Below are 115,343 nucleotides of genomic sequence, written 5' to 3'. Positions count from 1 at the left end.
GGAGTAGCAGATAATAAGCCGATAAAGGGGCAATACCCCTTTTGTAAATGAATGTTCCCAATGAGATTATCAAGGGCTTTGTATTTCTGTGTATTGCTATTTCTAAAGTTGTGGCTTTCATCAATGATGATTAGTCCGTAATCATTAGAGGAGAAGTCATCTTCAAAATAGTCCTCATTGATCATATCTAGCTCGTCATCAGCTAAATCATTAAGCTTTCCGATACTACCAGTCGTGATAAAGTCAATGTATGGAGCCATTTTGTCAGTAGTATTATTATCAAAGTCTTGAATAGTACTCTCCCATGACTTCTTAATAGCAGGTGGGGTTACAATTAATACGTTAGGAGAGCGATGGAGCTGTGAAGCTTCAGTAATAAACTTTTTGATGATTAATAGTCCTACAATGGTTTTGCCTAATCCTACCACATCAGCTAAAAGAAATCCTCCATGCTGCTTCATAATAAAGAAGCATTGCTGAACAGCATCTAGCTGAAAGGTCATAGCCTGATAATGTTTTGGTAAGTATGAAGACAAGATTTCGTAGGCATCTGGATTAGCAATATCACCTAATTGGGATTGAAGGTACTTGATGTAAATCTCATATGGTGTGAGTGATGTTTCTAGAGCTTGTTTCTCTTTGGTGACGATCTCTGCGAGAGGAGTTGGTTTGAGGACTTGCTCTAAGAATACTTGATTCCATTTTTCCGACATTTCCCATTTTTCATTAAACCAACTAGAGTGGCTTTTTTTAGAAGTATTATACATGCCGGGAGACATTACTTGTAAATAGTTAGACTCTAAGTAGTTTAGTTCTGAATTGTCTTGAAGACCTTTTTGTGTGAAGTTAGAACTGCCAATAATCCCATATCCCGTTTCTTCACCAGTTTCTTCTGATACCCCATCAAAAATGTAGCACTTGGAGTGCAGGAATTGTATTTCCTCATTTTCATTCCTCTTGTAGATTCTGATTTGTACTTTACTATCTTCCTCCTCGGTGCAGTAGGTGAGTAGCAGATCTATAGCTTTTTTGTATTGTTCCTTGACTTCTAGGTTGTTAATGTCAGTCCTTATAAAATCGTGAGGGTAATTGGCATCTTTGTATTTAGGATTCTTTACTTGATACGCGTATATGTTAGGGTCTTTGCCAATAAGTAATTGAAAGCGAGTTCCCTCTCTTTGTAAAAAATCTGACAACTCATCAGTAATAAGGGCAAGCCCCGGTATGTCCCAGTAGCCCGTTGCAATCCGTACATTTTTAATTGTATCTAATTTTAAACACCTTTTCAATGTATTTGACATTGATAATAGGTTAGTCGAGTTGTCAAGGATGGTGCTATTCATACAGTCAGATTATCTTAGTATTTCTTTGAAGAAGAAGTAAATGAGTATTGGAGTTATATTGAGTACGTGAAGAACACCCACTTGTTTCTATAAAAGTATAGTGGAGTAGGGTACGCATTCGGTTGTGTAAAATGGCACGTATTTAATCGTCAGTATATGTCATATGCAAATAAGATTTGTTTGCTCTAGTAAAATAAACAGTACAAATATACTAAAAAGTAATATGGCTTAAATTATATGTCTATTTTATGCAGCTGTGTGAGTGGGGAGGTATAAAGAAAGCCCAATGAAGTGGATGCTTCATTGGGCTTTCTTTTGCTATGATATGAGGAACTGGTTAGGTGAGGTAGGCCTCTAGGAGGCGGACTTGGAGTGGGGAAAAGTAACGTTTGCGTGGGTTCCATCCGGTGAGGGCTAGAGCTTCACTCAGGACGGGGTGCTCTCGGATCTCCTTCCGGAGGGCACGTGAGGCACTCTGAGGGGTGATGCCCTCAAAGTAGCTGATGGCTACCTCTTGGACGGTCATCATACGTTCTTCTTGTCCAGCTTTTCGAGGAAGAGACTGGATGAGTCGGTGCAGCTGCTGGAGCTGCGTTTCTTGTGTTTGTGTTCTTTTTATTTCCATAATATCATTATGAGAGCGATGCTTCGTTTAGCATTCGATATTAAATATATGAGTGTTCTGAAGGGTATTCACATCTCTTATTTCTGAACTGAATTGGGCAATCAAATGGGGTTCATTCTGGTCCTCAAAGGGTTGTGAATGGTCAAGAAAAGAGGGTTGCATTTGTTCCTCTTTTCATTTGCAAACATACCTATAATATTTCTAATTATACGAATTATATTACTGATAAATGTTATCATTGTATTTTCGTGAATAACCACTTTTTGATTTTTAAATGGGTAAGAGATAATAATAATCTTTAGGTGACTTTAGTGGCTATTAGTAAGCACTATTGAATACTTTTAATCATTGTTGAATGGGGTGTGCGTCTGCTGTTGGTACCTTTGCATTGCAGACGAGGAGAGATACTTCCGGAGCATGATGTACATCAGTCACTCCTTGTTAGTTATGATATTTTATTTTTATGTTTTATCGAAAAAAGTTATTTTATTTTTATGGCTATTGTTTATAAAGTTTACGAGAGAGAGAATAAGCTACCTACAGCTAAGAATAAGACCATGGCTGTAGCAGTACCTAAGCAGTTAGGAGTGATTAAGCTGAAGGAGCTAGCAGAGGACATTGCAGACCGCTGTACCGTGCATCGTGCCGATGTGTTAGCTGTGCTGGATGTGCTATCTGTATCGACCACCTCATTCCTGAATAAGGGCTTTGGCGTAGAGCTGGGCGGTCTGGGTCACTTTGGGATCCGTCTGAAGAGTAAGAGTGCTGCTAGTCGCGAGGAATTTAATCCCGAATTGATCAAAGGTGCAATGATTCGATACACGCCCAGTGTGGAGATGAAGTCGAAGATGGCACAGAGTAGCTTCACGAACTATGAAAGTTACTTTGGTCGTAAGCAAAAGAGTGAAGATGATGCCGCTCTTCCTGATAATGGTGCGGGTGAGCATGGCGATGGAGGTACTGAAGAAGGTGATACTGGGATCTAAATGAATTAGCCCCGACGCTAGTACCCAGTAAGTCTGTGAGTTGTTATCCCTGATCTTCTTGCTTTGCCAAATAAATGAGCTTTTGCTCAGATGGAGCTTTAAGAGGTGGACGTCCTCAGGGATTTTTCGAGATGGATTAGCTGGTATATGGCGTTGGTGCTAATCGTTATCTTCTTCTTAATTTATATGTAACCAAACTAATGATGTTTGGGAAGGTTTGAGACCGAAAGAAGTATTCGTCTCATCCATGTAAAGTGTGTGTTATGACCGTCCTGATTCACGACCATGAATGTGCCCTCATGGTGAAAGGGGCTCCCATTATGAGGTGTGGTGTGGTATAGCGTCAGGACGGTCTAATCTTTTTCCCATCTGTATAAAAGGGTGGGGTGTATTGAGAGAATTTTGCATGAGGTTAATCTATTGTGTTCTGCTTTCGGTAATTGAGGTAAGTCACGAGTCTGCCCCTATACCTAAGCGTACTGTATCTTATCTTATGCGTATTGCCAGCTCTAAGCTACGAGGTCTATAAATATGCGAGAATGAGGCGAAGTGCATTCATCTCAATGCATCCAGATAGTTTGAAAAACCAAAATAAATAAAGTGTAAGTGATGAAAAATATAGTAAATATGTATAGTGGCTACAGGGCTTTGGAGCCAGAGTATCAACCTAGATTAGTGAGACATAAAGAAGAACTGGTTAGGGCGAGGCGATTGGTGCGTATGCTCGTGATTCATTGTAGTGCCACCCGATGGTGTGAGCGTTACACACCTGAGCAACTGGTGCATGATCATTTGGAGAGAGGCTATAATGGTGCCGGTTATCACTACTATATAACACGGGAAGGAATGCTGTATGAGATGCGACCTGTGGAATACCCAGGTGCTCATGCCAAGGGGTATAATCGACACTCAATTGGTATCTGCTATGAGGGCGGTTTGGATAGGTCCGGTAATCCTGTGGATAGTCGTACAAGCGAACAGAAGCAGATGCTGAAGCAATTGATATGCGAGCTAAAACGGCTGTATGGTGATGTCCTGGTAATGGGGCATCGGGATTTGAGTCCTGACCTGAATGGTGATGGTCAAGTGACCCGAGAGGAGTGGATGAAGGCGTGTCCGTGCTTTGACGCCCGTGTCTATAATGCTTTGTCACCGTCAGGTGGCTTGAGAGCTTGAGAGGAGGTATAGGTGATGAAGAGTGTAGTGAGTAAGGCGGTGGCTGGATGGTTACCGCCTCCTTTTAACCCCCAGAGGTTTAGGCTCTGGGTGGCGAGTGTGCTAACGGTGTGTGGTATGGTGCTCCTCTTTATGGGCTTTTGGGTAAAGCCTATCGGTGAGATTCATCAGAGTATATTACTGGCGTATGGTGAGGTGATGACCTTTGTGGGGGCTTTGATAGGAATTGACTATGCAGCTAGAGAGCGTATGAAAGGAATGAGTGATGAGGAGTAGTGAGTGTATCGTACTAGGTCTGTTGTTATTGGTCTCTTGTAGTGGTAAGAAGCGGGTGATGAACGAGGCAGCCTTAGATGTCCGAAGAGTTGATGCTGTATCCATGCAGAGAGATTCGATGGTATGGGGGACTGATATTGATGAGGAGGAGCTGGTAGAAGTAGAGTGGTGGGGTGATGGGCGTGTAGAGAATTTGGTGGATTCGGTGGATATAACTGAGGATGTTGAAGCCAAGCATGGCGGGTATCGGATACGACGGACAATAGGTCGTCGTCAAAAAGAGAAAGCGGTGGAGCGAAGTGTGGATGCTTCAAGTCACGTAGAGGGCATTCGGACACAGAAAAAAGTAGAGCAGGAAGATCAGGTGGTGGAGCCTAGAGGGAAACGCTATCGGTTAGTGGTAGTGATGATCCTAGTGGTGATGACGACGATATTATGTGTCAGTATGCGGGAACGGATGAGGGGCTTTAAGAGGAGCTTTATATGAGTATGACCAGAGAGAAAGTGAGGGGTATGAGAGGGAAAAGGAGGGAGAATTTTTGTTATCAGCTTAAACTTTTTCTTTATCTTTACCCTTAATAACATTAGAAGTATAGACTATAAGAAGAGAATATATGAGTAATCTGAAGTATAAGTTAATTGCCTTTGATATTGATGGAACCCTTCTGGACGATAAGAAGCGGTTGCTGCCTAGTTCGTTTAACTCCATAATGGCTTTCCAAAAGCTGGGTGTAAAGGTGGTGTTGGCAAGTGGTCGTCCTACCTTTGGTTGTAAAAACTTGGTGGAACAATTGAAGATGGCTGAATATGGTGGATATGTAATCTCCTACAATGGAGGGAAGATCACATCCTGTGAAAGTGGAATGATACTGGGGCGTAGGACTATCTCTCTGGATTATCTTCCGAAGCTTTATGAGATGGTTAAGGAGGCAGGGTTGGAGATGATTACGTACACTAGGGGTGAAATGATCAGTGAGCGGGAGGATAGCACATTTGTGAAGACGCAGCGAGCCATCAATTGTGGGATGCCGATGCGATTAGTGCCTTCACTATTAGAGGGGGTGAAGAAGGAACCCTTTACTTATACGATTACTGGAGAGGTAGAAGAGATAAAACTCTTTGAAAAAGAGCTGGAGTCTGTCTTTGGAGATGTGCTTTCGTTTCATATCCTATATGATAACCTGCTAGAGGTTTTGCCTAAAGGAGTGAATAAGGGAAGCTCCCTCTCATTTTTGATGAAAGACCTAGGGTTGAGCAGAGAGGAAGTGATCGCTGTCGGTGATAGTCACAACGATCTTAGTATGATGGAGATTGCTGGAGTGGGTGTAGCGATGGCTAACGCTTCTGAGGCGATCAAGCGTAGTGCTGACTATATTACGAAAAGTAATAATGAGGATGGTATCTTCCACTTTCTGAATAAGTATATCCTCAATGCCAAAGAGATAGATCCTAAGCTATTGGATCTGGATTTGATGAATGAGATGATGCACAATACCCTCATGGGCACATTGGGCATCAAGTGTACTAAGATAGAGCCTGGATATGTAGAAGCAACGATGCCTGTAGATGAGCATACTCAACAGCCGATGGGTATTCTTCATGGTGGAGCGACCTTGGCAATGGCTGAGACTGTGGCAGGGTATGGCTCTACTCTATTACTAAATCCTGGTGAGATCCTCGTGGGGATGCAGGTAAGCGGTAACCATGTGCACTCTGCTCATGTGGGTGATACGGTAACGGCGGTCGGGAAGATTATTCATCAAGGAAAATCGTCTCATGTATGGAATGTTGATGTCTTCACCAGTCTGGGTAAGCTGGTATCCTCTATAAGAGTGGTGAATAGTATTCTTAATAAGAGATAGAGCCAGCTACTTTATGGGTGGTTTTTGATAGGCTTTTCTCAATTTATTAGGGATGAAAGAAAAAGGATTTGATGATATGTAAGGGGGATTGTTTTTATTTTCTTAACTTTGTGTACCATTTCTGATAGAGGAAGGGCGTAGCACAATTTTATTCTAAGTTTATGGCAAGAAATATACTGGTAACGGGTGGGACAGGATATATAGGTTCGCATACCGTGGTGGAGCTACAGCAGGCAGGTTATGAGGTGGTTATCGTGGATAATCTCTCAAATTCTGAACTGTCAGTACTGGATGGTATTGAGGCCATCACTAAGAAACGACCACTTTTTTATGAAGTGGACTGTAATGATATGCCTAAGATGAAGGATATCTTCAAGATCCACGATGGGTTTGATGGTGTGATTCACTTTGCTGCCAGTAAGGCTGTAGGAGAGTCTGTAGAGAAGCCATTGGAGTACTATCGTAATAATATAGTATCCCTTCTGAATATCCTAGAGTTGATGGGTAAGTCTAAGTCAAAGGCTCTGGTCTTTTCATCCTCATGTACTGTGTATGGACAGCCAGACGAATTACCTGTGACTGAAGATGCTCCGATCCTTCCGGCTCTATCGCCTTATGGTAACACTAAGCAGATCAATGAAGAGATTATTCGCGATGCCATCCACTCAGGGGTGCCATATCGTGCGATATTGCTTCGTTACTTCAATCCGATAGGTGCCCATCCGTCAGCCATGATTGGTGAGCTACCTTTGGGCGTGCCACAAAATCTCATCCCTTATCTAACCCAAACAGCTGCGGGTATCCGAAAGGAGCTAACAGTCTTTGGGGATAATTATGATACCCCTGATGGCTCATGTATCCGTGATTATATCCATGTAGTGGACTTGGCTAAAGCCCATGTGGTGGCACTGGATAGGATGCTAGATGGTAAGAGTGAAGAGATGGTGGAGGTCTTCAATATCGGTACGGGCAAGGGGTCAAGCGTATTGGAACTGATCCATACGTTTGAAAGAGCTACCGGCGTGTCAGTACCGCATAAGATAGGTGATAGGCGAGAAGGAGATATAGAGCAGGTGTGGGCTGACCCCACTCGTGCTAATGAGATATTGGGGTGGAAAGCGACTTCGACATTGGAGGAGACCCTGAGCTCTGCTTGGAAGTGGCAAGAGAAGCTATCAAGAGAAATTTAATTAATTACAATTTAATATATAACTACTACTAATATGCTTTCTAATGATTTCGTGGTTTGTGCGGGTACAAACAGTCAATACTTGGCTGAGGAGATTTGCTCAAGCCTAAATTGTGAAATGGGTAAAATGCGAGTAGATCGCTTTGCTGATGGTGAATTTTCGGTTTATTACGAAGAATCTATCCGTGGTAAAGATGTATTCTTGGTGCAGTCCACATTTCCCAATACTGACAACCTCATGGAACTACTGCTGATGATAGATGCAGCAAAGCGTGCGAGTGCACATTACATCACTGCAGTAATCCCATACTTTGGCTGGGCAAGACAAGACCGTAAGGATAAGCCACGTGTCTCTATCGGGGCTAAGTTGGTAGCTGATATGCTACAGACTGCTGGGATCTCTCGCTTGATTACGATGGACTTACATGCGGATCAGATCCAAGGCTTCTTCAATCTTCCCGTGGATCACTTGTATGCCTCAAATGTATTCATTGATTACATCAAGGAGCAGATGGAGAAGGGTGAGATAGCTCATGAAAATCTAGTTTTTGCAACCCCTGATGTTGGTGGTACTAAGCGTGCGAACACTTATGCGAAGTTATTTGGAGTCCCTCTAGTGATATGCCATAAGCTTCGTTTGAGAGCGAATGTGGTAGCAGAAATGCGTATCATCGGTGATGTGGAGGGTAAGGATGTTATTCTAGTTGATGATATCGTAGATACTGCTGGTACGATGACCAAGGCGGCAAACCTGATGATGGAGAATGGAGCTAAGTCTGTGCGTGCTATTGCCAGTCATGCTGTGATGAGTGATCCTGCTACCTCTAGGATAGAGCAGAGCTCCCTTAAGGAGATGATATTCAGTAACTCTATTCCATACCATAAGGGTGGAAAGAATATCAAGACCCTTACTGTGGCTCCTATGATTGCTGAAGCTATCCGCCGTGTGAATGACCACGAATCTATCAGCGACCTCTATACACTTTAATCCAGTTGTTGGATGAGATTGAAAAATAACAGAGTATGATTAGCTTGGATAAGGGAGAGGGTGTTCGGTCTAGGCTATAGCTACAGTCTTTTGGGCTGGTAACAGCAACGATGTGGTCCTCTGATGTTTCCTAAGTGTATTGATGTAGCATAAATATAAGGATTTATTTGGCTAAGAAGAATATTAAAAGTAAGACTCAGCTCCCTGCGGTATCTATTCCAGAGGTGAGGCTGAGTCTTTTTCGTACAGCTCTAACGAATTGGTTTAAGCTGTATGGTAGGGCCTTGCCTTGGCGAGAGACGAAAGATCCATATAGGATATGGCTCTCAGAGGTCATTCTACAGCAGACTCAGGTGGTGCAGGGTTGGGATTATTATTTGCGATTTATCGAGAGGTATCCCACTGTAAGCGATCTAGCAGCAGCTCCAGAGGATGAGGTCATGCTGATGTGGCAGGGACTCGGTTATTATAGTCGTGCGCTGAATCTACATCACGCAGCAAAACAAATAGTAGAATCACATGGGGGGATTTTCCCCACCGAGTCAAAAGATGTGGCGAATCTCAAAGGAGTAGGCGCCTACACGACTGCTGCCATAATGAGTATAGCTTATGATCAGCCTTTTGCGGTCGTGGACGGTAATGTTTATCGTGTCCTCAGTCGTGTGGGGGCTTATGAAGTGCCTATCGATGAAACTTATGGTCAGAAGTTTTATCGAGAGTTAGCAGATTTATACCTAGATAAAGAAGATCCATCACTTTATAACCAAGCGATCATGGATCTTGGGGCTATGATTTGCAAACCACGAACCCCCTCTTGTGACGAATGCCCCATTGCCAAATATTGTGAAAGCTGTAATAATCTAGAGCTGACCTCATTGCTTCCGATTAAATCAAAGAGTACTAAGGTGACTCCTCTATTCATGGATTACTTCCTGCTGATAGATGGCGACTACTTTTATGTCGAGGAGCGTGATAAGAAAGGCATTTGGAAGGGTTTATATCAATTACCTCTAGTGGAAAGCTTGGAGCGTAATATGACGCCTAGTGAGGTGGAGGAGAGGCTAGATAACAAAGCTAGAGTGCTAGAGCACGTTGATCTGTCACCTCATCGACTGACTCATCGCCTTATTAGCATCTGTGTGCATGTTTCTGAACTCCTTTCTACTGAGCTGGAGGGCAAGTATCAGAAACATCTCATTAGAGAGCATGATAAGCTCGCATTTCCTAAGCCCCTTCGGCAATTTTTGGACAACTATTTCCCTAAATAATGTTGTAGAAAGCATCCGCTGAGAGGTGGCACGATGGATAGAATAGAAGAGCTCCGAAGTTTACAACGAAATGAGTGTTGTTAAGGCCTTTGCCCAATCTCTAATTCTTACTAAATGTGGAGTGCGATATATCGCAGTATATCGCGAAGGTGCCGCATGATTAAGTCGCAATGGTCAAATATGAGGTGGTCCATAAAGTAGTAGTTGTTATGGATATTTATAGAAAAGCTATCTATTTTAATAGATTAGAGTGATTACTGTATAAGCGGACTTTTGCTGCTCTCCTTGGATTTCATTATTTTTGTAGAATGAATTTGATCATTAATATTGAGTAGATGGGAAAGGTAATAGCAATATCGAATCAGAAAGGTGGGGTTGGCAAAACTACTACCACGATAAACCTGGCAGCTTCGCTTACAGCCTTAGAGAAAAAAGTATTGATCATAGATGCTGACCCTCAGGCTAATGCTACCAGTGGTCTTGGGGTACAGGCCACCTCTCCTGATGTGTCAATCTATAATTGTCTTCTTGGGGAAGCTGATCCGAGAGAGTGTCTTGTCGAGACCTCAGTGGAGGGGTTGATGATTTTGCCTTCACATGGTGATCTTGCTGGAGCTGAGGTGGAACTGGTGCGATTCCCACAGAGGGAATTCGTCATGAAGAAGGTGACTGATCAGCTTAAGGATGATTATGATTTTATTCTTATTGATTGTTCGCCCAGCTTGGGATTAACCACGGTAGCAGTTCTTACTGCTGCGGACTCTGTTATTATCCCAGTCCAATGTGAATATTTTGCATTGGAGGGTATTAGCAAACTTCTGACGACTCTGCAAGTCATCAAGAAGCGTCTCAATCCAGATATTGAGATTGAAGGCTTTCTGATGACGATGTATGATGCCCGAACCCGACACTCTAATCAAGTATATGAAGAGGTGAAGAAACACTTCAAAAACCTAGTATTTACGAGTGTTATTCATAGGAATGTAAGACTTAGTGAAGCACCAAGCTTTGGGAAGTCTGTTTTGGATTTTGACCTAGATAGTAGGGGAAGTCAAAACTATCTGCAGCTTGGCAAAGAGTTGTTGGAGAAGAATAATAAAAAATGATTGCTTATAGCGTATCCATTCTGAATACGCCGAAGATGTATTAATCTATTGTACAGTTATAAATGGGAAATGTTGCTATGGGAAAGAATTCAAGGAGGTCTTTAGGGCGTGGGTTGGATGCTTTAATATCAACTGATGTTGATATCGAGACCCAGGGGTCGTCCTCTATAAATGAAGTCCCTATTCAAGATATTACACCTAATGAGGATCAGCCTCGAACTGACTTTGATGAGGAGTCATTGAGAGAGTTGGCGTCCTCTATTGAGCATATTGGCTTGGTGCAGCCTATCACGGTCTATGAACTTCCCGAGAAAGAGGGGAAATATCGTATCATAAGCGGTGAGCGTAGATATAGAGCTGCTAAGCTGGCTGGACTCGAGACTATGCCTGCTTATATCCGTACTCCTGCTGATGAGCAGATTATGGAGATGGCACTCATTGAGAATATTCAGCGTGAGGATCTGAATGCGATAGAGATAGCTCTTGCCTTCAAAAACCTACTTGATCATAACAATCTTACACAAGATGAACTGAGTCGTAGAGTCGGTAAGAAGAGGGCTACAATTTCTAATTACATTAGACTGCTAAGACTCCCAGCCGAAATACAGATGGCTCTAAAGAATGGTAAGATCTCAATGGGTCATGCTAGATCTCTTCTATCTATAGAGGATCCTGAACTTCAACTGGCTTTTTATGAGCAGATCCTTAAGGATGCGTTATCTGTGCGTCAGGTTGAACAACTGGTAAAAGACTATAATCAAGGTGACGAGAGTACTAGTGATAATCGCCCTAAGAGGAGAGCTAAGAGGACTAATGAAGCCTTTGACCTTTTGAGCAATAGGTTTAGTTCTCTATTTGATACAAAGGTCTCCTTTACATGCAATGACGAGGGTAAGGGCAAAATAACTATTCCATTTGAATCTGCTGATCAGATGGAGAAAATCATCTCTTTGCTTGATAGACTATGAAGCTCCGTATGAGAAAAGTAGTCCTCGCTTTTATTTTCATATTGATGTCGCTAGCCCTATCCAGTGCCATGGAGTCCTTGGATGATGCGACCACAGACGAGTTGGCGAGCACATTCTTATCTATGCCTTCTCTAAGAGATACTATCGACATTGTCGAGAATGATAGTGTCTTGTTGGAAGCTCAGAAGAAAGAAGTAGAGGTTGCGACTAAGACAGTTACCAAGAGAAAGCCTTACGAACTGAACTCTACGAAGGCAGTCCTTTTCTCTATCATTCCTGGAGGCGGACAGATATATAATAGGAAGTATTGGAAAATTCCTATCATTATCGGTGCTTACACTGCGTGTTACTATGCCATATCATGGAATAATGCTAACCTTCAGGAATACACTACAGCCTTCAAGGAGATTAAGAGTGATAGACCTATGGATTTTGACACATGGAAAGACTTTCTGCCTTACAATGCAAATCCTGAAGATTATATTAATAATACATCCTTTCATGATCAATTGAAGAGAGGGCGTGACTACTTTAGACGCTACCGTGATATGAGTATTATCATATCGGTGGCTGTATATGCCCTAGTAATGATCGATTCATATGTTGATGCAGAGTTGCATAACTTTGATATCTCTCCTGACCTCTCACTGTCATACGCACCAGCTGTTATCCCGTCTCCATCTCCTATAACACAGGCTAATGGATATGGACTCCATATTGCGTTGACGTTTTAAGTGTAATAAATTTTTATGAAGATATACAGAAAGCTATCGCTAACCCTAACCATTTATATATTATTTAATCTTATAAGCTTCAATATAGCATTCGCTCAAAGTGATTCTATAAGAACCCAAGACGAACCCTACATCGAAGATTTGGGGCGGTTACCAGAAAGCTTTGATATGGCTCTCGATACCTTGCTTAATAAAAGATATCGAGATTATTACTCTCTGTCTAGAAAAAGAAGAGAGGTGACTTGTGAAGATATTCATAATAAAGATAAGCTATATAGAGGTAGGATACAAGCAATGGAGAGTGCCATTCCACTCACATATAATCCGATTGTTCGTGATGCAATAGACCTTTATGTCAATAAACGGAGTAACTTGCTAAGTAATATGTTAGCTAAGTCTGCCTATTACTTCCCCATTATTGAGGATGTCTTAGATAGACACAACCTACCTCTCGAATTAAAATACTTAGCGATTGTCGAAAGTGCACTAAATCCTACCGCAGTCAGTAGGATGGGGGCGACAGGACTTTGGCAATTCATGTTGCGTACTGGTAAGGTTTATGGTCTGCACATAGATAGTTTGATTGATGAGCGTAGAGACCCTCAAAAGAGTTCGGAGGCGATGTGCAAGTATTTTGAAGATATGTACGCTCTATATGGTGATTGGCTTCTGTCGATAGCAGCTTATAACTGTGGTCCAGGGAACGTCAATAAAGCGATCAGAAGAGCAGGAGGGAGTAAAGACTTTTGGGTCATCTACCCATATCTCCCTCGCGAGACACGAGCATACGTCCCCTTCTTCATCGCTGCGTTTTACTCCATGGAGCATTATCGCGAGCATGATATCCGTCCAAATATGATACATGTACCGCTTGCTGTAGATACGATACATATCAATACAAGGCAAAACTTTGCAGACCTTAGTCGATATTCTAAGGTAGATATAAACGTTATAAGGGAGTTGAATCCGAAGTATAAGAGAGAAATTGTACCGGGAAATACAGCTACTCAGGTCCTCATCCTTCCGGCTTCTGATGCGATAGAATTTAGTACCAAAAAGGATTCACTCATAGCTGCTGTTGCAAAGGACCCAGAGATTGCTCCTAGTCGCGTTGAGAATATAGTTCATAGAGTATCACGTGGAGAGACCCTCTCTAGGATTGCACACCGCTATGGGGTGACCATTAGTGATATCAAGGAGTGGAATAACTTGCGTAGCAATAGACTCAGTGTCGGGCAAGTATTGACCCTAGAGCTAAGTGATAGTAAGGGAGCTTCTCAAATAGATAGAAGTAGTGATGCTCAGTCCGAAAAAAGATCTGTAGCCAAAGAACAAACACGATACCACAAAGTAAGAAGAGGAGAAACTTTATCCAGTATAGCAAAGAAATATCGTAGCGTCTCCGTGTCAGACATCAAGCGTGCAAATAACTTGAAGTCTGACAGGATTAAGCCAGGTCAGCGTCTACGCATTCCCAATTAATTACTTTCGAACATAGTGAGGCATCTCAGAAGGGATCACCATTGACAGCTCAATGAATCCCATATACTCCCCCTCTTCGTACCAAGGGATTTGATATATGAGTTTCTTTCGACCTTTCTTATCTATGGTATAGACGTGCTTTTCTTGGTTGTCCATCATACTCTTTAGCATAGATCGAGCTGGTTCAGGGTGACAGTCTAAGACTTGTTGACCTATCAATTCTTGTCCTGGCTTAAGATTTACTTCACGGCTCTGTTTGTTCATCTCTATGATCTTACCATCCTTATCACAAATGGTAATAGCTACATCTGCTTCATCAAAATACTTTATCATAATCTATTATTGCTATTGTTAGTGAATCCTATTGAGATTGCAAACATACTCAAATATTCACTTTAATGCTGTGATAATAGACCGAAGTGTATAGCAGTGACGAATTAGAGCTTTAGATAAAAGGTTACTCTTCATATCATTAGTAGATAGACTATCTCAAAGTACTCATAGAATATTTTGAAGGTACCGATACAATATTTTCTGGGAGTCTTTTAGAAAAATACAAGAATGGCTTTCATTCACACATTCTAAAAAACAAGTGTGATGAAAGCCATTGACGTATAAATATTACTACCGAAGTCACCTACCACTAGGTATCTTCTTACTACGTGGGAGGATTAAGAAGGGAATAAAGGCAAATAATCCAGCCAAAAGTATTAGTACGCTCTTAATGGTGAGTGCCTGTCTTTCTTCACGCTTATAAAAGAGTGCAGAATAGAGCACGGCTAAGCAGAGCCCTAAAGGCAATGCATTGAATGAAAAAGCCTTCAGAGAAGGGCGGAAATAGGTATGCTTAATCGAAGTAAATGAGAGCTGCCAAGGGAAGCTGTACTGAGCTACTTTCTCCTGCAGTTCTGGTTTCTTCGGGAAGGTATGAGTCGCTACAGACTTCATACTCTTACGCTCCAAGGCTTCGTAAGTGGTACCCTTCGCATCTCTCCTTAGAGTAGTCCAAAAGAAGTCATTTCCAAAAATGGTTAATTCATCCTTCTTCAAATCAATTGGCGGTAGCCCAGTCTTAATAATGCCATAATCTGGAGCTGATAAAAGATAGAAGTAGCCTTCTTTATCAAAAAGAAAAGCAAAGGTTTCTCTCGCATCATACTCCGTGACAAATATATGTTCAAAGACTATTCCCTTAGGATGATCTATTCTTCGGACATAAGGTGCTGCATCTACCTGTTTTAAGTGAAACAGTTGGTCATCAGCATCCACGAAGAAATACCCCTCATCATAGGACTTCCGATTGGTGGGGTTTCCAGCAGTATGCTTTATAGGGAAGTGAACCTTGGCATTATCCAAAGCATCTTGGAACAGAGCCGACTTCTCCTCATCGATAGTATTGCTTGTGAGATCTATAAATTCAATCCCATGGCTTGTCCATCTAAAGAGATCATCCGGCATCTCTAAGTCTACCCTTCGAGGTTTTGACTCCAAGAGTGGATAAAGTGGCACACTATTAGAGTTAATTTCCATAGGCCTACTACGAAACATGAACCCCTTTTCTCTCAATAAGTCAGCTGTTATAGGCCGCCCCATTATAGAGTCAGGCAAGCGGTTATCTACAGCAAGCTGACGGTAGTAAAATGAAGGAAGCAAGCTATCAAACTGATTTTCAGTATAATATTTACCCCTCCGATCATAGTACTTAATCTCATTTCCTTCTCCCGCATCTAATGATACAAAATCCTGTAGCACTTCACTATATAGGGTAAAGGGAGTATATCCTCTCTGTGGTATTATTAGACTATTAAGCCAAGGCAAAGCCCATGAGAGTAGAAGGACTGCGAGTATAAGATACAATGCTTTGTAAAAACGAGTCATATAAATATCTGATAATTATTGGACACCACTTTTGAAGCGGTCAATTGAAATAAATGAAAAGCCTACTATGACAATACTAAATAACGCCAAAGGGATTAATACCCCATCGTAAGCCTGAGGAGTTGGTGCTATGAAGTATAGTCTAAGCAAACCTGCAGATAAGAGTAGTGATGCCACTCTTACACGCCATGTTGGTTCAATACAGACCATACAAATCAATCCATAAGCTGCTATACCACTAATGAACCATACTAGAGCTGTATTCATGATATGAGATACTAACTCTCGAGGTAAGTAATGGTGAAAGTAGGCGTTTAATGTCACATACTGCAGTAGGAAGATGGCCACTAGGAGGATTACGCCATAACCCAGCATCGTAATAGTTATCTTTCGTACCGAAAGAGGGAGATGTAAGGTCAGCTTTAATCGCTTTTGCATTACCTCGGGGACGTACTGTGCCAATGCCAAACAAATACTACAAACTAGTGGTATATACCGAATCATTTCAATGAATAAGATGTCTCTACTCAAAAGGATTTGGGCGAGATGGACAGGGCCTCGAAGTGTTATAAATCGCTCTACACTTAGTAGTCCGTAGAGGGTAAAGGTACAGCTAAGGATTAAAAGGGTCAGGAGTACCCACCTAGTCTTAATCCACTCTTTGTAAATAATTGCTTTTCTCATCATATCAATACTTACCTGTTAGTCCTATGAAAGCATCCTCGAGTGTCATATCCTCTTCCTTCAGATCATGAAAGCTAATCTGATGACGCGTCAAATACTCTCTTATGTAATCTTCATCTCTAAATGAGTGTATCTCTGCAGTAGAGAAAGCTACTGAGTGATAATAAAACTCTTCGTCCTCTGGCAAAGCTTTTAATGATGGATCTACTGAAAATGTATATCGCTTAAATCGCTGCATGAGCTCATCAATAGGCATCTGCAATAGGATCTTTCCATAATCCAATATGATGCAGTCGTCTATCAGCTTTTCCATATCTTGGATGATATGAGATGTTAGGAATACAGTCTTATTATGCTGTTTCGCATAATCGCGAAGATACTCGATAAAGAGTCTTCGGTAGCCAGGGTCTAGGCCTAACGAAAAGTCGTCCAATATCAGTAAGTCAGCATTCTGAGCAAGCAAGAGAGCTAGGACTACTTGGGAGCGTTGCCCACATGACATATTCGAAACCTTCTGATGAGGTGCAATCTTAAGCAAATCGATCAACTCATGATATATCTTCTGATCCCATTTAGGGTAGAATTTGGCATAGAATCTCTCTAGCTGTCTGACATTCATAAAGGCATACTGTACATGTCCCTCTATCAGCAAAGCGATACGTTGCTTAGTCAGAGGGTTCATCTGCCTGATTTCTTCTCCGAATAGGTAGCAGGAGCCATGGGCAGGCTTGAGGTAACCATTCAGGATGTTGATGGTTGTCGTTTTGCCTGTCCCGTTCTTGCCCAGCAGACCTAGAATTCGACCTTCTGGAACCTCAAAGCTAAGCCCTTCATAAATCAACCTCTGACCATAATAGTGGGTGAGGTTCTCACATTTTATAATCGGTTGCATATATTATTTTTTAAGAGAAGGCTTCACTCTTCTTTCAAAGTCATTTGTTGAATTATTAGTATCCATCAGATACTTTCGTCCATTTTCACCTTCAGACTGTATCTTGCGTCGAACGGCTAATCCTGCAGCTGTCTTGTCATTAAAGCTATCATTCCAACCTGTCCACCCTGAGTCCAATGAAGGGTCTGTAACTAGCCAAGCAAATCCTTTATCACCCTCAGGAATACTAAGGTTCACTGCATCTATAATCCAGGCATTTGGTACCTTGTATGCGGATCCCGACATCTCTTTGCTATAATCCTTGAAGGTAAATAGATAGGTATAGTCGTATTTGTATTTATCTAGGTACTCATCCTTATTCGTATCCATCTTAGCTATAGCTACCGCCTTTACACCCCTTTGGTGGAAACCATGAACCGTAGCTGTACTAGCATACCACTTATCAAGGTTTGGAACTTCTAGGTTGTCTTCATCTTGGAATTTAGGATTAGGTGACTCATCATACCATTCAAAGTTAGCTTGCGAAAGATCTACTGCATTAGGATTTATCTTGGTGTGATTTTGAGCATTGTTAGCAATGATCAAGGAAGCCCCTGGTGCCACTGGATGCTCTGATCCATTACCTGGAATTAGTGCAATTGCATCTATAGCAAAGGCCTCATTCATGATATTAGGTTTGTAATCCCATTTATTATTAGTGAGGAATGCTGATTCTACAATAGCAATACCATCCGCGTATAGCGTTTCGTTAGAGTTATTTGTAATCTTAATATACTGCTCTACGTAAGTGAAAGATTTACCTTCTGGGGTCAAGCTTGGACTGAAGTAAATCTCATCAATCACAAAGCCTGAAGAGGAGGGTTGGTAATTTGGTGTTAATTGTATTTGGTAGGCTGCATTTTCATTATGCTTTACCTCTATCTCCTCTTTTATCTCAATAGTCGTATTTGCATCAATGCCATCTTTATTCTTAAACTGTAGCTTAGCGATGATATGAGCTTTGTACATACCCTCTTTTAAGGTTATAGTGATCATTCTTGGACCAATTTCCGAAGGGTCTGCTTTAGTATTAGTACCGTTACTGATGTTAGTGAAGGTTGCCTCTGTTATGGATAGTTTTCCTTCAGGTACATCTATTGGGTTCTTCACTGTTATTTCTACCTTTTGCTCTCTAGTCACTATAGGAGCCTCTTTTTTAGAGCAAGAAGTTATGCCAAATGCTACAAAGAGCATTGTTAAAAGCACTGATTTGTACATTAAATGTTTCATAATCATATATTTATATTAGTTGTTTAATAAAGTTGCTGGGTTAGATATCTCGAAGTCTTCACTGGAATTATTAGTATCAATCAATACCTTTTTGTTTCCTTTCATTTCTGATTTACGAACGACCGATTGCATATAACGTTTGGATGAGTGAGATTCTTCAGCTACAAAGGCATATCCATTGTCTTGTGATGAACTGATAGGTAGCCATTGCCAATTATTTTTAGGGCAAAGATTAACGGCATCTAAGATTAACTCATTCGGTATCGCCACAGCTGTCTCTCCAGGGAATGAGCCATAGTTAACCCCGTCAACAATTATATCCTCCACGTAATCATATTTATAGTCTCCAATATGGGATATAAATTCATCAGATAGTCGTGCGATAGCATAAGTCTCATTACCATTATTACCCATAGACCACACCCCATTACCGTCATTTGAGTAAACCAAAGTCATATTGGGTGTTGCAGGGTTATTAGGGAATTCTCCAACTGTTGCCGCTTGCTCTGATAACCATTCAAAGTCTGCATCGAGTAGCGAAAATGATTGGGGATTGAACTCTGTATGATCAATAGCAGACTGACATAAGATCATGGATTCACCAGCTTTAACTGGATAATCTGTACCCTTCCCCTTAATTTGGTACGCTACCTTTACTGGGAACTTGTCGGGTAAAACGTCTGGTTGTAAGTTATGCTTCTTTTCATCAGCCGTAAAGTGTGAAACTAAGAGCGTTAACCCATCAGCATAAAGTGTCTGCTCTGAATTATTGGTGATGATAATATACTTATCATCATCATATTGATTTCCCTCTTTTGTGGTTGTTCCAGCGAAAAATATCTCTTCTATGAGAAATGTGCCACTCGTCTGAAATGAAGAGAACTGCAGAACCTTTATTACTTTTTCCTTACCTTCTAACGCAATGTTATCAACTAAATGCAAGGCTTCGTCCCTAACCATTTGGTGATGGTCTGTAAACCTAAACTGAGCTGTGAGTTCTATAGTATAGTTTCCCTCTGGTAGCTCACATACGGCTACGCCATGTTTCCAATTAAGTTCTACCTCTTGACCATCAGATCCTGTGATGATTCCTTTCAGCTCTTTTAGTTCTCCTTCCATACCCAGAGGAGCTTTGACTTCCACTTGTAGTGGCGTTTTTACACTGGGTTTATCAGTATTATTCGTATCACAAGCCCATAGCATTAGGAGCATTAGAAGGACTGTTATCGGTTTAAATCTATTCATGAAAATTTATTTATTAAAAGTTTATCTATTCTTAAAAAACTAACGTCACACCACCTGCTAATTGGTGGGCTATATTTTGAGGTGCTAAATGCACCATACGATATGCCATATTTAATTCCAACCCCATATTCTTGGAAACCTGAAAAAATATCTTTGGAGAAATTGTGCAATAGACCCTATCATGAGATAACTGGCTATAGCTCTCTTCAATGTGCTCCAATAATGACTGACGTATCAGAAGTTTGGGTAACACTAGAGAGCTATTTATATGCTGTATATATCCAAAGGACAAGTTGATGTCGGCCATGTTCTTATGCCACTTGATTCCCCAACCACCACTAATAGAATAGTCCAAGTTATGGTCATCCAGTTGCTTTTGAGGGTAAGCAATCGCTATTGAGCTCTTTTGATAGCTAATCTTAGGACTACAATGCCACCACCAAGACTCTAACTGCTGTTCGTAGTAACCCGTTACAGATGAGGTGACGATCTCCATGCCGAACATTGGTAGCCGAGCCTCAATCGGGTAACTCCCCCCTTTAGGATCACCTATAATATGACTTTTACCCTTGCGACGTTGATAGCTCCCATCAATATTGATCCCCCATCGCTGCTGTTCAGAAATGGTACTCCAGTATCCCGTATGAAGCACTCCTTTAGCTTCTTTATAGCTATTGATCGGTACATTATTGGCACTGGTTAGGATCCTTTCTAGTCCAGACATCTCAGCCTCTAGATCTAGATACAATCCATTCTTAGCTCTGGGAAGTAGGTTGATGCCCATTAAGAGCTTCTTACTACGGTAATCCATTTGGAGCTTACTTTCATTAAACCGCTCGAAGATATTTCCAAGCCCAGACAGAATGTATTGAGGATCAGCTCCTAGTTCATCATAGAATGTAAATCCCGCCCTCTGCTTGTAACTCTCGATCCCAAACTTAATACCCAGTAAGTACCTCTCAGTCAGGTTGAGCGATGCTCCTGTATTTATCATTAAGTCGGACGTGACAATACGAGGCCTTGGGTCGATGGTCCTGAATTGATGACCAGCTAAATACTCCATCTCTAAGCCCCAGCTTCCCCACGCATATTGCTGAGCGTAGCCACCAAGAAAGGCATACCGTTCGCACTTCATATCACCGACGTTGTCGTTTCCAATGATATACGGATAAAGCTTATCAACGTGAGCAGTACTATTCCATCTTACATTTTTTACGATGTCCTTATCGTAGGTGGCATATCCCCAAACCACCTTTTTATGACTCAGTCTCTTGTAGGCATCTGCTCCGATCGTAAATCCTTTGTAGCCATCTCCTTTGCTGGGCTCTAATGCCTTTGACTCATGTCTCCAATCGTAGGACACGCCAAATGTCGTTAGGTCTGTATCCACACTGTAATGCTTTAGAGAAGGGTTTTCGGTATAGGTTTTAACAAAGAGGTGATATAAATTATACCTCTCCTGTAGTCGTAAGGCTACGGGAATAGTATCCTCTGCTAGCTCTATGGCTCTCACTGTAAAAATGGATATCCATAGGGATATTGTTATAATGACGATTCGCTTCATAAATTATTCATCGGGTACAGGGGTACAATAACTGGTTCGGAGGGCTCAAGGATTAGATGATTTTCTAGATATCCTCTTAGACGAAGTCTCTCTTGATTATCTCCTTTCTTAATTAAAGCTACTCCATCAACATGAACGATATATAACCCCCGCATTAGGGGCAGTTGTATAGTAAGATCGTCTATAGAACCCTTGTGGATATCCTCATTAGTATTCACGTTGTGTAGGTCCAGAACAAAATTGACCTGCTCCACCTCTACTCCTTCTGGGAGGTGTAATTCAATCTGAGCATCCATCAATATCTTATCTGGCTCTATCAAAGAGTCACAGCTCATCATCATAAGCGTGATTAAGAAGATATTTACAATAGCCAATCTCTTTATCATACTCATAAGTTTATGTTTAGTTCCATTCCAAAGTATGGATATTGATTACGCCTAATGGTGTGTCCATTTCTCTCAAAGTCTGGGGTGTAGTCAAATATTTTATTCACAAAGAGAGCGATGCGGAGCTTATCATTTAATAAGTACTTTGTTGCTTTTAAGTTAGTCGTCATCATGAAAGGAACCACATACTTTTCAAACATACTGTCCGTTATATTCCGTTTCAGCCACTTGAGCTCAGCTGGCATGTTATCGGAGACCTCGTAGTTCCACTCCTTGCCATCAAGGTCAATATACCTAGTTGGATAAGCAGAAATGGGTAACCTCTGAGCTGAGGAGAACCAATTGCTCTGAAATGATAATGACACCCCTAGTCCAAGGTGAGGGATATATGTATCAGCCCGAAGATCTGTATTAAGTGTCTCCGAGATGAGCCCTTCTGTATCTTGATAAATCCCGATGAAAGGAATCTCCTTGTCACTAATAATCACATTGGGTTTCTCGTATTGAGGAAGGCTATTCTTATAAGTCGTCTTAAACCACGCTCCACTAAAGGTAAACCTAGTGTAGATGCTAGGGAATCGCGGAGTATGAAAAGTCCACTCTACACCTTCTTTTCTGGTTTCACTTCCATTATCTGTACGCTCTAATAGCAAATGCCGTTTTTGAGTAGAGTAGGGCAGGGTGTTAATATCTGGTTTTGATGTCAGTTCACCATGTGGCAGATGTGAGGCGTCATATTTTTTGTAATCAATGACCAATAACTCATCCATCGGACGAAAGCCATTACTCATGGTCTCATTGAAGTAAGTGACCGAACCACCAAAGTAGCCCCAGTCTAGGTCGAGTCGAACCTCTCTTTTAAGGTTTGAAGCTGGCTTTAATTGGTAATTTATGGGGTTGAAAATATAGGTGCGGATATTTACCAGTCGAAATTCAGGCCTATTGTGAAAGTAGTTGAGCTGTACATTATCGTAGTAAATCTTATCAGGGTACAGTTGTGTCATGGTAGGAAACATACTTAGGGTACCTATCCCAGCTATGAGCTCTGCACGAAGTGGCTGGTCCTTTATGTTTGCTATGATCCTAGAATACTTGGCATTAGCTCTGAAGTCCCAATACCATTTTCCACACATAGCATACGATTTCTCTAATCCTAGGAGTGAGTTAGCTGCCAAACCGATGGAGAGTGTCAGCATATCATCGCCGATAGCCAGATCACTCTTGTCCTCTAAAAAGAGTGAAAGCCTATTATTCGCCGGAATATCATCAAATGGACGTGGACGAGTAGGGGCATTGGAAAAAACAGGATGGTCTATATCATATATAGCACCCTTCCCATAATTTTTGCTGTAATTCCAGTTGCCTCCCCATATCAGATGATGATAACTCTTACCTATCTGAAATAGCGAGACCCCCTTTAGCCTAGCATAGAGATAGGTTGGCTTTCCCTCTACGATATGACGCCCCGTATAACTATACGGATAATATTTCCCCTCATGCTCTCCCTCCTCTTTTGCATCAGTGTAAGGGGTAGAATGTGGATGCTGAACAAACTTCACGATTTTAGTCCGCTCATCTGTATGAGAAAAGGAAAAATCTGCTAATACCTCAGAGAGCCAGCGATTTTGGCTATTCCTATATTGTAGTGATTGACTAATAGCGAACTGATTATACGATGCATTGTATGCATCCTCTTTCCCTTTATGGAGGTCGGGGTCCTGCTTATCATTATCGAAAGAACCTGTATAATCGAGATTGAAGTGATATTGTAGCTGATTAGATGACTTCCATCTGAATATCTTGCTTCCTCTTAAGGAAGCTATCACTCTCTTGTAGCTATTCTGTACATCACGAGGGTCGGCATAAGCTGAAAGATAACTCATAGACCCAGATATGTCAAAATCTTTCTCTGCCAGGTTGACGCCCTTACCTATATAGAAGAGTTGACTCCCCATATCAGCTTTGAATCGCCCCTCCAGCCTATCAAGTCCTTGTTTGCGTTTGATCTTAACCAACCCGCTAGTAAGGTTAGAGTATTCCACTGAAGGAATCCCTCGAATGATCTCGACGCTTTCAATATCATCAGTAGAAATCCCTCTCATATCGACCCCTCTATTAAGAAAAATCCTCGAAGTCTCCTTAAGATCCCATGCCCCTGAAATCTTTTGCATCCCAGCTTCATTTTGTATGGGTATTCCATCCATTATGAAGGCTACTCCCTGAGAATCTGTGGTATAATTTCTAGAAGAAACTCGCGGAAGCATATTGAAAGAACCTGTAATTGGGATATTTGCTTCTCGTAGTCGAATCTGGTTAGGTGTCGTTAATGACGGCGTGGACGTCAATCCTCCTGGCAGTAACTCCAGAAGATCAGCAAAGCTAGTTGGTTGAATATGCTGCATCGCATCTTTGCCTATCACAGATCCACTGGCGAGCCCTTTGCTTGATTTGGCTGTAACAACCACCTCCTCAAGCACATCTTTTTTATAATGTAGTAGCACTAACTTCTCCCCTTTTATAGGTAGGGTTAGCTTTTCATGATGTGTTTCTAATCCTACAAACCTTATTGTTAGCTGATAACTACCCAGTGGGACACCAGACAGCACACAGAGGCCTGACGCATCAGTCACACCCATTTTCTTTTTATCTTTCGACTGTAACTCCACTAGTGCCCCTTGTAGAGGAGCTTTATCACTATCCATAACTCTAAACTTCAATGTGTTTACACTATTTTGTGCCACCACATTCCCGATCATGAGTAAAGAGTATAGGATAAGTATAAGAAGATGTTTTGTGTACCACAAAGACTTCTCTCTCATTTCAATTTCATTATAATAAATACGCCGTCTGGGATTTGCTTGATGTTAAGTTGAATTTATTTCTTGCTTACTTTATATATCCATCATCTTCATAAAAAAGCTATCTCCCAACGGGGGTTTATACTCATTTCGTAAGCATTGCAAAGTTCGTACAATGCAGAAGCAACCACAATACCCATCACTAGGTAAATTCTTAGTCGTAAATACCAATTATAAGGGATGCAAGGCCTCACGAGATGATTATAAAGTAGAGTTTGGAAACAAGGTATTTGTTTGAAAGTCAACTTATTTAATGATGAGAAGATTAGCCCTTTTTGAAAGTATTAGCTTAAAATCAGTTGACAACCCAAACAAATAGATAATTCTTCAAGACTGATAATAACCTATGGTGATGCATCCCATTACTCTAAGTGCCTACGGACGTCACAAGCAACCACGCTTTAAGTATATTAGGATCAACGTATTACTCATCTTATTGAGGATTACAGATTTATCTTCCTCTAATAGGGAACGTCTATCAGAATGCATTGCTCTCAGTCACCTTCCAATTTTTTGACTCTGACTTATATTACAAATACATATGAAAAGGAATTACTCGCATTCAAACAAAATATAAGTGTCCATCTTCAATCCGTGAAAAATCATCGGAACAAAGATGGACGCCTATACTGCTTCCGGCAATACGCAATTTAGGGAAGGGTTATAATAATAGTGAACTTTTGAGAGTCCCGTTCAGTAATTTGAAAGAAAGGATTGATTCGAAAGCTTTTTAGCTTACTACTAGGTTACCTCTATGCTCTTACATCTGATATAGAAGTCGGACTTTTCTGTCGATCATATGGCAAGTGTTGGTAATGGTACTGCTATACGATGAAAATTCCACAAATGTTTGTCTTCGTTCTCTATCAGCTTAGTAAGAGGTGTGTCCTTGAATGGATTTTGTGGCTCTCCTTCTTTCGGATAAATGATAAGGCAAGGGATGTTTTCAGTTGGGGGCTCTTTGAATAAAAGACGATCGCGTGCATAAGCACTTAGTTGCCTTGCAATATCTACATCGATCTTTCCTCTCTCAAAGCGAGGGATATACTTAGTATCCATTATGATTTTTGGCTCATAACAAATAAAGTCAGGATACCCCGTATAGCCCCGTGATTGGTATTTTATCTTATCTCCATAAGCCTCTTTCAGTAAGCCAAAAACATAATGCTCATAAAGTAATGACATGTCCACCCAAAAAACAGGGCAATACTCTTCTGCTGGAGAATTGATATTTGTGATATTATAATCGTATCGTCGAAGTATCATTTGTGCAAGTCTTATCGCCTCATCGTACTCCTTAAAGATCTTATGATGTTTTATGCTTTTAACTTCCCATACTTCTATTCGGTCATCAACTCCATAAAAAGAGGATAAAAGCTGATTGACAGTATGCCGTAAAGGGATGAGGCTTTTACTTATCGCTGAATGGTGTAGAATTTGACGGGAAAAAAGCAACGCCTTTTTTAGTAATCGATTTTCAGGAATATTCTCAGAGTATTCCTGATACCTACAAAAGACCTTGTCATAACGTTTCCGCATGATATTGGTACGTTCGTTACGAGAGATATCAATACGCCCTTTGACCTTGTTAAGGTTATTCTCTCTTTCTACATAATCTTTCTTAAGCCCACGTTTTATTATCTCTTGGACAACAATCAGAAAATGCACGATTATCAAAGGACTCAACACACTATTTAGCTGTGGTGCCCTAATGCGAGGTTGTTCCATGTCAACTTCGTAAATTCGAGAGAATTCCTCTGCGGATATGCCGCTATTAAAACAAGTGCTGAACATATTCAAGAAATCTACTTTGTCACACCCATGCTTTGTCGTGACTACAAGGGGCATGGTTTTCTTTTCTTCATCGAACCACTGAGCTCCGATAACATATGATGCATAATATCCCGATGGACTTTCGACTACAGTGTCATCCTCCTCGCATCTTTCTATATCCAAAGGATTATGCCACTGCCATTGAAAGAACCATCTGTCTAGGCCTTGACTCTGAGCAGGCAAACGCATTCCGTCTTTCCAAATATGTTGAAAGTCGAAAGAATTATACGGGATTTTTTCGTGTTCCAGCATTACTCATTCATGCCTATTATAGGTGCTCTTCCTGTGTGAAGACACTCTGCATTCATCCACTTCTGAAAATATTCTTCATCGCCTTGCATACCTCTTAGGATACCATCCTTGATATACTCTTTTAGCAAAGGGACGACCTCATAACGCATCTTCATCTTAAGGGTGTCAATATCCTTAGCCATGAAATAGCTGTGTCCTACCTTCAAGTCCTCAAGCTCAAAGTCCGCAGCCTTATGCTTGGCAATAAAAGAATCCTTATCGTTTCTTGATTTTCCATTGATTTCTTCAAATAAAGCTAGTGCTATGTCACGAACCTCCTCATTAACCGACTCTCTAATAACATCAGCACTTGACTCCAAGGTAATAAAGGCAAAGCGACGGCGTATTGCATAGTCTATCGTACCTGTGGATCTATCCGTTGTATTCATTGTTCCAATGATGTATAGATTAGAGGGTACAGAGAAATCATCTTTGGAGTATGGTAACTTTAAACTTATATGATGATCTCCTCCACCACTACGCTTATCTGCTTCTAATAAAGTGATAAGTTCCCCAAATATTTTGGAGACATTACCTCTATTGATTTCGTCGATGATAAGGATGTAAGGCTTGTCAGATACTTGATTATCAATATGGTATTCTTTCTTCACAGCATTAATAAATGCTTTGGCGTATCGGTGCCAATTATTCTCTTTTCCTTCACCAATAGCTTGTAGTTTAATTTTTTCTATATTAAGTGGTGATGGGGTGTACTGCTCTCCCTTTTCACTCTTTGAGATTACACTACGAGTACTGATGGTATTATTCCCTTCTGTCCACCAAACATAGATCTCTGATTTGCCGGAAATCGTTGGGATGACTTTCTTGTTTTCAAATCCCTTAATAGATTCTAGATACTTATCAATACTAGAAATGATATCTACATCTTCTTTTGTTTGAGCCTTTTCACAGATGTTCTTAAAGATTCCACTTTCTACATTATATTCTACTGAATTCCCTATGATTTCTGGCTTCAAACCCTCAACAAAATCTTCATAGTCCATTGATTGATGAAATGTACAAAATGCTATTTGTCCAGCATCCTGTAAACGCTCATATTCTTTCATGACTTTTGCGTGGTTGTCAAAGTCTGAAAAGTCTTTATTACACATCCGAACAGCAATCGATGCAGTGGTATAGGTCTTACCAGTTCCAGGTGCCCCCTGCAAGATGATATTCTTTTTCTCTTTTAAGAGATGGATATAACTCTCCATCGTTTTATTATTTTCCATCATAGATATTAATTTATCAATGTACTCCCATTGTTCTGTCCGAGGACCACATGACTTCAATGTCCCCTGAGAAAATAAAGTTGGACGTGGTTGAGCCTCATCAGGAACAAACCCAAGTATTTTTACTTTTCTATAGTTTATATTTAGGAATTTCTCTTGCAATTCATGGCTTGTAAACGACTCGCTAATGATCTTACATAATGCGATGGCATGCTTCCCTTCTCGTACTAATATGATGGTCCCAATTGGGAGTTCTTTGAAATTCCGACATTGTGGGTCGTCCCATTCTCCTGTACCAATCACTGGATTTTCTCTTAAGAGCATATCTTTCGGATCGATTCTTATGCCGTCTTTCCCCTCTGGTAAGTGCATTTGAATATGCCATAGTTTCTCAGAGTGTTTATCCATATCTTATCAAAGTTAAATTAATACTACATGTTGTCCTATGTGAACGATATTGGAAAAAGAAGAAAGGGTTGGCTTAGTAATAAGAAAAACTAACAGTCATAATAGCTTTTACACACAACCCTCTTCATCGCAAATATAATCCTTTTAGTACAAGTTATCCCATTATTATCAAGATAAATGATTCAAGTTTTCACAAGGAAGCGAGATTTTAGAAATTATATTCATTCATTTCAACAAATGTACGCCCCTGATGCGAATACTGCAAAAACTTCCTTTTAAGTATTGAAAGGAAGTTTTATAAATTAGAAAAAAACGAAATGAATTTCGCCTTTAGGAGTACCTATGAAGGATGTAATATAACTTTAATGATAACTCATGTATTACTGTAAATGGATGAGCTAAAATGATGTGAATTAAAGATGTTTGTCCAATCAACATTATGTTATCTTTAATTTTATGTTGTATCACACGGTTACTAAATCACATTTGTTTTGAATAGGCTAAAAGTATGTTGTTATAATAGTGATTAAACGAAATGTTTGATGTCAACTTCTTAATCGGAATACTGCGGTAATTCTTCATATAAGAAACGTTTCTCCATCTCATAGGAAAAAAATATTTTTCCTATGAGATGGATTTTTCTTTCCTATGTATAATCGCCGAAACGAAACGGCTCTCAAAGACAAAACGAAATGGCTCTCTATGTTGTATAGAAAATGGAGAGGATGAAAAACGAAACGGCTCATTTGATTGTGACGCACACGTACATTTATAATATTATTCGGGTGCCTCTCTGGTGGTGGTCGAGCGGCGAACGAACGAAAAAGCCCGGGCTACCGAAATAGCCCGGGCTTCCTCATTTGTCACTTAATAGCGACTACTTCAACTCCTCCCCTTCGGCTTCAGCCACATTGCCGAGCCAATCTACCAAGTCGTACAGTAGTCTGAGTTCGTCAATATCCTTCGTAGTCGGTATTACCCCTGTACTCTCATTATAATAGAGATAGTTAATCGTCAGTCGCAGACATGCATTGGATAAGCTCCGATACATATTAGTAGCCGAATCCCACGAGAATAAGTCATCCAAGAACCTCATTCGAGCATCCTGTACTGCTTTTCCAGCACGCATCATAAGCACACCTCCTCTCCACTTGGGAGTGACTGCATCATCTCGGCTTCGAGCTGTCGAATCTCAGCCCTCTTCCCTATGAGCTGTGCGATGCGAGGGCTACAATAGTTACGACCTGCGAGTTGAAAGAAGTCATTGGGGTACCGCTTCTTATAGTCGTTTGCGGTGCCACTCATACGAGAATACCCCACAGCGCTCAGCACATCACGGAAGTAGTACCCTTGCTTACCCTCTGAAGTGATCACCATCGGCACGTCCTTAAAGGCCTTCGGCTCGAGATAGGTTACACCATCAAGGAGAAGTTGCTTGATACGGTCATTACACCAAATAGCAAACAGTGGGGACAACCATCTTGCAAATTCAAGTGCTACATCTTCGTGCATCCATGTACCAACACCATTAACTGTTTCGATTAACCTATCCGATTTTCGGATAGCTGAGAGCTGAGAAATGAATTCTTGAGTAGATGGAAGTTCAAGCCATTTGGCTGGTCTTTTTCCAAAAGGTCGTGCCATTTGGGTTGCGTTGATCATAAGGTCGTCGCCCTTAGCAAAGGTGATGTTGTTGCCTTCGTAGGCAAAGATGTTGGTCGATTTCTGTACCATAATTGTAAGTAATAAAAAGCGGTCGCCTTTCCTGCTGCTAACAATCCAAGAGATTTGTTTGTGGGGCATTAACCTACCACGCAGGGGTACGACCGCAGTTTTATTTTTCCAAGTGAGCGGATATAAAAATAGCCCTCGTTTATGTGTCGAGAGCTTCCGCCCTCTTAGATTGTTAGCACGACAAATATACAGAAATTATTGGAACTGCAAAAGATTATATCAGGAGATACAACACAATGATGGGGGCGAATCCGCAACTATTGACGGATTTATCTAACTATATACGCGGATTAGTGTATATTTGTAAAAGAATCAATTAATTATAAAAACTAAAATAATATGAAAAAGGTATTAGTGATGATGCTGGCAGTAGTGGCATTGCTTACAGCGTGTAACGGGGACAAAAAGCCGAAGGTGCTCAAGGATGGTGCTTTCGTTTATGTTAACATTAAAAATGATGGTATGAGGGTAATTGAGGATAATACAATCCCCACCGTGGAGGGGGATCAGTTCAAGCGTTTGACGCCGAAGGAGGTCGTGGAGAAGGCACTAATGTTTTATTTTTACGATCCAATCTATAAACGTGAAACAAACATTGGAGTCGGCGATGAACAAAGAGATATCGCTAACGCCAGGATAAAGATGTGGGGAGAAATGATCATCTCAGAGGATGGCTCTCTTAACGAGGGATTCCTCGACTGGCGAGATGTGCGTATCCTTATCCCAATCGTAGAGGGTGACGTAGGGGCGTACATCCCTAACGCAGTGATGAAGGAAGCAAGCGAGGGAATTCGCAAGGCTTACAAGGCGGGGGATTACGATGAAGTGTATAGGCTCTTCAAGGAGGCCTTTACTGCCATCCCTATCACCAAAGCGGAGTGGGAGGCATTAAAAGCGGAGGGAAAGCAATAAGATAACTTTCCAACAGAGAAAAGGAGAGGGAGGAGTGACTATACTGGTCGCTCCTCCCTCTTTCTCTTAGTCAGCTTGGTAGGCTACGTAGGATAGCCCATTTCGTGTTTTATTGTCTCCATTGGTGATTATGCCCACCGTAAAGCTATATGCCGAGACACTATAGACTCGTGTCGTAAGAGACCATCCGCCATTGTTTCCTGTCTCTCCTGAGACCTGCACGACCGGCACGTATCGGCTGTGTGGGATGGAGTGGTAGACAGTGTAGAGCTTACTATTATAAGAATAGACTGTACTACCATAGCTCTGCCCTGACCTATTCTTATACTTCCCGAAGCCCTTCAGCTCTTTGCCATTCTCATCAAACATGGCACCAGCGAGGACGGCACCGCTGCCTTTCCACTCGTCAGCTTCTATTGCATTTGCTTTTATAACACCTTGCACGAGGACATCCCCCACTATTTTCACCACCCAGTTGCTTAAGTAGTTGAATAGTATCTGCCTTTGTCGTCCAAAGAAAAACGCTACACGGTCTTTCGCTAGTGCCACAAAGGGTTTTGAGAGGTCGTAAGGGACGAACTCTTTACCCGCATTTGTATATGCTCGATAAGAACTTCCTCCGTCGCTTGCAGAGCCATTCACCACAAGATAAACCCTCCATTTGTACCCTTTTACCATTACATTTGCTGGAATGCGCATATATACTTTCTTCGTCTGGGTCTGCACATCTTGGATATCCTCGAGGGGTAAGATTTCCGTGTATGAGACAGAGCCTCCCTTGGCGTGTGCACTTGCTGTAACTTTCGTGCTTGTGTCGCTCCATACGACGACTCCAGATTTATTGTACACTTTGACTTCCACATGAGCAGTGCTATTCGCCCAGGCAGGCAGATAGTTAATTATTCTGTCTCCTCGGTCACTTCCTAGCTCATAAGCAGAACGGGCTGACATAATCGATAGTCCTCCGGAGTTAAGATTTTCCCGAATTGCGACTGCCACCGCGGTAGCGGTTAATTCGAACTCATGCCTTATCTCTCTGTTGCTTTCGACACTCTCATATTCTTTCCCAATAAGGAACTCGCCACTCTTGTTTTCAGCTCGTACAGACGGCATCGGGAACTCTTTAATCACTGTACTCTGATCGTTCATGTAGCTTTCGCTGGGGGCAGTTCCACCAAACTTCAGATACTCGTGATTTTTTCCAGACGACTGATCTATAAATTTCACGACATCCTCATCTTCGGTATTGACATACATGTCGCCGAATCGAGCTGTTCCGTCGTGGTTGATTACCACTCGGGAGGTGTGGTTCTCTTGCTTATAGTTCTTGATCCCTGCTTCGAAAGCGACACCGCCCCCCTCGTTGTAGCCTGAGATGGCGGTTGTGATCCCGCCACTCACGTTACTCATGAGGATGGATTTAGTGAGGATGAGACCGCCAGCGATGGTGGTCTCGCCGTGCTGGAGGGCGTCGGTGAGGTAGCGGATGTCATCGAACTTGCTGGCATCAAGTTTGCCCTCCTTCAGTTGCTTAGTGATGGTCTCGAGTGTCTCAATAAGCGTATTTGCGTTGGAAAGCCCAGCGTTGATCTCTTGTACCTCCGCTTTGAGATTGCTCCATTCGCCCCACGCACTATCATCAGCACTACCGACACGATACAACTCCTGACCGCTGTTAAGAGTCGCTTTCTGCGTCACTCGTCCGCCACTTGAATTACTCCAATTGACTGTCGTCTCAAGCGTGCAATACGAGCCATCCCTCCAGACCTTCGGAATTTCAATAACACCTTGAAACTTAAACTCCTTGACGGTGGTATAGCGGTAATTCTTACGATACCAATTTGGCGGTTGGTTCGTATCTCTGGTGTCCACTATTGCACCTATCCTATCGCTTATCGCCTTTTCTGCGTCCTTGAGTGCGCTCTGGAATGCTTGTAGCTTGGTGTTAAAGTCTGCGTAAGCTTTGTCTACCGCGGACTTCTCGGCGGGGGTACTCTTTCCGTCTGCTATCGCTGTGGTGATTGCTGACAGCAGAGCGTCTTTTGCCCCTGCGAGGCTTATCTTAGTGTTCTCTAACGTCGTCTTTGATGTGCCAACCAGCGCTGGATTTGCGAATACTTTGGAGTACTCGCCGAACGCACGTGACCACGCTTCATTGACCCCGTTCTTCAGCTTCTCGATGCTGATGGCTTCCGCTTTACTTATTATGCCGTCCGCAAACGCTCCGTCTGTGTAGGTCTTTAGGTCGGTGGTCGCCTTGACAGCACCCTTAAGCTCCGATTCTAGATTCGTTCCAGGAACTTCTGTGATGGTGTGGTACATTGATATGTCATCAGTGACGGTTATGCTCCACCCATCCTTGTAGCTATCAGGCGGAGTAGAGTACCCGACGATGCTGTCTCTTACCGCTACCTTAGGATAGCCCCACTTTGTGTTTGCTAATCCAATTATAAACACGAGTGCTCCTGTTATGTCGGCAGCTGTTCTCGCCACCTGAACCTTTGGAATGTTCACGCTCCCACGCTGGACGAACGAGAGTGTATTCCAGCCCGTTGCGTTGACTATATATGCAGATATATCCAGCTCGAATGAGCCGATGCCAATGTTCGAACCCACGTAATTGAAGCCATCAATAATCGTCCTTGTCATTCGTCTGGGCTGAATTGGCGATGTTATCACCATATAACCAGTTAAGTATTCATTCTTCGAATAACCTGCTACATTCTTGAATCTCTTTGTATTTGCGTCAATGACCTCCACGGATGCCTTAAGGTCGGTGTATGATTTGGCTTCGCTCAGGGCTTTTTCATAGGCTGATTTTGCTTCTGCTATCGCTTTCTTCTCCGCCTCTGTAACCACCCCGTCTGCGTATGCCTTTGCATTAGTCTCCGCCAGATTAGCCTTTGCTTGAGCGACGGCTATTGCTCTCTTCTCTGCTTCAGTCAGGACCCCGTCCGCATAGGCCTCCTGCTGTTTTTTCAGGAGTTCATCCTGTGCTAAAGCATAAGCCTTGGCTGTCTCTACTGCTTTCTTTACTGCATCAATCCTTGCTTGCTCTTCTGCTGTAATCTTCCCATCAGCATTAGCGATGGCTTGCTCCTCTGCGAGCTTGGCTTGTGCATTGGCATAAGCTTCCCATGCTGCCTTGCTGGCAGCTTCACTCTCCCTGAGCTGTGTTGCACCGATGTACCGTACTTTGTCAACCCAGTGGCTTTCAATAAACACACTACTTCCCTGCTTGGCAAATAGCATCGTACCAGCCTCGTACGAAATCCCATTCACCACTTGCGATGACTCCATTACCCACGTATCGCCCTCCTCGTACTTTGTAGGCTTCACAAGGAATGTGGTACTCTTGCCGTCGGCCACGGTCTTCGCCTTACTCGCCATAGCTAGAGCTTGTGAGATGAGCGTATCGGCAATCTCTACCCATGTGAAGTTCGTTGTGTACCTCCAGCTCTTACCCATATACTGACCAGAGGTATCTGTGGATGTATATGTATCACCTATATGCCTAGTCCTGATAGCGTCCGTAATCCATTCGCTCTCAGGTAGCTTTGTTGTACTCGGAGACCCCGGATAGAACCAGTTCGACACCTCGCCATCTACTTGCTCTTGTAGATTATCAAGGGTGAGATTAACCTTATTGATAAGTTCAGTTAGTGTGGACGTGTCAGAGGTAGTGCTGTCTTTTAATGACTGCAGGAGCTCTTCTAGCTCTACCCTCGCCTGCCTCGCTTCCTCTTCTGCCTTAAGCCTCGCTTCCCGCTCTATTCTTATCGCTTCCTCTCTGGCTCGCTGTTCTTCATCTACTTTCGCTTCCTGCTCCGCGATGGCATCACCAACATTCTCTTTCGCCCCAGTATCTGGACGCTTAAAAGAGATGCTATCGGAGTAAATCTCGCCAGTCTCGAGGTTAATGGTCATAGCACTATTGGAGCTCGAGATGCTATTTAGGACCATTTGACCTGGGCTCAAAAGGCTATATCCGTAGAGTTTGTTGTACGCACGATCGCCATCCACGATGCTGGAGAGCGTGCCGATGAGCAGGTGGTAACTCAGCGGATCGCTCTCAAAGTCTATCGGGTCAGCGGACAAGAGGTAGTTACCTGTTTGTCCATCCTTTACCACCTTGGCATAGATGTAATAGCTGGCGAAATCATCAGTAAGTGCTGGCGAGATGTACTCTGGAATTGACCAGTACCGATAATCAGTAGCTGGTCGATTGGCCGTCAAATCACTAATGCCGATGGTCTGATGGCGAATGATGCCTTTACTGATGACTACTCGCTTGGTGCTGGGGTCATAATTGACCACAAAAGGAGCTGCCTCCATCGAGTTGATCGCTTGCACAAAACTAAACTGTGTTGCCTGACTCCCCATGAGGATGGCCATGGTCTCCACGACGCTCGGTTTTATCCTCGCCGTAAAGCCCTCCAGCCCTTCAATAGCCTTTTCGACCATCCCGATGAACTCCAGCGCCTGCTGGTAGTCCTGTCGCTGCGAGCGTTGCTGTGCCCTCCGCTCTCGCTCGGCTATCACCTTGTCTGCTTCGAGCTTGGAGAGGGCGTTACTCACACTGAGTGCAGCTGGTGCATTGGAGAGGGTGAGCTGTGGAGCGTAGGGCTTGTCGAGGAGTGTGCGGACACCCGTCACTCGGATGACAGATCCCTCGGGGTGATACTGCGGGTCGCTAAAAAGTAAATGCCCACCTGGCTGCATATACCCACCGATGCGTAGCCACTCCTTCTTCGCCCAGATGGGATCTACCTCCCCAGAAAAGATATAGGGAGGATTAATGACCGTATCGAAGTATCGTACTGCCTCCTCGAAGAGCCTTTGAGAAGCGTTCGAGAGGTATTCGGCAGGGAGCGTAATATTAAAGATAGCGTACTTGTCGCCTGACTTGGGGACAAAGTTGCCCCCAGGCATCATAAATCCATCCTGCTCCTCGCTCACGAGCTTAAACTTTCGCTCGGAGTGGATATAGCCAGTGAGTTTGTCTTTCGTTTGCACAAGGGCAAACTCCCGTCCTGTGAGTGCTCCCGTCTGAAAGACCACCACCGCTTTTTCGCCTTTGATACGGTAGTCGTTAAAATTCAAGCTCTCAGGGATAGAGGTGTCGGTAAAGTCGTATCCATCTGCCTCCTCAATGACCTCAGACACTGTACCCTCCCGCATCGGATATACGGCGGATCCATCGTAGCTATCCTCCGCAGTGCCGACAGCCTGATCACAGGTGATGTACATGCCATGCGCATCCGTATGATATGTACGACCATTGTACTGTAGCGTTGCAGATTTAGGTAGGAGGAGCACCTGAGCTCCGTAGCTGGAGTAGTCAATATTCCGTGTGCCACCCTCGACATAGAGTTTGCCGATCGCCGACTTTTTACCGTCATTGTGTCGCCCAGTGCCAGGGCGGAAACCCTTACCATTGCCGTAGCTCATCGGTAGAGGGTTATCCTCCATGATGCTTACCTTGCCGAGCGATACCGTCTTATTGTCGACGCTAAACTCAGTATTAAACACCTCCGCCACTCTAGAGATGGCCCCGAGGCAGTACTCATGACTAAAGGCGAGTGTCTGTTCGGTCGCCTCGATCACATTGCCAACACTCCACCCACCGCCGTAGTGCTCATTGAGTGAGTCCACGATACAGCGGATATAGTCAATGGGTTTAGCCGTGATGGCAAACTTAACACGATAAGGCACTCCACCCGAGATATCCTTGATGAGACAGGAGGCGAGGAGCTCCTCCTCACCGTGGAAAAGCAGGGTGTAATCAAACTCCTTGCTGTGTTGCTTTTTGATGCTCGCGGGGTATAGCAATGTATAGCGACGTGCCTCATACTCCACATAAGAGTTAAGAGGGATATCAATAGGCTTATCAGATTTAACCACCAACTGGAGGGTGCTGCCACCCATGATCGAGCGATCGCAGTAGCTCCCCTCGAGGTTGGCCACATCAATAATCTTAGTTCCTTGTGCGTTGTATATAGTTATCATATCAATTGTAGATTAAGCGTAAATGAGATAACTGGTTGCTGGCTCACCTGCTTAGGTGTCGAGCATGAGAGGTAGCGAGCCTTAAGAGTTGTGCCCATGTCCGTAGATAGAGATAACTCCCCTTGCAGAGCATCCCAGAGAGCTGCACGATTAGCCCACAGCACCGACCAAGATGATGCGAACATCGTACACATTAGTTGTGCCTCTCTCATATCTCGCACGAGCGTCAATGCCTTAAAATCATCAGGTGTATAGAGCGCATGTGTCTCGTTGATGACCATTCCAAATTGAGATAGTGAGACACCTCCAATTTTGTATCTTGATCTAAAAACTACAGGCTCCACATCTGACGTTATCTGAGTCTTAGGCAAGTCGTCCAGCTCATAGCGATAGGCTATTTCCATGATATGATCACCCTTGGCCAGCACCTTGCAGTTGTCCGCATTAGCCTTGCGGAGGGTAAAGGTACGCCCCCAGCCGTGGGGCGTTAGCTTAATGCTCTCTGCCTTGTGGTATTGCTCGAGAGCCGACCGAGCGGCGAGCGAAGTAACCACGTAACGCACCACCACCTCGGGGTGCTGGAGCTGGACGGTGGTAAAGTCCACCTGTAAGCCCTCCACCTCCTGCCAGTCATTGACCTCCGCATCGGAGAGATTAGGGAGCGTAAAGAGTTCCTCCGCGCCATGACGTGCGAGGTAGATGCCTTGTGCATTAATGTCTATATTGTTGATCAGTGTCGCCATCACATTATTTCTTTAGGTAAATACCGTCTTGTGCCACTCTATACATGTCAGTAGCGATGTTATCAAGCTTGCGGAGATAGTCGCTATTCGCTGCGATGCGGTCAATCTGTCGGATCATGGTAGCAAAGTACACCCTTGCATCACGCTGGTAATCGTCCGTCTGCTTGGCGTAAGTTACGAGGGTCGATAGTCGGTCCACCTGCACCGTCATCAGTCCCTCGAGTCGCTCTGCAGAGTCTTGCGTCATCCTACCAATACCTCGAGCCTCCGCCTTGCGCCCTGCATCCATATCAGGGAGCTGCAGACCTTGTTTCTCCAGCTCAGACCGAAAAGCATCCATGGCATCTTTATAGCCATCGATATTGCCCCGAGCCGAATCGACCAGCCAACGGATATCGTCTCTGATGTCACCGTCTCCTCCTGCCCCAAAGCTATCCTCCATCCGCTTCTGGAGCTCATCGAAAGACTCTTGGAAAAACTGAGCGAAAATCATCTGCTCGCCGATGTCGTAGATGACCTTAGAGGCGTACGACTTGAAGTCATCAAAGGCAGCATAGATATCGCCATCGGCTATTCCCTTCTTCAGCGCTTCGGAGAGCTGGCTACCAATGTCACCAGAGAGCGAGCGGAAGTTATCCCGCATCTGTTGCTCCGCCTCCTGCGCTTTCTTTTGAATCGCATCCCAATTGTCCACCAACTTTTTGGTGGCGTCATCCAGCTTAGCATAGTCCTGTAGGATTTCGGGGTTGAGTGCAAAAGTATCCTTGTCATATATCTCCTTATACTTTTTGCCGAGAGATTCGAAAACTGGCACCAGTTTTTTCTTAGATCCACCGAAGATACCACCAATGAGGGCACCGATACCAGCACCGATGGCTGTACCTATGGGTCCAAATATAGACCCCACCACACCGCCAGCGGCTGCACCACCAGCTGCCCCTTTGGCCACATTACTGCCTGATACTACCTTTTTGCTACCCACCTGTACTTGGCCATTGGCAAGGGTACGGGAGAGTGCCTGCAGCTCATACATCGTCTTAGCGTACTGTTTAGCCCCAGCGATGGCTCGTGCGTAGGGGTTTTCGACGCCGAAGATATTACCCTCTTTATAGCCTGCTGCCTCGATGCGTTGCATCCGAGCTACCTGCAGTGCAGACTCGTTTGCCTCCTGCCACGCCTTCATGAACTCTCGATTTTCCTTAGCCTGCTGTATGGCGACATCTGCCACCTGCATGATGCCCGAAATGGCAGCGCTCACTTTATCTATAGACAGTTTGGACTTTATCCCAGAAACAGCAATACCAACCGACTCGGCGAGCGAGCTAAAGGTTTCGCCGATTTCTCCGCCCAACTTAGACAGCGAGCCGAAAATGCTCTGCAGGCCTCGACCCATCTCCTCCAGTTTGCGGACGGGTATATCCTCGAGGGCATCGGTGAGGTCTTTGATACGCTCGGTGACCTCCTCTATCTCCTTGCCCACATCAGCACCATTCGCCTGCATCTCCTGTAGCTTAGCTTGTCTTTTTTGGGCAAATGCCAGCTCCGTTTCGAGGAGTTCCTCCTCACGCTCTGTCTCAAGGTTATACCGCTTGTTGGAGATCTGTATGCGGCGGAGAGCTATCATCTCCTCGAAGTCGATGCGGTCCAGCTCGCCCTCCTTTCGGATGCGAGAGAGCTCCGCTTGCTCTTCGGTAGCTATTCGGACGAGGATGTCGGCAAGCTCCTCCTTATCCCTCACGTGTGCTTCCGCCTCCTTCCGCCACTCGTCGTACTCACGCTTCGTCTGGGCAATGCGTTGTTCCTGTCGCGTAGCCACCTTGGCATCAAGGCTTGCCTCCACCTCTTGGATGATGCGGTCAGATGCCGCATTGGCTTCGGCTACCTTGCGGAGGTACTCCGCATCGCCATTGTCGCTGACGAGCTTCAGTTTCGCTTGCTGGGCGGTTGTATCAATCCCCGCCTTGGCGATTTCCTCGAGCTCACGCTGACGCTCCTTGAGGAGTGCCTTGCGCTTCTCATTTTCTATCTCCAGCTCTCGGAGTTTCTTCTCGCGCCCCTCCTTAAGTGCTGCCAACTCAATAGCCAGCAGTTCCTCCTCATTAGCCTTGGCGATTTGAGCAAGACGATCCGACATTTTTTTGTACGCATTTTCTGTACTCTTACTACTCTTACTGATAGTATCGATGGGGACCACTCCGATGTTATCCCAGATCTCTTTGTATTCTTTTTCAAAGTTCAAAGAGTTCTGTATTAGAAGGTCTCCTGCCTCTCTATCCTTACGAGCGTCATCAGCTATATCACGACTTCTTAGTTTAGCGATATAACCTCCATCCGTGTCTCCCCACCCAAGGCCCAGAGTAAACTGCCTTACATTTTCTTCAAATGCAAACCAGCTATCCATACCAGTAGGATTGGCAGCTCTTTGCTCTGCCTGCATCATCTTTTGAATGCTCTCTTTGTATTTTTCGCTGGCTAGCTCCATGGATGCGGCAGCCTTAGCCCTAATCATGACGCTTTTGACAAAGGCGTCGGTGTTATCAACCAGTAGATTTTCGGCAGATCGTACATCATCTACCTTTACACCCATCTGCTTAAAAGCTTCGGCATTCTTCTGGACAAACTCTTTTTGCTTTTTCAGGTTACCATTGAGTGCTACAAACTCTTGTTGTAGTCGCTTGTAGGTAGCAATGACATCACCAACTTTATTCGATACAGAGGAGGCAAAGCGCTCCTGCTCCTCACGTATCGCCTTTTGCTTGCTCTGCCACTTGTCATAAGCTGAGATTAAAAAGCCGATAGCGACGGACAAACCGAGGGTAATTGTCGCGGTGAGTGCTTTGGCTGCTGCCGCAGACATACCCAATGATGCGGCTAATTTAGTGTTTGCGGTGGTCCAAAAGCGTTTGACCTTGGTAACTGTTTGTATTCTAAATGTAGAGGTCTCGAGGAGTACATTTTGCACCTGCTGCAAACCAATAGTAATCGCCATCAGCGACTGGAGTTTGGTCTGGATGGCGGCTTGGTCCTCTTGGCTACCCCCTAAGAGTGTCCACGCACCAGTGGCAGCTGATGCCGCACCAGAAAAAGCACTCACAGCATCGGCAAGACCTTGCCAGCTTCTATTACCCTTTGCGAGCTCTTGCCCCGTACGATTGACCATCGCTTGCGCTTCGGCTAACTCTTGGAGGTCTCGCTCCAGCTTGCGGTAGGTCTCACTATTCTGTTTGCCAGCAGCCGAGAGTGTTGCCATCTCCGCTTTGGTCTTTCTTATTTGCGTAGCAATTAAACCGTATCCGTTTATGAGTTTCTCCAGTTCTTTGCTTTCAGCTGCCAACGCCTTTTCCTGTAGTTCAATTTCTTTATTTACAGATGCTAGCTCCTGCTTATAGAATTTCCCATCTTTGGTGAGACCCCAGTCTTTATTCTTCGAGGAGAGTGCTTGTATCTGATCATTGATTTCAATGATGGCATTCTTCAGCTCATTGATTAGCTTTTTTCTGAAGTCCATTGTTGCTTTTAGCTTTGCCTGAGCATCCAAAGCACCTTGCGCCATCTCCTGTATGGCCGAGGTCGCTTTACCTGCTTCCTCCTCTACGTTACTATTGAGCCGTATGTCAATGCTTACCTCATCCATGCTTTAACTTTCTTCTTTGATGCCTAATAAACTTCTTAACTCTTTCGCCCCCTCTATCACTGGTGTTTCCTCCTTATCTTCCTCGCTACTCTTGTAGTCGATATATGGTTGGTCAATGTCCTCGAGGAGCAAAAGTGCAAGTGGCTGAGCCATCAGATCCTCATGTGTTAGTCCTCTATCTCGTTTCCACTTGCCGATGACTCCGAAGACGCTATCGAGTCCTTTGACTCTTGACTCGTCTTGCTTTGTGGCCTCACCCGAAGCATCCTTATCAATGCCCACACCGAGAGAGTAGCTTTCCGAAAATTTTCACCCCTGCACATCGTCATCGTAAGATTATAGAGGTGCAACAGATCTTTAAGAAGTACTTGGTCAAGTTTATCCACTAATCTTGCCAATTCTCTTTCTCTCGGCTGAGCTTTGCCAAGAATCGCTATGGCTACAATACGTTTAACTCCGAGAAGTTGTTTTGGCGTAATTACATTTACGTATAGTTGGCTTATCTCCTCTTCTGCCAAGTCATTAATCACCGCCTCATGTAAAATCATAAGAGCTGTACCCACACTGGGGGGCTTAATCTTTACCGTGTCTCTCCCTATCACTCTTTTCCAAAACGGGGCGGGCAGCCGAAACCGCACGCCCCGCTGGAGGATCAGGTCGAGAGCACTCATTGTGCTATCGTCCATAGGTTATACCGTTGATGGGTCCTTATCGTAGATACCCATAGCGACATTCCACGCTGTCGATGCCCCGAGGCACTCGAACTCGAATGGGAAGGTAACTACACTCTTTTTCCCAATTTTGCCGCTCATGGTTACAAATCCCTGTGCGTTGGGCACGACGATGACCGAGCCGTCGCTCATCACCAGCTTAACCGACTTGTGGATGCGCTTAACATCAGCTGATAGCTCCACACCACCTTCTGTCGCTTCGCCACCCAGTAGCTCCGCCATCTGTGCTTTCGTTACTGAGGTAAAGCTACCAGTGTACTTGTAAGGTACACCGTCGTAAGTGATGTAGATAGGCGAGTCGCTTTCGTGTACGCCAATTTCAAATTTTTCGGGTTTATCTCGGAAAAGACCCACTTCATCTCCATCAAAGTGCATCGGTGCCTTAGTGGTAAATGAGGTGGTTGCGATGGCATCCTTGGAGGTAATCGGCTCTCCGAAGTAAGCCTCCTTGATGCGTAATACTGCGATTGGATTATTTGTTGACATACTATTATCTCTTTATTCTGTTTACTATTAGATTGCTGTATCTCCTTCTTCTGGGGTTGTTTCCTCCTTAGGTGGTGTGCTGGTCGTTGGTGCCTTGCACACATCTGCTTGACACTCGAATTTCACTCTACTAAGCTCCGCCTTGATGAAGGTAGATGGAGTAAAGCGCATCTTAACACCTCGAATGTAATCAGAGGTAAACTTTTCGCCAGCGGGTACTGACTTACTTGAAATGCGTGGGGTAAAGGTGCCCAGCTCGTGAAGATTAACACTATACCCTAACCGCATATACTCACTGACCACCTCGCCAAGGTGCGTCAGTACGTTCATCACATCACCTCGACCAAGCGAGGTAATTTGCTCAAGTCTCTTTGCGATGTCTCGGATAGGCACTTTACCTTTGGACATCTGGGTAGCCATTTGTATCTGCTGCCCTCCATTCAACTTGCTTTTTCGTTGGACTATCTTATATTCAAATGCCATATTCTACTTACTATTTATTCTCGGAGAGTATTCATAAACTCTCGGAGAGTGTTATAATTTCCTCGGAGCATTTTCCATGCCCTCTTTTATTGATATATAAATGATACTAATTACCCCGATCCACATCAAGGCTTTCTGCCACCAGTGTAGGTGGCTCACTTCTATCTCTCGGACCACTTCCACGGGTACTTCCTTGATGGTAGTCGTTTCGGGGTACTCGACGCGCTCTGGAGGGTGCCTCGCTTGTAGCTCGAGCATACCTTGTCTTAATTGCCATAGGAGCTGTAGCCCTTTAGGAGAGACAGACACTCCTGATGTCTGAGTGCCATTTGAAAGCCGTTCGAGCGGCACTCGTATGAGTACCGAGTCGCCTGGTAGCTCAATTGTCTTTAGCTCCACTTGGGTGATCTCCTTAATCGGCACCTGCTGGATCACAGGTTGCTTCGCCCTGCACCCTGCAAGGGCGATGAGCATTACCATGAGTATTAAGTATCGTTTATTCATCCTTTTTAATAGTTGTAGTTCTACGTCTCGAGCGAGGGATGGAAATGTTCATCTCCTTCAGCACTGCACTCATGGCTTCTGACTCCTCACGCAATGCCTCCAACTGACGCATCAGCTCCTGCTGGTTGACCTGCAATTGTGAGTTTTCAAGCCGCAGCTGCACCACCTCCTCAAGCAATGATTTATTTTTCTCGGAGAGTAGGTCGATGCTATCCTGCAGGTCCCGCAGAAAGTCATTATTCGCCTTCCTGCGACCCGCGAACCAAGCTATCGGTGTGCCGATCAGCCCAAGTACTGTACCTATGAGTAAATTCCAATCCATTAATTAACCTTTCTCTTTCACATTCCCCCTTTAGGGGGTTAGGGGGCTTCTAAATCATCTCCCAGGCACGTTCAATCAGTGCCATATCACCAACGTACCTGCCATTTTCCACACGGCTAATCGCATACGCCAGCTTGCAGAGCTCTACTTTATCTGTCGCCTTGAGCATCTTACCTGGCAAGATGCCAGAGTATTCAGCTGCACGGCGGATGTAGGCTTCGGTGTCGTTTTCGTTGCTCGGGGCCCAGCGGGTAATGATCGCCCGCAGGGTCGTCCGCTTGTGCTTAGTGATGTAAGTTCTGAGCGTCATCAGCAGAGCACGGTAACCGTACTCCAAGCTGACAAACTGCTCAAACTGCCTATCTGTGCGCTCACCTGGAGGCACCTCGCCACGCCAGCTATTGCCTATGCGGATATTGCCTGGGTTATTATTCCTTATGCCTCGAGGTACTCTCATTACATCACGCTATTGCCTCCTGTACGATGGCGTATACACCCTTCTTGTCGTTGCGGCGTTTTCCTCCACCTGCGCGAAGCAAGAAAGCATAGACATCACCATAGTAGAGAGGAGAATCCTCATCTCCAAACATTTTTACTTCTCCCAGTGCGCGCGATACATAGTCCTCGTGCCATGCAAGTACTCCAGCGTTGTCTGTCTCTGCAGGTGTTTTGGATAATGCGTACCCATTGTAGACGAGTGCAGTACTTCGCATCATGATCTTAAAGCCGTAAAGCTCGCCGACGATACCCTTCTTGACATCCACTGCTGAGAAAAATGCGGCAGACTCCTTGACGGTCAAGCTTTCGATGAACTGATCGTACATGATTGCATCCATCAATGCGTACCTCCCTTCCGCAGGGATTTCGTCCACATTCATCTTCGTAAAGACTTTCCGTAGGTCGTCCTTAGTGAACGCCTTACGTTTGCCTGTCGCCTCTGGGACATGAGCATCTACTTCCGCTCCTGATGTCTTCAGGATGCGCGTAGAATCACCGACAGGGGCCCATTTTTGGAGGATGCTTTCGTGAGTTTTGCGATGCAGCTCCTTTTTGTCACTGCTGATCACACTTTGTCGCTTGTCATAAGACAGCTGTACCGTATCTGCATTCGAGATGCGGATAGGATTAGTGGTAAACTCAGAAAGGTCGTACGTCACGTCGTAGTCCTTACGTTCCTCCACCTTGGCAGGCAATTCAGTTCTGTTTTCTACCACTCCGCTAGGAGCTCCTGCATTTGGGATGTGCACCGTCTTGTGGTCGACATACTCTGAGTCATCTCTGGACTTGCTCGCAAATGAGTCGTCAGGGTAAAGTCCCTCTTCGATATCTTTAAGCCAAATTTCTTTTTCTAAAGCCATAACTATTTGTTTTTATTATTACTACTTATCTTGGTTCGCGTCCGAAGCATTCCTTGAATTTCTCTCGGTACTCTTCGGGGTACTTCTCTTTGAGCTCCGCCAGCCTATTAGCCTTGTCGATTTCCGTCCAGCTCATGGTGAGGAGTCCGTCCTCCTTTTTGTCGGAGTTGTTGATTTGGTTAGCGATGGATGGTCGCTCGGGGAGTCCATTTATCATCGCTTTTGCTGCCTCATGATTGAGGGCAAAGAGCTGGAGGGTACTCTCCTTGGCAGATGCTGCGAGCTTCCCTGCCTTGATGGCTTCGTCGGTGAGCTTGACTGCCTCTTCCTTGAGGGCTGCTGCCTCCTTCTCCTTGATGCCCTTGAGCTCAGCTGATAGCTCCTGATTGGTCTGTGAGAGCTTCTGCACCGCCTGCAACACCTCTGATTCATTGGAGTTGTCTGCAAGGTTCAGCAGCTCGAGTAGTTGCTTATTCATACCTTCTGTTTTTGTTATTGGTTTATCTATTAGTGTTATAATCGTTTCGATGTCTGTACTGCTCTCCATATTGATTTTGGTGCCGTAGGCGTCGTAGAGCGCCACTGAGAGTGCATTATGATTAGCACCGATAGTGCATATAGAGGCTTCGCGTACCACCCACTCGGTAACCGTCGCATACTTTTGTCCTGCGAGCATCACTGATGCATCGGTAGAGCTTGCCACCGCCCACGCACCGATGCTACAGGCTTTGATATATCCAGCCTCAACCTTGCGGGCAATCTCGGCCGCCTTGGGGTCTTTTAGGTCAAAATTAGCATCAGCCAAAATCTTGGTGCCCTCGATGCGGATGTTCTCCCACCTACCAATAGGTAGCTCCCAATTGTCGTGGTTCCAGAGCATCACAGGGTTTTTGTGAAACTCCTCGAGGTTGGCCCCAGAGGTGAGCATTCGGAACCCGTGCGTATTTAGTGTCTCGTCGTGCAAGACGAATGTTATCAGTTTATCCTTTGCCATAGCGTCTATTATTAATTACACCACAAAGTTGGCAACTACCTTCTAACACTCATAAAACCAGTGCCATAGTGGCACTACTTTTTTCTTTTGGGGCTTTTTCAGCTCAATTTTGCAGTAAAGATTTAGAGATTATGGCACAAATGACGAATGCCCAAAAGAAGGAGTGGGCAAAACTCCTTTACACAAAAGAGCACCTCCCGCAGGTAGAAATTGCCGAGCGGGTGGGTGTATCGCCCGTTACGGTGAATCGATGGATCAAGCGGGAGAACTGGGAGCTCCTACAGGCGAGCCTGACGGTAACTCGTGAGGAGCAGCTCGGTCACCTCTACAGACAGGTGGCGGAGCTCAACAATAACATCAGTAATCGTCCAGAGGGAGAGCGATTTGCCAACTCCAAGGAGGCTGATGCCATCAATAAGCTTGCGGCCGCTATCGATAAGATGGAGCGGGAGACTGGGCTGGGAGAAATCATCAGCTCCTTTCAGCAATTTCTGAGTTTTCTAAGGGTAACCGATATGGACCTTGCCAAACGATTTATACCGCTGATGGACGCATTTATCAAGAGCAAACTATAGGCTATGGCAAAGAGACTAACGGCAGATGATAAGAGGTGGCTACAAGAGTGGGAGGAGACCAAACTGGGCATCCTCAATTCGGCAGTGGTCGATACCACCGAGAGCGAGAGCGATAAGCACAAGCGAATTAAGCGACTGGAGGCAAACGATGAGGAGTGGTTCGCCTACTACTTCCCATCTTACTACTCCGCCAAGCCAGCTAAGTTTCACATCGATGCCACCAAGCGCATTATGGCCAATGCCCGATGGTACGAGGTGCGGGCGTGGTCGAGAGAGCTCGCCAAGTCTACCCGCACGATGATGGAGGTGATCAAGCTGGCGCTAACTGGTGAGATTCGCAATATCCTACTTGTATCTGACTCCAAAGACAATGCCGATCGCCTCCTTATGCCGTACAAGATAACACTCGAGTACAACCAGCGCATCGCTAACGACTATGGCAAGCAACCCAAATTTGGAGCGTGGAAGGATGGCGAATTCACCACCAATGGCGGGGTGAGCTTTAGGGGCATCGGGGCGGGGCAATCCCCTCGTGGTACACGTAATGAGGCAGTACGACCCGACTGCCTCCTCATCGATGATATCGATACCGATGAAGAGTGTCGCAACCCCGATCGCATCAAGACCAAGTGGAAGTGGGTGGAAGAGGCGTTGATACCAACCGTATCTGTCAGTGGCAATTACCGCATCATCTTCTGCGGGAATATCATCGCTAAAGACTGCTGCATCACCAGAGCAAAAGAAAAAGCTCACTACGTGGACATTGTCAATATCCGTGATGAGCACGGTAGAAGTTCTTGGCCAGAGAAGAATAGCGAAAAGGATATTGACAGCATACTATCGATGTTGTCCACTGCCTCCATCCAGAAGGAGTTTTATAACAACCCAATCACAGAGGGCGAAGTATTCAAGGAGATCACCTGGGGTAAGTGTCCGCCGATGAAGTCGCTCCCATTTATCGTGGTGTACGGTGACCCATCACCGAGCAATAAGAGCGGGAGAAAAGCCAAGGGAGCGTCGCATAAGGCAGTCATCGCTGTAGGTTATCAAGCGGGTAAATATTACGTCTATGATGCTTGCCTCGAACAAACGAAGAACAGCGACTTTATCCAATGGTACTACGATATGCGGGCAAAGTATGGGGGTAAAACGGTGGTCTATTATTTCATCGAGAATAACTCCCTGCAGGATCCTGTGTGGGAGCAAGTGCTTCAGCCGCTAGCCGTGAAGCTCGGTGAGAATCAAGGCGGAATGATACCGATTATCACCGACAGCACCCGTAAGGGAGATAAGTATGCCCGCATCGAGGCGACGCTGGAGCCTCTCAATAGACAATCGAGGTTGGTATTTAATATCGACGAATCGGGTAATCCCAACATGCAGCGACTCGAAGAGCAGATGCTGGCAGTATCGCCAGGTCTTCCCGCCCCTGCCGATGGACCCGACTGCTTGGAGGGTGCGATTTTCCAAACCAATGTAAAATTATCGAGTGTATCGACCGATGCTATCATCATCGGAGGAGCTCGCAGAAATAGTAAAAGGTATTGAGATGTATATAACAATCGAAGAGATGAAAACACACCTCTATAAGGAGGATGTGGACCTAATCAGTGGTGGTGATGACACCATCATGCTGGCGGCGATCGATACCGCCACGGCAGAGATACGGAGCTACCTCGGGAAATATGACCGAGAAGCCATCTTCAGTGCGGAAGGCAAGGAGCGTAATGCACTACTTTTGACCTTCGCAAAAGATATTGCGGCTTGGCACTTCCTAACGCTCTGCAATGTGGGAAGCGACCTCGATTTTAGACACGGCAGGTATGCCCGTGCCATCGACTGGCTCAAGGCGGTGCAAAAGGGTGATGTAAGCCCAGACCTCCCGATGCCTGACGAGGATGGCGATGGTGAGCCCGACCAGCCTACCACTTATCTATTTGGATCCAACCCTAAACGCAATAACCACTATTGATATGGCAAAGAAAAAGAGTAAAAAACCAGCTCAGACTGGCACCGTGATACAAGATTTGGTGATTAAGCCCATCCGTAGAAATGTGTGGGAGGCGAGTGCTTGGCGCTCGGCACTACGTAGTGCTGACTACGGACGCACCTCTACCCTCTATGACATGTATGATGATATGCTGCTGGATCCATACCTATCGCATGGGGTGGATAAGCGTACCAATGCGGTGGCTCTCTCCGATTTGGTATTTGCTGACAGCAAGGGCAAACCTGTAGAGGTGATGGATGACCTCATGGATACGATTGCTTTTGAGGATCTACTCAAGGAGATTGCCAAGTCTCGATTTTATGGTCGCTCCGCTGCGGAGCTGAGCTTTAATGACGATGGGCTTGTAACTTCTGCCATCCCTACCAAGCACATCTCCTTGGAGCGGAAGGGTATCATCATCGACCTCGCCAACGAAGAAAAGGTAATCCCCTACGAGGGGGAGCGCTCGCTGATCGTTTGCGGTAAGCCACGCTACTGGGGGCTAATCCTCAAAGGCATCCCGTATGCTATCTTTAAGCGAGGGGGCTTTGGCGACTGGGCACAGTGGATAGAGTTATTCGGCATGCCGATGCGTATCGGTAAATACAACTCTTACGACCAAGCCTCACGACGGGTACTCGAGCAGGCTTTGGAACAAGCTGGATCTGCTGCCTATATGGTGGTGCCTGACGGTGCGGAGATAGATATTCGGGAGACCAAAGCCACCAATGGTATCAGCTTTGACCAATTCCGCAAGGCTTGTAATGAGGAGATATTGATTAGCCTGCTGGGGCAAACGCTCACCACCATTGCAGGGGATAAGGGGGCACGCTCGCTGGGTGAGGTGCACATGGAGGTGGAGGAGTCGCTATTTAAGAGCGACCAGAAGTATGTGCAGCGAATACTCAATAGTCAGGTGTTACCTTTCCTTGAGGAGCGAGGATTGCCCGTCAGTGGAGGTCGATTTGTCTTCCCAAGCTCCGTGGAGCAAACATCGGTGAATGACTTGGTGCAGCTCTCTACACTAATGGCGATACCTGAGAGCTACCTACGGGACCGATACGGCATACCTGCACCAGATGGAGACGAGCCAACCACAGGCAAAAAGGAGGAGCCAAAGCAAGAGGAGGAAAAGCCTGAAGAAGAGGAGCCGAAGGAGCCAAAAAAGGAAGAGCAACCCGATAAAAAGCTGCATGATGTAACTCTTGCAGCTTCAAAAAAAAAAGCCCAGAAAGTTCGGACGCCTTGGTGGCTGAAATTGAAGCACTCTATTACGGGGAACATTCAACTTGCTGACGACTACTCCATCAATATCGACAAACTCTTTGAGGAGGCACTCAAGGAGGTATATGGGGAAGCACTTGTGGAAGAGTCCAAGAAGACCCTCTCTCCATCGCTTTTTAGAGTAACCAATGATCCTCTCCAGCATGCGGTGGACTCTGCATTCGCATCGCCTGAGTTTGGAAAGCCTGAGCAGGGCTTCCTCGACCAGTTTAAGTACAATACGGGCGTTTTTGCAGCCTTTAAGGCGCATGCCGAGCAGAAGCTATTGGTATCTATGCTCCTTGATGAGGAGGGCAATCTACGCTCATTTAGAGAGTTTCGCAAGGCCGTTAAGGCGGTCAATATCCAGTGGAATGAACAGTGGTTGCGTACCGAGTACAATACCGCCGTACGCTCAGCCCGCTCTGCCGCCAACTACCAAGATGCCCTCCGCTCGAAGGACACTTATCCTAATCTGGAGTACCTCATCAGTAGTGCTCGTGATAAACGAGATGAGCACCTCGAATTAGTTGGAACCATTCTACCGATAGAGGACCCATTTTGGGATATCTACCTTCCGCCGTGGGACTGGAATTGCCAATGCAGCTTCCGCCCTACAGATAAGCCTGCAACGGGTGTGCCTAAGATCACCCAAATGATACCTCCAACATTCCAAAACAATCCAGGCAAAACTGCCGAGTTCGTTAAGCTTAACGAACACCCATACCTCAAGGGCAAGGGCGTAGCCACCTGCCCCGAGTGCCGCCGACAAGGACTGGTGTCAAGTGGCTCTGGCGACGAGCTCTGCCAGATGCACCAGCAGGCAAGGGAAGAGCATGTACAAAAATTAGACTCTAAAGAAACAACAAAAAGACTTTTAGCTGTCCTTAGACCCAAGGAGGTTCGCTATCCTGAATTTAAGGGAAAACTCGGTAAATTCGTGCGAAATTCTGTCACTGAGAATATGCGTTACGGCGAATTGTACCCCATTAAGAAAGAGGTTCTTGAAAATATTGATGAGTACTTGAACGCAGAATACATGCACAAGTTCAAAAAAAATGTAAAGAGAAGCAAGGATAACTATGTCTTAGGCTACCATAAATTTACAATTAAATACAAAGGGAATAATCCGATAGGAAAGGATAGAAACATTGAACTGCAATTTGAAGAGCGGGAAACGGGTGAAATAGTCTTCCACTTCATAAAGCTGATATAAAAAGAAAAGTGGTAATAACCCGTCACCACTCTGTTCGTCGCCAGGGGTCGCAGTTATCACCACTTCTTTGATTTCTCACCACAAAGGTACGTAAACAATTTAATATGAACAAACAATGGATATTCAGGAGTTTGCAGTAGTAATCGAGACGAAGAATAAGCAGCTACAAGAGTTTATCCGCTCGCAGGCGGTAAAGGATATTGTGGGCACGGAAGCTGTAGCACACTTCAAGCGAAGCTTCGAGGATGAGGGCTTTACCGATGAAACGCTCAACCCTTGGAAGGAGGTGGAGCGACGGAAGCCCGAATCGCCCTGGTTTGGACACTCGGGGCAAACGAGGAAGTTTAGTCTTGAGCGGACCAGTGCACCTATCCTGAATGGCGAAACAGGCTTACTCAAAGACTCTATCCGATACACCTACCTCCCTGATGGGGTGCGTGTCTCCAATAGTGCTCCTTATGCTGCAGTGCATCAGTACGGCCAACCAGCAAAGATCTACGGCAAAAAGCCATTCACCATGCCAACACGCCCATTTATAGGGCGTAGCAAGGTGCTCATGCGTAAAATCGAAGAGAAAATATATAGTAAAATATTAGACATCGTAAAGAAATGAAACCAATTTACACCGCCCTCCTCGGGCAACTACAGACCATCACTCAGCTTAAATACATCGACATGGATACGGGGCAGCTCGAAGTGGGATTCGCGGAAACCCAGCGACCACCCATCGCCTACCCAGCCGCACTTATTACTATTTCTGTGAACCGCCAGCAGGACATTACTGAAGTCTCTCAGCTATGCAATGCGAGGGTAACTATCCGCATCGCAGATGACACCTACATGCGTACGGCAGCGCACCAATCGGAGCGGTCGAGATCACTACAGATTTACGACCTTGTGGAGGAGGTGCGGGAGTGCCTGCAGGGATTTACAGGTAAAGAATCCTTTAGTCCTCTCTCTCGTATCAGTCAGGAGCGTGAGCGACAGAGCAATGGTTTATTTGTCTATCGATTAGATTTCGAAACCACCTTTATTCAAGTTTAGTCAAAGAGCGAACGTTGGCGTGGCATCGGTGGATTGCTTTCGCTCTCTTTTGCCCGCTGCAGGTGGCGGTAGAAGGTGCGGCGGCTCATCGGGTAGATGTGTTGGACAATAGAGCGGTACACCCACTCTTTGGAGCGATCTTGCCGACCTGGCTCATAGTTCGCCTCCACAATCTCTTGTATGATCAGCGACATCTTACGTGTATTTCTGTGTACTTTTCCCATCCCATCTACCTTCTTCTCACAAATATAACGTTTATTCAGCAAAAAGCAGAGTGGGACGTGCCTCACGGCATATCCCACTCCTCATTAATCACTTTACAATTATGAAAAAAAGAAATTATTAATATCCAAAACATCCCTCATAGGGGTTGCATTTTTCCTCGTTCGTGCCCTCATCGATGAGCCTTAGAGCCTCCTTCCAGCCGGGGAAGCCACCGAGGTTACGATCATCAATGTAGAGGTCGGCATACACTTTTCGGCAATCATTCGAGTAGCGCTCGAAGTTCTCTCGAGCGTTACAATTGATGTTGTCAAAGGGGATACCCTTCTCCAGCAAAAAGTTAATGGCATCGGTCTGATCTTGCCCCTCTCTGCACGTCCATATAATAAGATGATGCCCCCGCCTCTTCAGCTCCTGCATGGCATCCCTTGCACCATTCACCACTACTCCAACTTCTGGGTATGGGCTGGCATTTATTACGCCATCAAAATCTACTGCTATTACCATCTTCCTCATACTCATCTTCAACCTCCCTTTGTTTCTCTCTCAATCTGTCTCTTAACTCACTTTTCCAGTCGCTTAAGCTGACCGTCACAGCCTCATAATCCGCATTTCTTAACGAGGTCTGCATATCATTTATAAATGAAAGGTCCGCCCTAATCGCTTCTATGCTATTCCTATCTTTTTCCATATCGTTTATAATATTGAGGGGGTGCCAGGAGTGATTTTTTGCTGCTTTGCTCCCTAGGTTGATGCCACTGCATTTCACCCCCTCATGTTAATTACCAAAACATATTCTCATCCTTTATGATTTTCTTAGCCTCGCTATTGCGATATTTCGCCCTTGGCGCAATCAAATTAAGAGTTTCTTGCGCTGAGTAATATGGACGATTGATTTCCCACAGATGAAGGAGGTACTCCTTCTTATTACGTTTCGGCGAATCGATATGACTACTTGTCGTACGCTGATTGTTACTTATTTCAATATTACCCATAACAGTTACATTTTCCTTACATTTCACTCACTTCGCCCACTTCTGTCATGGATAAGGGGACTGTTGTCCAGCCGTTATGGTCATCTTTGATTTCGCAGCGAATGTATCGCTTCGAAAGGGTAGGTAAATAGCTCTCCTCGATGATTTTCACCGCTTCCAGGAACTCCTCCGATTTAGTTTCTTCGGCGATTCTTCTCAGCTGAATCACTCGACTAGCTTTGAGATTCCCCTTACTGTCCTTAGAAAGTAATCGGAATACCATATCCACCAGGGCTTTGCTCTTGTCATCGCCCACTAGGCTCTCTAGGTACTTTCGGACCATCTGAATACCGTCGTCCACTGTGTCACGGTATCCGTCGATAGTGTGATAACCAAGAGTTACCCTCATGGTGCTATCGGAATTGGTGAAAGTGTGTGAGCGCTGCCCCTCGCTGACCAAGCCCAGTACATCGCCTTTCATGCGAATCAGCTCCTCGAACTGCTGAAATACTCGTTCCTTGCTCATGCCTAGCCCATCACTGACCTGCTGAAGGCTTGGCACCACGGCCTGTAACGTCTCATCGACTAGTTCACGATAGGCGTCGCGGTTCTGCTGACGAGTGTTCTCCTCCTCTTTCTTCTTTTTCCACGCCTTGTACTCCTCAAATTCTTTTCTCTCTTGCTCTGTCATGGTACTCATTGTTATATCATATTTGATTGTTAATTATAATTACCTCTTTTTATCATTTGTGCCGTAGTCACATTCGTGTAATAGACGCACTTCCTCTTTTTATCCTTTTGGGGCTCCACCACGGTCACCTCCTCCTCTTTTTCTTTCTTCTTCTTTCGGTTGATCGCGTACATCTTTCGTCTGAGTTTTTCGAGCTCCTCCTCATTGAGCTGGTGGAACTCCTTGCCCGCAATTCGCGACTGACTTACGAAGCGATTCACTGCCTCCCAGTCGCTCGTATCGATGCCATAGCTTTTCAGTAGCTTAAGCACAGCCGAGCGTTTACGCCTCTTTTCGGGATTGGCTTTGGAAGGCTTGAAGCCTGTCTGCTTTCTCAGTTCTGCCCTGAGCTTCACGAGCTCACCACCTGTGAGCTCACGCAAACTATTTGTCCTCCCATCGGAAACACTTTCGCACATCACACGTTTAAGCTCCTCTGCTTCCAGCTCTCCTGCTAGCTTATTAATCATCGCCCAGATGTCGCTATATCCTCTCATGTCACTCTCTTATGTTTAGTTGTTCGCTGACGGTGTAGGCCACCATCCTATCGTAAGGCCCCATCATCACTCCTGTCACCATCCGATAGACCATCGCCATAGTCGCCACCTCAGAGTAATTCATACTGATAGTGTACTTTTCCTTCTGACTCAGGAGACGTTGCCCGAGTCTCTGTGATAGTTGCACCAGGTTGAAGAATTTTCCCTCCTCTTCCTGAGTGAGTCCCTTTCTCGCCTCGAAAAAGGAGACAGCTATCAGTGTGACCATCGCCACACTTCTTAGTTCAGCAAAGGATAACTTCATTTTCTTTCTCTCGTGCATAATCCGCAGACGGCTGTTGTACACTGTTCTTTCTTCTATACTATTCATCGTTTCCTTTTTTATTGCTCTTTTCCCCAATAAATCTCTGCCTTCTCCTTCCAAATGTCGAACTCGCCTCGCTCACCGATAAAGCGGCCCTTACTGAAAGCCCTATACCCTTCCACCCATATCTTTAAGGAGGCATCGTACATCACACTCACTGCTTCGTTGCCTGCTGGGTTATTGCCACTGGCATGGCTGATGAAAATAAGCAGGTGCTTCGGGAAACGCTCCTTGAACTGGATGTAATCGATATAACTCATGCGGGTGTATTGAAAGGAGTCGATAATCACGATGCGTGGGCTCCGCTTTTTCTCGAGTCGCTCTCCGAGCTCCTCCATACTTTCGCTGATAATTCGTAGGGAGCCGTTCACCTCCATCATCCCAAATCGCTTGAGGGTGTTCGCCATCGTGAGGCCTGTGCCCTCCTCCAGCGAGTTAAATAACACAATGCCATACTTGCAGAGCTCCTTGGCGAGCATCATCGTAAACGAACTCTTGCCATTGCCACTCTTGCCCCATATAATCCAAGTGCCACACTGCTCTGGCTTGCCGAAAAAGGCTTGCCACTCCTCTGACAGCTCAAAGGTTTCCAGCTTCTGATTGAGCACCTGACTCACCGATAATGCTTGCTTTGCCATATTATTCTCCTATATCGTCCGATTTATCCGTTTATAGTCGCGGATAAATCCGTTAGTACTTCCCAATAAATCCGCTAATAGACGCGGATGCCTTCCTGATGCTATTCACCATACATTTCAGCATTCTATACTGATGCTTTAGCATTTTCCCACTCATCTTTTAATAACTTGTTTATTTTATTTGCTTCCTTCGCTAATCTCTTATGCCCATGATCGCGATATAGTAGATGAAGCTCTCGTGAACCCTGCACAGTATAGTAGACCTGATCGTAAGTGTACTCTGGCATAGTTGCTGCTATCTCAGGTAACGTCATATTTGACTCGATAAGCACTTTAAGCCTATTAGTATCAATCTCTGGAGCCTCTGAGAGTAGTCGCTTACGCTCCATCTCCTCCTCCCATCTCTTCTGTCGGGCATCATAAAGTTGTTCCCAATTTTTATGAACTTTCCAAAGGACGAGACTTCGAGAAATCGTAGCTCTATCAATTCCTGTAACTCTATATATTTCGTTGATAGACACCCCATATCTGTAGAGTGTCACAATCGTATCCTTTTTCTCCTCTACGTGTTTTGCATTCGTAAACGTACCCGAATTTTTTCGTGGAGGGCGTCCTAATAACACTCCCATCTTTTTTCGTAGTGCCAAACCTTCCAGCGTTCTTTGCTGTATGAGCTGTCTCTCAATCTCGGATGCCAATCCAAACGCAAATGCAAGTACCTTAGATTGAATGTCATTACCCATGTGATACCCCTCCTTTACAGTGTGAATTTCCCCTCCCAATTTCATCACTTTATTCAGGATCTCCATTACCATTAAGAGATTTCTACCGAGCCTACTGATCTCGCTAGAAATGAGTATATCACCCGCCTCCATTTGATTAAGAAGCTCCCCTAAGTGTCTTTTTGCGTAATCAACACCACCTGATACGCCATCATCCACTACATACTCATCAATAACCCACCCCTTATCCTTCGCGTATTCATCAACCCCCTGCTTTTGACTATTTATATCCTGCTCCGAAGAGCTCACTCTTAAATAACCGTATATCATAATCCTAGTATTTCTTTTATTTTTTCTTCGTTGTTAGGTCTTTTATTTGCATAATCTGCAAGACTCTCATCCTCTTTTAAGGCACCCACCTTTTCAAGCCTTTCTATCACTTTAACGATATCAAAGACTGGTCTTTTATGCATTTTTGTTAGTTGTATATCTATATAGTTGATACTTCCTAGCTCGTGTGCGATCTCTGGAAAGCACCGATTAAACTCTTTTTTCGCTAAGCCCCAATCCAACTCCATATCACGCCCTAAGTTTCAACACACACTTTTTCACCCGCCTCAAATCAAAATCAAATTGCTCTGCATCTCTAATCACATTATTGATAGTTGATTCATTTGTTATTCCATTTCCTGACTTTCCCCATATAATCCAAGTTCCACACTGCTCTGGCTTGCCGAAAAAGGCTTGCCACTCCTCTGACAGCTCAAAGGTTTCCAGCTTCTGATTGAGCACCTGACTCACCGATAATGCTTGCTTACTCATAATTCACTATCTTTGTAGCATTATTAACTAAAACAAATTCACCATGGTACAATTAAGTATGTTTACAGAGGTTTATGTCTCAGGAGGTGCGTCCGAGCTCTCTTCCGAAGATGTTCATCTACTAAAGCAGACCCTTCAGGGCTTCCGCTACATCCTTGAGCTCTTTGGTTTTGACCCTGAACTTCTACAGGTTGGGTACAAGAACTGGGCTTTTGATTTTCGCTCTGCTCCTGAGGACGAGATACATCCACGTTTTTCAAGAGAGTGCACGCACTTTCATTGTTGGGACATTGATGTGGAAATACAGGTCGAGAATCAAAGTAAAGCCTATCGAATGTCGGCCCTAATGGAGCAGCTACACGCGTCCCTTCAGTATTGCATGCCGAAGGATAATGTTGAGGTCTCAAATCTGGACTTGCGATTGGACGGCACCCCTCTATTACCTTCAATATAAAATCAATTGTTTTAGAGTCATCAGCACTTATCGCTGATATATTTACCTCTGTTCTTTCGTTCGTCTGTATTACTTTAATATCCATAATTCACTTCTTTTTTCTCGGAGAGTTTTTTCACGCTCTCGGAGAGTTTTATATTTTTCTTGGAGTTCAACATTTATAAATGCGGGTTAATCAGTTTCTATAAACGGGTAAATCCGTTTGTACACACGGATTTCTCCGTTTGTACACACCGTTACTCACGCCCTTAACTTCAACACACACTTCTTTACTCGTCGCAGGTCAAAATCAAATTGCTCGGCATCTCTAATCACGCTATTGATGGTGCAGTCATCGAGGATGCCATTCGCCTTGCAGATACCGTAGATATCGCTCGGAGTGGTTTTGTCCACCACATAAAATCGCCGACCGATCCTCGAGTGCAGTTCGTTATACCCTCGTTTGTTATGTCTTAGCCCGCTATTCATACGCTTTTCAATGTAGTCGGTGCTGAGCATGACGATACCGCAATGCCCCTCGAGGTAATTATAAATGGTCACACAATAGAGCAAGATGCTATCGATCAGCTTGTCGGCTTCGTCGAGTATCAAGACTGGGTTATTTTTATTCCTAAGCACCTCAATCAAAAATTCAAGTCGGGCCCGCAAACCACTCTCCACACTCTTCTCACCGAGGGCGGATAGACAAGCATCCAAAAAATCAGAACGCTTCATATCTTCGCTACACAACACATATACGGCATTGGCATTGCGGGCAGAGTAATTGCGGGCAGTAGTGCTTTTACCTGCTCCAGCGTCAGCCACCAACCAAGTACAGCTTGATTTATCTTGTGAGTCCTTTATGACGGCACATATCTCCTGATATGCAGCAGTCTCCACCTCCACCCATCCATCGCTCTTGGTGCAGAGCTTAGCGTATAGGCTACTCCACATCTCATCCGATATCACCTCATCTCTATTGCCTCGGATAATGTCGCCAACGGTGGTGGTACCGATAGCGAGGTGGTTAGCGGCCTTTCGCTGTGAGCCTAGTCGGGACACCAGCTCTTTAAGTTTAGTTCTAATAAGTTCTTTATTCATAATTAGTAGTAATGTTTTTATATTATAATTTCTCGATTAGTTTTCCTTTCATTTCTTGATTGGTGAGTGGTCGTACATCGGACCAATCCATCTTACTCTCTACCTTCTTAATCACCGCCAGCGATGTGGTGGCATTCTTAAGCGAAATAGTAACATCATCCACTTTGGCAAGCTCTTGTGCAAGCTCCACAGCACGCTCATTGTCCGCTTTGGATGCCCCAAGCATACGGGGGTAGTTGCTCTTTTCATGCTGCTGATACTTGATATCTATGGCCTTTCCAATCGCATCTCTACGCACCCGCATCTCCTTATCCGCATCCAGTAGCTTTTTGGTCAGTTCATCATCCTTCGCGGTGCGGTCTTCTGCCGCCATAGCCACTTTAATGGCTGGGTGTAGATAACGCTCAAACCTCCACACATCGCCCTTATCCACTCGGTAGATGGCGATTTTCGTAAGGTCCAGAGGGTCATACTTCACGCCAAATTGTCGGCGGGTGTTGCTCATACGCCACTCGATATCAATTTCGCCATCGGGTGTATAGGCTTCGTAATAATACTCCTTATTATCCTCTGTGATGGTAAGCCCGCCCTGCAGGAAGGTGCTTTGCCTTGGTCGCTTCTCCCAGAATAGTTCCACATAATCTTCGGTGGTGAGCTCCATACGATCTGGATTGACCCGCTCTACTTTGTACAGCTGCTCACGAGTAAACTCGCCCTCTACCACTTGGCTATTCCACTGATGGATGCAGTTGGCGGTAAACTCCTTGAGGGTGTCGTAGGTGGGTAATTTGTCGAGATTAGCATTAATCCACTCAAGGTTGGCTGCGCTCAGCTCGCTCTTGGAGGTGATGTTGTACCCAGTAAAGTAGGGGTAATGCCTGAGGATGCTAGATTGGAATTGCCCAATGAGGCTTTCAGCTGGGTTGGCTTGCTTGCGGTAAGGGGTCTTGAATCGCACACCCACTTCGGTCATCTTCGAGAAAAATCCAACCCTGTCAAGCTTACGCTGTGAGCTCTGATTGTCCATCACCAGTTGGAAGGGCTTCACCCCTGCTACATCCATCGCCATCCGATACGCTTGGTACTGCGAACCGAAGGCACTCTCCTGACCCAAGGACCACCCAACGCAATAGCCTGTACAGACGTCGAATATCATGTAGATATCGGTGTGGACCCTTTTACCCTCTTTATTGAGGTAGTAGATATTGAACTTCGTGCCGTCTGCCGCCCACAGGGCATTGGCGTATCTAGGCTTTTCGAGTCCGATAAGCTGTGCACCATACTTAGCATTCGCAACGCTCTCGCCCACCTGCTGGCCGAGCCACAAGGGCTTAATCGCGGGATCTTTGAGATAATCACGGATGGTACTGACACTCTGGATAGTTTCCCATCCCTTTTCGATGGCAAATTGATTGTATGCCAAGAGGGCACTATCGAAGTCATGCACATACTCACGATTGCGCATCAGGGCAATGAGGTATTCACCTGCCTCTTGGGTGATCTTCGCCGTATTGCTGTTGCCAATTTTGCCACTGATCAAGCACGCGTATCCCTCTCGCTTATATTCGTTCACCTTCTTCTGTAGGCGGCTCATACTCTTAGGCAGGGTATGGGCGTAGTCCTGGCGTAGCTCCTCGCTATACTGGTGGAGCAATTTCCAAGTATTCGTGCGTCTGTTGTTGAGTTTATTAGTCATCTGCTGGAGCTCAGCTTGGCGGGCGATGATCGCATTCAGAACTCGGGCATTAAGTTCATATTCATCCGCGAAGTGATCCTCAAGACCAACCATTTGCCCACCCAACTCATATTGGAACTCATAATTGAAGTATATTTTTGCGTCAAAATCCTCTGGCAACCAAGCCAGCTCGCCTTTTGGCTGGAGGAGCTCGTGCGGATCACCATACCTCTCGATGATTGCCGCCTTGGCTTTTTTGGGCAGGGTATCGTAGTCAACGAGGGCAGTTACACCCTCACCGTACGCCTTGCGGGCATAGATCGCAGTTTTGCGTTGCAACCAACTCAGAAGAGTTCTGTAATTTACGATTGGCGGCTCGCCAGTCGTAAGGTCATCAAAACTCATACATATACGCCCCTGGTAATACTCCATAAACACTTATATTTGTAACTAGAACTTGTATTGTCTAATCTATTTTGATTGTAGTAATATGTATAATGGTAAATATGAAACTGTGATAGACCTAAGAATAGAAAGTGAGTATCACGCTGAATGTCTAGAAATAACCAAGCTCGCTAAAAAGCTTTGTGACTCCTGGGCATGTGCTGGTGTTAGATACTCAGAGCACAAATCTGCTAGAAAAGGAGATGTACTTCGTCGTGACCTGCTCATTTATCAGACTGCTTACGCTCATGAGACTATCATCTTTAGAGAGTCATTACAGTGTGCGTTGCTTAATTTTATCTTCAGTGGCAATGTAAAGTTCAGAGTTAGACTTACGACCCCGATAGACAATCAAATCAAATAGACCCTCGCTCTTTTCGGGCACCTCTTCAGCCAATATATCACTGACACGGGAGGTAATACCTGCTGTGTTAATTTCTCGTATTGCTTCATCGCAGAGGGATTTGATGTTTTGCAACTCTTCTAATAGATGCTCCTCGAGGTTTGCAGGTATCTCTTTTAGTCCTTGCTTCTCCAGCTTATTATCCCATAACTCCTGTTCCTCTTGGGGCAATAGCCCGCATGTGCCAATCATATTTTCCATATTGTTATCCTTTCTATATGTAGCTTCTTGGTAGTACTCCATATTCTTTCGCTACTTACTGCACATCAACTTTTCGAATGTACTTCTCTTGCAGGCGGGTGTATCGGTCCACACTGAGACCCTTCTGTCGCTCCTGCTCTTCGCCATCGACATATACAATGGTGAGGGCATTGCCTAGGTCGGTCTCTATCCGTAGGCGGCCGCCATAGGTCTGCACCATGCGACCAACAGGGTAGCTGGTCTCCAGCTTATCACTGCCCACCACTTCACCACCCATCTCGATGGCTGCGGTGCGGATCTTGGGGTACAACGCACTCTCTCCTCGATAATTTAAGGCACGCCAAATCGTAGTTCGGTTCACCTCAAAGAGCTGCATCAAGCGCTCGCGAATTTCGTTCGTAACAATAATCTGCTTCATATTCGGTATATTTGTAGCCATTCAACATTGTTTATCTGCAAACAAAGATACGCAAGATTTCTCAACTATGCAAGAAAACAAACAAATTAATTCGATTATTAAGCGAAATATCTTGAGCTACCTGGAGTACAAGGGTATTTCACAGTATCAATGCTATAAGGACACTGGCATTACCCGCGGTGTTCTTTCGCAAGACAATGGCATTAGTGAAGATAACCTGATGAGATTTCTCAACTATTATTGTGATGTCTCACCCGATTGGCTCTTAACAGGACAAGGCGATATGCTTCGCAAGGTGCCTGCCGTCGCTTCATTCGACTACTCTACACAACGAAATCAGCCAGAGGTGAAGACCATTGGTGATTTTAAGGTGGAGGAAAAGCAGATACAGCAGCAAAAGGTGCCTCTATACGAACTGGAGGCAACAGCAGGGCTTTTTGCACAAGGTGACATCAGCCAACACATCATTGACTACATCTCTATACCAAACGCACCGAGGTGTGATGGGGCAATTGTAGCACGAGGCGACAGCATGGCACCAACCGTCAAGAGCGGAGATATACTACTATATAAGGAGCACGACATTAATAATATAATGTATGGGCACATGTATATCGTCGATTTCGATATGGATGGCGACTCCATGATCGTGGTTAAGTATGTACAAAGGGTAGATGGAGAGGAGGGCAGAATCCTACTAACTTCGGAAAATGAGAGGTACCAACCGATGTATATATCATTGGAGCAAGTGAGGCACATCGCACTCGTAAAGGTATCCGTATCCTTTCATACCATAGCATAATACAAACGACTCGTACCTATGGAAATTCACAAAAACAGGCACAACAAAGCATATACAACTAATATACAGTATGTTAAGCCATTTATTCGAGAAAAAGTGTGTATTTTGTGGGGGTACTTAGTGGGTACCTTAAAACCATATTTCACCGGTTTACGTCTTCAAAAGGTGCATTTGTCCATATCCTACTTACACACTTTGTGCGCTCAACTGTCCACCCTACCGTCCACCCTACAATCCCATTTCGTTTTGATTTAACATTTCAAAATGTCCACCCTACTGTCCACCCTACTGTCCACCCAAGGGTAAAAATCACCGCTCGAGCATCCTCCGACCACCCCTCAAATCGCCAATAATCGGTGCTCAAAATTCGCCCAAACGACCACCATTCGACCACCCCTCGACCACAGACACAACAAAAGCGGAAAGCCAGCCCACAAGCCAGCTTTCCGCCCTTTTTACCCACAATTACGATGCTATTTCAATGCTCCAGCATCACCCGATTAACATTTACTCGACCATCCTTCGACCATCCACCCCCAAAATTAACCCAAAATCAACCAAAATAAACATTTCGTTTTCTCCATCACCTCTCCATCATTCCATCATAACCCACTATCATATAAACACATACGACCCCTAAACCCCTATATTATCCAAGTACGCTTCGTTCCCTCCCCCCTATATGTCTAGACGAAAACGTGGCTATAATTGGTCTTTGTACTTACAATTTGAAGCATTTTTTATTATGGTCTCAGTATTGATGTGTTTAAAGTGGGAGACTTTTGAGTTTTTGGTTGATCTACATGGCTCTTAAGTTGGGAGGCTTTAATAAATATCGTTCATTAAGTACCTAGGTTATAGACTTTTCATTGTGATTTTTGAGCTCAATCAGTTGTTTCTCATGTATAATGTGTCTGCCCGAATGATTTGTTTATGGCATGATACTCAAAAAAAGCTTTTCTGTTAGAGAAATTTCCTTAAGTTTGTGGTATATGTTTACACAATAATAATAGTAACGTGCAATTATTTATGGTTTCAAATAAAATTAAATCACTCGAAGCTGCAGTGAGTCTAATACAGGACAATGAGGTTATCGTACTTGGTCATGGGTCTGTCTCTCCAGGATGTGTTGTTGAAGAACTCGTTCGTCAGTCCGATCGTTTTAGGAATTTATCTATCTTTCATCTGATATTTATGGGGAAGCCTCTTCACATGGCTCCAGAGATGAAGGATCACTTTAGGGTTATTTCTCCATTTATGTCAGGTAAGGAGATGCGAGCTGCTATGAATGAAGGACGTGCTGATTTTATCCCATGTCACTTTAGTAGAGTTCCTGAGCTTTTTGAGAAAGGTAACTCGGTAGCTCCTGACTGGGCCGTGGTCCAGGTAACGCCTCCAGATGCTCAGGGGCGATATAGTTGTAGCTTGTCGACTGATTACACCTTGCCCGCCGCTAGATCTGCAAAAAAGGTGATGGCCATAGTTAATCCAACATTACCATATATAGGTGGAGATAACTTTTTGTTAGAGGATGAAATTGATGTCATTGTTGAGGATAGTACTCCAGCATACACTTTACCTAAGGTCGAGCCTAGTGATTTAGATCAAAAGATTGCTGCATATTGTGCTGATTTGATTCCGGATAGAGCCTGCTTGCAAATAGGTATCGGTGCATTACCTGATGCCGTACTTAGTCGTCTGTCTGGTAGGAAGGATCTTGGTGTCCATACAGAATTGCTAACTCCTGGCGTCCTAGATCTCTATAAGAGTGGAGCTATTACGGGTAAGTACAAGGCTGTACATCCAAATAAAATGGTAGCATCCTTTACTATTGGTGATAAGGCCTTATATGACTGGCTTGATGACAATGATGAATTTGAGCAATATCCTGTGGATTATGTCAATAACCCATACGTCATAGGTCAGAACCCCAATATGATTTCCATCAATTCATGTGTAGAGATAGACCTCTTTGGTCAAGTCTGTAGTGAAAAGATTGGTGGCAAGTTGTTTAGCGGATCAGGAGGTCAATTTGACTACGTTAGAGGTGTAAGGTTATCAAAAGGGGGCAAAAGTATTATCGCTACACAATCAACCGCTAAGGGAGGTACTGTGTCTCGTATTCAGTCACTCCTATCAAAGGGGAATGTGGTTACAACGATGAGGAATGATGTAGATTATATCGTTACTGAGTATGGGGTGGCAAAGCTTCTTGGGAATACAGAAGCTGAAAGAGCAAAGCAACTGATCAGCGTAGCACACCCTAATTTTAGAGAGGGGTTAGAGGAAGAAGCAAGAAAAATTTTTGGTAGAGAAATCTACTAAGAACGAGTCTTTTTGATACGATAAAGGAAAAGATATGGCTGAGAATAAACACAATCATTTTGCACTTTGTATAGGTCGTTCTTTTGGTAGTGGTGGCTTGAAACTCGCGATGTCACTTCAAGAGAGATTGGGGATAAAAGTGTATGAGAAAAATATTTTGGACAAAGCTGCCGAAGACGCTAATATCAGAAAAGCACTCTTTGAGAAAGCTGATGAGGAAAATAAATTTAATATGCCTATAGTATATGGTGCGGGATTAGGCATCCCTAATTCATTCTTCATATATACTAATAATTACTTGTCCAACGAGCACCTTTTTACAATGCAGGCGGAGACTATAGAGCGTTTAGCTGAGCAAGAGTCTGCAATTTTCGTCGGTAGATGTGCAGATTATGTCTTACGAGATCATCCGCAACTATTGTCTATTTTCGTGGCTGATACGCTTGAAAGTAGGGTCAAAAACGTTATGGAAAGATTATCTCTAGAGTCAGAAGATGAGGCTATATCTGAGATTGAAAAAGCGGATAAGAAGAGAAGGGAATATTATACATTCTATACATCAAGAAATTGGGGAGAGGCTTGTAATTATGATCTTTGTTTGAGACTAAGTGACATTGGCACAGATTATGCTGTTAATATCATAGTGGAGCTAATGAAACATAAAGGCTTTATCAAAGATAAATAATTATGAAGCGAGGAAATATGTTAGAAAAGAAAGATAAAGATATTTTATATAATAATAGAGATCAGACAAATCAATCAGATATTCAATTTGTTACAGAGAATCCCTTTAAGGACGATGAAGATAAGGGGAAGGATGAGTATGGAGAATTAATGAATAGCTCTAACTCAACCAGTAGTGATAGTTCTTCTGCAAAGCGAAGTGCCAAGAAGAAAAGTGATACGCCTACGCTGGACAAGTTTGGCACATGGCTTAATGAACAAGCTAAGGAGGATAAGCTAGATCCTATCTATGGTCGCGAAGATGAACTTCAGCGAATAGCCCAGATATTATCTAGAAAAAAGAAAAATAATCCTCTCTTACTGGGTGAGCCGGGGGTAGGGAAAACTGCAATTGTAGAAGCCTTAGCCCAGCGAATAGTACGCAATGAGGTCCCCATCTTTTTGCTCAATAAGAGGATTGTGGAGGTGGATCTTGGGAGTATTGTGGCTGGTTCGATGTATCGTGGACAGTTTGAGGAAAGAATGAAGGGTATGATTCAGGAGCTGAAGAGTCATCCAGATATTATCCTTTATATTGATGAGATACACACTATCATAGGTAGTGGGAATACTCAGGGTGGGTTAGATGCTGCCAATATTCTCAAGCCTGCACTTTCTAGAGGTGAGATACGCTGCATTGGAGCTACCACACTAGAGGAGTATCGTAAAACTATTGAGAAAGATGGGGCGATGGATCGCCGTTTTCAGAAAATAGTGGTGCCAGCTCCGGATAATAAGGAGACGTTGGCTATCCTTAAGAAGCTCCGCCCTCGATATGAGGAGCATCATCATGTGAAGTACTCGGAGGAAGCTCTCGAGGCTGCAGTGAAGCTATCGGATCAATATGTTACAGACCGCTTTTTCCCTGACAAAGCGATTGATGCTCTTGATGAGGCTGGAGCATATGCTTTTATGAAAGGTCAGAAGCCTGTTGACTTCTCTCAGTTTGACGCAGAGATTGAAGAGATGCGAGCATTGAAACTTAAGGCTGTTCAGGAGGGGGATTATGAAATGGCCTCAAAGTATAGAGATGAAGAGAAAGCTAGCATCCAGAAGCTAGAAGAATACAAAGAGGCTCTGGAGAGTGGTGAATCTATGACTGAGGATGTCATTGTGACAGTTGAGGATGTAGAGAGAGTAGTCTCATTATCTAGCGGGGTTCCTATTGAGTCTTTTACCAAAGATGACCTAGAAACACTTTCGAAACTAGGGGATAGACTTAGAGAAAAAGTGATTGGACAGGATCATGTCGTAGAGGCGGTAGCAAGTGCGATTCAGAGGAATAAAGTGGGCTTAAGGGATCCATCTAAGCCTATCGGGACATTCCTATTCTTGGGTTCTTCTGGTGTAGGTAAGACACATTTGTCTAAGAAATTGGCCAAAGAACTATTTGGTAGCGAAGATGCTATGATCCGAATTGATATGAGTGAATTTATGGAGAAGCATACTGTCTCTCGATTGGTTGGAGCTCCTCCTGGATATGTTGGATATGATGAAGGTGGCGAGCTGACAAAGAAGGTAAAGAGAAGACCTTACTCTGTTATTCTATTTGACGAGATAGAGAAGGCTCATGCAGATGTTCATAACCTTCTTTTGCAGCTATTAGACGATGGTGTCCTTACGGATAGTAATGGTGGCAAGGTAAACTTTAAGAATACTATCATCATTATGACCTCTAATGTGGGGACTAGGCAGTTGAATGAGTTTGGAACGGGTATTGGGTTCCGGGATTCTAAGACTGAAGATGTCTCTAAGTTGTCAGAGGAGGTAATACAGAAGATGCTGAAGAAGACCTTTGCTCCTGAGTTCCTTAATCGTATTGATAAGATAGTCACATTTAATGCTCTCTCTATTGCAGCTATCCGAAAAATCGTAGCTATTGAGCTAAAGGAGCTTGATATAAGGTTGAAAGAGCTGAAGCTTAATGTGACATACTCCGATAGGGCTATGGAATTCTTGGCTAAGAAAGGCTTCGATCCTAAGTATGGTGCTCGTCCTCTAAAGCGTGCTATTGCTACTTACGTTGAGGAGCTAATAACCCAAGGGTTGTTAGATGGTGATATTACTGAAGGTCACTCATATCATATAGACATTGATAATGACGATAATTCATCCAAACTGGTTATCAAAGAGCCTGAGTTAATTCAAGCAAGATAATCTATAGTTTTGAAAAAAAGATACCGATAAGTCATGAAGATTTATCGGTATCTTTTTTCTGTATTAGATATCTGTTTGTGACTTAATCAAGCCATATTACTAGATCATTGTCAGGTAAGCTGCTACTATGCAACGCTCCTTCAATAGTAGATAGTAATGGGGAGTATTTGGGAGCTGTCATATCAATTAATTGCTTTAGCTGTATCATGAGATCTCCGCTAGATGGGGTACTCTCCGAATTTTCTGAGTTATCTTCACTATAAGTAAGTCCAGTCTCGTCACCAGAGAGATGTCCCGCGTAAATATCCATTATAAGAGGAGTAAACTGAGGTACTAATTCTTTTATCATCATGGCTTGCGTATCATTCAGATTTCCAGGATAGCGTTTTTGAATGTAGCCAATTAAAAAGTTTGCCAACCCAGGTATTCCATCACGAATATGATTGTAGGAAAATTCCTCTAAGGTCATGCCATTAGTGATAGGGCCTTGTAGCTGAATCATATTACTTTTGATTTCTAACCGATCGTCATAGACCTCTATGACTCTATATGGACATGGGTAGGTGACGATAGATCCAGTCTCAATATCATATAGTAGTCCTTTAGAAAATCTGAGCGATACTATATCCTGAGCATGAAAGTGACCTGTGAAAATTGTTTTTATACCAGCATTGGAGAGGCGATGTGCAGTAAGTGGCCAGTTATCTACTAGATACTCTCGAGCCAAGTATGACTGCATTGGAAAGTGCTCTAGGATTCCGTGGTGCATCATAGTCAATACCTGTTTTCCCTCAGATATCGCTCGCTTCATTATCTTTTCAATCCACTTTAGTCTCTCCTCACTAATAGCACCACCCGTGTGAGGGTAATTTTCTTCAAGGTTATTGTCATATATGCACGAATCAATACCCAGTATCCAAATACCATTGAATGGTTCTGATACATAGCATAGGTCTGGTCCTTGTTCTATTAGGTTAGTGCCAGCGTAGCCATGATGGGCATAGATCTTCTTGAATTCATCAGGAGATGTTCGTTCGGCAGTGGTATAATGATCTCCAACATAATACCTAGAGTGGGGATTATTGATGTCGTGATTTCCAGGTACAACAAATGAGAGGGTTCCCACATCTTCTCTTAGTTGGTCAAGTTTTTTGCTTAAGAGGATATGATTGATTCTTTCACCATCTTTGGATAGATCTCCTGGCAGTAAGAGGAGGTCAGGCTTGATTGACCTTACTTCGTTAAGAAAATGGTCAAGGATAACTTCACTTTCTACCAAAAGCTTACGATCTGCATCAAGAACTTTTTGGAAAGATGATCCATTTTCTATTACCAGTTCATTTGACATCAGGTGTAGATCACTAGCTATGACTGCCTTTACTTTCATTTTTATTTATGAAATGTTGTACTTAAGAATTTTTTGTTTTCAAAGTTATGATAATAATATTACGACCTAATTATTATTGAGGTAAATTAAAGTGACTTCTGGGAACCTATATATAGTTTCATAGCTGTCTTAAATCAGACTTTCCTGATTTAAAACAGCTATAAAAGTCTGTATAATTAACGGTAGATAAAATGATTGATAATGATAGATTAATAGTAATCAAGATAATACATCTATTATATATGCTGAGAAAAATAATTATGGCAAAATATTTTTATGATATGTTGCAGTTATTAAAAACGCATATAATTGTACGTATTTCGAACATCTACTATAACATCTGGATTATCAATACTGAATCAGTCTTTCTTGCTCTTCCATATACCGTACAAAGCTATCAGCCCTATGATAACGAGTGCTGATATCCATATTATCTTTACAGCCATGCTTGAAATCCACACAACACCCTTTATAAGATAGGCGATAATAATTACAGCTAGGATAATCCCTATGGTCCAGAGTACTTTCTTAGTATTATTCATAATCAAAATATTTAATCAGTGATAACTTCTATATAGACAAATATAATATTTTAAACTCACAATAAATATCATTTCGGTTGAATTTTATATGCTTATCTATTACGATACGTACATTTAAGTCTGCTTATTGAGGTTACGAGGGTATAAAAAGTAATTATTTCCAATGGAAAAAAATCGCTATTTCTAGTGCCTGTATTTCGTCCTCTATTCTTGCTTTTACTTTGCTAGATTGTACTATACTTAACCGTCACTAAGAATTTATTAAGAAAAACGTGTATTATCTTACTAAAAAGCTAGATGATTTTGATTCCTAATACAATACACATACGATTTTAATTCCAGCAGGGGTTGTTTTAGTTTCTAATAAGTGGTAAGGAAGAGTAGATAGATTTATATTTTATATATTTGCTCTATTATTAATAATAAAATCGAAAAATCATACTTAATGGCACTCTATAAAATTGATCAAAGTGGTAATAAACTAGTAAGCATTAAGGAATCTCCGTTTAAGCTTGAAAAGGAGATTCAAAACTTAACTGAATTAAATTTAGACTTGCTTTTTGGACTTGATTTTGTCAAGTCGGAGTTTAGCTTAAATAACTTTAGACTTGATACTTTGGCTTATGATCATAATAGTAAATCATTCGTTATTATTGAATACAAAAGGGATAAAAACTTTAGTGTTATAGATCAAGGATATGCTTATCTTTCATTAATGCTTAATAATAAAGCTGATTTTATTCTTGAATACAATGAGAACTCAGCTGAAGTACTTAAGCGTGATGATGTCGATTGGTCACAATCAAGAGTGATCTTTATTTCTCCATCCTTTACAACTTATCAAAAAGAAGCTATTAATTTTAAGGACCTTCCGATAGAGCTTTTTGAAGTGAAAAGATATTCAAATGATATGATTATATACAATCGCATCAAGACGTCGGGTGCTAGCGAAAGCATTAAAACCATAAGTAGAGAAAATAAAGATATAGAAAAAGTTAATGAAGAAATCAGAACTTATACTGAAGAAGACCATTTAGTAAGAGCTTCTGAAAAAACGAAGGAGTTATATGAGACTTTTAGGACCCAAATATTGACTATTGGGGATCTAGAAGTTAAGCCCAAAAAGTTATATATCGCTTTTGTAGCAGACAAAAATGTAGTAGATATTCATATTCAGAAAAATGCTCTGAAGATGTGGGTGAATATTTCTCATAGCAAGCTAGACGATCCTAAGGGTATTGCTCGAGATGTTTCTAGTACAGGACACTGGGGTAATGGTGATTATGAAATTAAAGTAGACAATGATGAGGATATTGATTATATATTAAGCTTAATCAAGCAGTCCTATAAACATAACATGAGATAGTGCGTTTTACTCTTGCTTAGGAAAGCTATAAATGATATGATTTTCTGTTATTCTATAACTGGTGTTGTATTTTTAGATAACTACTTTTGTTATAAATATTTTGTTTTATAATAAGAAGATCTTAATTAGTAAAAGACTACCTGTATCTTGAATGAAATATTGGAGCGTATATGAAATTGTATAAGAGAGTATTGTTCGTAGTGCTATGCTTGCTCCCTTTGCTTAGCTATGCAGGGGAACAGAATAAGCAGACCTATGTGTATGCAACCCATGGTGCATCAGACGTTATGAAGATGGATATCTATTCAACTTCGTCAGCTGAAAAGCAGCCCTGTATAATATTCGTATTCGGTGGTGGGTTCAAAGATGGACGTAGGGACGCTGAAAAGTATCAGGATTTCTTTAATTATTTTGTAGATAAAGGTTTTGTGGTGGCCTCAATAGATTATCGCTTGGGTATGAAAGGAGAGAAAGCTCCTTCTATTTTCAATCAAAAGCCGATGATAAAATCCATTGAGTGGGCTGTAGAGGATCTATATAGAGCGACCAAGTACATTCTTGAAAATGCTAATGAAATGAATATTGATAGTGACCAAATCATTATTAGTGGTTCGAGTGCTGGTGCTATTACTGTCCTGCAAGCTGACTATGAGATGTGTAATGGATTTGAATCCGCTAAAATACTTCCTTCTGATTTTAAATACGCAGGAGTAATTTCCTTCTCTGGTAGTATATATAGTACTCAGGGGGCACTCAAGTATGAGATGGCTCCAGCTCCAACCCTTATGTTCCATGGTGATAAGGATAAGTTGGTCCCATATAATAGCATTAGATTTTTCAGAGTTGGGATGTTTGGCTCCAAATCTGTAGCAAAGCAATTCAAGACAAGTAACTATCCCTATCTATTTTATTCAATGGTGGACAATGGGCACGAGGTAGCAGAGTACCCAATGGTGGACAATGGGCACGAGGTAGCAGAGTACCCAATGGTGGACTTTTTGCCTGAGATATATCAGTTCATACAGGACTACATTTTTGGTAGGAAAAAGTTGCAGATAGATATAAACTACAGAGATATGAATCGGATTCCGAAAATGGTAGATAGTCCTAAAGATTTCTATAGCAAGTAACGTTCTTTTCCTCTTATAGGTGTGAATCGCTTTAGAATAAGGGGGATTGACTATAAATATTGAGGAGAGTGAGTACCAGTACTCACTCTCCTCTTATTTACTTTAAGGCTCAATCCAAATGGATTGGCACACATTACTCGTGACTACTATAATCACTCCAGCTCTTGATACTAATATCATCAAGTGAGATATTGCTGAACGCTGTGATGAAGGCTGATGCTAGTCTAGCATTCGTGATGACTGGTATATTAAGGTCAACCGCTGCTCTACGAAGCTTGTACCCATTAGTCAGTTCACCAGCAGTAAGGTTTTTATTAATATTTACTACAAAGTCAACGGCCTTATTATGAAGGAGGTCTAATGCTTGAGGCTGTTTCCCCTCCTGACTAGGCCAGTAGCATATCTCGCATGGGACCTTATTATAGTTCAGGAAGTTACATGTCCCCTCGGTGCCAAAGATCGTGTATCCATTCTTGTGTAGTAGCTTCGCAGCATCTAAGAGTGCTACTTTTTGCTTAGCACCCCCAGTTGACATTAATACCGCTTTCTGAGGTATCCTCTGTCCTACTGATAACATAGCCTGAAGGATAGCCTCGTCTGTACTGCTGCCAATACATCCAACTTCTCCTGTAGAGGTCATATCAACACCTAATACAGGGTCTGCTTTCTGAAGGCGTGAGAAGGAGAATTGTGAAGCTTTTATACCCACGTAATCGAGGTCAAAGGCACTCTTTTGTGGTGCCTCATACGGACGACCCAGCATGATCTTAGTCGCTAAGTCTATCATATTGTACTTTAAGACCTTACTGACGAATGGGAAAGATCTAGACGCACGAAGGTTACACTCAATAACCTTAATCGAATTCTCTTTTGCAATAAATTGAATATTGAAAGGTCCTGAGATATTTAGCGATTTAGCAATTTTGCGTGTGATACGTTTAATCCTTCGGATGGTCTCGATATATAATTTCTGTGCTGGGAATTGAATGGTCGCATCGCCAGAGTGAACCCCAGCATACTCGATGTGTTCGCTGATCGCGTAAGCGATAATTTCTCCCTTATCAGCTACAGCATCAAGTTCAATCTCCTTACCTTCTTCGATAAATTGAGAGACCACCACGGGATGCTTCTGAGATACATTAGCTGCCATCTGTAAGAAACGCTCCAGCTCTTCATCATTAGAGCAAACATTCATCGCAGCACCACTTAGAACGTATGAAGGGCGGACTAATACAGGATAGCCTACTTCGTTTACAAACTCTTGGACATCACTCAGTGATGTTAATTCTTTCCAAGCGGGCTGGTCTACCCCAATACTATCAAGCATGGCAGAGAACTTATGTCTGTCTTCGGCATTGTCAATATCCTTAGGCTGAGTCCCAAGTATTTTTGCTCCAACAGAATCCAACTTAATGGCCAGGTTATTAGGGATCTGTCCCCCTGTGGATAAGATGGTCCCCTTAGGTTGCTCTATATCCAATATATCCTGAACTCTCTCAAAAGTCAGTTCGTCGAAGTAGAGTCTATCTGAGAGGTCATAGTCTGTACTAACGGTCTCTGGGTTATAGTTTATCATAATAGACTTATAACCCTCTTCTCTGATAGTATTCAGTGCACTAACCCCGCACCAGTCAAACTCTACTGAGCTACCAATACGGTAAGCACCAGAGCCCAGTACGATGACGCTTTCTTCCTCATGATCAATTTCGATGTCATGCTTATTGCCATCGTAAGTTAGGTATAGGTAGTTAGTCGTTCCCTGATATTCACCTGCCATTGTGTCAATCTGTCGAATAACTGGCAAGATACCCAATGATTTTCTATATCTTCTAACCTCACTTTGGACATCCTCTAATGAAGTAGTGTCTTCATTCTTCGTTACGGCTCTAGCGATTTGGAAATCAGAGAACCCTTGACGTTTAGCTTTCTTGAGTAGGTCGCTCGGAATTTCATTCACCCCAGAAAGACTCTCAAGCTCCTCAGCTGTATCAACTATATTTCTTAGTTTATTGAGGAAGAATTTATCAATCTTGGTCAGTTCGTAAATCTGGTCAATTGTGTAACCCAATCTGAACGCTTTGCTGATAACAAATACGCGATTATCTGTTGGTTGTCTTAACGCCTTATCGACATCAGGGATGATGAGTTCTTTGTTCTCAACAAATCCGTGCATCCCTTGTCCTATCATTCGCAGTCCTTTCTGCAACACCTCTTCGATATTGCGACCGATAGACATGATCTCGCCGACAGACTTCATAGAGCTACCTAGTTCGCGTGAAACCCCATGGAATTTACTTAAGTCCCAGCGTGGAATCTTGCAGACCACATAATCAAGAGTAGGTTCATGGTAAGCTGTACCTACGGGGAGCATTGGATTTGGAATCTCGTGGAGTCCGTATCCCAAACCAATCTTCGCCGCTACAGCAGCTAGTGGATAGCCAGTAGCTTTGGATGCTAGAGCAGAAGAGCGGCTAAGACGAGCATTAATCTCAATGACTCTGTAGTCTTCACTCTCAGTATCTAGAGCAAACTGGATGTTACATTCTCCTACGATACCTATATGACGTGCAATCGAGATGGCTATGTTTCTGAGTTTAGTGGCCTCAGACTTTGTTAATGTCTGAGCTGGAGCTATTACGATACTCTCGCCTGTATGGATGCCGAGAGGGTCGAAGTTCTCCATGCTACAGATCGTAATACAGTTATCATACTTATCCCTTACCACCTCAAATTCTATTTCTTTCCAGCCTTTGAGACTTTTCTCAATCAAGACTTGAGGCGAGAAGGAAAAGGCTTTTTCTGCAATCTCATTAAGCTCCTCTTCATTGTCTGCAAAGCCACTACCCAAACCCCCAAGAGCATAGGCTGCACGTACTATGACAGGGTAACCGAGTTCCTTAGCAGATTTTCGAGCCTCCTCAATATTTTCTACAGCGTTACTCTGGATAGTATTGACATTGATTTCATCAAGCTTTTTGATAAAAATATCGCGATCCTCAGAAGCCATGATGGCATCCACAGGAGTCCCTAATACCTCAATATTGTATTTCTTTAGGATGCCAGTTCGATAAAGTTCTACACCACAGTTCAAGGCTGTTTGCCCACCGAAAGCGAGTAAGATGCCATCAGGGTGTTCCTTCTGTATCACTCTCTCAATGAAGTAAGGCGTTACGGGTAGGAAATATACCTGGTTAGCTACATTCGCAGAGGTCTGGACTGTGGCGATGTTGGGATTAACTAATACGGTTTCAATTCCTTCTTCACGAAGAGCTTTGAGGGCCTGAGAACCTGAGTAATCAAATTCTCCTGCTTCCCCGATCTTAAGTGCTCCTGAACCAAGTACTAATACCTTGTTATATTTTTTCATATTCTGTGGTTATAGATTTGAGATAAAGTGATCGATAATAAATCTAGTTTCTCCATTGTCAGGCTGGAATGTGGTGGCTACATATCTGCCATTTTCATGAATAAAACCAGCGTTGCATTTGCTATTTAGGTGGGTAAAGTAAGCTCTCCAGTTACTAGGTAAGCTGTTGGTGTCGATAGCACTGCCATGTGACATCCTAGTGATAAAGCAGCTATTGGTGCCATTTTGGATTACTGGCTGTCCTAATGAACGATGAGCGGGAAGGATAGGGGTATTATGAATCCCTACGGCTTCGGCCATCAAGTCATATCCAATACCACAGCCATAGACTGGGATATCCTTTTCCATCGACGCCTTAATTAGATTCAAGACTTCTGGATAATCTGCAGCTTCTCCATACCCATTACTGATGACAATGCCATCAAAGTCTAACATTGAGAAGTCTTCAGTCCCTGATACCTTAATGATATTGATACCTGAGTCCACGAAAGTTTGTACGAACGTTTTATTTGCACCCAAGTCAATCATCAAAATAGTTTTCTCCGCTTTTTGATCAATATATTTTGGTTCCTTAGGCTGACCTGCTTTTACGATTTCAATAGCATTTTCGCTGCTATTAACAGGTACTATCTGACCTGTAAGGTTCGGTGTAGAGGCTATCTTCTGGGCTAAAATATGAGTGTCAATCCCATATATACCTACTACTTTCTCACGTTTCATGGTATCACTGAGACTCTCCACTGCATTCCAATGGCTATACTTCTCAGTATAATCGTGTACGATAATACCTGCAGGCTGTATGGTCTCACTTTCCCAGAGATCCATTTTAGGCATACCATAATTTCCAATGATAGGGTAGGTGAGTGTTAGTAATTTTCCTTTGTACACAGGATCTGTAAGGACTTCTGTGTAACCGATCATGGTGGTGTCAAAGTAGATCTCACCGGATGCAACTCCAGTGTGTCCAAAGGCGTAGCCTTCAAATTGTGTACCATCACTTAGTCTTAGTACTGCTTTTTTTTGCATAGTGGTCATTAGTATTTTCTAAAGTCTTGTTCGTAAAAGTTTTTGTATGCTATGTTGGTCAGTTCCGTACCCCCAGGGGTTGGGAAGTCCCCAGTGAAATACCAATCTCCCTTATGATTAGGTATGGCTTTGTGTAGCCCTTCAATGCTTTGATATACAAGGCTTATCTCTGTCTTGAGACCTTTTGGTTTTAAGATCTCAATGATTTTCTCATTGAGTTCATGGACTGAGAAAGGTTTGTATATATCTTTCACGAAGTTATGCTCTCTTAATACGCCAGTATTCAAGTTTTTGATGATATTATTGTAAGTCTCATGAATAATGTGAGCTTCACCACGCTCTAGCAAGAGCTCTATCGCAGCGACAAACACAACAAACTCACGCATCTTATTCATGTCAATACCGTAGTGGTCAGGATACCTGATCTGAGGGGCTGAGGAGACCACGACAATCTTCTTAGGCCCTAGGCGATCTAGTATGCTTAGGATACTCTCTCTGAGTGTAGTACCTCTCACAATACTATCATCGATGACAACAAGGTTGTCTATCCCGCGTCTTACACTCCCGTAAGTGATATCGTAAACATGCTGAGCCAGATCTTTTCGACTATTGCCCTCGGATATAAAGGTGCGTAGCTTAATATCCTTAATCACAACCTTTTCGGAACGTATGTGGGTATCTAGTATCTTGTGAAGCTCATCTTCCGACAAATCTTTCTTACCCGTAAGGGCATCAACTTTCCTTTGATTTAGGTACTTATTTAGCCCCTCAAGCATTCCAAAATACGCTACCTCTGCTGTATTAGGAATAAATGAGAATACTGTATTCTCGATGTCATAATTGATGTTCTCCAAGATCTCTGGCACCAATTGCTCACCTAGATGCTTCCTTTCTTTATAAATATCGATATCACTACCCCTCGAGAAGTAGATGCGTTCAAATGAGCACGCTTTGTCTTCTTTTGGCTCAAGTATCTGATGTTTCTCGATCTTAGTACTAGTTCTGTCGATGGTTAGAGCTTCTCCACGCTGTAGTTCGGTAACGTTGTCATAAGTAACATTCATGACGGTTTGAATCACAGCTCTTTCAGATGCCACGACGATAATCTCTTCGTCGATGTAGTAGAAGGCTGGACGAATACCCCATGGATCTCGGAGAACAAACATCTCACCACTTCCATTCATTCCACACATGACGTATCCACCATCCCATAGTGGAGCACAGTCTTTTAGCGGCTGTGAAATATCAATCCGTGACTCAATATCATGAGTAATATCCATCCCTGTAAGGCCCTTAGCCTTACTTTCTCTGAATTTATGCTCTATCTCACGATCTAATCTATGTCCCAATTGCTCAAGAATGATATGAGTATCAGATGTGTTACGAGGATGCTGTCCGACAGATGAAATAGAGTCAAATATTTGATCTACGGACGTGAGATTGAAGTTACCACAAAGTGCCATGCTCTTGGCCCTCCAGTTACTTCGTCTCATCATCGGGTGTACGTACTGCATCTCTTGCTTTCCAAAAGTGGCATACCTGAGATGCCCCATGTAGCATTCTGCTGCAAATGGCACGTGTGCTTGTGAGAAGTTGGAGTCTCTGCATTCATCAGGATTATACGACTGAATCAGCTTTTCCACTTCAGAAAATACAGTAGTGATTGCTGTATTACCTAAGGCACGCTGGCGATACATATATTCTTCACCTGGAGGGGCTGTGAGTTTGATACAAGCTAGACCTGCTCCATCCTGGCCACGATTGTGCTGCTTTTCCATCAATAGGTACATCTTATTTAGTCCATAGCGCCATGTACCATATTTTTCTTGATAATAACTTAGAGGTTTTCTAAGTCTTACCATCGCTACGCCACATTCATGTTTGAGTTGCTCCATAAATTGGATTTAAGTTATTTATGAAAAAAGAACCAGCAACTATTTGGCACAATTAAGTACGATATATAGTAGCTGGTTCATATTCTTGTTTCTTATTTATTATCTGATACTTCCTTATTATCCTCAGTTATCTCTTCTCTGGTCAAGAATGACTCCATACCAGCCTTTATGAGAATATTGTACCATTTTATTAATTTCTTAATATCATTATCTCTGACTCGTTCCTTATCGTATATTGGCAAAGTGTCAGACATGAATTGATGTAAGCTTTCAGAGCTAGAAATTATGGCTTTGCTATCCTCAATACCTTTCGGATGCTTTTCCTTGATTTTTTCAAAGACCTCTCCTAGTGGCATATCATCATCTTCTGTGTAGATAGATATATCGGCGAGTGATACAATATTATCTCGGGGGAAGATAGGCAGTTTTCTATTAGTGTCAAGATCTTTTGCTGTGAATGGACTCTTAGTCTTATTAATTAATTCATAAAGTCCTGGCTTCCCTGAAATGGAAATAATGTCTGTCAGTTTCATATATTATTTATCGTGTCTAATGGTAAATCTATTGTTTGAAATTTCTTTTGCATATCTTTTCATAGGTGTTTTCCACCTGTTGTACAATCGAAATATCACCATCATTATTGATGGTAAAATTAGATTCATTCGCTTGTCGTATAGCTTCCTCCCTTTGTATATCCACAATTTGCTGGAAACGTTCGATAGTCATGGAATTATCTCGTGACAGTACGCGTGCCTCTCTTGTAGTTTCCTTTGCTGTAACTTGAATTATTTGATCACAGAATCTATGAAAACCCGATGTATAAAGGATGGCAGACTCTATGATTACTGAGTCGGATGTCTGACGTTCTACCCAACTCTGAAATTTCTCTTTTAGTCCATTGTGAACAATTGTTTCTAGCTCATTCTTCATGTGAGCGTCCCCTGTTACTAGCTGGCGTAACCCATCCTTGTTCAGAGAACCTTCATCGGTAATTGGGTCAATGCCCAGCTTCCTTATAATCTTCTCTCGTATATCTGAGTCATAGTATATCTCCTTTGCTTTCAGATCACTATTGAAGGTTGGGATATCGTATAGGATCCCAAAAAGTTTCATGACCACACTTTTCCCTGATCCAATTAGCCCTGTGATACCAATTACTTTCATCTGTTCTGAGCCTTCTCTTCAAGTATGAACTCTACCTGATCAGGTTCGAGCTGAATCATGTGTACTTCTCTAGGTAAGGTATCAAAGTTAACCTTCAACTTTTTTGTCTCAGTTAAGTCCTTAATCTCATTTAGGTCAATGTAAAGCTTAAGCTGTCTTTTTATTTCGTCTAGGTTAGAGTCTTCTTCAGCTAGGTAGGTTACTTTGATACTAGCCGGAAATAGACGAATAGACATATCCTCGGGTAAGCTCTTTACCAATAATTCATTACTAGTGAATGTATAATATCTTAGTTCTTGGACATCTAGATGAACATTAACAGAATCTAATGAGAGCTTTATACCTTCAGGATGAAGGAGTGCCACTTTTTGAGTGCTGATCCCTATTTGATCTAGCATAATCGTCGAAGTATCCGTTAGGATGACGCCGCTGGTAGCCTTTATAGAGTCCAGCTTTGTCTTCAGTCCATATACAACAACCTCTTCCTCATCCATTTGAAGTGATTTCAAAAATCTATTTTTAGACTCTCCGAAATCAAATTGATTATTGAATACTATTGGTAAAGAGATCTTATCCATTGGAACATAGCCAAATCCAATGTAATCAGGACGAACAAATATGCGATCTTCACTGGAGCTAAAGTACTTGTCAAGCTCTGGATATGAGTGCCTGACTTGCCTTACTAGTTCTATGTCAGCCACGCTCCAAAACCCGCCTTCTGGATCTAGACGAAGCGAATCTACTTCGAGATGAAGCTTTGGTTCTTTATTAAAGAGCTGGTGAGAGAGCGTGAAGTTCATCAATTTGCTCCCCGTAGCAGTAATCTCAATCTTTATAGTGGACGGAAGATCCACAGAGTCGTCTATTGAGTAGCGAGAAGGCAAGCTAACTGGTGCTATCTCTATCTCAATAGTCTTTGTGTAGGTGTCATTAAGTGACTGTAGTAACCAGATGACGAGGGCCAGAAACATACACAAGCAAAGAATTAACCATCTCTTACCTTTTGAAAAATAAGAGACTACCCTAAGATCTTTTAGTGTACGACCTATGCCCTTCATCTTCTTGGACAGCTTATGATCCTATTACTTTTTCTCAGACTTTTCGATACTTTCGATAGAGTAAATCTGATTAAGATCTACCTTCATTTTAACACCTTCCCAAACTTCTATTACAGCCTGATTAGTATTAGTGTTGATTTCTCTAAGAATAGCGTAGATGCCACCTGCAGTCATCACCTTGTCACCAGGTTTTAGAGCTGCTCTCGCTTCTGCAATCCTTTTCTGCTGTTTGCTCTGTGGACGGATGATAAAAAAGTAGAAAATAACAATCATCAGGACTATCATTATGATGCCTGACATGCCACCTAATCCACTATTAGAAGTTTGTAAAAGAGTAAGAAGTTCCATAAGTATTTTTTTTGTTTAATAATTGTAATGCAATGTTTTGTATTTTATTCTCCCATTATTCGACCCTCTTTTTTAAGGTCTGTGAATAATTCGTGTAAGATACCATTGATAAAGGTATAACTATTAGGTGCACTGTAGTAGTGTGCCAGATTAAGATATTCATTAATCGTTATCCTCGTTGCAATGGTAGGGAAGTGTATCGCTTCGGTTAGAGCCAATTGCATAATGATGTAATCCATCTCGCTGACTCTTTCTTTATCCCAGTTTTTGAAGTAGTTACTGATAAGCTCGCGGTAGTCGTCACCATTGATGATAGATTGCTCTATTAAGATGGGGCCAAAATCCTCATCCGCTTCATTGACAAATGGCGGTTTCAGAACCTCAGAGAAGGTCTTCTCTTCAGAGATGGCATTGAAAGCCTTTGTTACAAATGTAAAGACTATCCCAATATCATCATTAAGGTATGTGCTGGTCTCTTCTATCAGTTCAGAGAAGACTTCGTTTTGTAGTATTTTTTCGCCATAGAAGCCTCTCCAGATTGAGCGTATTTCTGAAAAATCATCCCAGTTAATAGGCTTTTCTACGTCCTGAATATATGATACAGCACTAGTAGTTAGGGTTTGTAGATAATCCTCCAAACCTCTAGTTTGAAGTAGTGATGCGATCTGTTGACGCTCTTCACAAAAAGTTTCATCACTCTTGATGATGTTTACTAACTTATTATCCGATAGGTGCTCTAGGATATTGATGACTTCAGTATCCTTCAGAAACTTCTCTTTTTCCCTCTCTAGTCTATCCTCAGCAATATTTGCGATATCCAGAGGAATACCGCAAAGGTAGATATATAACTTGTATGAATGATCAAGAGCTTTACGTAAAGTCCCAATAGCACTATTCATTGACATTCCCTCGACTCTGTAGTAGTTATAAAGAATCTGAAGAGTCTTTATTCTGATAAGTAAACGATTGATCATTTTCTATAATGTTAGTGCTACAATAAATACTTTTGCTTTGTGGCCCCCTCGCCAACCTGCTGGCGACAAAGGTACCACTTTTCCGACAAATAGAGTACGATCTTTGAGGTTTTATCCAATCGAAAGTGGTACAAGATGTGAATTTATCTTCTAAGAGCTTGGAAATAAAGAGCTGAATTAACCAAAATATTTTTTCATCTCTTCTTCGTCATTATTTAGCCATGCTTCGTATGGCTTACTCTTAGATAGCAGATAACTTTTTACCAACTTAGATAGTCCCTTTGTAGCCCATCGTTGTATGCTCGGAGTCTTAGCTCTAAGGGCTTGGTAGTAATCATCAAGTGTATCTCTACGGAAGTCTAGAATGTCATTTAATATATCTCCATCTTCATAGAACCCACAGTGGAAGTTCTGTGTGGCGAAAGCATGCTGAGGGAAGTCTAGTGCTCCAAGGCCATATATTTTAAAGTTATTTTGTAGGAAGTCCCCATATATTGTGGTGCATGATGGACCGCCACCGAGATTGAAGATCTTACCATTTAGCTCATCGACATGATCTATACTATTTAGAAGAGCTCTAGCGGTGTCGCGTGGTGTACATATCTCTATCACCTGCTCAAGTGGCATCTTGAACATTAGGTCGGGGCTGACATGGTTGGTAACCCCCATGATAGCAGCCAGTCGGAAGATACTCCACTTAAGGGTGCACTTTTGTATAATCTCTTCCATCTGAACCTTGTACTCAGCATAGTAGTCGTCCTCAATAGGCAGTAGTGGATCGTCCACCTTGATGTATGGATTTTTTAAGCGGTCTCCATAGACAGCGACGCTAGATGCCATTACTATAAAAGCATCGGGTGAACCTACCTGTAATGAATTAACCAGATTAGATGTGCCATTAACATTCACATCGTATGCGAGTTTAGGATTTTCGTTAGCTAGAGGTGGTATAATGGATGCTAGGTGAAAGATGATGTCTTTATCTTTCGTGACATTACCAGATAGGCTAGAAGGGTCTGTTATATCTCCGAAGTAAACGTTGATTTTCCCTAAAAAGCGGTCAAAAAACTCTCTATTGGCAGCTGTATTTAGGTCGAAAACGTTAATCTCTACTTGGTTATTTCGTCTGGCAAGCATCTTTACAAGCTCTCGCCCAATATTTCCTCCTGCTCCAGTAATAAGTACTCTTATCTTTTTATTTTTCATGAGTCTAACAATGTATAGTAAATTTATTCTCTTGGGTATTGAAAGGTACAAAAAATAAAAGAGACTTGATGGGTATTTGGTATTTTTAAGATTATCTATAATCTAGTTATTTTTGATCGGTTATGCCTGCCTTCTAAGTAGTTAATAGGCAATAACTCTAGTTGGATATATTACGCGTATTTTGAGATGAGCATGACATGTAACTAATTTATTTTTCTGCATTTTTCTTCGCTCGGAGTCTTACTATTACTTTCACGGTAGGTAACTAAACGGGAGGTGCTTTTTCGAAAATGTATTCTCTGGGAGTGGTGAAAATTCTTCTCATATGAAACAGTTATTCTTCTCATATAGAAAAAATATTTTTCCTATAGGAAACATTTCTCTTTACTATAACTAAATTTTTTGTCTGCTATTAGCCTTAATAAAACGCTTTTAGGGATACGTCTACAGATGCCATATTTATCCTTGTCTCAGAAGGGGATAGCCTGATTTGCACAGTATTTGACGCTCGGTAGAAGATAAAGATTTATATGGTGTACTCATTTAGAGTTTAGAGAGTGTGAACATATAAAAAGACAGAGCATAGGATATACCGATGCTCTGTCTTTTCTTGATGTCTTTTCAATGTTACTGTGAAGCTTTTTTATAGCGACACAGTAGTCTGAGAAGTGCCTTGTTAGAATACAAACTGAACTTGTGCAGCCACCTTATGTCCCTTATTATAAATATCTAGGAAGCTAGCACCATTACGAGGATGGCGGTACTGGTACTCTATCTGCCAGCGGCAACTACCGTAAAACCATCTGGTTAAGCCTACTGAGGTTGTGAATACATCGCTATCTTTATTCTCCATGTTGGTGTCAAGATAATCACCTGCTACTATGACATCATAACGAAGTGGTAAGTGGATAGCTGCTGTTAGGTATGCACCTTGTCCTTTTTGTTCACCATCTTTACCCCACATATATTCACCATTAATGCTGATAGGTTGTGTCTTAACTTGGAAGCCAGCAGATACACGATGGCGATCATGTGTCTCCATACCATTCATAGGCTGTACATGACCACCCAGGTATGAGGTATGTAAGGTAAGTTCGCGTAGTGGGCGAATATAGAGGCCACCACCAAAAAACTTAGGATTAATACTAGCGATAGAGTTCATACCCATGCCATTGAGGATTACAGCTTTATAGCTAAATAGATTATCCAAAAGATCTCCAGATAACTCTAAGCCTATATCACGACCCGCAGTACCATAATAATATGGGTTTCCTGCTATCCCTGCAAAGTAAGTAGTAGCGATACTTCCACCATTGATAAGAGGATTTAGGAAAGGAGCGATGTTATTCTCAATAGTGAAAGGGGTTTTGAATTGACCTAATCGTACTCGAAGCTCAGGCATAAGGGAGTATTGTGTATATAAATCCTTAAGCATCGGTTTCCCGTGGAATTGTACCGTGATACCCATATCCCAGCGATGATTGATTTTGCCAATAGCAAGAACCTCAATCTTGTTGATGTTGAATGAGTTGCTATTCCCAACGTTGTCTTCAAATTTTGCTGAGTAGCCAAATTGTCCATAACCCATTACTGTTATACGATCAGCAAATGATTTGCCCTTTTGGGCATTAGCCCCAAATGAGATGAGGGTTGTTAGAAGTAATAAAGTAAAAAATCTTCTCTTCATGGTTGTAAAAATATTATTTGAAATAAAAATTAATTTTGTTGGTAATTGGTCACCTCTTTCCATCCACAAAGTACATGTTCGAGGATATCTATGAGTATGAATAGGAAAAATCCAGCCATACTAAGGACGATAATCCCGCTATACATGTCTATGTAATTAAATCGCATCCATGAGTCTATGATAAAATATCCCATGCCCTTGTCTGTACCGTATGTCTCGGTCACAAAGAGGACAGAGATGGCCGTCCCTATCGCTACCCTTGTGGTTGAAAGTATTTCGGGCAGTGTCGCGGGCAATATGATGTGCCTGAATACCTTAATCTGACTTGCATTGAGTGACGTACTGATGAGGAAACATTCTTTGGGGATATTCGAGAGGCTATCTCTGACATTAACAATCACTTGGAAAATGACGATCAGTACGATCATAGTAATCTTTCCTCCATCTCCTAAGCCTGCTATAAGCATAACGATCGGCAGCAGTGCTAACTTAGGAATAGGGTAGGCGAGGTAGGTAAAGGCACTCATCATTTTACCAAACAGACGAAAATAAAACATTAGTAAGGCGATCAATACCCCTAGTATCAAGGCTATCGGAATGCCTATGAATAACCGCCTCATGCTAGCACCTAGATGATGTAGCATATTACCCTCTACTAAGACTTCTGGCAATGCCTTATAGACCTTAATGGGAGAGATCATGGCGTTACCGTCTATTACTATAGAGGCTAACCACCATAGCACGTTCAGGAGAAGAGCTCCAACGATGAAACGATAAAATATTTTGCGAGACTCTCTCATTCCATAATGTTTTTGAGCTGCTCAGAAATCTTCTTATAGTTCACATCGTCACTATGGAGCAAAACTCGGCCAGGACTCCCACCCATCACAATCACTTGATCACATATATCTACAATCTCCTCTAGGTTGTGACTGACCAGGATCGTAGTCATATTTAATGCCTTGTGCATCATTAAGAAGAAGTCACGACTCTTTTTACCAGTCCGAATATCCAGTGCAGAGAAAGGCTCGTCCATCAGAAGTAGGTCTGGGGATTGTATAAAAGCTCTTGCTAATGCTACTCTCTGTTTCTGTCCCCCTGAGAGTTCCGCAGGGTATCGAGTCAAGAGTTGATCAATCTCAAGAGATTCAATAACACTTTGCAATTGATCTGTCTGGGCACTTTTTTTGCCTAATGTTACAGGGAGAAGGATATTTTCCTTCACTCTCTTCCACGGTAGTAGTGCGAATTGTTGGGGTACCAGGGAGATGGAGTGCTGACCAGGATTGGGTTCTTTACCATCAATCTTGATGGCACCCTTATAATCATGGATGATACCAGCAAGGACATGTAGTAGAGTGGACTTACCACATCCAGATGGCCCAGTGACGCCTAGTATTCCACCGTGGGGAATCGAAAAGCTTATATCCTCAATGGCTTTTGTTTCCTGTGTCCCACGATGGTAGGAGACGCTTAGATGCTCTACGATAATAGCACTCATCTCAAAGTGTGATACTTATTTTGCAGGGATAAAGTCTGGATTTACCAATCCTTGTCCATTGTAGTCGGCTGGTACTAGCTTTTTGTCCTTAAGCCATTTGATGGTTTGGTCAATATCCTTCTTACTAGGTAATTCAGCGAATGTATATTCTGGTAATACCACAGTGTTAGCAACGTTCACAGGGATCATAGCGTCTTCCACTAAGATGTACGACCACTCCTCACGAGGATGATCTAGCATGTATTGTACTCCCAGGTTATATCCTTCGATTAGGAGCTTGATGGCATCACTCTTTTCCTCAATTACTTTCTGGGTAAGCATTGTTCCTGTTACAGAAATATCGAGATCTTTATTAGAGCATAGAGAATTGAAGCCTTTGGCCTTGGATATGGTAATAAATGGATCGGGGAAGATAGAAGCGTCCAATTCAGAGGCCAGCATCATCTCCATACGAAGGGGGATCTTATTGACCTCAGGCTTTTCAATATCGCTTTCAGTCATTCCGTATGATTGTAGCATCATGTCAGTAGTATATTCGATGACGGTATTTCTACTGACGCCAATCTTTTTGCCCTTGAGTTGTTCCATGGACTTTATCTCAGGCACAGCCATCATCTCAAAGACTCCATCATGTTTCATAACAATGGCCAATCCCATGCCACCAGCATGCTGGATGGCAGCCCCAGTATAGTCAATGACGGTACCATCTACCTGACCACCACGAAAAGCTGCGTCACGCTCATTGGCACTAAAGAATTTTACAATCTCTATATTCAGTCCGAGTGAATCGTATATCCCTGCTTTTTGTGCCACAACATAGGGGATGTAGTCTAATGAGGACATAGCCCCAATCTTAAGAGAGTACTCCACCTTATTATTCTTATCTTTACTGCATGAGGTGCTGAAAAGTAATGCTATCGATATAAGCAATGAAATTGTATAGCCAAAGAAACGTTTATTCATAATCGCTTTTTTCTTAATTTAGATAAAGAGTTCTGCAAATGTACTTATTTTATTTATTTATAATATAATTGATGTTTCTTTTTAGAGAATCAGGGTATTTCACTTAACGATTATAAAATGTAGAGAGATGTTGCACGAAGTGCTATTTACGCAGATCGGTTTGCAAATCTGCAGTGAAGTTGAATGATGCATTTGGGATATAGGTTGGCGAGGTTGATGGCGAAGGAAGCGTTTAATTTAGGATTTAAAGAGTGAAGGGATTTTCTGTACCACAGTAGGTATATGGAAAGATCCCTTATAGTGATCATAATAAGATACTATAAGGGATCTTTGAGATGATTATTATTAGTCTCTTTCCTTAAGGAATAATAAACGAAACTTTTGCACCTACCATGTGAGATCCATCAAAGTCACCAAGGTATGAGTAGTTATAAAAGGCCCCCACTTTCCAACGTTCGCCGATCTGATAGTCTAGGCCTGTGCCAGCGGATAGAAGATAATTAACTTCTAAGATTGATTCTCTAATAACATTGCTAGGTTTACTATTAACGATCCTTCCAGTAGAACCTTGAACAAAGCCTATACCAGTCATCGCTTGAGCATATACTGAAAACTGCTTAGCTTCGTATAGATTTACACCAAGACCTGTTAGGGCATTGTAGTCGCGGCGATAGTAACTAATGTTGTGAGATACACCTTGATCGTCATTATCAGTCAAGCTAGTACCATCATCCGTACCTCCATTTAGCCCGAAGACCCAATAGACTTGATTGTAAATCTGATATTTTCCCTCTACACCCAGACCAAAACCCGGTTTGAAGTGGTATTCGTAAGCTTTTTTATTGGCTTGATACATCTTAGCTCCTCCATAGATGGAAAGCTCCAACTTACCACTTTCCTGAGCCAATGCTACAAAACTGAAAGAAAAAAGTAGAATGGCTGTGTAAAATAATTTTTTCATTAGTGTCTATTTTATAGTTCAATAATTTTTTTTCATTCAGCAAAAGTAGTAAAAAAAATTATTGGGTACAATAAACATCCTTAATTCATTGATAATTAAAACAGTTTTATGATAGATACTCTTCTTTCTAATTATTGTATAATAGACTATAGCCCTATTTATTATGAGGTTCATTGAGATTCTTACCAGGCACTAATAGTATAGAGTAGATTCTTCTCCCTTTTGTGACATAGAGCATTTTTATCATGAATATGCATTAGAGCATTCTTCATATTCTTCATAAGCTTTGTAATCAAGTGAATATTATCAATAAAAAGCTTATTAAACAGACTTTTTGAGATATATCCTCTATCCGTTATGAGCTTACCAAAGAGTTTATTGAAGACGGAGTTGTCTTTTAATAGTTCTCTGTTGTCTATATTACCGGGGGTAATCTGATAGGTAATAATCTCTTCTTTGTCATTAATGACAAGATGTAGTTTAAACCTATAGAATCAACCCACAAACCTCACTAACTGTGGAGCGACCTTTCTGTGCGCAACCTTTCATATTCTTATGATTTCTTTCCCGTTTGATATGACAAGATCTTAGAGAGGTAGAGTCAATAATAGAAACACCTGTACACTTTACTAAGTAGCACATATTGAGGAATATAACAAGCTTTAGCCCCACATTAGTTTGAAGTTTAACAAAACGATTATAGGAGACTATTTGAGGAAATTCACTTTTAAGATGAACCTGAACATATTTGAGGTAGAAGGACTTGAGGTCTCTATATCTTGACATGTGAAAAAGTATGAGTATTGTCATGACCTCACTGTCAGAAAGACGTGATTTTCTTTTTCTTCTCTTCTCTTCTATCCTATCCTCCTTGTTCTATAGCATTCTCAACAACAACACGATCAAACTGAATAGAGAAATCATCGATAACACAAAATAATTCTAGTATATTTTTCATCATAAAAGTGGTGTTTTATTTATTTGTAATTATCTGTTAATCAATTACTAATATACATATAACTCACTGCTTTTATTACTCTATTCCCCTTGATTTCTTACATTGAACTCGCGTTAAATTATGTAATTATTCTTGTATTAAATATCTCTTTTGTATATTTGAATCGTTTCTAACGAGAGGGTTGATTTAAACAACATAATCATGAAAAACTTAATCTTGGTGTTAGCCGCGTTCTCTGTATTATTAACATCTTCTTGTAGCAGTCAAAACAAAGCTGAAGAGGTTGTTCTTGAACATAATGACCAAACTTCTATCTACAGTCAAAAAGAGTTGAAATTTCTTATGAAAAAGATAGAAGTCCTCCCAATGGAAGAACGGTCTGAAATAGAATCTATTGTAGTAGCCAAGCACTTAACTCTTTCATGTTTAAAAAGGCTTGAAATGGGAAGTTCAAATCTAAGAGCTTGGAGTTTGGATACTTTTGTTTGCAATATGTTTTCTGGCGGAATCAAGACTCTTTGGGGAACAGAGGGGGCAGGTATAGCGATGGCATTAGATACAACTTCAGCTGTAGTAATAAGAGGAATGTCAGTAATCGTTGGCAACCGTAAGTGCGGCAATAAGTACTGTAACTTGTTAAACTAAGAATATGTTCATATCCGTTTTTCTCATAGCATTGGTTACTTCTGCGATTTTTCTTTTTGTATTTAGACAAAGTCTTATGGGATTTAGAAAAAAAGAAAAACTGATTGCAGTTAAAAAGATTGGAATTGCTATGGTATCAATATACACAGTATTAATACTAGTAATTTCTTTTTTTATTACTAACGATATAGTGTCAAGAGCATTGGTAATATCCGCAGTTTCACAAATCCCATTTGCAGTAATGATAATTAGAACACTGACTTAAAGATAAATAATCTCTTCTATATTGAAATCTGGAAGAGATTATTTGTTTCACCACTTATGAACGGTAGGGCGACTTAGCCCAATTTCACGTGCACAAAGGCTTTTATTCGTAGAATTAGGGTTATTGGTGTCTGATAATCATCTTTATCATAACGGTGTCTTAATTCCGAAAAGAGAGGTGCATTTAGAAGCGGAGGGTTTGACCTTTGTTTCCATTGTAAGAGTCATGATTGGAGATGAAGCTCTGGAAATGTTCTTATCATGACTATGGCTAACGCATTATAAATACTTATTTCGGCGTTTTTTTTGGGGGCTTTTTTACATCAATACATCGATGGATATAATTTATTATCCACACATAACAATTCGGATTATTCCGTAAATGATCGCATTTCTAATGCATTATCCCCTGTCCTTTTTACTTTAGAAAAAGTAGTCGTAAAAGATTGATACTCCTGCTATAAGCATGATTAGGTATGCGTAGTCAATGTTCCCTTTGAATAACTCCATTATAAATCGTATCGTACAGTATAAAGCTTGTATTCCTGCTATAATGTATATTGCTTGAGATAGAATAGGACTATTAATTACAAAGGTATGCAGAAGGGATAAAATTAAGGTTATCAAGAATATGGCGGTTATTATCCATGCCTCCAGCGGTATGTTGCTGCTTCTGTATTCTTTTCTTGTTTTTGAGAAATATTTAATTTTCATAGTTATTTACTCTACTTGATTGCGACAATCGCTATAGTCTTCGTTTGCGTCATAATGGCATTCAACCATATCAATAACAGCCTTTTCAACACCAATAGCACCTGATACTGGCCCAACTCCTGGAATAAATCTTATACCACCAGATATAAGAACATCTTTAAGGTATTTTTTTATTACATCTTTGTTGTTGTTTTTGCATTCAGCTTGTCAACGATCCTAGTTTTTTAGATAGGAATTTTGTGTGTTTTGTATGGTTACTATTGGCTTACTGGCTGAAATTAAAATGTCAGCCTCAAATGAAGAAAGTTTGTTTTTTTTGACTGATATAAGTATCTCGTCAAAAAAAGTATTATATCCATTTAAAGTAAGCTCGTTTTTTGATAACAAGAACTTGTGCTTTTCTTTGAACATTATGTCTTTAGAAATAGCAACTGCATCTAAGAATTTGTCCACATCTTTTTCTGCTAATTCGTAGAGGTCAGATAACGAATACAAAGGTGTGCTACGAACAATCGGTTCTTCGTCGGTCTTAATCTCAATTCCCTTTAGTTCCTGTAAATGTGCATCTAACAAGTCAGATGTAATGGAAGACTCGTTGTTTCTTAACAGAATATTGTCTATATAGAGTTCGGCTTTTTTATGTTGTCATACTCTCTATATTAGATCCCGAGGTTCGTTCATGAACATTTGAGTGATTTCCACTACAGCTAATAGAAAGCAGCATGGATGTTAAAAAAAGCAAGTAATTTTTTTTTGTGTTCATAATTTAAAAGATTTAAAATGTTGAAAATTTTTATTTGTAAATTTAGATATTATTATGGAAATATGCAATTATTAGCTATGAAATTTTAACTGTTAGGTAAGAGATAGAGCATGATCCGTGTTTGCATTTTTTTGCGTCTCTTTCGGTACTCATAACATACCCTCACATTATTACGCTTTCTTTTTCCTCTCATTAGGGCCTGATTATGCCTTTAGGATAACGTGAGTTCGACGTAAGAAATAGAAAACAGGTCATGATATGAGAGTTTAATGTGTCTGTAATGGGGGACAACGAAAGATGCAACTAAAAAAACACGGATCTAATGCCCTATTGAAGATAGAGCTCTATTGTGCTTTAAGTTAAATAATGAGTAGGATATATTTATTGTTCGTAATGAAATTGTATATGTTCAGAGAATCTTATCCAGATTGAAACTTTAGACGTGATTATAGCTAATTCTAAAAGTGGTATATTTGTATTGATAAAACATAGACATAAAAATATATAGAGAAATGAATATTAATATACAAGAAATAGAGGAGAGAGTACAAAAAATTAGAGTGGCGATGCGTGAAGCGGATGTGCAAAATGTTATCCTTCGAAGTGTCCCCTCACAGTTGTATTTGACTGGTAGTGTCATTCAAGGTTATACGTTGGTGGACCAAAGCCAAGCCTTACCTCTTTTTTTCTTAGAACGCCCTACCAATGCACTTATTGGCTTTCCAGAGGATCATATTTTCATGGTCAGAAAGCCTGAGCTAATCCCTGACATTATTGATGGACTGGGCCTGTCAATTACTGACCGGACTGCACTTGAATTGGGACATCTTCCGATGACTGAATACGAACGATTGAGGAAATTATCGGATGCGGGTGTGGTTAGTTCGGTAGATGCTTCTACACTGATGCGTGAAGTCCGTAGCATAAAGACGGCGTCAGAGCTAACGGAGATACGTCGTCTCGCACTTACTCATATGGAGATTTATCGACTGGTGCCAGAACTTTATAGGGAAGGAATGACTGATTCAGAGCTGCAGCATGAATTGGAGTACCAAATGAGACGCAGAGGTTCTATTGGTTTATTTAGAGCCTTTGGTCCTAGAATGGAGATCTTTATGGGTAACGTATTAGCTGGCACTAATGCGGTCAATCCTGCACCTTATGACTTTACGATGGGTGGATCTGGCGACCCTGCCATGCCTATGGGTGCTGCGGATGTGGAGATCATCCCTGGAACTACGGTCATGGTAGATATGTCGGGTAACTTTGGAGTGTACCAGACTGATATCACTCGTACTTATTTCCTAGGGGAGCTACCTGAAAATGTGATTAAGGCACATCAATTGTCTATTGAGTTACATGAGTGGTTTATGGAATATGCTCAGCCTGGAGCAGAGATCGCGGAGGTCTATAACCATTGTTATCAGCGTGCAGTAGAGGAGGGTTATGAAGCCAATTTTATGGGTACTGAGTTCCAAGCAAAGTTTGTAGGACATGGAGTAGGCATTGAAATAAACGAAGTCCCCGTACTTACGCCACGTTGGAAAGGAACGTTTGAGGAAGGAATGGTGATTGCCCTAGAGCCTAAGTTTGTATTTGAAAGGGTAGGGGCTGTAGGACTAGAGAATACCTATATCATCACTAAAGAGGGGCCTGAGAATATTACTCCGTTGGCAATGGATTTGATACCATTGGACGACCAGAGTACCATTAATAAGTCTCAGGAATAAGAAATCATTGTAATTAAATATAGATATAATCATGAAATCAAAGTTTACAACCAAATTGCTCTTATCGGCATTGGTGGCTATGATGCCCTTCTTGCTAATGGCACAGAGTGTAGCCCCAGCTAAAAATGTTATCCTGATGATCTCTGATGGGACATCCTTAAGTACCGTTTCTTTAGCTCGTTGGTATCAAAGGCTGAAAGATCCATCTCAGCAAAAACTTTTTGTAGATCCATATCTGAGTGGTACGATCTTGACCTACTGCTCTAATGCCCCTATTGGGGATTCAGCTCCGACCACCAGTACCTATATGACTGGTGTCCCCAGTATTCAAGGATTTGTGGCGACATACCCATTTAGCGATGGCGAGAACGACTTAGTGCCATTGGATCCATCGATGGAGTATCGCCCATTGATGACTCTTATGCAGGCTACTAGTATTTTACAAGGTCGTAAGATTGGCTTGGTGATGACTTCTGAGTTCTCACATGCTACACCTGCTGATTGTGTCGCTTCTAGCTACAAGAGAAGTAATTACAAGTGGATCGTCCCACAAATGGTTCATAATAATATCGACGTCGTTTTCGGTGGTGGTGCTATGTTATTAGACCATAGTCAAGTGGAATACTTAAAGAAGAATGGTTATGATGTCTTTAAGAATGATCTGTCCTCTCTTACCAATTATAATGGTAAGAAGGTTTGGAGTCTTTTCGGTCCAATGGATGTCGCCTATGATCTTGATGCCAAAGATGGTACAGATCCAAGGATTGACGAGATGACAGCTGCTGCCATTAAAGCATTAGATGGATCTGATGAAGGCTTTATGCTTATGGTGGAGGGATCAAAGGTCGATTGGGCAGCCCATGCTAATGACCCGGTAGCTATGGCTACTGACTTTTTAGCATTTGACCGTGCCATTGGGGTCGCTCTTGATTTTGCCAAAAAAGATGGTAATACCGTCGTCATTGTGACGAGCGATCATGGAAATAGTGGTCTTAGTATCGGTACTCGAAGACTAAAAAACTATGCTGGTGCTTCTCTCACTGAAGTTTTTGGTCCTCTAACTGACATTAAATTAACCTCAGTAGGGATGGAGAGGTTTATTCAGTCTTTAGATGCTGATGATATTGCCTCAGAATTTGAGAAAAATGCAGGCTTCTCATTGACAGATCAAGAGGCTGATGTTATCCGTATCCTCAGTGACCTAAAGGGAAAGAAAGGTGAAGATCGCCAAGTCGTCGTAGATAAACTTAGAGAGCTCGGTATTTCTACCGAAGAAGCTAGTAGGAACAAAGGCGACTTCTCCTCTTTATCCAGCTATATAGCTAGCCTTTATCGTAAGCAGATGGGACTAGAATTTACTACCGGAGGGCATACAGGAGAAGAGGTCTTTCTGGCAACCTACGCACCTACTCAGGAGCAGCGATTGATGGGCTTTAATACTAATCTAGAGTTGCATGAATATATGCGTCAGTTATTAGGCTTGGAATCAAGTATGTTGGACCTAACAAAGGAGTACTTTGCTCCTCATAGCGAACTATTCAAGGGGATGAAATATGAGATGAAGGGTAAGGATTCTGTAGATATGGTGCTGACTGTAAAGCACAATAAGCATACACTCGTCATTAAGCCATTCACGACCATAGTGGAGCTGGATGGTAAGGAACAGTTATTGCCTATTTCTACTGTTTATTCTCCAAAAACTGAGCAAATGTATATCTCTAACTCTGTTTTAGAGTTACTAAAATAAATTCAGTTTCATATTTAGTGGGATAAGAATGGAGCAAGGCATGAAATATATTCATGTCTTGCTCCGTTTTTTATTGTTTGCTTAGTATGAGTTTGCATTTGCTGAGCATTTTTCACACTAAATATTATTGTTCCAGATTCGTAAGCAACATTGCTAAGAGTTTGTATTCTAAAAAGTGTATAATTGCCAAAACGTACTTTATCAGATACGGATACTTTTGTTTATCTACTTTTATATAAGAGATTATACTGTACACCTGAGATGTCTTAAGATTGTGATATTGACTTCATGCAGTCTTAACAATAGGGGGCTATAATTGCACGAGCAAAACATGGCTTTTTTATAAAAGATTAAAGATTCTTAGGATTACATGATTACGAAGAGAAAACTAGTGGCTATCCTATTTGCACTAACTGCATTATTAGCCCTTCCAATGACTGCCTTCGCTGAGGGTGACAAGAACCTGACAAAAGACAATGAAACCAATGTGCCCACGGGCAACATATCGGGTGTGGTTGTAGACCAGTCTGGTGGCGTACTGCCTGGTGCTGTACTCAGACTGGATAGAGAAAATCGCTATACTGTAGCAGATCTAAATGGACAATTTGTCTTCCTCGCCGTGCCAGTAGGCACCTATACACTGACGGTTGACTATATCGGCTTCGAGACCTTCACCAAGAGCGTCACTGTGGAGAGAGGCAAAGCAACGGATATACACGTTATGCTTAAGGACAAAGTATTTACTACTGGTGAAGTAGTCGTCATCGGTGAGCTGGCCAAAGGTCAGGCTCGTGCACTTAATACTGAGCGTAGCAATACCAATATCACTAATATGGTATCTGCCGATCACATTGGTCGATTTCCTGATTCCAATGTCGGTGATGCTCTTAAGCGTATTCCAGGGATCACCATGCAAAATGATCAAGGCGAAGCACGTAATATAGTACTTCGTGGTCTCGCATCGAACCTGAACTCTGTGACACTTAATGGCGGCCGTATCCCTAGTGCTGAGGGCGATAATCGAAACGTCCAGATGGACCTCATCCCATGTGACTTGATCTCCATGATCGAAGTGAACAAAACACTTCTACCTGACATGGAGGCCGATGCGATAGGTGGGTCTGTCAATCTAGTGACTAAAGTAGCCCCACGTCATCAACGGATCTCAGGCTCTATCTCTGGAGGATACAATCCTATTCGTAATACAGGTACTGGGAAGATGGACTTTACCTATGGGAATCGCTTCGTTAATGACCAGCTTGGGATGGTCTTTTCCCTCTCCTATCATAATAGAGACTATGGCTCCGACAATATCGAAGCAGCATGGGTCGAAAAAGATGGCGAAGTGTACATGGAGGACTTCCAGATTCGTAAGTATGACGTGCAGCGTATTCGCCGTAGTGCTTCTCTTAACTTTGATTACCAGTTCAATAAGAATCAGACACTCTACCTTAAGACACTAGCGACTTGGCGTGATGATCGAGAGAATCGCTATCGCTTTCGTATGAATAAGATGAAGCCTATAGGTGGAGGACTTTTCGAGGGGCGTATAGATCGCGAGACCAAGGGCGGTATCGACAGTAACCGCAATAAAAATCGACGTCTTGAAGACCAAAGAATATATGATATCACACTTGGGGGAGAGCACTTACTTGGTAGTAACGTTGAGCTTGACTGGAAAGGTTCCTACTCACGTGCTTCTGAACATCGACCTAATGAACGCTACTTCGTGATGCGTGCCAAAGATGTGATAGCAGGGCAGGATCTCTCTGATGGGGTTTACCCTAAGCTCATTGATATCAGTGCTAATTTAGATGACTTCAAGTCTAAGACTATATCTGAGGAGGAGCAGATGACGTACGAAAATCAGTATGGTGCAGCTGCTAACTTTAGGGTACCACTTAGCATCATTGACCAACAGAAAGGGCGTTTAAGATTAGGAGCAAAGTTGAGTATCAAGAATAAAGATAGGAACAATAGCTACAATGAGTATGAGCCGATTGAGGGAGACCTTAAGTTTGCTAATCTCAAGCAGGTCAACTGGGATGATACGAAGTTCCTTAATAGCAAGGGCTACACACCAGGAGCCTTTGTCAGTAATAAGTATCTTGGTGGGATGGATCTTAATAATAGCTCAAAATATGAGCGTGAGGACGTTCTCGAAGAGTACTGGACTAAGAACTATGAAGCAACTGAAAATATCTATGCCGCCTATCTGCGTTGGGATCAAAATATCAATGAAGACCTGCTCATTATTGCGGGCTTACGGATGGAACATACTACAGTCAAATATCTTGGACATACTCTGATAGATGACGAGAAAGGTCCTGACCAGGAGGATACGTACAATTACACTAATTTCTTTCCTAATCTTACCTTCCGCTACCAGCCCATGAAGCCACTCGTGCTTCGTGCTGCTTACTCTACCTCTATAGCACGACCAAATTATTACTGGCTCGTTCCCTATCTAAATATTGGAACCTCAGATACAAAGATTCAGAGCGGTAATGCAGAGTTGAAGAGTACTTACGCACATAACTTCGATATCATCGCCTCCTACTATCCAGGCAATGTAGGCTCTTTCTCAGTTGGTCTCTTTTACAAAAAGATGAATGACTTCATCTATAAATATCGTACAAAGGGTTACACTAAAGAGAGCTTTGCTGAGGAATTTCCACAGATGTCTAATCCTATCCCAGATGGTGAGCGGTGGGAGTATAGCACTTACCGAAATGGTAGTAAAGTAGATCTGTATGGTGTAGAAATCTCCTTCAATCGTCAGCTTGACTTCCTTTCTTCGACGTTTCTACGTCGCTTCTCCATCTATCTCAATTATACCTATACACATTCAGCCGCTAAAGGTATTACGACCGAAGATGGTGATGAGCGTACAGATGTAGCACTCCCTGGTTCTGCACCACATACTGGAAATGCCTCCTTGGCGTACGAAGATAAGAAGCTTACTGCACGTATCTCATTCAATTTCGCTGCTGCTTATCTTGACGAGCTCGGATCTGAGGCCTTCGAAGATGCGTATTACGGTGCTCAGACATTCCTAGACTTCAATGCTAGCTACAAATTTGGAAAAAAGCTACAGCTCTTCGTTGATTGCAATAACCTACTGAATACACCTCTCTTCTACTACCAAGGTCAGAAAGATAGGCTAATGCAACTCGAGTTTTATAAGCCTACATTCAAGGCTGGACTAAGATTCAATCTCTAAATTATTTGATAACTGGTGCGACCACATCGGTACACCCTTAAAACCATAAGAAAATATGAAAAGACTAAATCAACTATCATTACTCTTTCTACTACTGCTTATCCCGAGCATAAGCTGGGCTCAACTTTCACGTGAGGAAATTGCCAAGGCGTGTGACGATGGATTTAACTTTATTCTTGCTACCGATCTCGGACGAAATGGCTACTACGATCAGAAAACAGTAGCACACGCTATGGGTGAGCTTGCAGACGAAGGCGATGCTGAATTTGTGTTAGCACTCGGTGACACCTTCCATTATATAGGCGTCGAGAGCTCTTCCGATCCTCTTTGGTTGACTAATTTTGAGCTCGTTTATAGCCATCCCGAACTACAGATACCATGGTATCCAGTAGTAGGAAACCACGAATATAGGGGTAATGTGCAGGCATTGATAGACTACTCTAAGGTCAGCCGTCGCTGGCAGATGCCTGCTCGCTATTATAAGCTGAGCTATAAAACTGATGAGACACACACGCTTGATATCTTTGTTCTTGACACACCGCCCCTGATAGAGAAGTACAGGACGAAGAAGAAGTATTCCGATGCTAGTGAGCAGAGCCGTGAAGCACAGCTACAATGGCTAGAAAAGGTACTTCGCGAGAGCACAGCTGATCGTAAGATCGTTGTGGGACACCATCCTATCTTTGCTGATACATCTAAGGATGAATCTGAAAGGTCTGATATGCAGCGGTATGTCCTTCCTCTCCTGCAGAAGTATAGCGTAGATCTCTACGTCTGTGGGCATATCCATAATCATCAGCACATTGTAAAGCCTGATGTGAAAACCAACTTTGTGGTACTATCGTCTGGATCTAAATCTCGGAAAGTAAAGGCTATAGATGGCACCCAATTCTGTAGCCCCGAAACTGGGTTTGGCTTCATCTCTTATAAGTCGGGCCAGCTAACAATGTACCTCCTGGATAAAGAAGGAAATGAACTCTATCACTTCACTATCTAAGAATATTGGTGTCCGATAAAAAAGCATTTAATTCGTTTTTCTTATTTGATAGAAAGGAGGCAAACACGAATTTTACGTGTTTGCCTCCTTTCTTTATTTCAATGAATCTTTAGTTACTTGCTGATTTTGTGTTTGATGAAAGTATCATCATCTAGTTCCATAAAAGCAAGGTCTAATTCTTCTTTGGTGTTCATCACGATTGGTCCACCCCATGAAACAGGCTCTTTTAGAGGCTTAGCTGCTAATAAAAGAAAGCGAGCACCTTCCTCACCAGCCTTAACCACAAGAGTGTCATGCTGAGATTCATCACTATTAGATGTGGTGAATAGCACTGCACATCCTCTCCTCTCAAAGTCATCAAGGTCATCATTGACAGCCATGGTGCCATCAAGAAGATAGGTGAATAAGGTCTGGTTGTTAGATATACCATCATATTCCCATACTTGATTAGGCTTTAGATCTACATCAAAGTAGGTGACATCAACATACTTTGGTATAAACCCACCTTTGGTTCCCTTGTAATTACCCGAAAGAATACTAATGGTTGCATTTTCCTCATTAACGACTGGGATATCTTCTGACTTGATGTCACCGTAACTAGGTTCTGTCATCTTATCTTTCTTTGGGAGGTTTACCCAAAGTTGAGCTCCTAGCATCCGTTCCGAAGCTTTAGGCATTTCTTGGTGAATAATACCCGATCCAGCGGTCATCCATTGACATCCGTGATCCTTGATTGTTCCTTTGTTCCCCAGACTGTCACCATGCTCCATCTCACCTGATACTAGATAGGTTACGGTCTCAATCCCTCTGTGAGGGTGCCATGGAAAGCCCTTTATGTAGTCATTTGGATCTTTAGAATCAAATCCATCTAACATTAAGAATGGATCAAAGGATTCTACAGTCCTATTTCCTAATACTCGACGTAGGTGTACTCCAGCACCGTCTACAGCATTTTGTCCACGAACAACTTGAGTTGCTTTTCTTTTTCCTTTCATATTTTTACATTTAAACGTTTGGAACTCTTTTTATCCTAACAACTCTAAGCTAAAGATTGTTTTTACCTATAGGCTGTGTCTTTCTTTAACCCAGTCGGAGATAAAAGTGAGTACATCTTTCGAAAAAGTACCCTCTAGTGTCGAATATTCCGTGACATCACCAGTTTCGGATGGGATGAAAAGGTGATTAAGAGTAGGGAATTCTTTGATTACGACGCTCTTTCCTAACGCGTTTTCAATCGCTCTAAGGTTGTCTTCTGAAAGGACTTGAGTGTCCTTTTGTCCATTGATAGCTAATACTGGACAAGTAACCTTCTTGAGATGTTCAGAGGGTATGAACTTGAGAAACTCCTGGAAGTAGGGTGTGCGGTACGCAGTCAAGTTCCTCTGAATATTTTTTGGATTATTGATTGTCTGAGCTACTGCAAGCTTATATTCAGGTTTTGTTAAGGATAGTACTTTTTCATTAAATGCCACGAGATGGAGTGAATCACTTTCTCTAGTTGCATTTTTTGACGCCACCATTTCAAATAGATTATGACAGCCGCTCCTTAGTTCGTCTATTTTTTCCTCTTCAATATAATCTTTAAGAACCGACATATTTTGATGGACCAATATATCTATTGTTGGGGTGCCAGGAGAGGCCAGTAATACGATGAAGTCTATTAATTCAGGCCTTTCTTCACCAATAATTTGGGATATAATTCCTCCTTCACTATGACCAATGATACCCAATTGGTTTTGATCCACAAAGTTCTGTTCTTTCAGATATTCCACCATCGCTATAGCATCTGAGGCGAACTCCTTGAACGTTGCACTTCCAAAGTCCCCCTCGCTTTGCCCAATTCCTCTTTTATCAAAACGTAGGACTACGATACCTTCTCTTGTAAGAAAGTCAGCAATATCTGCAAAAGGTTTGTGATGCATTACTTGGCTATTCCTATTCATAGGACCACTGCCCGCTATGAGCACTACAGCTGGATATAGTCCTTTCTGCTTAGGTTTCGTCACTGTTCCAGCAATTTTAAGTCCCGATTCTGTATTGGTTACCGAGATATCTTCTGAGTCGTATGGCAGGGTATTGGTAGGCTCTTCTGGTTTCTCTACCACTCTTTCTAACACGAGAGGGAACGTATAACCTTGTTGTGTAAATGTGCCATTGACTTTTTCATCTTCTAGCACTCCTTCATATTTTATTTGTAACATCTTGGATGTGAACGTTAGCGTCTTATTCGCAAACGTAATATCATCTATAGGTATTCCTGACGCTCCTTGATCAGGACTATCCATAGTGGCAGATAGCTTTTCCGCCTCTTCCGTAATATGAATTACCAGCCTAAGACGATAAGCAGGAGTAATACTTAATTGCCCTTCCCAACTCCCTATAATAGGTGTCTGAGCAAGAGATTGAATGCTAAAAAATAGCAAGGAGAAAAGAAGTAAATAGTGTTTCATAAGAATACGATTTAGTCGTTTTTATTCATCGGCAACGTCGGCCTCTGTTCTTCGTAGGAAGTAAATGTGTTCAGTAGAATCAACGAAGCCCATTCCTTAGCTTCTTGGTTAGCTCGTTTTGGATCACTATAAAGATTATACTTACTTAGAGATGGTATTATTAACTGCTGACCAATTTCCAAATTATCTGGATCCTCAATCTTATCGTGATTAGCAATATAGATATATACCCAAAAGAAGCTATTATTATCATAGTAAGCCCTTGATAGCTTAGCAAGAGTGGTTCCGTGCTCCACTATAATCTTGTCTAGAGGGGGAACCTCATTTGGTGTCTCTATATCAACAAGAGGTGCAGACTCGGTGTCCTCTTTCTCTATGGTCGCAATAGTTTGATTATCCTCAATGACTCTATGCTTTTTATTTTGGTAAAACTGAAATATTCCTATGCACATAATGCAGAGGCCCAGTCCTACTAAAATAAATAGCCTGCTCTTTCTCCGCTTTTTGTCTCTCTTTGAGTCCATATCATCCACTCTAGCGTTCTCTGCGTCTGTGGGGATACTATCAGAAGATAATTGGGGTAGGGGAGATACCTCTTCTGGCTTTTTCTCATCCTCATCATTCTCAGATGATATTACCTGCGGTTCCAGTGGCTGCTCTATTACAGGAGCTTTTTTCTCTTCTTTTGGTATAGATACTTGAATAACCTTATCCTCGTGAATCTCTGTTCTTATTTCTGTGTCTGGATAGGTTACAGATGGATTGATTTCTACAGGCTGGTACGCAGAGAAAACAAAATTTAGAGATTTTAGTATCTCCTCACTGGCTACAAAATTAATGAGCAGGTTGTTATCACCCTCCTCTGTTATATATAAGTCTCCGAGCTCTAAAAGAGTGGTTCTCCGTCCTCTAAATAAGTCTGTCAAAAGTTCTCTAAGATGATCCGTTAGGCATGATGTTACCTCAGCTTCATCATGCTCGTAGAGGTCGGAAAGATTAGAGATAAAGGCTGTATCAAAATATTCAAGCGGAGGAGTGAAGTCTATCGTTGTATAATGTCTGTGCTGTAATATGTATTCTGAAGGGGTATAGGAGAGGGATATATGTGGTGGAATCAGCTTTCTAGAAGATTCATTAGCTCCCTCATCTATTAGAATATATTCAGGGTGGAAGAGTGGTTGGAACTTCCCAATAGCTGGGATAGTGACACTATTCTGCTCCTGTAATGCCGATGTTAATAGTGTATTCGCTTCTCTTTCTATCTGATTCAACCCCTTCATATTAATTCCGCTACCGTGTCATACCCTAGTGCTTCTACTATTCGCACATTGTAAAATTGGCCAATTTCCAGGTCCTCTCCCTTTACCAAAACTTCAGGGTCCACATCTGGTGAGTCATGCTCAGTTCGACCAATGAAGTAGTCACCGCTCTCTCGATCAATGATCACTCTGGCAGTACTGCCTACTAATGACTCAACTTGGCTAAAAGCTATTTCTTCTTGTAGAGCCATGAGCTCGTCCAACCTCCTTTGCTTTGTTTCAGCTGGGACGTCGTCTTCGTAATGCTTATAGCCAAAGGTTCCTTCTTCATGAGAGTACATGAATGCACCCATCCGCTCGAATCTCACTTTCCTGACAAAATCCAAGAGCTCTTGGTAATCCTCCTCCGTTTCGCCTGGATGGCCTACCATGAGGGTTGTCCTCAGGTATATTCCAGGTACTTCTCTCCGAATTCGTTCGATGAGCGAGTAGGTCTCTTCTGCCGTAACATGTCTTCTCATCTTATCCAAGACATTATTGCTAATGTGCTGTAACGCAATATCAAGATACTTACATACCTTAGGTTCCTCGCGAATGACTGTAAGTAATTCAAATGGGAAGGAGTTGGGGTATGCGTAATGTAACCTAATCCACTCTATACCCTCCACCTTACATAACTCTCTTACTAAGTCTGCGATCATAGGCTTTTTGTATAGCTCACGACCATAGTAGGTAAGATCTTGTGCGATCAATTGTAGCTCCTTGACCCCCTGCTGTGCTAGTCCTCTGACTTCCTCTACGATTTCCTCCATGGGACGGGATACGTGCTTCCCTGTCATTAGAGGGATGGAGCAGTATGCACATTGGCGATCACACCCTTCAGATACTTTGACAAAGGCATAATGCTCAGGTGTCGATAGAAATCGTGCATCAGCTGGCATCGTGTGGTACGCTTTGCCTATATCGGATAGTAACTCTTTCCAATTGAACTTGCCATAAAATTTATCGACTTCAGGGATCTCCTCTTGAAGCTCTGACATGTACCTCTCGCTTAGGCAACCCATCACATAGAGCTGACCGATATCCCCACTTTTTTTAGCCGCGACGAGTTCTAATATAGTATTGATAGACTCTTCACGTGCTGACTCTATGAAGCCACATGTATTGATGACCACAATCTCACCACTTGGCTGATCAGCGTCATGCTCTACCTGATAGCCATGCTTTGCAAATTGACGCATGAGGAGCTCCGAATCAATAAGATTCTTAGAGCAGCCCATGGTAATGACATTGACTCTGTTTTTTCTCATTCGTTATTTCTTTTCACTAAATAGAGACTCGACAAACTCCTGCTTATTGAAGAGCTGTAGATCTGTCATTTTCTCGCCCAGTCCAATATACTTTACCGGTATCTTGAATTGGTCTGAAATGCCAATCACCACACCACCCTTAGCAGTCCCATCTAGTTTGGTAATAGCCATAGCGGTTACATCTGTTGCGGCAGTGAATTGCTTTGCTTGCTCAAAAGCGTTTTGCCCCGTAGAGCCATCCAGTACCAAGAGGACCTCCTGAGGAGCTTCAGGATGAACCTTAGCCATTACGTTCTTAATCTTGGTAAGCTCATTCATGAGACCAACCTTATTATGGAGTCGGCCTGCGGTATCAATCAATACGATGTCCGCACCTGTAGCAGTTGCATGCTGTACGGTATCAAATGCCACGGATGCTGGATCTGATCCCATATCCTGCTTAATGACTGGAACGCCTACACGCTCACCCCATATCACCAATTGCTCAACCGCTGCAGCCCTAAAGGTGTCCGCTGCACCTAAAACCACTTTGTACCCGCTCTCCTTGAATTGGTATGCTAACTTTCCGATGGTGGTTGTTTTACCCACTCCGTTAACGCCAACCACCATAATGACATACGGTTTTTTCTCATTCTCTATACTAAAGGAGGTCCCGTCTTTGGTGTTATTTTCAGCTAAGAGTGCAGCTATTTCTTCACGAAGGATTCGATTGAGTTCACTCGTACTCACGTACTTATCACGCTCAACACGATCCTCTATTCGCTTGATGACTTTTAGTGTAGTATCTACTCCCACATCGCTTGAGACAAGCATCATCTCTAGTTCGTCAAGTATATCATCGTCCACCTTTGACTTACCTGCAACAGAACGTGATAGCTTGTCAAAAAATGACTGCTTCGTCTTTTCAAGACCACTATCTAAAGTCTCTTTTTTCTCCTTTGAGAAAATTTTGAAAAATCCCATATCTAACTTTTTATATCAAATTGTATTATATTCTAGCACATTCTATTTAAGTAGTCCTCAAAGGAATACTCTCTCATAAGCTCCATTGATCCATCCATCCGTTCTAAGTATAGTGAGGGATGCTGGATGCCATTGAACATATTTGTTTTCACGGTGGTATAATGCACCATATCCTCAAAGATCAGTAGGTCTCCTATCTCTGGTGCTTCTTTGAAATACCAATCCCCCATGACATCTCCACTCAAGCAACTATTCCCTCCTATGCGATACCCATACTTGTGATCTTCGGTCCTCTCCTTAGACGCACCACGAATAGCTGGTTGATAGGGCATCTCTAGACAATCAGGCATATGACAGGTGAAAGAGGCATCCATCATCAATGTGGAAATCCCATGATTCTCCACTATGTCCTCTATCCTAGTCACCAAGTATCCCGTCTCCCATGCAAAAGCACTGCCGGGCTCAAGGATGATATGCAGATGAGGGTATTTGGATTTGAACTCATTCAGTACCTTGATAAGGTGATCTATATCATAATCCTGACGTGTCATCAAGTGACCACCCCCCATATTAAGCCACTTGACCTGGCGAAGTAGATGGTCAAACTTTGAGCTAATCACCCTCAGGCTCCTTTCCAATTCATAGGAGGAGCTCTCACAGTGAACGTGGAAATGTAGCCCTGTCACCCCGTCAGGCAATTTCTCGGGCATTTGAGATAAAATCGTCCCCATTCTAGAGCCAGGTGCGGCAGGGTTATATAGGTCAGTCTCTATCTCACTATACTCAGGGTTTATCCTAATTCCACATTCTATTGGATAATCTGTATAAGCTTTCACCCGAGGGTAAAACTTCTCAAATTGCTTCGGGGTATTAAATACAATATGAGAGCTACATCGCATCATCTCATCAAACTCGGAGTCCTTAAATATAGGGGCATAGGTATGGGTACGGTTTCCCATCTTTTCGAGCCCCATTCGAGCTTCATTAAGAGAGCTGGCTGTGGAGCAAGAGATGTACTCTCTGAAGATCGGGAATACTTTCCATAGTGCGTACGCCTTGAAAGCTAGTATAATCTCAACACCAGTCTGATCTGCAACGCTCTTAATTCGTTCAAGATTGGCTCTCAGCTGTGACTCCACCTGCACATAGGCAGGAGTGGGCAATGGCGAGGGGAAGAAATCATGAGGGTCTTTTCCCAGTTTATGCTTGTCCTTAAATGAATGCATGTATTATGTCATATTTAATCCAAAATATTTTACTTCAAAGATACCCATTTTCTTTTTATCATTACGATGATAAACCGATCAATCCAGGGCTGACGTACCAGAAAATATTGAATATGTTCTGCTACTCATCCATTGATTTTTTATCAAAGGGTTTCTTGGTACTTTTTATCGGGCTTCATGGTAAAGATAAAGTCTTTCTAAGTAAGCCCTTATTTGTACCAAAATCGCTTTGTCTAACGTATTGATAACAGTCCACATGAGTGTTACAATTCTTCCCATTCGTAAGCTTATTTTGATGTTGGCGTTCGGACTGGCACTATAATTGTGTGTAATAGGGGTAAGGTGCTGATCCAAAGGCGTAAGGAGATCATATTAAAACGTAATGAAAGAGTTTGCTTTGACCTATAATAGGTGGGGGAAATTTTAGTTATATGAAAGAGAAATCGTTCTCATAAGAAAAAAATATTTTTTATATGAGAAGAAGATCTGTTTCCTATAGGAAGAATTTTGACACTCACGTGAACCCTTTACTCGAAGTGTCACTGTCAATTCGTTAGCTGTATCTTTTTTTTTAGATAGAACAAATTGTACGCTTTTCAAGAAAGTTTTTCTGCTTTTGTATCGTCCTCAACTCATCATTACCATTTTGGTGTTGGAGAGAATCTGTGTGAAATTGACTGAATTATCTTTTATAGAGTGGTTGTTTTTGGGTAACTTTGACATCAATTATAAAAAGCAAAAGTTAGATGAAAGATTTTATTAAGACAGATGCTGCTACTGATAGAGCCTACATTGTCGGGATTATTACTCCCGATGTGAAAGAGGCAGAGGTAGAAGAGTATCTGGAGGAATTGGCTTTTTTGGCACATACTGCAAATATTCAGACAGTTAAATCCTTTACTCAGAAGTTGGATACTCCTAATACGGCTACATTTATTGGCAAGGGTAAGCTGCAGGAGATTGCTGATCAAATCGAAGAGGATGAGATTGGCACCGTTATTTTTGATGATGAGTTATCGCCGAATCAGCTAAGAAACATTGAGAGAGAATTGAAAGTGAGGATCCTAGATCGGACCGCATTGATTTTAGATATTTTCGCCGCTCGTGCTCAGACCGCTTATGCCAAAACTCAGGTGGAGCTAGCCCAGTACAATTATTTATTGCCTAGGCTTACGAGGCTTTGGTCCCACTTGGACCGTCAGCGTGGAGGTGGAACTAATATGCGAGGCCCTGGTGAAACTCAGTTGGAGACGGATAGGCGAATCGTGCTGAATAAGATCTCGGCACTTAAGGATGAACTGAAGAAGATAGATAAGCAGAAGCGAACTCAGAGAAGTAATAGGGGGAATATGGTTCGTGCGGCACTCGTGGGATATACTAATGTGGGTAAGTCCACCATCCTTAATCTACTTTCTAAGAGTGATGTCTTTGCCGAAAATAAGCTGTTCGCTACACTTGACACCACAGTCCGAAAGGTTGTTATCAAGAACCTTCCTTTCCTTCTTTCTGATACTGTAGGGTTTATTAGAAAACTGCCTACTGAGCTTATCGAATCTTTTAAGTCCACACTTGATGAGGTTCGCGAAGCTGACCTCCTTATACATGTGGTGGATGTTTCTCACGAGAATTTTGAGGATCAGATTAATGTGGTCAAGGAGACACTAAGTGATATTATAGGAGATGAGAAGAAACCGACTATCTTGCTCTTTAATAAGGTAGATGCCTTTACCTTTGAAGAAAAGGATGAGGACGACCTAACTCCACGAACAAAAGAAAATATTACGTTAGAAGAGATGCAGCAGACCTGGATGGCTAATAAGCCTGATGGTGTCTTGGATGTGCTTTTTATATCCGCCAAAACAGGTGAAGGAGTAGAAGAATTAAAATCCATCTTGTATGAGAGGGTGAAGGAGATACATATTACTCGTTTCCCATATAATGACTTCCTTTTTCAGACCTATGATCATCTGGTAGATGATGAGGGAAGTGAATGAGTAAGGAAGAGTATTAACATAGGTTATATAGATAATTTACTAGTACAGGAAAATGAATTATTCCATTCTTGACTTTATTTACCTAATTGGTTCGCTTGGTCTATTCCTTTATGGGATGAAGATCATGAGTGAAGGACTTCAGAAAATTGCGGGTGACCGTATGCGGTCAATCTTATCAGCCATGACTTCCCACAGAGTGTTGGGTGTTCTGACGGGTGTATTAGTTACTGCTCTTATCCAATCTTCTTCAGCCACCACGTTGATGGTTGTAAGTTTCGTAAATGCTGGCTTGCTCAATTTGGTGCAAGCCATTAGTGTTATTATGGGGGCCAATATTGGTACTACCGTAACGGCTTGGATCATTTCTCTCTTAGGTTTCAAGGTCGATATCAGTACTTTTGCTATACCATTACTTGCATTAGCGATACCATTTGTATTTTCGAAGAAGCCTAGGTGGAATTCAATAGGGGAGTTTATTATTGGATTCTCATTGGTCTTCCTTGGCTTACAGTTCCTTAAGGATTCGATGCCTGACTTGCAGGCTAATCCAGAGGCTTTAGCATTCTTGCAGAAGTACACTGATATGGGATTCCTATCGGTAATAATCTTCTTATTTATAGGTGCCATCATGACTGTGATTGTGCAGTCCTCAAGTGCAACTGTGGCTATTACGTTTATTATGTGTAGTCAAGGGTGGGTGCCTTTTGAGATGGCAGCAGCGATGATCTTAGGGGAGAATATTGGTACTACTATTACCGCTAACCTTGCTGCTCTGAGTGCTAATATGGCGGCAAAAAGAGCGGCGTTCTCGCATTTTGTATTTAATGTGTTTGGTGTGATATGGGTGCTTTGTGTCTTTTTCCCATTGGTTAACCTTGTCTGTAATATAATTGTTAGCGGTGATGGTGCAGATCCACGAGGACTCTTCACGACTATAGCTGATCTGAATAATACATATAGTAAAGGGGATGTTCAGATGATTACAGGTGGAGAAGCCATTTATGATCAAGAGATGGCACTAATACAGAAGGATATCTCAGAAATGGCTGGCTCTGTTAGTGTTGGGTTGGCTTTATTTCATACGTTATTCAATGTCGCTAACAGCCTTTTGATGATATGGTTTGTACCGTTCATTGCTAGGATTTGTGAAGTAGTGATCAAGCCTAGTAAGCTTGCTGCTCAGAAAAAGGAGTTTGCACATCTACAGTTTTTGAGTACTCGTATGCTCTCTACTAGTGAACTTTCTTTGCTGCAAGTAAATAAAGAAATTACTAGTTATGGTAATAAGGTAAGTGAGATGTTTGGCATGGTTAAGTCCATGTATAGAGTTGTAGACCAGTCAGAGTTTGACGTCATCTTTGATCGTATTCAGAAATATGAAGATATCTGTGATAGGGTAGAGGTAGAGATAGTGCAATATCTTACTAAGCTCTCAGAAGGTGACCTGAGTGGTGACTCACGTAGGGATGTAAGTGCTTATCTGAGGATAGGTAGTGAGATAGAAAGTATGGGCGATTCGTGCTATAATATGGCTCGAATTATTCGGCGTAGATTAGAGGATGGCGTCGATACCCATCCCGTAATCCAAGAGCAGTTAGATAATCTTCATGAACTATTGGAGAAGGTTCTGGAGCATACAATGTATGTCCTTCAAGAAGTAGATAAGCATCAGGATATGCTAATCGAAGCACAGAACTTCGAAAGCCAAGTGAATAACAAGTACAAAAGGTTGGTCTCTAAAAACCTTAAGGATCTTGATGCACAGCTATATCCATACCAACAATCCGTATATTATCTGGACATGCTAGACGAATACGAGGTCTTAGGGGATTATGCGATAAATGTAGTAGAGGAATGCGTGGAGGAATAAATTGTTTATTTCCGTAAAATAACGTACCTTTGCACCTGCGTTTCACCCCGTTTGGTCGAGTACCAGATTCGGGAGACCGTGGGACGCTAAGAATTCATTTATTATAAATAGATAATGTTATGGCAACAGTAATTAGATTGCAAAGACACGGTCGCAAAAACTACCCTTTCTATAAGATTGTAGTAACAGACCGTAGAGCACCACGTGATGGTAGGTTTGTAGAAGCATTAGGTACATATAACCCTAATACTCATCCTGCTACAATTGATCTTAACTTTGATAGAGCTCTGTACTGGGTTAATGTAGGAGCAGAACCATCAGATACTGTTCGCAGTATCCTTTCTCGTGAGGGAGTAATGATGATGAAGCACTTGCAAGGTGGAGTACGTAAGGGTGCATTTACAGAAGAACAAGCTCAGGCTAAGTTTGAGGCTTGGCTAAAGGAACGTAAGGCTGAAACTGAAGCTGTAGTTAGCAAGGTAGAAGCTAAGAAGCGTGAAGAAGCTAAGAAGGCATTAGAGGCTGAGCGTGAAGTGAATAAAGCTAAGGCAGAAGCCCTTCAGGCTAAGAAGGATGCTGAAGCTAAGGCAAAAGCAGAAGCTGAGGCCGCTGCGAAAGCAGAAGCTGAATCAGAATCTGCAGAGGAGCCTGCAGCAGAGGAAACTCCTGCAGAATAAACCTTTAAGAAAAAATTCAATTTCGAAGATTCTTACGTGTATAAAAGAGAGAGACAGTGTCTGATGGCATTGTCTCTTTTTCTTTATGAATAGTGCTTATATATACTATTACATATTACAGCATAAGGATGATTATGTTGAGAATGTCTATAGCTGTGGAAGAAAAATAGAGTATAGTAATCGGTTATATATCATCAGAAGTTGCTGCAATGTATCTATGCGAATTTGCTAACTGCCTGTAAACATTACTTCTCAACGTACTTGTAATGTAGAAGCAATAGTTAGGATTATTATACTTACATTTGTGGTATGTGCATATCATGGAAAGATGAATATGAACGTAATTACGGCAGCAGAGGTTAGGTACAATCAACGCAAGTACTTCGTTGAACGTTGAGAGAAAAGATCTCGCATTTGTCACATGGGCAAGGAAAGCACCTAGCGTGCTCAATTTTCCTTTAGGTTTGAGAAACTATCGGTTTGAAGCATATAGGGAGGTATTAAGACTGGTCTTGATTTTGCTAGTGCTGTATTGACTGTTGGACTTACACACAATGTATGTTAGAATAATATTAATAATTATGGAAAGGCTTATTATCGGATTATTTCTCATTATTTTCTCTATTTATTATTTTGTTATATCTGCCAAAACTAAGAATAAAGAAAAGAAGGTTGGAAAGAAGTTTGTTTTTACTATGACCGTGGGAGCAATGTCTCTAATACTTGGTGTTATTTCTCTTGTCAGATATTTTTCATTATAAATCTAAGAATATAAAATGAAAGATACATTCTAAGAGGAGTCGGAAATTCTTAAGGTCTAAATCCTCTTTATTTTTTTCTAGAGTTTCGAAAATTCGCTAGAAACGCGAAAAGAAAAGAGTCGAAAGCAGTTTAGCCAAAATGAAAATGGCGAAAGCCGTAACCTAAAAAAGTTTAGGTCTCTATTGTACATAGTACATTAATTTACGGTAAAACCTACAGAAACATACACCGAAGGATAATTCTTTTCTCCTTTTTCTAGAGTATTATAGTATCTAAATACTAGTCCTATCGTAGGTTTTGTGATTTCTCTAGTCGCTTGTAAAAAAAAGCCCATATCCCAATATAAATATCTCCAATCATCACTACGCAAGTTAGTTCCAGTACCTGCTCTCAAATCAAATATACCAGAACTAAATTTATATACATTGTACTTTAAGAGCACACCCAAGGCTTGAGACGGGTAGTGTTTTTCAACCTCTTCTTTTTTTAGTAGGATGACATCAGTTTCAGCTTTAAGGTATGCAGAAAAATTTGGTGTAAAGTTGTAGCCTGCGTAGCTCTCCAAATTAACAGATGAAAACTCTCTGCCCATATTTCCAGAGCTTCCTAATGCTCCCCATGAGAAACCTCTTTCCTGGGCAAATGAATTACCAACTACTGGAAAAAGAATTAGTAAAAAGAGAAAAATCTTCTGAATACAAGTCATAATTAAAAATGGTTAATGGTTAATAAAGATCAGTCCTGTTGCTACAAGTGTAAAACAAAGCTATTCCATTAGAAACAAGAATAGACATAAATACAACATATTTGATGGCGGGGCTTCTCTTTCATAGCTTTAGATTTTAGATGTTATTATTAAAATTAAACGTGAAAATCATTCAAATAGAAGAATAATTGTAGTGCAATTTTACAAATATTAAGTCAGTTGTACAACAAATGTATGGCTTTTATGGTGTAATTAAAGTGTAATGCTCCAGAAGCTTGTGGTTGAACACAAATCCACAACCCTCCGAGTGTAATAGTTTCATAGTATTACGGGGCTTATTAAGGAAGACTAATACACTCTCACCCTATGGATGACGAACATCAGTTATGGTCTCGTATTACAACTCATTAAAGCTTTTTTTTAGATCTAGTCCAGAGATACAGAAGAAAGTGTTATTACTCTCATTCAAACAAAATATAAGTGTCCATCATTACTTCGTAAAAATTATCGAAGATAGTTCGAGACTTTCCCTCCTAGGTAATTCTTCCTTTTTGTATTGTTACTAAGTCGAAAACCGAATATTGAAAAATAGAAGAGCTTGCTAAACAGTAGCAAGCTCTTCTATTAGTATTCTTTGTTGTTTATACTTACTCAATAATGTAAGCAGAGCAGTCTAAAGAACCCATAGCCGTGATATTAATAATATCCTTAACTGTAGCATCATGGTCCACGAAAAAGATGGGCTTGCCTAATCCAATTTGAATTGGACCGACTACGTCTTCAGCATTACCCACAGCTTTAAGCAATTGATAGCATGCATTAGCAGCAGAGAGACGAGGGAACACGAGTATATTAACTTGCTCGCCTTTTAACTTATTATCTGGATATAAAGAGTCTCTCTTCTCCATATGTAGGGCAGTCTGGACTTGCATTTCACCATCCACGTTAAGCTCTGGATACTTTTCATGAAGAATCTCTGTCGCTTTACGTGCTTCGATTGAAGAGTTAGCATCATCACTACCAAAGTCTGAGAAGTTCACTAAGGCAATGTTAGGCTTTAGTCCAAAGCATCTAACCTTTTCGGCAGCAAGAATAGTAATATCAACTAATGTCTCTGCATTTAGATTTTGATTGATTAGAGTATCTACAAGGAATAGAGGACCGCTCTTTAGGTTGACCATGTGCATCGTTGCAAAGTGATCGTGTCCTTCTTCAATACCTACAGTAGTACGTGCTACATTTGACAGGTATGAGTAGTTAGAGTAAAGCCCAGTGAGTAGGCCATCTGCGTCTCCACATTGTACCATCATCATCCCGAAAAAGTTGAGGTCAAACATTTTGTCCAATGACTCGTTCATATTACCACCCTTACGCCAATTCTGTTTGGTATATTGGGCTGCATATTGTTTTCTTTTTTCGTTAAACTCTTCAGAACGATGATTAATGATTTTAATCCCGCTTAGGTCCAAATCATTTTCGTTCGCAATTCTTTGGATATTATCAGGATCACCTAGAATAATAGGTATTGCTAGGCCTTGGTGAAGTACTTCTACAGCAGCTTTAATGACGGTGCTATTTTCACCAGCAGTATATACCATTCTGCGAGGGTTTTGTTGAGCTGATTCGTGGATACGACGCATGAAGTGATTCATCCTTCCGAGACGATTCATCAATTCTCCCTCATAAGAATTCCAGTCAGTTATTACTTTTTGTGCAACTCCTGATTGGATAGCAGCCTTTGCTACAGCAGTAGATACACGTACTATGAGGCGAGGGTCCACTGGTTTTGGAATAAAGTAATCGGGGCCAAAATGAAGAGGAATATTACCATAGGCACTACTGACTTCATCCGGAACTGGTTCCTGAGCCAATTCCGCAATAGCTAGTGTGGCCGCTTTTTTCATCTCCTCGTTAATACTAGTAGCTCTAACATCAAGAGCTCCACGGAAAATGTATGGGAACCCGATTACGTTATTGATCTGATTTGGGTAGTCAGAACGTCCAGTAGCCATCATTACATCTTCTCTGGCATCTTTGGCTTCATTGTATGTAATCTCAGGATCAGGGTTTGCCAAAGCAAATACGATAGGATTTGGAGCCATCTGACGAACCATGTCCTGGGTTAAGACTCCTGGCTTAGATAGGCCTACGAATACATCGGCTCCGACAATAGCATCTGCAAGAGTACGAAGGTCAGTACGATCGGTAGCAAAATATGCTTTTTGGTCGCTTAGATTCTCTCTATCCTTGCTGATGACACCCTTAGAGTCAATCATGACGATGTTAGAGCGTTTAGCACCGAAGGATTCGTATAGTTT

102 protein-coding genes and 1 pseudogene (2 of these 103 only partly in view) are annotated in these 115,343 nt (G+C 42.4%); 35 read left to right on the top strand and 68 right to left on the bottom strand.

Features of this window, described 5'->3' with window-relative positions:
- Positions 1 to 1,289, bottom strand: partial view of a helicase-related protein gene (locus QYZ87_01390; protein ID MDN4753193.1) — the start only. 2,065 nt of this gene lie to the left of the window's left edge; 1,289 of the gene's 3,354 nt are visible here — the first part of the coding sequence; it begins with the start codon at positions 1,287 to 1,289; its stop codon lies off the left edge, out of view.
- Positions 1,290 to 1,680: 391 nt separating this feature from the next.
- Positions 1,681 to 1,968: a DUF4248 domain-containing protein gene (locus tag QYZ87_01385; protein MDN4753192.1), complete on the bottom strand. Its 288-nt coding sequence runs from the start codon at positions 1,966 to 1,968 to the stop codon at positions 1,681 to 1,683.
- Positions 1,969 to 2,462: 494 nt separating this feature from the next.
- Between QYZ87_01385 and QYZ87_01380 the strand changes: the two genes are divergently transcribed.
- From QYZ87_01380 to QYZ87_01325, 12 genes are all read left to right on the top strand, one after another.
- Complete coding sequence (locus QYZ87_01380) at positions 2,463 to 2,954, top strand: hypothetical protein (GenBank protein ID MDN4753191.1); 492 nt, start codon at positions 2,463 to 2,465, stop codon at positions 2,952 to 2,954.
- 609 nt (positions 2,955 to 3,563) lie between these two features.
- Positions 3,564 to 4,130 carry an N-acetylmuramoyl-L-alanine amidase gene (locus QYZ87_01375; GenBank protein ID MDN4753190.1) on the top strand — a complete coding sequence of 189 codons (567 nt, stop codon included), beginning with the start codon at positions 3,564 to 3,566 and terminating at the stop codon, positions 4,128 to 4,130.
- A gap of 15 nt (positions 4,131 to 4,145) precedes the next feature.
- Entirely contained in the window at positions 4,146 to 4,406 is a 261-nt protein-coding gene (locus QYZ87_01370; protein ID MDN4753189.1) for a hypothetical protein, read from the top strand.
- Positions 4,396 to 4,893 carry a hypothetical protein gene (locus tag QYZ87_01365; protein MDN4753188.1) on the top strand — a complete coding sequence of 166 codons (498 nt, stop codon included), beginning with the start codon at positions 4,396 to 4,398 and terminating at the stop codon, positions 4,891 to 4,893. Before QYZ87_01370 ends, QYZ87_01365 begins: the two co-directional genes overlap by 11 nt.
- A gap of 127 nt (positions 4,894 to 5,020) precedes the next feature.
- Positions 5,021 to 6,268 (top strand): Cof-type HAD-IIB family hydrolase, encoded by a 1,248-nt coding sequence (locus QYZ87_01360; GenBank protein ID MDN4753187.1) that lies wholly within the window; start codon positions 5,021 to 5,023, stop codon positions 6,266 to 6,268.
- 161 nt (positions 6,269 to 6,429) lie between these two features.
- The gene (gene galE / locus QYZ87_01355; GenBank protein MDN4753186.1) at positions 6,430 to 7,458 is read left to right on the top strand and encodes a UDP-glucose 4-epimerase GalE; all 1,029 of its coding nucleotides are present in this window, start codon (positions 6,430 to 6,432) and stop codon (positions 7,456 to 7,458) included.
- Positions 7,459 to 7,491: 33 nt separating this feature from the next.
- Positions 7,492 to 8,445 (top strand): ribose-phosphate pyrophosphokinase, encoded by a 954-nt coding sequence (locus tag QYZ87_01350; protein ID MDN4753185.1) that lies wholly within the window; start codon positions 7,492 to 7,494, stop codon positions 8,443 to 8,445.
- Between the two features lie 167 nt (positions 8,446 to 8,612).
- The gene (gene mutY / locus QYZ87_01345; protein ID MDN4753184.1) at positions 8,613 to 9,713 is read left to right on the top strand and encodes an A/G-specific adenine glycosylase; all 1,101 of its coding nucleotides are present in this window, start codon (positions 8,613 to 8,615) and stop codon (positions 9,711 to 9,713) included.
- 335 nt (positions 9,714 to 10,048) lie between these two features.
- Positions 10,049 to 10,819, top strand: coding sequence for an AAA family ATPase (locus QYZ87_01340; GenBank protein MDN4753183.1), 771 nt, complete (start codon positions 10,049 to 10,051; stop codon positions 10,817 to 10,819).
- Between the two features lie 77 nt (positions 10,820 to 10,896).
- Positions 10,897 to 11,787 (top strand): ParB/RepB/Spo0J family partition protein, encoded by an 891-nt coding sequence (locus QYZ87_01335; GenBank protein MDN4753182.1) that lies wholly within the window; start codon positions 10,897 to 10,899, stop codon positions 11,785 to 11,787.
- Between the two features lie 8 nt (positions 11,788 to 11,795).
- Positions 11,796 to 12,521 (top strand): DUF5683 domain-containing protein, encoded by a 726-nt coding sequence (locus QYZ87_01330; GenBank protein MDN4753181.1) that lies wholly within the window; start codon positions 11,796 to 11,798, stop codon positions 12,519 to 12,521.
- A 15-nt stretch (positions 12,522 to 12,536) separates the two neighbouring features.
- A complete protein-coding gene (locus QYZ87_01325) occupies positions 12,537 to 14,003 on the top strand; it encodes a LysM peptidoglycan-binding domain-containing protein (protein MDN4753180.1) in 1,467 nt (488 codons plus the stop codon).
- Here the strand turns inward: QYZ87_01325 and QYZ87_01320 are convergent, their stop codons facing one another.
- From QYZ87_01320 to QYZ87_01260, 13 genes are all read right to left on the bottom strand, one after another.
- Positions 14,004 to 14,336, bottom strand: a complete 333-nt coding sequence (locus QYZ87_01320) for a PAS domain-containing protein (GenBank protein ID MDN4753179.1) — start codon at positions 14,334 to 14,336, stop codon at positions 14,004 to 14,006.
- Positions 14,337 to 14,636: 300 nt separating this feature from the next.
- On the bottom strand, positions 14,637 to 15,881 hold the full coding sequence (locus tag QYZ87_01315) for a DUF4857 domain-containing protein (GenBank protein MDN4753178.1): 1,245 nt from the start codon (positions 15,879 to 15,881) through the stop codon (positions 14,637 to 14,639).
- 15 nt (positions 15,882 to 15,896) lie between these two features.
- Complete coding sequence (locus QYZ87_01310; GenBank protein MDN4753177.1) at positions 15,897 to 16,568, bottom strand: hypothetical protein; 672 nt, start codon at positions 16,566 to 16,568, stop codon at positions 15,897 to 15,899.
- 1 nt (position 16,569) lies between these two features.
- The gene (locus QYZ87_01305; GenBank protein MDN4753176.1) at positions 16,570 to 17,457 is read right to left on the bottom strand and encodes an ABC transporter ATP-binding protein; all 888 of its coding nucleotides are present in this window, start codon (positions 17,455 to 17,457) and stop codon (positions 16,570 to 16,572) included.
- Positions 17,458 to 17,460: 3 nt separating this feature from the next.
- Positions 17,461 to 18,726, bottom strand: a complete 1,266-nt coding sequence (locus tag QYZ87_01300; protein MDN4753175.1) for a DUF4876 domain-containing protein — start codon at positions 18,724 to 18,726, stop codon at positions 17,461 to 17,463.
- A 15-nt stretch (positions 18,727 to 18,741) separates the two neighbouring features.
- The gene (locus QYZ87_01295; GenBank protein ID MDN4753174.1) at positions 18,742 to 19,971 is read right to left on the bottom strand and encodes a DUF4876 domain-containing protein; all 1,230 of its coding nucleotides are present in this window, start codon (positions 19,969 to 19,971) and stop codon (positions 18,742 to 18,744) included.
- A 31-nt stretch (positions 19,972 to 20,002) separates the two neighbouring features.
- Entirely contained in the window at positions 20,003 to 21,535 is a 1,533-nt protein-coding gene (locus QYZ87_01290) for a hypothetical protein (GenBank protein ID MDN4753173.1), read from the bottom strand.
- Positions 21,532 to 21,921 carry a hypothetical protein gene (locus QYZ87_01285; protein ID MDN4753172.1) on the bottom strand — a complete coding sequence of 130 codons (390 nt, stop codon included), beginning with the start codon at positions 21,919 to 21,921 and terminating at the stop codon, positions 21,532 to 21,534. The genes QYZ87_01290 and QYZ87_01285 overlap by 4 nt, the downstream gene beginning before the upstream one ends.
- Before the next feature lie 2 nt (positions 21,922 to 21,923).
- Positions 21,924 to 24,623, bottom strand: coding sequence for a TonB-dependent receptor (locus QYZ87_01280; protein MDN4753171.1), 2,700 nt, complete (start codon positions 24,621 to 24,623; stop codon positions 21,924 to 21,926).
- A 951-nt stretch (positions 24,624 to 25,574) separates the two neighbouring features.
- Positions 25,575 to 26,864, bottom strand: a complete 1,290-nt coding sequence (locus QYZ87_01275) for a restriction endonuclease (GenBank protein MDN4753170.1) — start codon at positions 26,862 to 26,864, stop codon at positions 25,575 to 25,577.
- Positions 26,864 to 28,543, bottom strand: coding sequence for an AAA family ATPase (locus QYZ87_01270; protein ID MDN4753169.1), 1,680 nt, complete (start codon positions 28,541 to 28,543; stop codon positions 26,864 to 26,866). Before QYZ87_01270 ends, QYZ87_01275 begins: the two co-directional genes overlap by 1 nt.
- An 877-nt stretch (positions 28,544 to 29,420) precedes the next feature.
- Positions 29,421 to 29,675: a hypothetical protein gene (locus QYZ87_01265; GenBank protein ID MDN4753168.1), complete on the bottom strand. Its 255-nt coding sequence runs from the start codon at positions 29,673 to 29,675 to the stop codon at positions 29,421 to 29,423.
- A complete protein-coding gene (locus tag QYZ87_01260) occupies positions 29,672 to 30,277 on the bottom strand; it encodes a KilA-N domain-containing protein (GenBank protein MDN4753167.1) in 606 nt (201 codons plus the stop codon). Before QYZ87_01260 ends, QYZ87_01265 begins: the two co-directional genes overlap by 4 nt.
- A gap of 339 nt (positions 30,278 to 30,616) precedes the next feature.
- Here QYZ87_01260 and QYZ87_01255 point away from each other — a divergent pair, with 339 nt between their 5' ends.
- Positions 30,617 to 31,189 carry a hypothetical protein gene (locus QYZ87_01255; protein ID MDN4753166.1) on the top strand — a complete coding sequence of 191 codons (573 nt, stop codon included), beginning with the start codon at positions 30,617 to 30,619 and terminating at the stop codon, positions 31,187 to 31,189.
- A 66-nt stretch (positions 31,190 to 31,255) separates the two neighbouring features.
- Here the strand turns inward: QYZ87_01255 and QYZ87_01250 are convergent, their stop codons facing one another.
- The 12 genes from QYZ87_01250 to QYZ87_01195 are packed head-to-tail and all read right to left on the bottom strand — an operon-like array spanning position 31,256 to position 46,453.
- Positions 31,256 to 37,198: a hypothetical protein gene (locus QYZ87_01250; protein ID MDN4753165.1), complete on the bottom strand. Its 5,943-nt coding sequence runs from the start codon at positions 37,196 to 37,198 to the stop codon at positions 31,256 to 31,258.
- Positions 37,195 to 37,941 carry a hypothetical protein gene (locus tag QYZ87_01245; protein MDN4753164.1) on the bottom strand — a complete coding sequence of 249 codons (747 nt, stop codon included), beginning with the start codon at positions 37,939 to 37,941 and terminating at the stop codon, positions 37,195 to 37,197. Before QYZ87_01245 ends, QYZ87_01250 begins: the two co-directional genes overlap by 4 nt.
- A 4-nt stretch (positions 37,942 to 37,945) precedes the next feature.
- Positions 37,946 to 41,575 carry a hypothetical protein gene (locus QYZ87_01240; GenBank protein MDN4753163.1) on the bottom strand — a complete coding sequence of 1,210 codons (3,630 nt, stop codon included), beginning with the start codon at positions 41,573 to 41,575 and terminating at the stop codon, positions 37,946 to 37,948.
- 3 nt (positions 41,576 to 41,578) lie between these two features.
- A complete protein-coding gene (locus QYZ87_01235; protein MDN4753162.1) occupies positions 41,579 to 41,728 on the bottom strand; it encodes a hypothetical protein in 150 nt (49 codons plus the stop codon).
- A 14-nt stretch (positions 41,729 to 41,742) separates the two neighbouring features.
- Positions 41,743 to 42,261, bottom strand: a complete 519-nt coding sequence (locus tag QYZ87_01230; protein ID MDN4753161.1) for a hypothetical protein — start codon at positions 42,259 to 42,261, stop codon at positions 41,743 to 41,745.
- 3 nt (positions 42,262 to 42,264) lie between these two features.
- Entirely contained in the window at positions 42,265 to 42,792 is a 528-nt protein-coding gene (locus tag QYZ87_01225) for a hypothetical protein (protein ID MDN4753160.1), read from the bottom strand.
- 27 nt (positions 42,793 to 42,819) lie between these two features.
- Positions 42,820 to 43,275 carry a hypothetical protein gene (locus QYZ87_01220; GenBank protein MDN4753159.1) on the bottom strand — a complete coding sequence of 152 codons (456 nt, stop codon included), beginning with the start codon at positions 43,273 to 43,275 and terminating at the stop codon, positions 42,820 to 42,822.
- 51 nt (positions 43,276 to 43,326) lie between these two features.
- Positions 43,327 to 43,779, bottom strand: a complete 453-nt coding sequence (locus tag QYZ87_01215; protein ID MDN4753158.1) for a hypothetical protein — start codon at positions 43,777 to 43,779, stop codon at positions 43,327 to 43,329.
- On the bottom strand, positions 43,772 to 44,101 hold the full coding sequence (locus QYZ87_01210; GenBank protein MDN4753157.1) for a hypothetical protein: 330 nt from the start codon (positions 44,099 to 44,101) through the stop codon (positions 43,772 to 43,774). The genes QYZ87_01215 and QYZ87_01210 overlap by 8 nt, the downstream gene beginning before the upstream one ends.
- A gap of 49 nt (positions 44,102 to 44,150) precedes the next feature.
- Positions 44,151 to 44,558 (bottom strand): structural protein P5, encoded by a 408-nt coding sequence (locus tag QYZ87_01205; GenBank protein MDN4753156.1) that lies wholly within the window; start codon positions 44,556 to 44,558, stop codon positions 44,151 to 44,153.
- A gap of 4 nt (positions 44,559 to 44,562) precedes the next feature.
- Positions 44,563 to 45,459, bottom strand: a complete 897-nt coding sequence (locus QYZ87_01200) for a hypothetical protein (protein ID MDN4753155.1) — start codon at positions 45,457 to 45,459, stop codon at positions 44,563 to 44,565.
- A 25-nt stretch (positions 45,460 to 45,484) separates the two neighbouring features.
- Positions 45,485 to 46,453, bottom strand: a complete 969-nt coding sequence (locus tag QYZ87_01195; GenBank protein MDN4753154.1) for an HK97 family phage prohead protease — start codon at positions 46,451 to 46,453, stop codon at positions 45,485 to 45,487.
- A gap of 131 nt (positions 46,454 to 46,584) precedes the next feature.
- On the opposite strand from QYZ87_01195, the gene QYZ87_01190 reads away from it, so the two are divergent.
- The 6 genes from QYZ87_01190 (at position 46,585) to QYZ87_01165 (ending at position 52,541) form a co-directional block, all read left to right on the top strand.
- Positions 46,585 to 47,028 carry a helix-turn-helix domain-containing protein gene (locus QYZ87_01190; GenBank protein MDN4753153.1) on the top strand — a complete coding sequence of 148 codons (444 nt, stop codon included), beginning with the start codon at positions 46,585 to 46,587 and terminating at the stop codon, positions 47,026 to 47,028.
- Between the two features lie 3 nt (positions 47,029 to 47,031).
- Positions 47,032 to 48,576, top strand: coding sequence for a hypothetical protein (locus QYZ87_01185; GenBank protein MDN4753152.1), 1,545 nt, complete (start codon positions 47,032 to 47,034; stop codon positions 48,574 to 48,576).
- A gap of 22 nt (positions 48,577 to 48,598) precedes the next feature.
- Entirely contained in the window at positions 48,599 to 49,000 is a 402-nt protein-coding gene (locus QYZ87_01180) for a DUF1320 family protein (GenBank protein MDN4753151.1), read from the top strand.
- Between the two features lies 1 nt (position 49,001).
- Positions 49,002 to 51,497, top strand: a complete 2,496-nt coding sequence (locus tag QYZ87_01175) for a DUF935 family protein (protein ID MDN4753150.1) — start codon at positions 49,002 to 49,004, stop codon at positions 51,495 to 51,497.
- 115 nt (positions 51,498 to 51,612) lie between these two features.
- A complete protein-coding gene (locus QYZ87_01170) occupies positions 51,613 to 52,110 on the top strand; it encodes a phage virion morphogenesis protein (protein ID MDN4753149.1) in 498 nt (165 codons plus the stop codon).
- Positions 52,107 to 52,541, top strand: coding sequence for a hypothetical protein (locus QYZ87_01165; GenBank protein ID MDN4753148.1), 435 nt, complete (start codon positions 52,107 to 52,109; stop codon positions 52,539 to 52,541). Before QYZ87_01170 ends, QYZ87_01165 begins: the two co-directional genes overlap by 4 nt.
- Here QYZ87_01165 and QYZ87_01160 read toward each other — a convergent pair.
- The 11 genes from QYZ87_01160 to QYZ87_01110 form a co-directional block, all read right to left on the bottom strand.
- The gene (locus QYZ87_01160) at positions 52,538 to 52,765 is read right to left on the bottom strand and encodes a hypothetical protein (GenBank protein ID MDN4753147.1); all 228 of its coding nucleotides are present in this window, start codon (positions 52,763 to 52,765) and stop codon (positions 52,538 to 52,540) included. The genes QYZ87_01165 and QYZ87_01160 overlap by 4 nt on opposite strands.
- Positions 52,766 to 52,883: 118 nt before the next feature.
- The gene (locus QYZ87_01155) at positions 52,884 to 53,279 is read right to left on the bottom strand and encodes a hypothetical protein (GenBank protein MDN4753146.1); all 396 of its coding nucleotides are present in this window, start codon (positions 53,277 to 53,279) and stop codon (positions 52,884 to 52,886) included.
- Complete coding sequence (locus QYZ87_01150) at positions 53,248 to 53,454, bottom strand: hypothetical protein (GenBank protein MDN4753145.1); 207 nt, start codon at positions 53,452 to 53,454, stop codon at positions 53,248 to 53,250. Before QYZ87_01150 ends, QYZ87_01155 begins: the two co-directional genes overlap by 32 nt.
- A gap of 91 nt (positions 53,455 to 53,545) precedes the next feature.
- Entirely contained in the window at positions 53,546 to 53,758 is a 213-nt protein-coding gene (locus tag QYZ87_01145; protein ID MDN4753144.1) for a hypothetical protein, read from the bottom strand.
- Between the two features lie 16 nt (positions 53,759 to 53,774).
- Positions 53,775 to 54,437, bottom strand: a complete 663-nt coding sequence (locus QYZ87_01140) for a DUF3164 family protein (GenBank protein ID MDN4753143.1) — start codon at positions 54,435 to 54,437, stop codon at positions 53,775 to 53,777.
- 20 nt (positions 54,438 to 54,457) lie between these two features.
- A complete protein-coding gene (locus tag QYZ87_01135; protein ID MDN4753142.1) occupies positions 54,458 to 54,964 on the bottom strand; it encodes a hypothetical protein in 507 nt (168 codons plus the stop codon).
- Position 54,965: 1 nt separating this feature from the next.
- A complete protein-coding gene (locus tag QYZ87_01130; protein ID MDN4753141.1) occupies positions 54,966 to 55,334 on the bottom strand; it encodes a hypothetical protein in 369 nt (122 codons plus the stop codon).
- 11 nt (positions 55,335 to 55,345) lie between these two features.
- The gene (locus tag QYZ87_01125) at positions 55,346 to 55,966 is read right to left on the bottom strand and encodes a hypothetical protein (protein ID MDN4753140.1); all 621 of its coding nucleotides are present in this window, start codon (positions 55,964 to 55,966) and stop codon (positions 55,346 to 55,348) included.
- A gap of 125 nt (positions 55,967 to 56,091) precedes the next feature.
- Positions 56,092 to 57,018 (bottom strand): recombinase family protein, encoded by a 927-nt coding sequence (locus tag QYZ87_01120; protein MDN4753139.1) that lies wholly within the window; start codon positions 57,016 to 57,018, stop codon positions 56,092 to 56,094.
- A complete protein-coding gene (locus tag QYZ87_01115; GenBank protein ID MDN4753138.1) occupies positions 57,015 to 57,266 on the bottom strand; it encodes a hypothetical protein in 252 nt (83 codons plus the stop codon). The genes QYZ87_01120 and QYZ87_01115 overlap by 4 nt, the downstream gene beginning before the upstream one ends.
- Before the next feature lies 1 nt (position 57,267).
- Positions 57,268 to 57,510, bottom strand: a complete 243-nt coding sequence (locus QYZ87_01110) for a hypothetical protein (GenBank protein ID MDN4753137.1) — start codon at positions 57,508 to 57,510, stop codon at positions 57,268 to 57,270.
- A 43-nt stretch (positions 57,511 to 57,553) separates the two neighbouring features.
- On the opposite strand from QYZ87_01110, the gene QYZ87_01105 reads away from it, so the two are divergent.
- On the top strand, positions 57,554 to 57,964 hold the full coding sequence (locus tag QYZ87_01105; protein MDN4753136.1) for a hypothetical protein: 411 nt from the start codon (positions 57,554 to 57,556) through the stop codon (positions 57,962 to 57,964).
- A gap of 240 nt (positions 57,965 to 58,204) precedes the next feature.
- Here QYZ87_01105 and QYZ87_01100 read toward each other — a convergent pair whose 3' ends face one another.
- The 4 genes from QYZ87_01100 to QYZ87_01085 form a co-directional block, all read right to left on the bottom strand.
- Positions 58,205 to 59,044, bottom strand: a complete 840-nt coding sequence (locus tag QYZ87_01100) for an ATP-binding protein (protein MDN4753135.1) — start codon at positions 59,042 to 59,044, stop codon at positions 58,205 to 58,207.
- Positions 59,045 to 59,066: 22 nt separating this feature from the next.
- The gene (locus QYZ87_01095; protein MDN4753134.1) at positions 59,067 to 61,151 is read right to left on the bottom strand and encodes a hypothetical protein; all 2,085 of its coding nucleotides are present in this window, start codon (positions 61,149 to 61,151) and stop codon (positions 59,067 to 59,069) included.
- 286 nt (positions 61,152 to 61,437) lie between these two features.
- Positions 61,438 to 61,809: a hypothetical protein gene (locus tag QYZ87_01090; protein MDN4753133.1), complete on the bottom strand. Its 372-nt coding sequence runs from the start codon at positions 61,807 to 61,809 to the stop codon at positions 61,438 to 61,440.
- A gap of 13 nt (positions 61,810 to 61,822) precedes the next feature.
- Entirely contained in the window at positions 61,823 to 62,206 is a 384-nt protein-coding gene (locus QYZ87_01085) for a hypothetical protein (protein ID MDN4753132.1), read from the bottom strand.
- A gap of 46 nt (positions 62,207 to 62,252) precedes the next feature.
- Here QYZ87_01085 and QYZ87_01080 point away from each other — a divergent pair, with 46 nt between their 5' ends.
- A complete protein-coding gene (locus tag QYZ87_01080; protein ID MDN4753131.1) occupies positions 62,253 to 62,987 on the top strand; it encodes a S24 family peptidase in 735 nt (244 codons plus the stop codon).
- Positions 62,988 to 63,246: 259 nt separating this feature from the next.
- Here QYZ87_01080 and QYZ87_01075 read toward each other — a convergent pair whose 3' ends face one another.
- Positions 63,247 to 63,450, bottom strand: a complete 204-nt coding sequence (locus QYZ87_01075; GenBank protein ID MDN4753130.1) for a hypothetical protein — start codon at positions 63,448 to 63,450, stop codon at positions 63,247 to 63,249.
- 566 nt (positions 63,451 to 64,016) lie between these two features.
- Between QYZ87_01075 and QYZ87_01070 the strand changes: the two genes are divergently transcribed.
- From QYZ87_01070 to QYZ87_01060, 3 genes are read left to right on the top strand one after another with little or no spacing between them, the layout of a single operon-like run.
- Positions 64,017 to 65,312 carry an acetyl-CoA hydrolase/transferase C-terminal domain-containing protein gene (locus tag QYZ87_01070; GenBank protein ID MDN4753129.1) on the top strand — a complete coding sequence of 432 codons (1,296 nt, stop codon included), beginning with the start codon at positions 64,017 to 64,019 and terminating at the stop codon, positions 65,310 to 65,312.
- 34 nt (positions 65,313 to 65,346) lie between these two features.
- Positions 65,347 to 65,997 (top strand): cytidylate kinase-like family protein, encoded by a 651-nt coding sequence (locus tag QYZ87_01065; GenBank protein ID MDN4753128.1) that lies wholly within the window; start codon positions 65,347 to 65,349, stop codon positions 65,995 to 65,997.
- 2 nt (positions 65,998 to 65,999) lie between these two features.
- Positions 66,000 to 68,192: an ATP-dependent Clp protease ATP-binding subunit gene (locus QYZ87_01060; protein MDN4753127.1), complete on the top strand. Its 2,193-nt coding sequence runs from the start codon at positions 66,000 to 66,002 to the stop codon at positions 68,190 to 68,192.
- Positions 68,193 to 68,274: 82 nt separating this feature from the next.
- Here QYZ87_01060 and QYZ87_01055 read toward each other — a convergent pair whose 3' ends face one another.
- Both QYZ87_01055 and QYZ87_01050 read right to left on the bottom strand, forming a co-directional pair.
- Complete coding sequence (locus tag QYZ87_01055; protein ID MDN4753126.1) at positions 68,275 to 69,579, bottom strand: metallophosphoesterase; 1,305 nt, start codon at positions 69,577 to 69,579, stop codon at positions 68,275 to 68,277.
- A gap of 359 nt (positions 69,580 to 69,938) precedes the next feature.
- On the bottom strand, positions 69,939 to 70,121 hold the full coding sequence (locus QYZ87_01050) for a hypothetical protein (GenBank protein MDN4753125.1): 183 nt from the start codon (positions 70,119 to 70,121) through the stop codon (positions 69,939 to 69,941).
- Between the two features lie 445 nt (positions 70,122 to 70,566).
- Between QYZ87_01050 and QYZ87_01045 the strand changes: the two genes are divergently transcribed.
- Positions 70,567 to 71,487 (top strand): DUF5655 domain-containing protein, encoded by a 921-nt coding sequence (locus QYZ87_01045; protein MDN4753124.1) that lies wholly within the window; start codon positions 70,567 to 70,569, stop codon positions 71,485 to 71,487.
- A gap of 170 nt (positions 71,488 to 71,657) precedes the next feature.
- The gene (locus QYZ87_01040; GenBank protein MDN4753123.1) at positions 71,658 to 72,617 is read left to right on the top strand and encodes an alpha/beta hydrolase; all 960 of its coding nucleotides are present in this window, start codon (positions 71,658 to 71,660) and stop codon (positions 72,615 to 72,617) included.
- Between the two features lie 133 nt (positions 72,618 to 72,750).
- On the opposite strand, the gene carB is transcribed toward QYZ87_01040, so the two are convergent.
- From carB to QYZ87_00965, 15 genes and pseudogenes are all read right to left on the bottom strand, one after another.
- On the bottom strand, positions 72,751 to 75,984 hold the full coding sequence (gene carB / locus QYZ87_01035) for a carbamoyl-phosphate synthase (glutamine-hydrolyzing) large subunit (protein ID MDN4753122.1): 3,234 nt from the start codon (positions 75,982 to 75,984) through the stop codon (positions 72,751 to 72,753).
- Between the two features lie 9 nt (positions 75,985 to 75,993).
- On the bottom strand, positions 75,994 to 77,010 hold the full coding sequence (locus QYZ87_01030; GenBank protein ID MDN4753121.1) for a carbamoyl phosphate synthase small subunit: 1,017 nt from the start codon (positions 77,008 to 77,010) through the stop codon (positions 75,994 to 75,996).
- An 8-nt stretch (positions 77,011 to 77,018) separates the two neighbouring features.
- A complete protein-coding gene (locus QYZ87_01025) occupies positions 77,019 to 78,905 on the bottom strand; it encodes an amidophosphoribosyltransferase (GenBank protein ID MDN4753120.1) in 1,887 nt (628 codons plus the stop codon).
- A 92-nt stretch (positions 78,906 to 78,997) separates the two neighbouring features.
- On the bottom strand, positions 78,998 to 79,438 hold the full coding sequence (locus QYZ87_01020) for a DUF5606 domain-containing protein (GenBank protein ID MDN4753119.1): 441 nt from the start codon (positions 79,436 to 79,438) through the stop codon (positions 78,998 to 79,000).
- A 28-nt stretch (positions 79,439 to 79,466) separates the two neighbouring features.
- The gene (gene coaE / locus QYZ87_01015; GenBank protein ID MDN4753118.1) at positions 79,467 to 80,069 is read right to left on the bottom strand and encodes a dephospho-CoA kinase; all 603 of its coding nucleotides are present in this window, start codon (positions 80,067 to 80,069) and stop codon (positions 79,467 to 79,469) included.
- Positions 80,066 to 81,127 (bottom strand): hypothetical protein, encoded by a 1,062-nt coding sequence (locus tag QYZ87_01010; protein MDN4753117.1) that lies wholly within the window; start codon positions 81,125 to 81,127, stop codon positions 80,066 to 80,068. The genes coaE and QYZ87_01010 overlap by 4 nt, the downstream gene beginning before the upstream one ends.
- 24 nt (positions 81,128 to 81,151) lie before the next feature.
- Positions 81,152 to 81,475, bottom strand: a complete 324-nt coding sequence (yajC, locus tag QYZ87_01005) for a preprotein translocase subunit YajC (GenBank protein ID MDN4753116.1) — start codon at positions 81,473 to 81,475, stop codon at positions 81,152 to 81,154.
- A gap of 44 nt (positions 81,476 to 81,519) precedes the next feature.
- Positions 81,520 to 82,449: a transcription antitermination factor NusB gene (locus tag QYZ87_01000; GenBank protein ID MDN4753115.1), complete on the bottom strand. Its 930-nt coding sequence runs from the start codon at positions 82,447 to 82,449 to the stop codon at positions 81,520 to 81,522.
- A 177-nt stretch (positions 82,450 to 82,626) separates the two neighbouring features.
- Entirely contained in the window at positions 82,627 to 83,655 is a 1,029-nt protein-coding gene (locus QYZ87_00995; protein ID MDN4753114.1) for an NAD(P)-dependent oxidoreductase, read from the bottom strand.
- A 676-nt stretch (positions 83,656 to 84,331) separates the two neighbouring features.
- On the bottom strand, positions 84,332 to 85,342 hold the full coding sequence (locus tag QYZ87_00990; protein ID MDN4753113.1) for a hypothetical protein: 1,011 nt from the start codon (positions 85,340 to 85,342) through the stop codon (positions 84,332 to 84,334).
- Between the two features lie 29 nt (positions 85,343 to 85,371).
- A complete protein-coding gene (locus QYZ87_00985) occupies positions 85,372 to 86,142 on the bottom strand; it encodes an ABC transporter permease (GenBank protein ID MDN4753112.1) in 771 nt (256 codons plus the stop codon).
- Positions 86,139 to 86,843 carry an ATP-binding cassette domain-containing protein gene (locus QYZ87_00980; protein MDN4753111.1) on the bottom strand — a complete coding sequence of 235 codons (705 nt, stop codon included), beginning with the start codon at positions 86,841 to 86,843 and terminating at the stop codon, positions 86,139 to 86,141. The genes QYZ87_00985 and QYZ87_00980 overlap by 4 nt, the downstream gene beginning before the upstream one ends.
- 15 nt (positions 86,844 to 86,858) lie before the next feature.
- On the bottom strand, positions 86,859 to 87,806 hold the full coding sequence (locus QYZ87_00975) for an ABC transporter substrate-binding protein (protein MDN4753110.1): 948 nt from the start codon (positions 87,804 to 87,806) through the stop codon (positions 86,859 to 86,861).
- 358 nt (positions 87,807 to 88,164) lie between these two features.
- On the bottom strand, positions 88,165 to 88,767 hold the full coding sequence (locus QYZ87_00970) for an outer membrane beta-barrel protein (GenBank protein MDN4753109.1): 603 nt from the start codon (positions 88,765 to 88,767) through the stop codon (positions 88,165 to 88,167).
- A 194-nt stretch (positions 88,768 to 88,961) separates the two neighbouring features.
- Positions 88,962 to 89,728: pseudogene (locus QYZ87_00965) on the bottom strand (IS982 family transposase).
- Positions 89,729 to 89,926: 198 nt separating this feature from the next.
- Between QYZ87_00965 and QYZ87_00960 the strand changes: the two are divergent.
- The 6 genes from QYZ87_00960 (at position 89,927) to QYZ87_00935 (ending at position 99,808) form a co-directional block, all read left to right on the top strand.
- A complete protein-coding gene (locus tag QYZ87_00960; protein ID MDN4753108.1) occupies positions 89,927 to 90,370 on the top strand; it encodes a hypothetical protein in 444 nt (147 codons plus the stop codon).
- A gap of 76 nt (positions 90,371 to 90,446) precedes the next feature.
- The gene (locus QYZ87_00955) at positions 90,447 to 90,635 is read left to right on the top strand and encodes a hypothetical protein (protein MDN4753107.1); all 189 of its coding nucleotides are present in this window, start codon (positions 90,447 to 90,449) and stop codon (positions 90,633 to 90,635) included.
- 1,988 nt (positions 90,636 to 92,623) lie between these two features.
- On the top strand, positions 92,624 to 93,841 hold the full coding sequence (locus QYZ87_00950) for a Xaa-Pro peptidase family protein (GenBank protein MDN4753106.1): 1,218 nt from the start codon (positions 92,624 to 92,626) through the stop codon (positions 93,839 to 93,841).
- 31 nt (positions 93,842 to 93,872) lie between these two features.
- The gene (locus QYZ87_00945) at positions 93,873 to 95,588 is read left to right on the top strand and encodes an alkaline phosphatase (protein ID MDN4753105.1); all 1,716 of its coding nucleotides are present in this window, start codon (positions 93,873 to 93,875) and stop codon (positions 95,586 to 95,588) included.
- Between the two features lie 370 nt (positions 95,589 to 95,958).
- Positions 95,959 to 98,811, top strand: a complete 2,853-nt coding sequence (locus QYZ87_00940) for a TonB-dependent receptor (protein MDN4753104.1) — start codon at positions 95,959 to 95,961, stop codon at positions 98,809 to 98,811.
- Between the two features lie 55 nt (positions 98,812 to 98,866).
- The gene (locus QYZ87_00935) at positions 98,867 to 99,808 is read left to right on the top strand and encodes a metallophosphoesterase (protein ID MDN4753103.1); all 942 of its coding nucleotides are present in this window, start codon (positions 98,867 to 98,869) and stop codon (positions 99,806 to 99,808) included.
- 113 nt (positions 99,809 to 99,921) lie between these two features.
- Here the strand turns inward: QYZ87_00935 and QYZ87_00930 are convergent, their stop codons facing one another.
- The 6 genes from QYZ87_00930 to nspC all read right to left on the bottom strand — a co-directional run bounded on the left by QYZ87_00930 (position 99,922) and on the right by nspC (position 107,016).
- Complete coding sequence (locus QYZ87_00930) at positions 99,922 to 100,803, bottom strand: pirin family protein (GenBank protein ID MDN4753102.1); 882 nt, start codon at positions 100,801 to 100,803, stop codon at positions 99,922 to 99,924.
- Positions 100,804 to 100,869: 66 nt separating this feature from the next.
- Positions 100,870 to 102,258 carry an alpha/beta hydrolase gene (locus QYZ87_00925; protein MDN4753101.1) on the bottom strand — a complete coding sequence of 463 codons (1,389 nt, stop codon included), beginning with the start codon at positions 102,256 to 102,258 and terminating at the stop codon, positions 100,870 to 100,872.
- Between the two features lie 11 nt (positions 102,259 to 102,269).
- The gene (locus QYZ87_00920; protein ID MDN4753100.1) at positions 102,270 to 103,538 is read right to left on the bottom strand and encodes a hypothetical protein; all 1,269 of its coding nucleotides are present in this window, start codon (positions 103,536 to 103,538) and stop codon (positions 102,270 to 102,272) included.
- Entirely contained in the window at positions 103,535 to 104,827 is a 1,293-nt protein-coding gene (gene rimO / locus QYZ87_00915) for a 30S ribosomal protein S12 methylthiotransferase RimO (protein ID MDN4753099.1), read from the bottom strand. Before rimO ends, QYZ87_00920 begins: the two co-directional genes overlap by 4 nt.
- A 3-nt stretch (positions 104,828 to 104,830) precedes the next feature.
- On the bottom strand, positions 104,831 to 105,790 hold the full coding sequence (gene ftsY, locus QYZ87_00910; protein ID MDN4753098.1) for a signal recognition particle-docking protein FtsY: 960 nt from the start codon (positions 105,788 to 105,790) through the stop codon (positions 104,831 to 104,833).
- Between the two features lie 32 nt (positions 105,791 to 105,822).
- A complete protein-coding gene (nspC, locus tag QYZ87_00905) occupies positions 105,823 to 107,016 on the bottom strand; it encodes a carboxynorspermidine decarboxylase (protein ID MDN4753097.1) in 1,194 nt (397 codons plus the stop codon).
- Positions 107,017 to 107,762: 746 nt separating this feature from the next.
- On the opposite strand from nspC, the gene hflX reads away from it, so the two are divergent.
- From hflX to QYZ87_00890, 3 genes are all read left to right on the top strand, one after another.
- Positions 107,763 to 109,010 carry a GTPase HflX gene (gene hflX, locus QYZ87_00900; protein MDN4753096.1) on the top strand — a complete coding sequence of 416 codons (1,248 nt, stop codon included), beginning with the start codon at positions 107,763 to 107,765 and terminating at the stop codon, positions 109,008 to 109,010.
- 52 nt (positions 109,011 to 109,062) lie between these two features.
- Positions 109,063 to 110,880 (top strand): Na/Pi cotransporter family protein, encoded by a 1,818-nt coding sequence (locus QYZ87_00895; GenBank protein ID MDN4753095.1) that lies wholly within the window; start codon positions 109,063 to 109,065, stop codon positions 110,878 to 110,880.
- Positions 110,881 to 110,999: 119 nt separating this feature from the next.
- Positions 111,000 to 111,557, top strand: a complete 558-nt coding sequence (locus QYZ87_00890; protein ID MDN4753094.1) for a 30S ribosomal protein S16 — start codon at positions 111,000 to 111,002, stop codon at positions 111,555 to 111,557.
- Positions 111,558 to 112,515: 958 nt separating this feature from the next.
- Here QYZ87_00890 and QYZ87_00885 read toward each other — a convergent pair.
- Both QYZ87_00885 and QYZ87_00880 read right to left on the bottom strand, forming a co-directional pair.
- Positions 112,516 to 113,025 (bottom strand): hypothetical protein, encoded by a 510-nt coding sequence (locus tag QYZ87_00885; GenBank protein MDN4753093.1) that lies wholly within the window; start codon positions 113,023 to 113,025, stop codon positions 112,516 to 112,518.
- Between the two features lie 647 nt (positions 113,026 to 113,672).
- A protein-coding gene (locus QYZ87_00880) for an NADP-dependent malic enzyme (protein ID MDN4753092.1) crosses the window boundary here: on the bottom strand, positions 113,673 to 115,343 show its 3' portion. 609 nt of this gene lie beyond the right edge of the window; only the last 1,671 of its 2,280 coding nucleotides appear in the window; its start codon lies beyond the right edge, outside the window — the gene reads right to left on this strand; the stop codon is at positions 113,673 to 113,675.

It is taken from the genome of Porphyromonadaceae bacterium W3.11 (genome assembly GCA_030434245.1).
Taxonomy (GTDB): Bacteria; Bacteroidota; Bacteroidia; order Bacteroidales; family Porphyromonadaceae; genus Porphyromonas_A.
The sequence above is the reverse complement of the archived record's forward strand: the minus strand, read 5'-3'. Positions and strand labels throughout refer to the sequence as shown.

Bases quoted from the DNA above. Each gene is read 5' to 3' on its own strand.
- QYZ87_01255 (MDN4753166.1), top strand. From the start codon at position 30,617: ATGAAAAAGGTATTAGTGATGATGCTGGCAGTAGTGGCATTGCTTACA.
- QYZ87_01250 (MDN4753165.1), bottom strand. From the start codon at position 37,198: ATGATAACTATATACAACGCACAAGGAACTAAGATTATTGATGTGGCC.
- QYZ87_01105 (MDN4753136.1), top strand. From the start codon at position 57,554: ATGGTACAATTAAGTATGTTTACAGAGGTTTATGTCTCAGGAGGTGCG.
- QYZ87_01140 (MDN4753143.1), bottom strand. From the start codon at position 54,437: ATGAGTACCATGACAGAGCAAGAGAGAAAAGAATTTGAGGAGTACAAG.
- QYZ87_01360 (MDN4753187.1), top strand. From the start codon at position 5,021: ATGAGTAATCTGAAGTATAAGTTAATTGCCTTTGATATTGATGGAACC.
- QYZ87_01040 (MDN4753123.1), top strand. From the start codon at position 71,658: ATGAAATTGTATAAGAGAGTATTGTTCGTAGTGCTATGCTTGCTCCCT.
- QYZ87_01160 (MDN4753147.1), bottom strand. From the start codon at position 52,765: ATGGGAAAAGTACACAGAAATACACGTAAGATGTCGCTGATCATACAA.
- QYZ87_01300 (MDN4753175.1), bottom strand. From the start codon at position 18,726: ATGAAACATTTAATGTACAAATCAGTGCTTTTAACAATGCTCTTTGTA.
- QYZ87_01335 (MDN4753182.1), top strand. From the start codon at position 10,897: ATGGGAAAGAATTCAAGGAGGTCTTTAGGGCGTGGGTTGGATGCTTTA.
- QYZ87_01370 (MDN4753189.1), top strand. From the start codon at position 4,146: ATGAAGAGTGTAGTGAGTAAGGCGGTGGCTGGATGGTTACCGCCTCCT.
- QYZ87_00980 (MDN4753111.1), bottom strand. From the start codon at position 86,843: ATGAGTGCTATTATCGTAGAGCATCTAAGCGTCTCCTACCATCGTGGG.
- QYZ87_00935 (MDN4753103.1), top strand. From the start codon at position 98,867: ATGAAAAGACTAAATCAACTATCATTACTCTTTCTACTACTGCTTATC.
- QYZ87_01375 (MDN4753190.1), top strand. From the start codon at position 3,564: ATGAAAAATATAGTAAATATGTATAGTGGCTACAGGGCTTTGGAGCCA.
- QYZ87_01245 (MDN4753164.1), bottom strand. From the start codon at position 37,941: ATGGCGACACTGATCAACAATATAGACATTAATGCACAAGGCATCTAC.
- QYZ87_01200 (MDN4753155.1), bottom strand. From the start codon at position 45,459: ATGGCTTTAGAAAAAGAAATTTGGCTTAAAGATATCGAAGAGGGACTT.
- nspC (MDN4753097.1), bottom strand. From the start codon at position 107,016: ATGCATTCATTTAAGGACAAGCATAAACTGGGAAAAGACCCTCATGAT.
- QYZ87_01215 (MDN4753158.1), bottom strand. From the start codon at position 43,779: ATGAATAAACGATACTTAATACTCATGGTAATGCTCATCGCCCTTGCA.
- QYZ87_01270 (MDN4753169.1), bottom strand. From the start codon at position 28,543: ATGGATAAACACTCTGAGAAACTATGGCATATTCAAATGCACTTACCA.
- QYZ87_01310 (MDN4753177.1), bottom strand. From the start codon at position 16,568: ATGATGAGAAAAGCAATTATTTACAAAGAGTGGATTAAGACTAGGTGG.
- QYZ87_01320 (MDN4753179.1), bottom strand. From the start codon at position 14,336: ATGATAAAGTATTTTGATGAAGCAGATGTAGCTATTACCATTTGTGAT.
- QYZ87_01185 (MDN4753152.1), top strand. From the start codon at position 47,032: ATGGCAAAGAGACTAACGGCAGATGATAAGAGGTGGCTACAAGAGTGG.
- QYZ87_00930 (MDN4753102.1), bottom strand. From the start codon at position 100,803: ATGAAAGGAAAAAGAAAAGCAACTCAAGTTGTTCGTGGACAAAATGCT.
- QYZ87_01190 (MDN4753153.1), top strand. From the start codon at position 46,585: ATGGCACAAATGACGAATGCCCAAAAGAAGGAGTGGGCAAAACTCCTT.
- QYZ87_01155 (MDN4753146.1), bottom strand. From the start codon at position 53,279: ATGAGGAAGATGGTAATAGCAGTAGATTTTGATGGCGTAATAAATGCC.
- QYZ87_01205 (MDN4753156.1), bottom strand. From the start codon at position 44,558: ATGAGAGTACCTCGAGGCATAAGGAATAATAACCCAGGCAATATCCGC.
- QYZ87_01275 (MDN4753170.1), bottom strand. From the start codon at position 26,864: ATGCTGGAACACGAAAAAATCCCGTATAATTCTTTCGACTTTCAACAT.
- QYZ87_00950 (MDN4753106.1), top strand. From the start codon at position 92,624: ATGAATATTAATATACAAGAAATAGAGGAGAGAGTACAAAAAATTAGA.
- QYZ87_01165 (MDN4753148.1), top strand. From the start codon at position 52,107: ATGAAACCAATTTACACCGCCCTCCTCGGGCAACTACAGACCATCACT.
- QYZ87_01220 (MDN4753159.1), bottom strand. From the start codon at position 43,275: ATGGCATTTGAATATAAGATAGTCCAACGAAAAAGCAAGTTGAATGGA.
- QYZ87_00955 (MDN4753107.1), top strand. From the start codon at position 90,447: ATGGGATTTAGAAAAAAAGAAAAACTGATTGCAGTTAAAAAGATTGGA.
- QYZ87_00940 (MDN4753104.1), top strand. From the start codon at position 95,959: ATGATTACGAAGAGAAAACTAGTGGCTATCCTATTTGCACTAACTGCA.
- QYZ87_01010 (MDN4753117.1), bottom strand. From the start codon at position 81,127: ATGAAGGGCATAGGTCGTACACTAAAAGATCTTAGGGTAGTCTCTTAT.
- QYZ87_01085 (MDN4753132.1), bottom strand. From the start codon at position 62,206: ATGGCTACAAATATACCGAATATGAAGCAGATTATTGTTACGAACGAA.
- QYZ87_01080 (MDN4753131.1), top strand. From the start codon at position 62,253: ATGCAAGAAAACAAACAAATTAATTCGATTATTAAGCGAAATATCTTG.
- QYZ87_01030 (MDN4753121.1), bottom strand. From the start codon at position 77,010: ATGCAAAAAAAAGCAGTACTAAGACTAAGTGATGGTACACAATTTGAA.
- QYZ87_01380 (MDN4753191.1), top strand. From the start codon at position 2,463: ATGGCTATTGTTTATAAAGTTTACGAGAGAGAGAATAAGCTACCTACA.
- coaE (MDN4753118.1), bottom strand. From the start codon at position 80,069: ATGAAAGTAATTGGTATCACAGGGCTAATTGGATCAGGGAAAAGTGTG.
- QYZ87_01110 (MDN4753137.1), bottom strand. From the start codon at position 57,510: ATGAGTAAGCAAGCATTATCGGTGAGTCAGGTGCTCAATCAGAAGCTG.
- QYZ87_01290 (MDN4753173.1), bottom strand. From the start codon at position 21,535: ATGAAGCGAATCGTCATTATAACAATATCCCTATGGATATCCATTTTT.
- QYZ87_01260 (MDN4753167.1), bottom strand. From the start codon at position 30,277: ATGGTACAGAAATCGACCAACATCTTTGCCTACGAAGGCAACAACATC.
- QYZ87_01135 (MDN4753142.1), bottom strand. From the start codon at position 54,964: ATGAGAGGATATAGCGACATCTGGGCGATGATTAATAAGCTAGCAGGA.
- QYZ87_01065 (MDN4753128.1), top strand. From the start codon at position 65,347: ATGGCTGAGAATAAACACAATCATTTTGCACTTTGTATAGGTCGTTCT.
- QYZ87_01195 (MDN4753154.1), bottom strand. From the start codon at position 46,453: ATGGCAAAGGATAAACTGATAACATTCGTCTTGCACGACGAGACACTA.
- ftsY (MDN4753098.1), bottom strand. From the start codon at position 105,790: ATGGGATTTTTCAAAATTTTCTCAAAGGAGAAAAAAGAGACTTTAGAT.
- QYZ87_00975 (MDN4753110.1), bottom strand. From the start codon at position 87,806: ATGAATAAACGTTTCTTTGGCTATACAATTTCATTGCTTATATCGATA.
- QYZ87_01175 (MDN4753150.1), top strand. From the start codon at position 49,002: ATGGCAAAGAAAAAGAGTAAAAAACCAGCTCAGACTGGCACCGTGATA.
- QYZ87_00895 (MDN4753095.1), top strand. From the start codon at position 109,063: ATGAATTATTCCATTCTTGACTTTATTTACCTAATTGGTTCGCTTGGT.
- QYZ87_00945 (MDN4753105.1), top strand. From the start codon at position 93,873: ATGAAATCAAAGTTTACAACCAAATTGCTCTTATCGGCATTGGTGGCT.
- QYZ87_01265 (MDN4753168.1), bottom strand. From the start codon at position 29,675: ATGATGCGTGCTGGAAAAGCAGTACAGGATGCTCGAATGAGGTTCTTG.
- QYZ87_00925 (MDN4753101.1), bottom strand. From the start codon at position 102,258: ATGAAACACTATTTACTTCTTTTCTCCTTGCTATTTTTTAGCATTCAA.
- QYZ87_01170 (MDN4753149.1), top strand. From the start codon at position 51,613: ATGGATATTCAGGAGTTTGCAGTAGTAATCGAGACGAAGAATAAGCAG.
- carB (MDN4753122.1), bottom strand. From the start codon at position 75,984: ATGAAAAAATATAACAAGGTATTAGTACTTGGTTCAGGAGCACTTAAG.
- QYZ87_00985 (MDN4753112.1), bottom strand. From the start codon at position 86,142: ATGAGAGAGTCTCGCAAAATATTTTATCGTTTCATCGTTGGAGCTCTT.
- QYZ87_01305 (MDN4753176.1), bottom strand. From the start codon at position 17,457: ATGCAACCGATTATAAAATGTGAGAACCTCACCCACTATTATGGTCAG.
- QYZ87_01350 (MDN4753185.1), top strand. From the start codon at position 7,492: ATGCTTTCTAATGATTTCGTGGTTTGTGCGGGTACAAACAGTCAATAC.
- QYZ87_00995 (MDN4753114.1), bottom strand. From the start codon at position 83,655: ATGAAAAATAAAAAGATAAGAGTACTTATTACTGGAGCAGGAGGAAAT.
- QYZ87_01020 (MDN4753119.1), bottom strand. From the start codon at position 79,438: ATGAAACTGACAGACATTATTTCCATTTCAGGGAAGCCAGGACTTTAT.
- QYZ87_00990 (MDN4753113.1), bottom strand. From the start codon at position 85,342: ATGAAGAGAAGATTTTTTACTTTATTACTTCTAACAACCCTCATCTCA.
- QYZ87_01145 (MDN4753144.1), bottom strand. From the start codon at position 53,758: ATGGGTAATATTGAAATAAGTAACAATCAGCGTACGACAAGTAGTCAT.
- QYZ87_01070 (MDN4753129.1), top strand. From the start codon at position 64,017: ATGGTTTCAAATAAAATTAAATCACTCGAAGCTGCAGTGAGTCTAATA.
- QYZ87_01330 (MDN4753181.1), top strand. From the start codon at position 11,796: ATGAGAAAAGTAGTCCTCGCTTTTATTTTCATATTGATGTCGCTAGCC.
- QYZ87_01365 (MDN4753188.1), top strand. From the start codon at position 4,396: ATGAGGAGTAGTGAGTGTATCGTACTAGGTCTGTTGTTATTGGTCTCT.
- QYZ87_01060 (MDN4753127.1), top strand. From the start codon at position 66,000: ATGAAGCGAGGAAATATGTTAGAAAAGAAAGATAAAGATATTTTATAT.
- QYZ87_01340 (MDN4753183.1), top strand. From the start codon at position 10,049: ATGGGAAAGGTAATAGCAATATCGAATCAGAAAGGTGGGGTTGGCAAA.
- galE (MDN4753186.1), top strand. From the start codon at position 6,430: ATGGCAAGAAATATACTGGTAACGGGTGGGACAGGATATATAGGTTCG.
- rimO (MDN4753099.1), bottom strand. From the start codon at position 104,827: ATGAGAAAAAACAGAGTCAATGTCATTACCATGGGCTGCTCTAAGAAT.
- QYZ87_01315 (MDN4753178.1), bottom strand. From the start codon at position 15,881: ATGACTCGTTTTTACAAAGCATTGTATCTTATACTCGCAGTCCTTCTA.
- QYZ87_01125 (MDN4753140.1), bottom strand. From the start codon at position 55,966: ATGGCAAAGCAAGCATTATCGGTGAGTCAGGTGCTCAATCAGAAGCTG.
- QYZ87_01090 (MDN4753133.1), bottom strand. From the start codon at position 61,809: ATGGAGTACTACCAAGAAGCTACATATAGAAAGGATAACAATATGGAA.
- QYZ87_01280 (MDN4753171.1), bottom strand. From the start codon at position 24,623: ATGGATAGTGATAAAGCTCCTCTACAAGGGGCACTAGTGGAGTTACAG.
- QYZ87_00920 (MDN4753100.1), bottom strand. From the start codon at position 103,538: ATGAAGGGGTTGAATCAGATAGAAAGAGAAGCGAATACACTATTAACA.
- QYZ87_01050 (MDN4753125.1), bottom strand. From the start codon at position 70,121: ATGAATAATACTAAGAAAGTACTCTGGACCATAGGGATTATCCTAGCT.
- QYZ87_01000 (MDN4753115.1), bottom strand. From the start codon at position 82,449: ATGATCAATCGTTTACTTATCAGAATAAAGACTCTTCAGATTCTTTAT.
- QYZ87_01240 (MDN4753163.1), bottom strand. From the start codon at position 41,575: ATGGATGAGGTAAGCATTGACATACGGCTCAATAGTAACGTAGAGGAG.
- QYZ87_01100 (MDN4753135.1), bottom strand. From the start codon at position 59,044: ATGAATAAAGAACTTATTAGAACTAAACTTAAAGAGCTGGTGTCCCGA.
- QYZ87_00885 (MDN4753093.1), bottom strand. From the start codon at position 113,025: ATGACTTGTATTCAGAAGATTTTTCTCTTTTTACTAATTCTTTTTCCA.
- QYZ87_01115 (MDN4753138.1), bottom strand. From the start codon at position 57,266: ATGGAGTTGGATTGGGGCTTAGCGAAAAAAGAGTTTAATCGGTGCTTT.
- QYZ87_01285 (MDN4753172.1), bottom strand. From the start codon at position 21,921: ATGATAAAGAGATTGGCTATTGTAAATATCTTCTTAATCACGCTTATG.
- QYZ87_01150 (MDN4753145.1), bottom strand. From the start codon at position 53,454: ATGGAAAAAGATAGGAATAGCATAGAAGCGATTAGGGCGGACCTTTCA.
- QYZ87_01230 (MDN4753161.1), bottom strand. From the start codon at position 42,261: ATGGACGATAGCACAATGAGTGCTCTCGACCTGATCCTCCAGCGGGGC.
- QYZ87_01385 (MDN4753192.1), bottom strand. From the start codon at position 1,968: ATGGAAATAAAAAGAACACAAACACAAGAAACGCAGCTCCAGCAGCTG.
- QYZ87_01045 (MDN4753124.1), top strand. From the start codon at position 70,567: ATGGCACTCTATAAAATTGATCAAAGTGGTAATAAACTAGTAAGCATT.
- QYZ87_01055 (MDN4753126.1), bottom strand. From the start codon at position 69,579: ATGAAAGTAAAGGCAGTCATAGCTAGTGATCTACACCTGATGTCAAAT.
- QYZ87_01025 (MDN4753120.1), bottom strand. From the start codon at position 78,905: ATGGAGCAACTCAAACATGAATGTGGCGTAGCGATGGTAAGACTTAGA.
- QYZ87_01210 (MDN4753157.1), bottom strand. From the start codon at position 44,101: ATGGATTGGAATTTACTCATAGGTACAGTACTTGGGCTGATCGGCACA.
- QYZ87_01225 (MDN4753160.1), bottom strand. From the start codon at position 42,792: ATGTCAACAAATAATCCAATCGCAGTATTACGCATCAAGGAGGCTTAC.
- QYZ87_01325 (MDN4753180.1), top strand. From the start codon at position 12,537: ATGAAGATATACAGAAAGCTATCGCTAACCCTAACCATTTATATATTA.
- QYZ87_01180 (MDN4753151.1), top strand. From the start codon at position 48,599: ATGAAAACACACCTCTATAAGGAGGATGTGGACCTAATCAGTGGTGGT.
- hflX (MDN4753096.1), top strand. From the start codon at position 107,763: ATGAAAGATTTTATTAAGACAGATGCTGCTACTGATAGAGCCTACATT.
- QYZ87_00960 (MDN4753108.1), top strand. From the start codon at position 89,927: ATGAAAAACTTAATCTTGGTGTTAGCCGCGTTCTCTGTATTATTAACA.
- yajC (MDN4753116.1), bottom strand. From the start codon at position 81,475: ATGGAACTTCTTACTCTTTTACAAACTTCTAATAGTGGATTAGGTGGC.
- QYZ87_01235 (MDN4753162.1), bottom strand. From the start codon at position 41,728: ATGGCTCAGCCACTTGCACTTTTGCTCCTCGAGGACATTGACCAACCA.
- QYZ87_00970 (MDN4753109.1), bottom strand. From the start codon at position 88,767: ATGAAAAAATTATTTTACACAGCCATTCTACTTTTTTCTTTCAGTTTT.
- QYZ87_01120 (MDN4753139.1), bottom strand. From the start codon at position 57,018: ATGATATACGGTTATTTAAGAGTGAGCTCTTCGGAGCAGGATATAAAT.
- QYZ87_01095 (MDN4753134.1), bottom strand. From the start codon at position 61,151: ATGGAGTATTACCAGGGGCGTATATGTATGAGTTTTGATGACCTTACG.
- QYZ87_00890 (MDN4753094.1), top strand. From the start codon at position 111,000: ATGGCAACAGTAATTAGATTGCAAAGACACGGTCGCAAAAACTACCCT.
- QYZ87_01130 (MDN4753141.1), bottom strand. From the start codon at position 55,334: ATGAATAGTATAGAAGAAAGAACAGTGTACAACAGCCGTCTGCGGATT.
- QYZ87_01295 (MDN4753174.1), bottom strand. From the start codon at position 19,971: ATGAATAGATTTAAACCGATAACAGTCCTTCTAATGCTCCTAATGCTA.